This window comes from Bradyrhizobium diazoefficiens, assembly GCF_016612535.1.
GTDB classification, from domain to species: Bacteria; Pseudomonadota; Alphaproteobacteria; order Rhizobiales; family Xanthobacteraceae; genus Bradyrhizobium; species Bradyrhizobium diazoefficiens_C.
Genome location: NZ_JAENXS010000002.1, coordinates 2,258,640 through 2,373,982, shown reverse-complemented (window position 1 = coordinate 2,373,982; position 115,343 = coordinate 2,258,640). Strand labels below are relative to the sequence as shown.

Here is a 115,343-nt window from a genome sequence, read left to right as displayed (position 1 = left end):
TGCCACCGAAGGATTGCGTATAGCATTTTGACTCATCGGCGCTGCTGATGCGGTCATAGTACGAAGGTTCTGACCGTCCTCCGGTAGTCACGATGTCAAGACCCCATCCCTGGACGTCCACGCGGCTGCCGTAGTTCGACCACCAGATGCGTGATCGCGGATGAGCGTCATGGGCCGAATTGCCGCCACCGACCAGAATTGCGCCGGAGTCACGAACTGTCCGCGAGAATGCATTGTTGTAGATCGGCGCATCCAGGTTTTCACCGCCATTGCCGCCAGCTTCCACCACGTGAATTCCTTTGCCGGTCGCATATTTGATCGCGGCAAATTCGGGCAGCCAGTATTCGATCGAAATGAACCCCTGCTGCGACTTGGAATTGTTCCCATGAGTGTTGGGACCCGGCGCGTGCATCTCAAGGAGGATCACATCGCCCTGCGCCATACGATCCGCCGCGAACTTGATCGCCGCTGCGGCATTCCATTTGCGCAGCTTGAAATCATACATGACCGCCGCCGCGGAGAGCGATGACTGGCTCGCAATGCCGGTTACGCCGAAGATGTTGGCATCCCCATGGAAGATTCCGAGCACCGCCGTGCCGTGATCGTTATCCGAATGGGGGCCGTAGATCACGCCGTTGTCGTTGCCTTTCAGATCCTCGTGACCGAAATTCCAGCCGTTCTCGATGTCAACAATCCTGACGCCGGTCCCGCGCCCGCCCGGAATGGTCCACGCATAGAGTGCGTCGATCCCGGCCGGCGCGGGTCCTAGATATCCCTGCTCGCTCGACAAATCCGGTGTGCCAGGCACCGGGACCGACAGCAGGATCTCGGCCGTCGGAACCCGTCGCGATTGGCCGAACTTTACCGGATATTGCCACTCACCCTGCATGTCGGCGTAGACGATGTCGCGCTCGGCCCGCAACCGGTTGACCAGCGTCAGCGCCTGCTGCTGCGTCGGCACGAAGACGTGCGCGTAACCTGCGAGGTCCATGGCCGGGTCCGCCTGCAGATGAGGCAGCGCAAGCATGCTCGTTCTTAGCAAGGCCGGATGCTCGGAGAACACCGGCTCGGGATCTCCGTAGGCGTTTAGATCCTTCCACAGAAGAGCCTTGGCATCGAGAACGCCCTGAAGATCAGGCGCGACAGCCGCAGTCATTGGGCCCATACGCGAGGAGCCGTATTGCCACATCACCCGCCACATGGTTCAGCCCCCTTGAACTCGTCAGCGAATTGTTGGTCGCACCGGAAAGAGCGGCAACTGGTTCGTGATCGTTCCCCGCTTCTTCTGGACCGTCGGCGCTCCTGGTAGCGGCCCGGCTCCATGCGGCTCGGCAGGTGTTGTGGTGATCTCCGCCGTGCCTGACTGAGCCGCTGCCGCAAGCTTCGCGGGCTCGCCGTTAAGCCAGATCTGAATCTGACTTGTGTGCTGGGTTGAGCCGTTTGCGTTTGGTGCGAGCGCGCTCCAGACCGGCGAAACCAGTGTAAATTTGACCTCGAGCCCGACGCTCGCCTGGACGGCAAATGTGTAGATCATCTGAGCGGGTATGAACTGCTCGTTTGCCTCAAGCTTCCTGTCGAGAGCTGCAAAATTGGCCCAGGTCTCGGTGCTGTTATCCTGCAGCCATGCAGCTAAGGGCACTGTCCCGTTGACGGTGACGCGAACAAAGTTCGCCAGCTCCGGATAGTTGCCGCGCGCGAGACCATCGAAATCGCGGGCGACATACCCAGCTTTCCTCAGCCGATCGTCCAGGCCCGGAAACTGGACGACGGGCGGCAACGATGTGTAGCACTGGAAAGGATCGATCTTGTTCAGCGGCGGCGTGAGACGAGCATCCTGAGGCACCAGGAAGCTCCAGTTCAGCTCATACGTGTTCTGATTTCCAGCCGACGGTCCAAAATGCCATGTCCGGGTCGTTGCAGCGTCCACCGTGTTCAGAGGATCAATGGTGGCGCCCACGCCAACCGTGTCCTGAACCTTGAGATCCAGCACGATCAGACCGAACAGTTTTTCCGATAGCTCATAGTGCGGAAAGGTTGCGAACGCATAGGTCCGGTCGAAATTGCGGAGCAGATAGAAGAGATTGCGCCGCTGCCGGTTTGCTTCGATATACGTAATGAGCTCGCATCTCATCGATTTCAGCAAGTTGGGCACTTGCTGGCGGTCGAGGAAAGGATGCGGATCATGGATAACATTGAGGCTCGTACAGGAGCCCAAACACAACGCAGCACAGAGAAGCGCGCCGCGTGAAGCCGCGCCAAACATATCCCGCCCCCAAAAAACAGCGCCGCAAAAACAGTTGTGAATATGATTATTCTTATTGCCTCAGTTTCGGACCAGGCGAACGAGTTGTCAATCACAACTTTGAAACGAAGTATATGAATCCCGCGCTACGCTGTGACGCGCCAGTCAGAGTGAAGCGTGAGTGTGTCTTTCGGGTTCAACGGTTAGACCCACGATCGACCATACTTATTCTGCAAGCTGTCGGTTGGAACGCCCGAGAGTTGCCGAACTGTAAATCCGTACACCTATCGCCGTTCCGAAATCGCCGCGCGGCCGCCAAGGCTGCCGTAAATGACCGGCGCGCCGCGGTCGAAAACAATTCCCTGCGCGAATGCACTCAGTCCGAACGAGGAGTTGTAGGTGGGCACCGCTGCGCCGTCCTGGCCGATCCTGAGCACCGAAAATTCGAGCAGTTCGTCGCCTCCGTCACCCCATCTTTTTGAATTCGACTCCGGCGCCGCTACGCCGAGGCGCCTCACGCCAATCGGCCGCTGCCGCTTGACCACGAAAAGCGTCTCGCCGTTCGCGCTCGCCACAGACTGGACGTTGGAAGGAAACTGGTCGTCATCCTTCCAGAGCGGCGATGGCGTCAGCTCCGGGCTCGCCGCGATAAGAAGTCCTTTGCCGCCGCTATCGCAATATCCCCGCGTCTGGCCGCCGATCATCAGTCGGCTCTCGCCCCCCTCCGCGGCGAAGACCTGATAGTCCGGGATCGTAAGTGTCTTCTTCACCTCAAAGCTCGCGCCGTCCAGCAGATAGACGGCCGCCTGAAGCGGGCCCTGGCACAGTGTGGGCAGGCCGAACAGAGCCTCGTTTGAGCCGAAATTGCCAAACTGCCGGGAGTTGATGATGAGCGCGAGATCCGCGCCGACCCTTGAGAGCAGTGCCCATCTGCCGATGATAAACTCGGATAATCCGACCTTGATATCCTTGCGCGTGATCTCATGCCCATCGTGGTCAAACCGGATGAGGCGCGCCACGCGTTCCTCCGTATGCGATGAATAAGTCGATCCCGACAGCATGACGATGTCGCTCCCGACGGCCAGCGACCCGAACGGCATGTCGTCCACAAGATCCGGCCATGTCGTCTCCCACACCTCGGAGCCGCTCGGCGCAAACCGCCTCACGATCGGGTAAGGATGTACCGACGCCTTATAGCCAAACGCATAGATTTGCGATTGATCGATGAGAAGCTGGCCGGCGCCGATCTCATGCGACGGCGCCGCAAGGCGCGCGCCGTCGGTGGCGGCATCCCTGATGATGCTCGCCATGCTCTTGCCATCCCAGTCCCCCATTACCGAAAGTAACAGGCGGCCGGCATCCGCTTTAGCATCAAGAACTTCGCCGACATCATCGCGATCAATATGCTCATACGCAAAGGCCGTGGCCGTTGAAAGCGGAGCGTCGTCGGGAAGGCTGGCGCCATAGCCGAAGACGATGAAGGGAGCCCAGAAGCGCGGGTGATGGTGGGCCCTGTCGGCCTTGGCGAGGTAGCGTTCGATTCCTTCCGATAAAGCTGCTGATGCGCTCTTGTGACGTTGGTCCTTCCAGGATCTGAAAAATTCCAGAACGAGATCATGCGCGGCGTTGGTTTCCACGGTCCAAAGGGACGCCAGCAATGTCGGAGAGCCCGCGACCGAGAAGGCAGCGGAGAGATCGGTGATACCAATATTCGCGGCCGAGGTGTCGATTCGTGCCGTGTTGCAGGCCGACAAAACTACGAGGCGCGCATCCAGTGGCAGCCGCGTGATCTCGGACGCCGTCAATAATCCATCGTTGAAACTGTCGGAGAGATCGTTGGGCGTCAAAACGAGGGACGCCTCATTGACGCCGGGCACGTCGTTGCGCAGCAGCCCATGCGTCGCAAAATGAATAATGTCGTATTTGCCGAGATCCTTCGTGCGAAAATCTTCTTCCGAAGCGTCCGCGCCCAAAAGGACATCGCGTTTCGATGCCCTCATAAGCTGCGCAACGCTGGTGATTTCATCGGCTGTTTCGGGAAGCGATCCAAGTTCGCTCAGGGCGCCGCGCAGCGAGGCATTCGCATTGCCGCCACGCGTCAGGCTTGCCTGCTGCGTAGCGGTTGAAAGAGCCGGATTGCCGAGCCCGAGATAAGGAAGCGAAGCGTGCTGGTGTGACACGGATGCGCGCGTGCCAAGCAGGTGGCGCGCAGAAATCGAGGTTGCGAATCTGAACTTCTTTCCGAGCCAGCGCGCCGCCAGCAGGTCATAGCCGTCACCCCGACGGGGCGGCGCTTCCTCGAGCAGAGCCGCGAGGGGAATACCGGCGAGCTCCTCCGGAGGGGCAGCATTAACCAGCGAACCCGGCACCAGGCACGCCTCAAGGCCTTTGAAGAGCAGATCGCCAAGCCGGACCGCCGATGCCACCGGATACTGGCTATCCAGTGTATCATCGGGCGCGCGTTCCTGCGTCAGCGCCAGCCGCAACAGCTTGGCGTCCAGGATCGCCTGCTGCGGATTGACATCAGAAACCGAAAAGAGCGCCGTCGTTTTCGAAATGCAGAGGCGGCCCATGCCTTTCAGCGTTGGGAAGAAAGTAAGGAAGACTTCATTGGGTTCGAGGACAGACTGCATCTGCGCGGTCGTCGGATAGCCGATTGCTTTGGCGTAATCCGCATCTTTTGCGAGGGTCTCCCCCAATCGCCCGATCGTCTCCGTGAGGCCCGCATAGGTTGTAATGAGATAGCCGGCCTCTTTCTTGCCGCCCGCCATGAGGAGCTTGATCTGATCGAGCTCCCACTGCCGCTTTTGTTGCAGCAGGAGATAATGGGAGCGCACGGTGGCGCGAGCGCGTTCGGTCTTCTGCGCGCCGATGAGCACGGCAAAATCGCTGGTCTGATGCCGCAGTGTGCGGGACAGCATCTCGCTGCCCTTCAGTGCCAGATCGGCGGCATCCGCCGGGGGATAGTCCGCAAGGGATGTAAGCGCAGTCTCGATGACGAGCAGATCCATCAAAGAAGGAAGCTGAAACCCCTCAAAACGCTGCTTCAGAAACGTCTCAAAGACTTCAATGCGTTCCCTTGCCGCTGTTTGGACCAGTTGAGCGCCTTCTGGCTTGGATGTCCTGAACGTAATAAGCCCGAGCACAAAATGGCGATAGGACTCGATATTCTCGGCAATCAGCCCCTTCAGTTGCCACGTTGGAGGGATCGAGGCGAACAGCGGCTTCCAGGCCGCCGTTCGGGGCGACTCCCTGGAGCTTTCGATGAGCACATCGGAGAGCGCAAAGTAAAACTCCTGCAGCGTCTCAAAATGCCCCCGTGCAAGGATCGCTTCTCTCTGAGACTGTAGCGGATGGCGCTCGTGAACGGCAGCGGCCTCGTCGGTCGTGCCTTCAAAGAGCAGTGACAGTGAAGCGAGGCTATTGCTGGTCGAAGTGCGGTAGAGCTTGATGCCGTCGTTGATGTCGAGGCGATCGTTCAGCCGGATCGCCTCGTCGAGATAGCTCGCCGCCTTCCTCGACCGGCTCGTCATGGCGAAGAGTTGGTTCGTCAGATGTATGTAACCTGCGAATACCGGCCCTTCATGATTGAAGTTGGCGGAAATGTAGGGATCTATAAGTCGCGCAAGCGCCTGTGCGCTTACGATATCCTGTTGCACGATCAGAGATTCGAGCAGCTCGACCAGCCCCTTGCCGATGCTGTACTTGTCTTTGGGGTCGATCAATAGCAGGCTGATGACAGCGGTGGAGTAAGCTTTTTCAGCTAACCGTTGATTGTTCGACCGCAGGAAATATGTGACCGCCGCCAGGTTGGCCATCATGGCCGGATAAGGTGTCGCGGCGGGATTGAACGGGACCTTGTTGTCCCGGAAGACGCCCGTCTGCACCTCCGGATTATTCGCCCAGACCTGAGCGCGAACCAAATAAGCATAAAGTTCTGAGAAGAGCGCCTTGAGCTTTTCGTCACTCTTGACGATCTCATAGGCCGCAATCTCGGCTTGAACCGCGCAATCAAGCTCATACGCCGTCGTACAGATCTCGGTCAGATCGCGGAGCAGATAAGCCTTGGCAGATTTATCGTCGGTTTGTTTGGCAAGCTCGGCGATCTCCCGCGCCGCCTCCCGGACCTGGCCGTGATGAAATTTCTGGTAAGCGGCCTGTTTTCGGCTTTCCAAATCCGGCGCGGGCTGTGAAAATGCGCGCGAAACGGGAATGAACTGCAAGGTTGTGCAGAGCACCATCGCTGCCAGCAACTGCATCAGGGATGGGGAGCCCGATCGTATGAAGCGTGCCGTTCTGTCAGCCTTCATTGCCGTCGCCCTCACGGATACAGCCGTGGCCCAGGCAGACTTGGTCGGCAAGGCCCTCCCGGCGTCGCCCGAGAACGCTAGCATACTCTCGCTTGAGAGCACCCCCGAACTTTACGATATGGGCGGTCTCGGCATCTCGCTTGCCAGCAAGTATGCCGGCGCCAAGCTCGCGGACGCGCCTTTCGCCAGCCGCGGCCGGCACGATTCCGAGATCTACCGGTTGCTATCGCCCTCCGTCGTCATCGTCGTCACCGACACCAGCATTGGTTCAGGTTCCTATATCGGGCCCGGGGACACGGTCCTGACCAACTGGCATGTGGTCAAGGGCTTCCAGAAGGTCGGTCTCCTGTTCAAGCCGCCAACCGAGGGCAGCAAGCCATCCGAGGCGGACTTCGAGATCGCGCAGGTCGTGAAAATCGATCCGGGCCACGACCTGGCCCTCCTTCGCCTGGCGGCGACCCCGCGCGACGTCAAGCCGATCGCCCTGGGCTCCGAAGCCGACATTCAGGTCGGCGCCGACGTGCACGCGATCGGGCATCCGACCGGAGAGGCCTGGACCTACACCAAAGGATTTATCAGCCAATACCGTAAGGACTACGAATGGCGCGACGAAGAAGGTGCGCACAAGGCAAGCGTGATCCAGACCCAGACACCGATCAATCCCGGCAATTCGGGCGGCCCCCTCCTATCGGACGATGGCAAGCTCGTCGGCGTGAACGCCTTCAAGGCCAAGGGCGAAGCGTTGAACTTCGCGATCTCCATCGCCGATGTCCAGGCGTTTCTAGCCAAGGCCGGTCAGCCGATACCGGCCAAAGCGCCGGCGACCTGCAAGTCGGTGAAACTATATGAGGGAAGGGACCGGCAGAACATCGCTGGGCTCATCCAGTACGATACGAACTGCGATGGCAAGCCCGACTATTCCTTCGTCACGCCTGACGACCTCACCAAACCCATCTCGGCGCATCTCGATACGAACTTCGACGGCAAGACGGATATCTCGGTCGCAGACCGCAATCGCGACACGAAGTGGGATATCTCTTTTCATGACGTTGATTTCGACGGAAAGATCGATCTCGTCGGCTATCACGCCGACGGCAAGCTGACGCCCTCGCGCCTCGACAAATACATACCCGGCACCCGTTATTGAGGATCCGCCTTGCGCCTGAAACGAACGCTGTGGGTTGCGTCGCTTGCGCTCTTCGGCGCGTACCTGCTGCCGTCGCATGGCGAGACAGTCAACGTCAAATACCGAGGTCCCGTCGATCTCAAGACATTTTCCTGTAACGATATCAGCCGCAGCAGCTTTATCACGCGTGTCTGCTATGATGACACCAAGCAATATATGATCATTCGCCTCAATACGACCTACTATCATTATTGCGAATTTCCAAAGGCCATACTGAGTGCGTTTCTCGAAGCGCCATCGATGGGCACATTCTACAACGAGCGCATCAAGGGAACGGGCTCGGACGGCCCGTTCGATTGCCGCACCCACCGAGTCCCGCCCTACTGAATTCACAGCGGCGCGGCAGAGCGCCTATGCCGATCCGGATGTACTCGTTTAAGCGAAGGAGGGCTCATGTCCGCCTGGTATTACGTCGATCAGCATCGGCAAACCGTCGCCCCGCTACCGCAGGACCGGTTGATCAGTCTCTTGAGCGGGATGGCGAGACCCGGCGAGGTCTTTGTGTGGTGTGCAGGATTTGATGCCTGGAAGAGAGCGGCTGAAGTTGAACAGCTATTCCCGCCGCCGAAGGTTGCGCAACCTTTGCCCCCGGTACCTCAGGTCCAGTCCGAGCTGACGCGTGCCGCGGCCAGGCAACACGATGCAAAGAGCGCTCGTGCCGCGAATACCGCCTGGGCGAAAGAGACGCTGCAGGGAATCGGAGCCTTTCTCCTCATGCTAGCGATCGGGATTGGTTCCGTAACGCTGCTTATGATGCTTCTCTACGGCGCTACCTGGGCGTCGGAGAACTTGCTGCACTACGTCAGCCTCGCCGCGCAATGGGCGATCGTGGTCTGCATTGTCATTCTGGCTCCACTGTCGGCGTTTCGAAAGACGCGCGTTGTCAGCGCCATCGGTTTCTTCTCTTCCTCCTATATTTTCGGGACCTGCCTCTGGATGATCGGTCTCCTGACGGCCTATTTCTATTGGGGATTGAAATCGATCATCATCGGCATGTGCATGTTTGGGGTCGGCCTGGTGCCCGTTGCACTCCTCGCCTCGCTCTTCAATAGTGACTGGACGGCCCTCTCAATGATGCTGATCGGCGTCGTCCTGACTTATGGGGCCCGCATGCTGGCATTTTGGATGTTTGAGAACGTCTGATCAGGCTTCAGTTTGACGTGCGTACAGCGGCTTCGCAAGAGGACGTGGGCTGAGCAGCTCTTATTCGTTTTTGCGCACCACATGGCGCCAAAGAACGGGCGCGTTCGCTCGCGGACCAGGCTCTACGCGTTGCGCTTACCGAGCCCATCGGTCTCGGCCCTTCGGGTGACGGTCCTTCGCGCAAGAATTATGTGCTTCTCGCCGGGGGCACTCGCTGAAGGGGCCCGCCTGCGGCGTCGCTATCACTGTCCCGCGCCCGGGTGCCTTCTTAACCGGTCTCGCGACTGCACTCGGTCCCGGGTCCCGCCGCTGCGCGTCGGCGCTATGCTGACCCTCCTGCGGGTGCCTTTTTCCGAGCCTCCGCTTCGCTTCGGAACTTCTTTGAAGGGAACGACGAAGCCGCGTGATGCATCCTTATGCTGTGTCTCACCCCCGAGTTCGTGTCGTGCGGCAGAGAGTGAGAGGGACGTCGATTCCTCCGTGGCGGGTTGGAGGTCGAGAGAGAGTCTCCCGATCGCCCGTCGTGGAGACGACGACATGGCAAGCGTTCAGAAAATCAAACTCAGTTCTTCCCGCGATATTCCCTTCAACAAGCTGGTCTTGAGCCAGTCCAATGTTCGGCGTGTGAAGGCAGGCATCTCGATCGAGCAACTGGCGGAAAGCATTGCGCAACGCACGTTGCTGCAAAGCCTAAGCGTTCGTGCGGTCCTCGATGCGGATGGCCAGGAAACCGGAATGTTCGAGGTGCCAGCCGGTGGGCGGCGTTATCGTGCCCTCGAATTGTTGGTGAAGCAGAAGCGCTTGGCCAAGACCCAACCCGTGCCGTGCGTGGTCCGGGATAACGGTATCGCTGAGGACGATTCTCTTGCCGAGAATGACGAACGAATCGGCCTGCACCCCCTCGATCAGTTCCGCGCGTTCCGGAGCTTGCATGATGGCGGGATGAGCGAAGAAGAGATCGCCGCACGTCACTTTGTGACGCCTGCGATCGTCAAGCAGCGACTGCGCCTCGCATCGGTCTCCCCGAAACTCCACGACGTCTATGCCGACGACGGCATGACGTTGGAGCAGTTGATGGCCTTCGCGGTGACCGGTGATCATGCGCGTCAGGAGCAGATCTGGGAGAACGTGAGTCGCTCGAACTATGATGAGCCCTACCAGATCCGCCGTATGCTGACCGAGAATACGGTTCGTGCATCGGATCGCCGCGCGCGGTTCATCGGGTTGGACGCCTACGAGCAGGCCGGCGGCACGGTCATGCGGGATCTGTTTGAGCACGACGACGGCGGCTGGCTGCAGGACGTACCGTTGCTCGATCGTCTCGTGACCGAGAAACTCAAGGCTGACGCCGAGGCGATCGCGGCCGAGGGCTGGAAGTGGATCTCGATCGCCGTTGATTTCCCCTACGGCCATTCCGGCGGCCTCCGGAAGCTTGAGGGCGAGCCGGCTGATTTGACGGAGGAGGAGCGGGCGACGCTTGATGCGCTCAACGCCGAGTACGACAAGATCGAGGCGGACTATCAGGACGCCGTTGAACTGCCCGACGAAGTCGATCAGCGTCTTGGCGAGATCGAAGCGGCACGGTCCGCATTTGAAGCCCGATCCCTGATCTACGATCCGGCAGAGATCGCCCGCGCCGGTGTATTCATCAGCATCGATGCCGAGGGCTCGCTGTCGGTGGACCGAGGCTACGTTCGGTCAGAGGACGAGGCACTCGTCGTCGATGATCTGGAGATCGGCGCACAGGACGAAGAGGAGGGCGGTGAACGACCAGCAACCGTTGGTTCAGTCCAACGTGCGGTCATCACTGTCGGCGGCGCGCCGGCAGAACCCGTCGATGAAGACGAGGACGACAGCGTTAAACCGCTGCCGGATCGGCTCATCACCGAGCTGACCGCACATCGCACGCTGGCGCTACGCAACGCATTAGCGAACAATCCAACCGTTGCCTTCCAGGCGGTACTGCACAACTTTGTGCTGGCGACGTTCTATCGTTTCGCGTCGTCGAGCGGTTGCCTGGAGATCGCGATCCGGACGCCGGCGTTTCCCGCATCTGCGCCGGGCTTGAAGGAGAGCGCGTCGGCTGAGGCCGTCGACACCAGGCACGACGGGTGGAAGGTCCGCCTTCCCAAGGACGAAGGCGACCTCTGGGACGCCCTCACTGCGCTTGGCGGGAAGGAACAGGCTGCGCTGTTCGCTCATTGTGCATCATCCGCAGTCAATGCGCTCTATGAGCCGGCTAACCGCTACAATGAGAGCCGGGTCTCCGCCCATGGCGTCCGCCGAAGGCTCGATCAGGCCGACCTCCTTGCTCGCTCGGTCGGACTCGATATGGCGGCAGTGGGCTGGAAACCGACCGTCGACAACTATCTCGGCCGGGTCACCAAGCCTCGTATTCTCGAAGCCGTGCGTGAGGCGAAGGGCGAGCCATCGGTCCAGCTCATCGACCACCTCAAGAAGGGCGACATGGCCCGCGAAGCCGAGCGGCTGCTCGATGGCACGGGTTGGCTGCCCGAACCGCTTCGTCTCGTGGAGATAGATACCGTGGGGCAAGACGCCAACGCTGACGTTGAGGCCTTGCCTGAATTCCTCGCGACCCCCGAGGACGAAGCCACCGCGGATGCCGAAGAGGAGCGGCCGCACATCATCGCTGCTGAATGATCCACACTTGCGGGGCGGCTTCGACCACCCCGCAACCCGTGTGGCCGATGTCCTGCGGGACGTCGGGTCTTGAGAGGAAGAGGGCGGCCGGGAGGGATTTGAGCCGGCGTGGTCGAGAGTGCGCCGCGGCGGCTCGATCCTTCCCAGCTCCTCGAGGTTCTTCCCATGACATCGACTTCCGTCTCCGTGGCTGCCGTTGCGGCCGCGCCGTCTTCTGTTGCGTCCGGTTCGGCGATGAGTGCCGCCGCAATCGCCAGGACGGCCCACGATCTGCTTCTGCATCTTGAACGTGGCCAGCGCATCGACGCTCCGATGTTGCGCGCGGCGATGATCAACGCCTTTGGCGCGTCCGACGCTGAGGGCGGATGGAACTGGAAGATGGCTTACGACGCCTGTGAGGCGGCTACCGTTCTGTTCCTTCGCAAGTTTGGTCCGGCCATGCGCGCCCGTGCCGCTTCATCGGCCGCAATGTTGCCGATGCTCTCCAAAATCAGGAATCTACTTCCGACCCACACGCGCCGCTCGGAAGAGAGTGAAGCCCTCCAGCAATTCAGCACACCCATCATGCTTGCGCTTGCCGCGAGCGCTGCGGCATCGATCACGCCTGCCGACATTGTGCTGGAGCCGTCGGCCGGTACGGGTCTGCTCGCCATTTGGGCCGAACTGTCGGGCGCGTCGCTCGTTCTCAACGAACTCGCCGAAGCGCGAGCGGAGCTTCTTTCGCATCTCTTTTCCGGCAACGCCGCAACGAGGTTCGACGCCGCCAACATCGACGACCATCTCGACGCCGACGTCCGGCCGAGCGTCGTGCTGATGAACCCGCCATTCTCTGCGGTGGCGCATGTCGATCGCCGCATGTCCGACGCGGCGTTGCGGCACATTGCGTCCGCCTTGGCGCGACTCCCGGACGGCGGCCGGCTGGTCGCGATCACCGGGGCGAATTGCTCCCCCGACAATCCGGTCTGGACTGACGCCTTTGTCCGGTTGCAGGAGCGCGGCCGTGTTGTCTTCACTGCCGCGATCGCTGGCTCGGTCTTCGCCAAGCACGGCACCTCGGTCGAGACGCGCTTGACCGTGATCGATCGGTTGCCCGCGGACCATAAGCGGGCATTTCCGCCGTCTCTGGGCGTGGCATCGGACGTTGCCACGCTGCTTGGCTGGGTCACGAAGCACGTTCCAGCACGACAGCCGATCGCTGCGGCTGTTGTGGCTCCAGCGGTCAGTACTCCGGCCATTCCGCGGACCGTCCGCGCTTACGCGACGCGCCCATCCGCCGCGGCGGCTCCGACCTCGGCGCCCGAAGCGATCGAGCTCACCTATGAGACCGTGGCGTGGACACCGGCTGAGGCCGACCGGATCACGGACGCGCTCTATGAGGGATACGCGCTTCAGTCGATCCGGATTCCCGGATCGCATGCACATCCGACCAAGCTTGTGCAATCCGCCGCCATGGCGTCGGTGGCGCCTCCGGTCCCCTCCTATCGGCCGCACCTTCCGGCAAATGTCGTCACGGGCGGCCTGCTGTCCGACGCACAACTCGAATCCATCATCTATGCCGGCGAGGCGCATGCGGGCTTTCTTGCGGGATCATGGACGATTGACGAAACCTTTGATGTCGTGTCCGCGGCCCGCGAGGATGCGGACAATGCCGTTCAATTCCGGCGCGGCTGGTTCCTTGGTGATGGCACCGGCGCGGGCAAAGGACGTCAGGTCGCCGGTATCCTGCTCGATAACTGGCTGAAAGGCCGTCGTCGAGCGGTTTGGATCAGCAAGTCTGACAAGCTGATCGAGGATGCGCAGCGCGACTGTTCGGCGCTTGGCATGGAACGCCTGCTCGTGACGCCGCTGTCGCGCTTCCGCCAGGGCACGTCGATCCGGCTGGAGCAGGGCATCCTTTTTACCACCTACGCCACGCTGCGGTCCGACGCTCGCGACGACAAGGTTTCCCGCGTCAGGCAGATCGTCGAATGGTTGGGTGCCGACTTCGACGGCGTCATTGTCTTCGATGAAAGCCACGCCATGCAGAATGCCGCGGGCAGCAAGGGCGAACGCGGCGATCAGGCTGCCTCGCAGCAGGGAAGAGCGGGGCTCCGGCTGCAGCACGCCCTGCCGAATGCGCGCGTCGTTTACGTTTCGGCAACCGGCGCTACCACAGTGCATAATCTGGCCTACGCCCAGCGTCTTGGATTGTGGGGCGATAAGGACTTTCCATTTGCGACCCGCTCGGAGTTCGTCGAGGCCATCGAGGCTGGCGGCGTCGCCGCAATGGAGGTGCTGGCGCGCGACCTCAAGGCACTTGGGCTTTATGCGGCGCGCTCCCTTTCATACGAGGGTGTCGCGTACGAACTGGTCGAACATCGGCTGACCGACGAGCAGATCCGCATTTACGATGCGTATGCGGGTGCGTTTAGCGTCATCCATAACAATCTCAACGCCGCCATGCGGGCGGCGAACATCACCTTCGAGACCGGGACGCTCAACGCGCAGGCGAAGTCGGCGGCCCGATCGGCATTCGAGTCCGCAAAGCAGCGCTTCTTCAGTCATCTCCTCGCGTCGATGAAGACACCTTCCCTGATCCGCTCGATCGAACGCGATCTTGGGGAAGGCCACGCCGCCGTGATCCAGATCGTATCGACCGGTGAAGCGCTGATGGAGCGCCGGCTTGCGGAGATACCAACCGAGGAGTGGAGCGACGTCCAGGTCGATATCACCCCCCGGGAATACGTGCTCGACTACCTCGCCCATTCCTTCCCGGTCCAACTGTACGAGCCCTTCACCGATTCGGAAGGCAACCTTTCGTCTCGGCCTGTGTACCGTGATGGTCAGCCCGTCGAGAGCCGGGAAGCCGTTGCGCGCCGCGACCGGCTGATCGAGCATCTCGCCTCGCTCTCACCCGTGCCCGGCGCACTCGACCAGATCGTGCAGCGGTTTGGGACCGACATGGTGGCCGAAGTCACCGGACGGTCGCGCCGCATTATCCGCAAAAGCAACCGCCTAACGGTCGAGAACCGTGCCGGCTCGGCGAACCTCGCTGAAACCGCGGCCTTCATGGACGATGTCAAGCGCATCCTCGTCTTCTCGGACGCCGGCGGGACGGGTCGCAGCTACCATGCCGAGCTGTCTGCTCGAAACCAGCGCTTGCGCGTTCACTACCTGCTCGAGCCCGGCTGGAAGGCCGACGCCGCGATCCAGGGTCTCGGCCGCACGAACAGGACCAACCAGGCCCAGCCGCCGCTGTTTCGTCCCATTGCGACCAATGTGAAAGCCGAGAAGCGCTTTCTCAGCACCATTGCGCGCCGGCTCGACACGCTCGGCGCCATTACCCGCGGTCAGCGGCAGACCGGCGGGCAGGGGTTGTTTCGACCCGAGGACAATCTGGAGAGCAACTACGGTCGCGATGCCTTGCGTCAGCTCTATACGCTCCTGATCCGGGGCAAGGTGGAAGGCTGCTCGCTCGAGACGTTCGAGGATGCAACCGGGCTGAAGCTGACCGACTCCAATGGCATGAAGGATGAGCTGCCGCCGATCACGACCTTCCTCAACCGCCTGCTGGCGCTGACCATCGATCTGCAAAACGTGCTCTTCACGGCCTTCGAGCAGTTGCTCACCACTCGCATCGAAGGCGCCATCGCCTCAGGAATCTACGACGTCGGTCTTGAGACGCTGCGGGCCGAAAGCTTCGTCGTCACCGATCGGCGTACGATCTACACCCATGCCGCGACTTGTGCGGAGACCCGTCTGCTTACGATCACCCAGCGCGAGCGTAACCGGCCTCTGCCCCTGGATGAAGCGCTCGGCCGCCTCTCTGATCGTCGTACCGTCTTGCTGGTCAACGAACGTTCCGGCCGAGCCGCGGTGCAGGTCCCTGCGCCGAGCCTCATGCTCGACGATGGTGAGATCGAACAACGCGTCCGCTTGATCCGGCCTATGGAAAGCCTGAGCGTTCCGCTCGACGCAATGGCGGAAAGCCATTGGATCGAGACGGATCGCGAGCGATTTAGTAGCGTCTGGCAGGCTGAGCTTGCGACAGTGCCGGAGTTCACTGAGAGCACGATCCATGTCGTCGCGGGTCTCCTCCTGCCGATCTGGAAGCGGCTGCCTAACGAATCGACGCGCGTCTATCGTCTTCAGACCGATGCCGGCGAGCGGATCATCGGCCGGAAAGTTTCGTCCGCCTGGGTCACCAGCGCGCTTCACGGCGAACAGCCGACGCTGCCACCCGCGGACGCCTTTGCGGCGCTGTTGGAAGGCCGCACGGTTCTCGACCTTGCCGAAGGCCTGAGACTTCGGCGCGCCCGCGTCATGGGCGCGCATCGTATCGAGCTCGCTGACTTCACCGACACCATGCGCGACCGCTTGCGCGCTTATGGACTCTTCAGCGAGATCATCTCCTGGAAGCTGCGCATGTTCGTGCCTGTCGACGCAGATGGTGTCGGCGTCCTTGCCAAGCTGCTCGAATGCTATCCGATCGAGCGCATCGGCGAGTGGGAGGCTGCATAATGCCCCGCGATGCTTCCGAACTGGCGCTCCGCCTCGCTCGCGAGGCGGAGGCGGTGTGCCGGCACTATCTCTCCAACGGCCGTCGCCAAGGCCGCTATTGGCTGGTCGGCGATAGCAGAAATACGCCCGGGCGCTCCATGTTTGTGCGGTTGGTTGCGTCGACCAAGGGACCTGCGGGCAAGTGGACGGACGCTGCGACCGGCGAGCATGGCGACCTGCTCGACATTATCAGTGAGAGTTGCGGGTTGCTCGATTTCCGCGATGTTGCCGACGAGGCGCGACGATTCTTAGGCCTGCCTCGACCCGATTCCCCACCCGAATTGATGTCCGCGCACGCCAAGGCCCAGACCGGATCCCCAGCAGCAGCCCGGCGACTGTTCGGCATATCGCGGTCGATCAATCGGACTGTTGTCGAAACCTATTTGTGCCGACGAGGCATTCCATCCGTGCATCACGAAGGTGCGTTGCGTTTCCATCCGCGCTGCTACTACCGGGCGGACGACGAAGCGCCGACTGAAGTCTGGCCGGCGATGATTGCCCGAGTTACCGACCTCGACGGCCGGATCACGGGCGTGCACCGGACTTGGCTTGACCCGTCCGGACGCGGCAAGGCGTCGATTGACACTCCGCGACGTGCCATGGGCGACCTCCTGGGTAACGCCGTACGGTTCGGTCTTGCTAACGATGTGCTTGTGGCGGGCGAGGGCATCGAGACCATGCTTTCGATTCGCCATGTTCTGCCGAGCATGCCGATGGTCGCGGCACTCTCAGCCAACCATCTCGCCGCCCTGCTGCTCCCGTTGACGCTGCGCCGACTGTATATCGCCCGCGACGCCGATCCTGCCGGAGAGGGTGCTGCGATGAACTTGACGAACCGCGCGGAAGCGGCCGGCATCGAGGCGTTCACATTGTCGCCCAGCTTCGATGATTTTAACGGAGATCTGCGGACGCTGGGCGCTGAAGAGCTTGAGGCGGCCTTGCGCGTACAGCTTGTGCCACAGGACGTTGTCCGCTTCGTTCGCTCGGCGACGACCGTCGCGGGATAACAGCAGGCGCTTTGAACGCGTTCTCGTCATCGCCAGTCAGCTCGACGTCGGCGTTGCCGGACAGAGTCCGCGTCCCCGGCCTTCTAGAGGGCGATCGGACGGCAAGCGGTCCGGTCCGGCAATGGCAGAGGTGCGGCTATTTTCCGCCGGCGCTTGCGCGCCTTTGCATCGCGAAACAAAATAGCCGCACCTCTGCCATCCTCCGCTCTGCTCCGGCCCTGCGCTGCGCTTCGGGTTCTGGTCCGTCCCGCCCGCCGTCTGGTGATCGCCACGAAGGCCGCGATGGACGCGGTCGATCCGGCAAAGGACCTCTCACCATGACGACCGACCATGATGATACCGAGTTCGAACCGCAGCACAGTTCATCCCCGACCGATCATGTGCTCAACGAGCTTCAGCTCTACGGCCACCGTTCCTTCCACGACGAGCCCGATCCGAGGCCGTTACCCGAAGCCAAAATCATCGCCGGCGCGATCGCCGATATCTTCGACGCTTTCGTGGCGACCTTGAGCGACACCCGGCTCGAACCCGACCTTGAGAATCTGCTCTGGTCGACCGTCAACCTCTTTCACCGCGCGACGGGTCGCATCGAACGCGAACTCGACGACAACGAACAGGCCCAACAGAAGAGCCAGCGCGAGCAGAATGGCTCGGAGGTGCGATCGGTCGAACTGGAAAGGCTCACGGCCGAAGGTATCACGATGATCGAACGCCGCAACGTCATGGAACTGTTCCGCGACCTCGCCACAGACCATTTCGAGCTTCATACCGGCTCTCCCTGGCGTCCCCGCTCTGGATCACTGGTCAATCATCGCACACTCACATCAGCGATGATCGACAGCCGCGATTTCCTCGCTGCCAAGCGCCGCGCAGAGACCGAGGCGATGTTGCCATCGGGACCCAAGATCGCACTGACCGGCGGGCTCGATTTCAACGACGTCTCCCTGATCTGGGACAGCCTCGACAAGGCCCACGCCAAGCACCCGGATATGGTGCTCCTGCACGGTGGCTCGCCGAAGGGCGCCGAACTGATCGCGGCGAAATGGGCTGCTAACCGCAAGGTTCCGCAGGTCGCATTCAAGCCGGACTGGACCAAGCATGCCAAGGCAGCTCCGTTCAAGCGCAACGACGCCATGCTCGCGGTGCTGCCGATCGGCGTCATGCACTTCCCGGGCACCGGGATACAGGACAATCTTGCCGACAAGGCGAAGAAGCTCGGTGTTCCCGTCTGGAAATTCGGCGGCGCATAAGCGCCGCCCCACCGGCGCTTCGAAGAAAGTCAAACGACTACATTTCTCTTCGATCTGCACCGATGAGGCGGGCAGAATGGTTCTTCTTTTGTCGCACTCAGCCAATGAGGATAATTACTCCCACAGCCGCTGGTTCTCCGTTATAATCTCGACCGCGCCGTGGTGGTGGTGGAAGGCGCGACCGTCATATCTTTTGTCGTGGAGCCACCACCATGCTTATCCTCGGACTCATTCTCAATATGCTTGGCATCGGCCTGTTCTGCTGGCTGATTTTCACTCTCGCTATATATGCGCTTCCATTCTTCGTTGCGCTTTCTGTATGGCTGGCAGCGATTCACGGTGGCGCGGGCATCACCGTCGCGGTTTGTGTCGCCATTCTTGCCGGTGTGCTCACTCTCTTTGTGGGACAAACGGCGTTTTCTTTTACTGGATCCACGCTTCTTCGTGCCTTAATCGCCGCTGCTTTTGCTGTTCCGGCGGCCGTCGCGGGCTATCACGTCGTTCACGGTCTATCGCAAATTGGGGTGTCCTCATTGCCATCGCGCGATGCGTTTGCCTGGATCGGCGCTATCGCGGTCGGTTGCACTGCTTGGTCTCGGATAACCATCCTTGCCAAGCCTCCGCGACCGGTCGAGGCTTTCCCGAACGGTTCTCAGCCGGCTCTCACTGTCACGACGCAGGAGGGATGACCTCTATCTCGTCGGGCGAGGTTATCTGCGATCGAAGCGTTCGTTGGCCCCGTGATAGACCTTCGGTAGCGCGACCCTCCTCGGATCACTTCGATCACGCGGGCCCAACCTTCCCCGGCACAAGTCAGCGCAGGCAGGGGCATCTCATCGTGGATTGTTCGAGGCAATCGAATCCACCCATTCCTTCGCCTTTGTTTCCTTCTCTTCGCCTGAACGCAGCGACATCTTGTGCAGCACCACCGATATTCGCCACGACTTCTTCCGAGGTATTGTTTAGCGCACGGACCACGTGGCCTCTTGATGGCTTGATCTGGCCGAAGAGCGGCTGCGCCTCGATCGCCTGAACGCAACGCCGTGGGTCGACTTTCTTCCCCTGGGCTACGCCCATTCCTCGCGAGACAAGAAAGTCTCCCCGCTGGCGTCCTCCGCTGCGCTCCGGCCCGCGGGCGGGTGCGTCGTCGATCGTCTTCGGCCTGTAGATCGCCATCGAGGCCGCAGTGGTCGCGGCTCGAAACAGCAAGGAGAAGTAACATGGCTAACATCGGTTCTTTCAAGAAGGTCGGCAGCGACTTCCAGGGCGAGATCGTCACCCTCAGCCTCAAGACCAAGGGCGTTCGGATCGTGCCCGAGACCAATCGCTCCAACGAGAATGCCCCGAGCCACCGCGTCTTCGTCGGCCGGGCCGAGATCGGGGCCGCCTGGTCGAAGCGCTCCGAGGAGGGCCGCGACTACCTCTCGCTCAAGCTCGACGATCCCTCCTTCAACGCACCGATCTACGCGAACCTGTTCGACGACGAGGAAGGCGAGAGCTACACCCTGATCTGGTCGCGGCCGCGCAAGAACGCCGATTGAGGCTCCGCAAAAAAGCCGCATCCGGTCCGCCGGGCGGGGCTTCACAATCTCTGGCGCAGTGAAGACTCCGGCAGATCGAACCGCTCGGTCCCTTATCGGCTATTCGGTCTGCCCACGCCTCTACTTCCTCTAGCCTATCCGTCGCCGCCGGTCGGCAAGCCGGCCCGGCGGCGATGACGCGTGCCGTGTCCGGCGCTCGCGGAGCCTTCTGCTCGGCTCGCGAAAGCAAGCATCTACGACTATCGAGATGGGCTGCTCAGATTCCATTACTTCCGTTTGGAAGACTTTGTTCGTTCGGCGCGCGCCTCTTCATCGGGCAGAACGAGATCGACGTGGCTGACGCCCAACGTGCTGGCGAGTTCGAACAAGGTTACGACCGTTGGATTACGGCGGCCGCGCTCCAGGTCACTGATATACTGCTGCGTGAAGCCGGACACCTCGGCGAATTTCTCCTGCGTGAAGCGCTTCTGCTTCCGCAGTCTTGCGAAATTCCGCCCGACCAACTTGCGCATGTCCATACGCGCAACTTGCGGCTTTACATACTATGAGGTTTATCTCCTATAATATGTATTTGGGCTCCTGCGCTGGCCGCAGGAGCCGGAATGAGGCTAAAGTGAGACCTGCGGGATCTTACTCGGGCCTCGATAGATTAGAATCATTCGCCGCTTGCTGGGATACTCATGAAGAAGCCAGAGCTAGACCCTGACGTTGCGGATGTCGCGCCAACCGATGCGGCGCTGACGATCTATGACGAGCAACACGTCGTGACGTACACGCGCCTTTTGCAGGCCGAAAGCGAGGGGGCCGACTGGCGGGAGGTCGCTCGAATAGTGTTGCACATCGATCCGGAGCGAGAGCCCGATCGCGCGCGCAATGCATACCTGACTCACCTTAAGCGTGCTAAGTGGGTTACGGAACAGGGACGTCTCTTGCGCGCTGCCGGCTCGAAGTAGAAGAAATTTACCGGAACTCCTTCCGTCGAGAACACAATTTTCTTCGACCAATCGGTGGTCATCCCAGAGCACCACGTGGTGCCAAAGTAGGGACTTCCTACAACCCAATCGATCAGAATTATTGCGCCGCAATCCTTATTAGCTGTGTGCAACGGGGCGGAAGCAATGCCTGAATTCGACTGGCGGTCGCCGGAGTCTTACAAGAGCCTACAAGAAGCTGACATCACCGACATCGCCTGGGAATGCCTGCGCCGCAATGTCGACTATCAACGCGACTACGAGGCGATGACCGCAAACGGTCGCGACGCAGAAGTCACGCCGGAATTCAGGAGGAAGTGGGGCATCTGCTTTCGCGCATGACCCGCAGGGGTCTTTTGGCGAGCAGGCCATCTTCTGGGCGCCCGAGGTTCTGCCGACTGTCATTCCAGTCGCAGCGACCACGTCGCCCCTCAACGGTGACACGCCTCAGCCATTGCTAGATCTCGCAGCCGGCCAGGTGCGGCGCGCCTCCGATGGATGGCATGCCATCCTTCGTGTCGGCGCAGTGGAGCACCGTGTCTGGTTGAAAGAGCCGCCAGCGATCGGCGGCAACTATGCGGCGGAATTGCCGTTTGATGGCAATTTCGATGCACGTGCCTATGCTGCCCGGCGGCTGTGGTGCGCGATGAATGGGCGCACGCCCGGACCTGGCTTTCACGAACTGTCCAAACAGCGACGCGAGCGGTTGAGCGCCGCCATCCGCGCGCTCGACGCGCACGCAGCCGGAAGTACTTACCGCACAATTGCAGGACTCCTGTTCGGTAAAGGGCGCATCCCGGATCGTGCGTGGAAAACGCACGACCTGCGCAATCGCACAATTCGCCTCGTGCAAGGCGGCCTCGCATTGATGCGAGGCGGCTATCGCGAATTGCTGCGTCCCAAGCGCAAGGACAAATAGCACCTTCAGTTGGGGGTATCGGAAACATACCCCACAATCATCGGCATCCCCCTTCGCGGGCCTTCTCCGCGATCGTGACCGTCGACGCGCCGCCGTTCGCGCCGGCGCTCCAGACGGTCACGGAGCCTCTCAAATGTCCGATCCGAACGCCGGCTTGCCGCCGCGTTACTTGCGCACGCCCGAAGCCGCGCGATTTCTCGGCCTTTCCGGCCGAACGCTGGAAAAGCACCGAACCTACGGCACAGGACCGATGTACCGGAAGATCGGTGGCCGCGTCGTCTACGCGCTGGATGACCTGAAAGCATGGGCCGACCTCGGCGCCAAGACGTCGACGTCCGACCCCGGGAAGGGGACCGTGCTGCCGGCCAAGAAGCACCCGGCGCTGCGCCCGTATGCGGGCCAGGAACGCCGCTGATTGCCGCGTGAGAGCATTGACCATGCGGCGCAGACACCATTCCGAACGCGAGCAGCTTGAGCTCTTTCGGGCGCTACCCCGCGATCTTGCACCCCGCGACGCGCAGGATCTCATGGCCTATCCGTTCTTCTCGCTGGCAAAGACCAAGCGCGTTGTGCCGATCGATTTCCGTGCCGGTGCAATCGCCATTCGTGTCGAAGCCGTGCCGGAACACGGCATGGCGACGATCTGGGATGCAGACGTCCTGATCTGGGCTGCGTCGCAGATCGTTGAAGCGCGTGACGCGGGTTTGAAGACCTCGCGCTTGATGGCTGCGACGCCATACGAGATTCTGACGTTCGTTGGCCGCGGCACCAGCGCGCGCGACTATGATCGGCTGAAGGCGGGTCTCGACAGACTTCAGTCAACGACCGTGCTGACATCGATCCGCCAGCCGACAGAACGACGACGGCATCGCTTCTCCTGGATCAACGAGTGGAAGGAGACAGCGGATGCAAACGGACGTCCATTTGGCCTCGAACTGATCTTGCCTGATTGGTTCTATGCCGGCGTGATCAATGACGCACTCGTGCTCACGATCGATCCCGCCTATTTCGAGCTGACGGGCGGACTTGAGCGGTGGCTCTATCGGCTCGTGCGCAAGCACGGCGGCCGCCAGGATGGCGGCTGGAGCTTTGATCTTGTGCATCTCCATGCCAAGTCCGGCATCCTCTCGCCGCTCAAGCACTTCGCTTACGACGTACGCCGGATCGTCCAGCGCCAGACATTGCCTGGGTATCAGCTCGTGCTCACGCGCGATCCGAACGGCACCGAGCGACTGAACTTCGCGCCTACTCCTATTGATCCCTTAACGGCACGCCTACGCCGCCGCGGTTTCATTCCAAATTCGGAGGACAACCTGTGAATCAGCTCGTGCTATCGGGGACCGCAACCCTCGTGCTATCGGGGACCGGATCCTCGTGCTATCGAGGACCGAAATCGAGCTTAAGTGCTTGTTTATCGGCGCTTTCCAGCCGCTCTAACTTTACTAACCAGAAATCCTTCGGATTTCTTCTAACGGACCAAGCTGGAAACCGCATCGCAGGCGACAGGCAACCGCGGGCCGTCAACCCTCCTTCTCGGCAGAAGCTGCACAGGTGCTTCACCGCCGCCAATGCTTACGGCTCCCCAATCCCGTCTGCGGGAGCGGCGGCATGAGCGATCTCACCGAAGTGGAGGTGCTGTGGCTCGAGAAGCGTATCGAAAACCGCATTCGGTTCGGCCGCATCGTCCAGGAACGGAAGGTTGATCGTCACCGGCGCGTCCTGTCATTTGCACCGGGCAGCATCTTTGCCTTCGTCCGATGGACCTCCAACGACTTTGGCACGGTCATTTCGCGGATCGATATCCTGCGGGCGGTCGCGCCGGGACAGCGCTGCTCCACCGTCCCTTATGTGACGCCGGGCGGGGAGATCCTGTTGCGTCTGTCCGGCTGGCCGAAGGTGGAGCGCGTGCTGCAGATGATCGATGCCGTTGAGGCACTCGGAATCGATCCAGCTGATGTCGCGCCTGATCATTGGCATCACGTTCATAACCGCCTGTCCGTCAACGAAAACCCGCGTCCATATACGAAAGCGCGCCATCAGGCCTGGCTCCATCGGAGAAGGGTGATGCGATGAGAGGCCGCTTGAAAGCGCTAACTGCAACCTTTGGAGCCGCTGCCGCGCTTGTCGTGACACTCGTCCTGGAGCCGCTGCCGCTCTACATATGGAATGCATCGGCAAGCGTGCCGATCGGCCTCTATCGCCTGCGATCGGCTGAACGCTTCCACGTTACCGAACTGGTCGCCGTGCAGCCGCCGGAGCCGCTCGCGACCTTCCTCGACCTTAACGGCTATTTGCCGGCCGGCGTCCCGATGCTCAAACGGGTCTTGGCCCTGCCCGGGCAGACGGTTTGCAGAAGCGGGTTCGCGATCTCGGTCGACGAAGTGGCGGTGGGCGAGGCGAAGGACCACGACAGACGAGGCAGGCCGCTGCCGAAATGGCAGGGCTGCCGCGTTGTCGGCGACGGCGAGCTCTTTCTGATGAACTGGCAGTCGGACGACTCTCTTGATGGCCGGTATTTTGGATCGCTTCCGGCATCTAGCGTGATCGGCCGTGTGGTCCCGGTGTGGACGTCGGAGGAGTGATCGTGCGCATTCGGCGTGTTCTCCTCGCCATGCCCCTGTCCAATCGATTGCGGGATCCGTCCTCCGTCTCGATCGATGTCTGCAAGGCTGGCGCGAGCCCCACCGCGTGCTTGAGCCGGTCGGGCATGCGCGTTTGTGCTGTCGTTCCCCTGATGCTTCTTCTGACCGCGTTCGACAGCGCTGCTTTGGCCCAGAGCGGATCAGCCGCCCAGCCGGCGATCAGTCGGACCGCTCACGCATTTGCCGGCTTCATCAATGAAGCCTCACAACGCTTTGCGATTGCGCCGAACTGGATCCGATCAGTCCAAAGCATCGAGGGTGCCGGTGACGTGCACGCCAGATCGCCAAAAGGCGCAATGGGCCTGATGCAAATCATGCCGGCGACTTGGGCCGAACTTCGCGAGCGCTACAATCTCGGGAACGACCCCTATGACCCGCACGACAACATTCTGGCCGGCACGGCTTACTTGCGCGAACTGCTCGATCGGTATGGCTCGCCTGGCGTGTTTGCCGCATACAACGCGGGACCATCTCGCTACGAAGAGCATCTCGCGGGCGACCCTCTGCCAGACGAGACGCGAGCATACGTCGCAAAGCTTGCAAATCTGCTTGCCATCGAACTGCCGCCGGGATGGACGTCCAGGGGACAGTCATCAGCAGCTGCGACGCTATTCGTCACGCGATCCGATCTCATGAAAACGCGCGATGGGTTGCGGGTGCTCATGCCGTCGAGCGGTGCCACGACCGCAATCTCAGCTTCCGATGTTTCGCCTATGGTGCCCCGGCCTATTGGCGTGTTCGTCCCTCGATCGGATGCGGGAGGACCGCAATGACCAGGTATGTGGGTTCGCAAGCCAATGGCGTATGGGCGATGCCTTCGGCCCGCGCTCTACTCGTCGCTTCGCTCCTCACCGAGCCACCCTTCGGGTGTCTCGGCCCTTCGGGTAACGATCGCTATCGCAAGCGCTCGGAAGCAGTGGGGGCTTCGCGAGTTGGCTGCCAAGTCGCGGCGGCTCTTTCGGGAACCGGCGACCGAAAGACCACGACGGCAGGACGGCGAGATAAAAGGGGCTCGCCGGTCGAACCGCAAGCCATTGTCATGGCTTGGGTTCTGGCGTGCCGGTCGGTCGGGGTGCGTGCCGCGCAAAGCATTTTGAGCAGTGCAATCAAAGACATTTTCGGCACTGCAGCTGTTTTGGCGCTGTTTTAGGCCCGGCGATGACCGTCGGCGACAGCGATCTGCGCATTCGGCCTGGGCGCATCCGCAGCACCCGCGCGCCCAAGCCGAAGAGCTTCATCAACCAGGTGCTACGCGCCGCGAAGAAGGCCGGACACACCTCGGGTCAGACCGCGGCCGGCAGGCGTTCTGCGGCCTATGGGCGTTCGACGTTCGGCCGCGGACGGCTCGCCTTTAGCCGCGGCCGGTTATTCAGCCCGACGCGGCGCGTCGTGGTAAAGGCGCGTGTCGTTCGTCACAAGGGACGTTCGTTCCGCTCGGCGCCGCTGACCGCTCATCTTTCATACCTGAAGCGCGATGGCGTCACCCGAAGCGGCGAGAGGGCCGAGATGTTCGATGCCGGCAGCGACCGTGCTGACGGCGCGGCGTTCGCAGATCGATGCAAGGACGACCGTCATCATTTTCGGTTCATCGTCTCGCCCGAGGAGGCGGGCGATATGACCGACCTCAGGGCTTTTACGCGCGACCTTGCCAAGCAGATGGAAACCGATCTCGGCACGCGGCTCGATTGGATTGCCGTCGATCACTGGAACACGGACAACCCCCACGTCCATATTCTCGTCCGGGGCGTCGATGAGGAGGGCGCTGACCTCGTGATCTCCCGCGACTACATCAGTCGAGGCCTGCGCTCCCGTGCCGAAGAACTGGTCGGCATCGAGCTGGGACCAAAACCGGAGAACGAGATCCGCAATTCGCTGGAGAGGGAAGTCACGGCGGAACGATGGACCCGGCTCGACCGGGAGATCCGGCTGGCCGCCGACGAGACCGGCACAATCGATCTTCGCCCCAAAAGTCCCGGCAGCTCTGACTCGGAGATCCGGCGCCTGATGGTTGGCCGCCTTCAGCATTTGGAGAAGATGGGCCTCGCGGCATCCGCCGCGCCGGGGGAATGGATGGTGGGGCTCGAAGCCGAGCGTAGCTTGCGTGACCTCGGCATGCGCGGCGACATCATCAAGACCATGCACCGCGCCTTCACCGAGCGTGGGGAGGCGCGCGGCATTGCCGACTATGTCATCGAAGGTGGACAGCCGGCGTCCCAGATCATCGGACGACTGGTCGATCGTGGATTGCATGACGAATTGACGGGCGAGGCCTACGCCCTGATCGATGGAACAGACGGACGGGTGCACCACGTCCGCTTCCGAGGGATCGAGGCCTTCGAGCATGCTCCGCCGATCGGCGGCATCGTCGAAGTCCGGTGCTTCGGCCAAGCCGGCGATCCGCGGCCCACCTTGGTGCTCGCGACCCGTTCCGATCTTCATCTTGGTGAGCAGGTCACCGCGAAAGGTGCGACCTGGCTCGACCACCGGCTGGTCGAACGCGATCCGATGCCGCTCGCCATGGGCGGGTTCGGCCGCGAGACCCGTGACGCCATGGAAGCCCGCACCGAGCATCTGATCCAGGAAGGTCTCGCGCGGCGGCATGGTCAGCGCATCATCCTGCAGCGCGACCTCCTGAACACGCTCCGCCGACGCGAGCTGGACGAGGTAGGGGCAAAAGTCTCGGCCGAGACCGGCTTGCCTCACGTGCAAGCGGCTTCCGGGGAGTATGTGGCAGGCACCTATCGCCAGCGGCTGACGATGGCGTCGGGGCGTTTCGCCATGATCGACAACGGGCTCGGTTTCCAGCTCGTGCCATGGTCGCGCGAGCTCGAGAAGAAGTTCGGTCAGCACGTCACCGGTGTCGCGAAAGAGGGCGGTGGCATCGAATGGGGCTTTGGTCGGAAGCGTGACTTGGGCCTGTAGCTTTGGTTTACCAACTTCACTAGCGCGAGGGACGTTCGGATGTCAGGGACCAAAATCCTCTGGGGACAGGTAATCGTTGTCGGCCTGATCGTCTTGCTCGCCATCTGGGGAGCGACCGAGTGGACTGCCTGGCGTCTCGGTTACCAGCCGGAGCTTGGCCGCCCATGGTTCGAGCTGTTGGGTTGGAAGTTCTACTACCCGCCAATCTTCTTCTGGTGGTGGTTCGTCTACGACGCCTACGCGCCTCAGGTCTTTGTCGAGGGTGCCTTCATTGCGGCGTCAGGCACCGTCGTTTCGATTGCTGCGGCGATCGGCATGTCGGTCTGGCGGGCACGCGAGGCCAAGAACGTCGAGACCTATGGCTCGGCGCGCTGGGCCGGTCCGGAAGAGGTGCGAGCCGCCGGTCTTCTCGGCCCAGATGGCGTGGTGCTGGGAAAGTTCGACAATGACTACCTTCGCCATGACGGACCGGAGCACGTGTTGTGTTTTGCGCCCACCCGGTCCGGCAAGGGCGTCGGCCTCGTTGTTCCCTCGTTGCTGGCATGGCCAAGTTCGGCCATCGTTCACGACATTAAGGGCGAGAACTGGCAATTGACCGCCGGCTTCCGTTCGCGGCATGGCCGTGTCTTGTTGTTCGACCCGACCAACCCAAAATCCTCGGCCTACAATCCTCTGCTCGAGGTTCGGCGGGGGGAGTGGGAGGTGCGCGACGTTCAGAACGTCGCCGACGTCCTGGTCGACCCGGAAGGCTCGCTCGATAAGCGGAACCATTGGGAGAAGACCAGTCATTCGCTTCTGGTCGGTGCCATCCTCCACGTCCTCTATGCCGAGGCCGACAAGACTTTGGCCGGCGTCGCAGCTTTCCTGTCCGATCCGAAGCGGTCGATCGAGGCAACGTTGAAGGCGATGATGACCACGCCGCACCTTGGCGAGCAGGGTGCACATCCCGTGGTCGCCTCGACCGCGCGCGAGCTCCTGAACAAATCGGAGAATGAGCGCTCCGGTGTCTTGTCCACTGCCATGTCGTTCCTTGGGCTCTACCGAGATCCCGTGGTAGCCCAGGTGACGTGCCGGTGCGATTGGCGGATCGCGGACTTGATCGCCGACGCCCGTCCGACGACGCTTTACCTGGTGGTGCCGCCCTCCGATATCTCGCGGACCAAACCGTTGATCCGGCTGGTGCTGAACCAGATCGGCCGGCGGCTGACCGAGGACTTACACGCTCGCGACCGCCGGCATCGTGTCCTGATGCTGCTCGATGAGTTTCCGGCGCTGGGGCGGCTCGACTTCTTCGAGTCCGCGCTCGCTTTTATGGCGGGTTACGGCATCAAGAGCTTTTTGATCGCGCAGTCGCTCAACCAGATCGAGAAGGCCTATGGGCCGAACAATGCGATTCTCGACAACTGTCACGTCCGAGTCAGCTTCGCGACCAATGACGAGCGGACCGCCAAGCGAGTGTCCGACGCGCTCGGGACAGCAACGGAGATGCGGGCGATGAAGAACTATGCGGGGCACCGGTTGAACCCATGGCTCGGGCACCTCATGGTCTCGCGTCAGGAGACGGCCAGGCCGCTCTTGACCCCTGGCGAGGTCATGCAGCTTCCGCCGATGGATGAGATCGTCATGGTGGCGGGCACGCCGCCGATCCGGGCCAAGAAAGCCCGGTACTATGAGGATCGCCGGTTCACCGAGCGGGTGTTGCCGCCGCCTGATCCGGCGTCGTCGGGTCGATCATCGCGAACGGACGGATGGTCATCACTCGGAACGCCGACGCCGGCAACGGGCCTGGCCGGCAAAGTCGCGCAAGCAGGGGAAGACGCAGCGAACAGCGGTCTTCGTCGAGAGCCCGAGCTGCCCGATCACGTTGCGATCGTTAAGGAGACGACCGAGCCGTCACCGGCAGAGGAATTTGCCGTCGTTCTTGACGACGATGAGGACGCGGTCCGTCAATCCCGGCTCTTACGACAACAGATGCGAGGTGTTGCCCGTCAAGTCGCCCTCGACCCGAATGACGGCATGGAGCTCTGAGCATCATGCGCGATCGGATGAATGTGTATTTCCCGCCAGAGCTTCTGAAGCAGATCTCAGAGCTTGCCGATCGCAAGAAGCTCTCTCGATCCGCGATCGTGGAAGCGGCTGTTGCGTCCTTTCTATCGCCGGACGGCGCGGACAAGCGGGAGGCGGCGTTTACCCGGCGCCTGGACCGTTTATCGCGCCAGATGCAAAGGCTGGAGCGTGACGTCGGTCTGACGGCTGAGACTTTGGCCCTGTTCATCCGCTTTTGGCTCACGATCACGCCGCCATTGCCCAACGACGCGCAGGCTGCTGCCCAGGCAAAAGGCCGGGAACGCTTTGAGGGATTTGTCGAGGCGCTCGGGCGCCGCTTGCAAAAGGGGCAGAGCTTCCTGCGTGAAATCCCGGAAGATATTATTCATCACGAAACGACAGCGAAACTTGATTGATCTGCGGGACAGGCTATTCGCCGGTCCTTCTTTTTTCTACGCCATCCTACGACCGCAGCAATGTAGCTAAGTCGACAAGAAGCTGGACGCGCTATCGGCTCGAATGAGCTGAGTGAGCAAGAAGGGCCAGCATGCAGATCTCAATCGCATGGCGTCTCATCGCGTGCGTTTTTCTCCCATTCGCTGCTGGATACTATCTTTCATATTTGTTCCGAACGATCAACGCTCTGATCTCGGGTCATCTCATCGCCGATATCGGACTTGGTGCTGCCGACCTCGGGTTACTTACGTCCGTCTATTTCCTGGTCTTCGCGGCGGCTCAGATCCCGGTCGGCATACTGTTGGACCGCTTCGGTCCGCGTCGCGTCCAGAGCGCTCTGCTTCTGATCGCCGCCGCGGGCGCTGGATTATTCGGGATGTCGAACGGATTCCTGTCACTCCTGATCGCGCGTGCAATGATCGGGTTAGGTGTAGCGGCAGCTCTGACGGCTGGGCTGAAGTCGATCGTCCTGTGGTTTCCCAGAGAACGAGTGGCCTTGCTCAACGGCTACATGGTCATGTTGGGATCGCTCGGGGCTGTTACCGCGACGGCGCCCGCCGAGCACCTGCTCGCCTGGATGGGATGGCGACAGCTGTTCGAGATCCTGGCAGCCGCGACCGCCGTCACGGCCATGCTTATCTATCTCGCCGTTCCCGAGCAAGTCATCGTCCCGTCAACAGCATCAATCCCCGCCACCCTCAGCTCTGTTTTTGGCGACAGGCGCTTCTGGCGAATTGCTCCATTGTCGGCGACGTGCGTCGGCTCGGCCTGGTCACTGCTGGGATTGTGGGCGTCGACGTGGCTAACGGACGTGGAGGGCTTTGATCGAGCAAGTCTCGTCAGACAGCTGTTCATGATGTCAATCGTGTTGAGCGGCGGTGCCTGGTTGCTCGGTACGATGGTCCACTACTTCAGACGAAGAGGAGGCGGAGCGGAGTTAATATTGACGACCGTTGCGGTGCTGTTCATCGCCGCCCAATTTGCTTTGATACTTCGCGTGCCTTTGCCGTCCCTCTTGCCCTGGTCCGTTGTCGCAGTTGTCGGGGCGGCGTCCGTCGTCAGTTTCGCGGTGATAGCCGATTACTTTCCGCCCGAGCTTGCGGGTCGTGCCAATGGCGCAATGAATGTGCTGCACTTCGGATGGGCATTTCTGGCCCAATACGCGACGGGCCTGATCCTGGAGCAATGGTCCCGCGGGGCTAGCCCTAAACCGATCTTCGCCTATCAACTCGCGTTCGGTCTCAACCTAATGCTGCAGATCGCGGCGCTGGTGTGGTTCGCGCTGCCATGGCTCCGCTACTTCGGCCAGTGGATTGGCTCATTTGACGCTTCCGAGGTAATCGAACCGGTCTGCTTGTACGAACAAGCGGTACTACAGGTGTTCGCGGACGACGATGCGGAGTGGTGAGTGGCGACCCACGTTGAATTGCCCTTCTCGTCTTTCTTTTCCTACGCTGTTCTACGATTGCCGGAAGAGCTTGTTGCGCCAGATCGAGTGGTGGCTTTTCTAATCAGCCCATCTGAGGGCGCTCTTTAGACGTCCTCATTCGGTGGGGGCGGCGGTGGCAATCCAATCCAATCAGTCGGAGTCGACAACACGCGGCGCACGAATGCTGCGTAGCGCGCTTGGTTTGGCAATCGCGGGTTACCTCGAAGATGAGTCGATCATCGAAGTGATGCTCAATCCAGATGGGCGTTTGTGGATCGACCGGCTGTCGAGTGGCCTGATCGACACCGGCGAAATACTGTCCGCGGCGGACGGTGAGCGCATCGTCCGCCTGGTGGCGCATCACGTTGGCGCCGAAGTGCATGCCGGCTCGCCGCGTGTCTCTGCCGAATTGCCTGTGACTGGCGAGCGCTTCGAAGGTCTCCTGCCTCCAGTCGTTGCGGCGCCGGCGTTTGCGATCCGCAAGCCAGCGGTCGCTGTGTTCACGCTCGACGACTATGTCGTCAAGGGGATCATGACCTTGGGGCAGGCCAAGACCCTGAGGGGTGCTGTCTCCGCTCGTAAAAACATCCTTGTCGCCGGCGGCACATCGAGCGGCAAGACAACACTGACCAACGCGCTTTTGGCTGAAGTTGCAAAGACCTCCGATCGTGTCGTGCTGATCGAGGATACGCGCGAATTGCAATGCAAGGCACCCAACCTTGTGGCGCTTCGGACCAAGGACGGCGTCGCCACGTTGTCGGACCTCGTCCGCTCGTCACTCCGACTTCGCCCGGACCGCATCCCGATCGGCGAGGTCCGCGGCGCCGAAGCGCTCGACTTGCTCAAGGCCTGGGGCACTGGCCATCCCGGCGGCATCGGGACCATCCACGCGGGCACCGCACTCGGCGCGCTTCGGCGGCTCGAGCAACTCATCCAGGAAGCCGTCATTACGGTTCCGCGTGCCCTGATCGCCGAAACCATCAACCTCGTCGCCGTGCTTACAGGCCGTGGCGGCGATCGGCACCTCTCTGAGCTCGCCCTCGTCACCGGCCTTGGAGCGGCGGGCGACTACAGCCTTTCACAAGCAGGAGACTGACATGCGTTTGCAATCTAGCATTCTTCGAGGAGCCGCTTCGCTGGCTGCCGCCGGCACGGTTCTTCTGACGACCGCGCCGGCTTGGGCGGCTGGCTCGAACATGCCGTGGGAGCAACCACTCAACCAGATCCTGCAATCGGTCGAAGGTCCGGTCGCCAAGATCATCGCCGTCATCATCATCGTCGTCACAGGATTGACGCTCGCGTTTGGCGATTCGTCCGGCGGTTTCCGCAGGCTGATCCAGATCGTGTTCGGTCTGTCGATCGCGTTCGCCGCCTCGAGTTTCTTCCTGTCGTTCTTCTCGTTCGGCGGCGGCGTGGTGATCTGATGGATGATCCGGTCGCAGGTTTTGTCGTGCCCGTTCACCGTGCGCTCACCGAACCGATCCTGATGGGCGGCGCGCCGCGGTCGGTCGCAATCGTCAACGGTACGTTGGCGGCGGCCCTTGGCCTTGGACTGCGGCTGTGGATCGCGGGTCTCGTGCTCTGGTTCATCGGCCACATGGCCGCCGTCTGGGCCGCCAAACGTGATCCCGCCTTCGTCGATGTGATGCGCCGGCATCTGCGCATTCCCGGTCACCTCAACATCTGAGTTCGCGGTCATGATGAACCTCGCCGAATACCGACATTCCAACGTGCGCCTCGCCGACTTCCTGCCTTGGGCAGCCCTCGTCGACGAAGGAATCGTTCTGAACAAGGACGGTTCTTTCCAACGGACAGCGAAGTTCCGAGGACCCGATCTCGATAGCGCAGTGCCGGCTGAACTTGTCGCCGTCGCCGGGCGCTTGAACAACGCCCTGCGTCGCCTCGGATCTGGCTGGGCCGTCTTCGTCGAGGCGCAGCGTCATTTTGCGGGGTCTTACCCACCGAACACCTTTCCAGACGTCGCGTCAGCGTTAGTCGATTCCGAGCGCAAAGCTCAATTTGAAGAGACGGGCGCCCACTATGAATCCAGCTATTTCCTGACGTTTCTCTACCTGCCGCCGGAGGAGGGCGCCGCCAGGGCAGAGCGGCTGCTCTATGAGGGCCGCGATCGTACGGTTGGAGCCGACGCTCGCGAGGTGCTCCGCGGATTTATCGATCAAACCGACCGCGTGCTTCAGCTCGTGGAAGGGTTCATGCCCGAATGCGCCTGGCTCGACGATCCGGACACGCTGACCTATCTGCACTCGACGATCTCGACCAAGCGCCATCGCGTTCGCGTGCCCGAAATTCCCATGTACATCGATGCGCTGTTGGCCGACCAGCCACTGACGGGCGGGCTCGAGCCGATGCTGGGCTCAGCCAACCTGAGGGTTCTGACGATCGTTGGTTTTCCCGGCGCAACGACGCCGGGAATCCTGGACGAGCTGAACCGCCTGGCCTTTTCGTATCGCTGGTCGACCCGCGCCATCATGCTCGACAAGACCGATGCCACCAAGCTGCTGACCAAGATTCGCCGGCAGTGGTTTGCCAAGCGAAAGTCGATCGGCGCCATCCTCAAGGAGGTCATGACCAACGAGGCGTCGACGCTGCTCGACACCGACGCCCACAACAAAGCGCTTGATGCCGACGCGGCGCTGCAGGAGCTGGGTTCGGACCAGATCGGACAAGCCTTTGTCACGGCAACCATCACGGTCTGGGACCGCGATCCCGGTGTAGCCGACGAGAAGCTGCGTCTGGTCGAGAAGGTGATCCAGGGGCGGGACTTTACGTGCATGATCGAGACGGTGAATGCCGTCGAAGCTTGGCTCGGCAGTCTGCCTGGGCACGTCTATGCCAACGTGCGGCAGCCGTCGGTCTCGACCCTCAACCTCGCGCATATGATTCCGATGTCGGCGGTTTGGGCGGGCGAGGCGCGAGATCTGCACTTCAAGGGTCCGCCTCTGCTGTTTGGCAAAACCGAGGGATCAACCCCCTTCCGGTTCTCGCTCCATGTCGGCGACGTCGGCCATACTCTCGTGGTGGGACCAACCGGTGCCGGCAAGTCTGTGCTGCTGGCGCTAATGGCATTGCAGTTCCGCCGCTATCCGAGTTCTCAGGTCCTTGCGTTCGATTTCGGCGGTTCGATTCGGGCGGCCGCTCTCGCTATGGACGGCGACTGGCATGATCTCGGCGGCGCATTGTCTGACGGGGACGATAAACCCGTCGCATTGCAGCCGCTGGCCTGGATCGACGATTCCATGGAGCGGGGATGGGCCACGGAGTGGCTCGGCGCGATCCTGGCGCGGGAAAAGGTTGAGATCACCCCAGAGGTCAAGGATCATCTGTGGTCGGCGCTGACGTCTCTGGCCTCGGCGCCAAGGGAGGAACGCACACTGACGGGCTTGTCGGTCCTCCTGCAATCCAACTCTCTGAAGCGCGCCCTGCAGCCCTATTGTCTGGGCGGACCATCCGGGCGACTGCTTGACGCCGAATTCGAGCGCCTCGGTGATGCTTCGGTCCAGGCGTTCGAGACCGAAGGGTTGATCGGAACGAGCGCGGCTCCGGCCGTGCTGGCCTACCTCTTTCATCGGATTGGGGATCGCCTCGACGGCAGGCCAACACTTCTCATTGTCGATGAAGGTTGGCTTGCCTTGGACGATGACGATTTCGCGGGTCAGCTTCGCGAATGGCTCAAGACGCTTCGGAAGAAGAATGCATCCGTCATCTTCGCCACCCAGTCGCTCTCGGATATCGACGGCTCCGCAATTGCGCCGGCGATCATCGAAAGCTGCCCGACGCGGCTGTTGTTGCCGAACGAACGCGCGATCGAGCCGCAGATATCAGCGATCTATCGGCGCTTTGGCCTCAACGACCGCCAGATCGAGCTTCTGAGCAGGGCCACGCCGAAGCGGGACTATTACTGCCAGTCTCGTCGCGGCAACCGGATGTTCGAGCTCGGCCTAGGTGAGGTTGCGCTCGCCTTCACCGCAGCCTCTTCCAAGACCGACCAGGCCGCCATCGAGCAGCTCCTCGCCGAACACGGGCGCCAAGGCTTCGTGCCCGCCTGGCTCCAGCACCGCGGCGTCGCCTGGGCCACGGACCTGATCCCCAATCTCGGCAATCTGGAGAGATCGCCATGAGCCGTCTTAGCTCTTTGCTGACCGCTGGCGCCATTGCCCTCACGCTCGGCGTCACAGCGCCTGTACGGACGCAATGGATCGTCTTCGATCCCAACAATTACGTCCAGAACGTCCTGACCGCCGCGCGTGAGCTGCAGCAGATCAACAACCAGATCACCTCGTTGCAGAACGAGGCGCAAATGCTGATCAACCAGGCGAAGAATTTGGCAAACCTGCCTTATTCATCGCTGCAGCAATTGCAATCGTCGATCCAGCGGACCCAGCAATTGCTGGCGCAGGCCCAGCGGATCGCTTACGACGTCCAGCAGATCGATCGGGCGTTTTCAACCAGCTACGCGCCGGCCACCGGCAGCCAGTCGAGCCAGATGTTGGTCACCAATGCTCAATCGCGGTGGCAGAACTCGGTTGCCGCATTACAGGATGCGCTCCGGGTCCAGGCCGGCGTTGTCGGCAACCTCGACACCAACCGCATCCAGACGTCGGCGCTTCTAACGTCAAGTCAGGGTGCCAGTGGCGCCCTGCAGGCAACTCAGGCCGGCAACCAGATCCTCGCGCTCCAGGCGCAACAGCTCGCTGATCTCACCGCAACGGTTGCAGCACAGGGCAGGGCGCAGAGCCTTGAAGCCGCTCAGCGCACCGCAGCCCAGGACCAGGGCCGAGAACAGCTCAGGCGGTTTCTGACACCGGGACAGGGCTATCAATCCCAAGACGTGCAGATGTTCCACTAATGAGCGACATAAAGGCTTTCAAAGCGCTGTCGCTGGCAGTGTCGATCGGTGTGTTCGTTGTCGCGGCCTGCACGATTCAGCTTCGTGGTGGAGAGGATGCTTCCTTGCCGCCAAGGGCGGAGCAGACCACGGACGTCGATCATTCTGACCTCGCTCGCTGCCGCACCGTCACTCCCGAAGAAACGGCCAGTTATCAGCACTGCCAGCAAGTCTGGGCAGAAAACCGAAATCGCTTCTTTGGCAGGAAGGACGGTGCTGCCGCGTCTCGCCGCCTGGATGCCGTACCCGGCCCAACACCTGCGCCAAAGGACGAGAGCCGGATGCCGCAGGGCTACCCATCCTTGACGCCACCTGAAGTGAGCAAGCCATGACCGGTACCGGGATCATTGATCAATTCCTGGAGACGTTTACCAGTTACATCGATAACGGCTTCGGGCTTCTGGGAGGCGATGTCGGATATCTCGCAACGACGCTGGCAGCGATCGACATCACGCTCGCGGCGCTGTTCTGGAGTTGGGGACCGGATGAGGACATCATCGCTCGCCTTGTCAAGAAGACGCTGTTCGTTGGTGTCTTCGCTTACCTCATAAGCAACTGGAACAGTCTGGCGCGCATCGTCTTCGAGAGCTTTGCCGGGCTTGGACTGAAAGCGTCCGGCGCAAGCCTTTCCGCGTCAGACTTCCTGCGACCGGGAAAGATTGCTCAAGTCGGGCTTGACGCCGGCCGGCCGCTACTCGACTCGATCTCGAATCTGATGGGCTACATTAGTTTTTTCGAGAACTTCGTCCAGATCGTCGTTCTCCTGTTTGCCTGGCTCGTGGTGCTGCTCGCCTTCTTCATTCTTGCGATCCAGCTCTTCGTCACTCTGATCGAGTTCAAGCTGACGACCCTGGCCGGCTTCGTGCTCATTCCTTTCGGCTTGTTTGGCAAGACCGCCTTCGCTGCCGAACGGGTGTTGGGCAACGTCATATCCTCCGGAATCAAGGTCCTGGTCCTGGCCGTCATCGTCGGAATCGGCTCGACCCTGTTCTCGCAATTTACCTCTGGCTTTGCTGGCGGCCAGCCGACGATCGAAGATGCGATGACGCTGGTGCTCGCCGCGCTCTCGTTGTTGGGCCTCGGCATCTTCGGTCCGGGAATCGCAAATGGCCTGGTATCCGGTGGACCGCAACTCGGTGCCGGCGCTGCGATCGGGACTGGACTTGCCGCGGGCGGTGTCGTGGCAGCCGGCGCAGGCCTTGCCGCGGGCGGTGCTGGTCTGGCCGGCGGTGCGATGGCGGGCGCCGCGCGCGGGGGCGGCGCCGTCTTAAGCGGAGCCTCCGCAGCCTATCGAAGTGGCGGCCTTGCTGGCGTCGCGGAAGCTGGGGGATCGGCGGTCATGAGCCCGTTGCGTCGCGCAGCGGCAGCATTGGGCGGAGGCGGGCAGCCGGGCGAGCAGGCGGCCAGCACTTCGGCCGAAGGGCAGCCCGATTGGGCGCGGCGCATGAAGCGAGCCGAAACTATCCGGCATGGCGCGTCGGCTGCTGGTCATGCAGTGCGCTCCGCCGATCACGGTGGCAGCGGCTCCTCCGTCGACTTGTCCGAAGGAGAGCGCTGACATAGCCGAGCCTTTGCTCTCACCACCTCTGCCGGCGGCTATTTCTCAAACCTGGCCGTCTCACGACTTGAAACCGACCGTTCGATCCAAGGGGGCAATCATCGATGTTCAAACGACCTTCTGTTCACTACGGGCGCATGCCCCAACCGGTTACGCCTTATCAAAAGGCAGCGCAGGTTTGGGATGAACGCATTGGGTCGGCACGCGTGCAAGCCAAGAACTGGCGCTTAATGGCGTTCGGCTGCTTGATGCTGTCCGCCGGCCTCGCTGGAGGTCTTGTTTGGCAATCGAGCCAAGGATCAATCACGCCCTGGATCGTCGAAGTCGATCGTCTCGGCCAGGCCCAACGGGTTGCGCCGGCCAACATCGACTATCAACCCACCGATGCCCAGATCGCCTACCATCTGGCGCGCTTTATCGAGGATGTCAGGGGCCTGCCCGCCGACGGTATCGTTCTGCGCCAGAACTGGCTGCGGGCCTATGACTTTACCACCGATCGCGGGGCGGCCGCGCTCAACGATTTTGCGCGCAACAATGATCCGTTTGCCAAGCTGGGCAAGGCACAAATCTCCGTGGACGTCTCGAGTGTCATTCGCGCCTCGCCCGACAGCTTTCGGATCGCATGGGTCCAGCGCACCTACGATAACGGCTCATTGAGTTCGACCGAGCGTTGGACCGCGATTCTCACGATCGCGATCGAGACGCCGCGCGATGCCGAACGTCTTCGTAAGAATCCCCTCGGCGTCTACGTCCGCGCCATCAACTGGTCAAAGGAGTTGAGTCAATGACCAAGACGGCGCCTGACGCTCAGGCAACGCTTTCAATCTCGCACTGCACGCCGAAGTCGGCTTGGTCAGAGTTGGTGAATACGAAGCGTGCGTTCCTCTCGGTGCTTTTGCTTTGTTCGTCAGCCCTGGGAGGGTGCGCGACATACATTCCGCCAGCCATTAGCTACGACGCCGAGGTTCCGCCGTTGCCGGCGCCTCCAGTGCCTCTCGACGACAGAGCGCAGCCACTCCACGTTCCACCGCTCTGGAAACCGGCTCTCGGCGGCAAGTCGGGAGGGAAGGAAGAGCCCGAGCCGGTAAGCCGGGTTGAGACGGCAAACAGCGCGGCGCGCGTCGAGCCGCGCAAGCGGGGGTATTTCAACGCGGCGCAGATCTACGCTTACAGCCCCGGTGCGCTCTATCAGGTTTACGCCGCGCCCGGCCAGATCACGGATATAGCGCTCGAAGAGGGAGAGCAACTGACGGGATCGGGTCCGGTCGCGGCCGGAGATACCGTGCGCTGGGTTGTGGGCGACACGGAGAGCGGGAGCGGTGACACGCGGCGCGTCCACATCTTGGTGAAGCCGACCCGTGCTTCGATCGAGACGAACCTCGTCGTCAATACCGACCGGCGTACTTACCTGATCGAGCTCCGCTCCCGCGAGCGGCCATACATGCCATCTGTTGCCTGGTACTACCCGGAGACGGCGCGCCAGAAATTGCGTTCTGTTTCCCTGAGGCCGGTTATTCCAGACCCATCGCAGCGCGTCTTCCGCTATGCGATTGAGGGTGACAGCCCGCCCTGGCGGCCGCTTACCGCATATGACGACGGCCGAAAGGTCTACGTGGAATTCCCGCAAGGAATTGTTCAAGGCGAAATGCCACCGCTCTTCGTCATTGGTCCTGACGGCAAGACCGAACTCGTTAATTATCGCGCTTATGGCAATGTTTTGATCGTAGATCGGCTGTTTGCAGCCGCAGAACTCCGGCTTGGCGGTGAACACCAGCAGAAGGTCAGAATTGTCCGGACCGACGGGAGGCCGTCGTCATGAACGCTGAGAATGGAAGCGATCGAGAGCAGGCGATTCCGCCGCAAACATCGGACGAGCAGTCAAGGAGCTTTCGGCTAAGAGCCGAACCCCCGCGCGTGACACGGCTGTCGCGAAAGGTCCTGGCGGGAGGAAGCGCAGTTGCCTTGCTTGTCATAGGCGGAACGGTGTTGTGGTCGCTGCAAAGCAACCGCTCCCGAAGCCAGGCGGCCGATGAGCTCTACAGCACGGACCATCACAACATTGCCGACGGCATCACGGCACTGCCGAAGGACTATACAGGCGTTCCACGCCAAGCCGTCCCGCAGCTTGGCCCGCCACTTCCTGGAGACCTTGGTCGGCCGATCCTTGCTGCGCAGGGTCAGTCGCCCATGATTGGCGCTGCGGCTCCTGACCCCGAACAGCAGCGCCGGGATCAGGAAACCGAAGCGGCCCGTGTAAGTCACTTGTTCGCTTCTAGCAACGCGAGAGAAGTTGGCCCAACGGCCCTCGCGGCTCAGGGAAGCGATCGCAATCCTCCGTCGTCCCCGGCTAGCAGCAGCGACGAAGGATATGGACAGAACGGTCAGGACAGAAAGCTTGCCTTCGTCAACGCGTCCGTGGACCGCCGCACGGTAAGCCCTGACCGCGTCACAAAACCGGCTTCGCCCTATATCGTGCAGGCCGGAACCGTCATTCCCGGCGCCCTGATCACGGGCATCCGATCCGAGCTTCCAGGCCAGATCACCGCGCAGGTGACGGAGAACGTTTTTGATACCCCGACCGGTCGTCTGCTCCTGATCCCGCAAGGGGCTCGCTTGATTGGAGTCTACGACAGCCAAATCGCGTTCGGTCAGTCCCGCGTGCTTCTAGTCTGGACCCGCCTGCTGATGCCGAACGGCCGGTCGATCGTGCTGGAGCGGCAACAGGGTGCCGACGCAGCGGGCTATTCGGGACTTGAGGACGAGGTCGATAATCATTGGGGCGAACTGTTCAAGGCTGCTGCCCTGTCGACACTCCTGGCCGTCGGCACTGAACTTGGTGCGGGCTCAGATACGAATAGCAATGACAGTGCGATCATTCAGGCCCTGCGGCACGGGGCCAGCGACTCCCTGAATCAATCCGGCCAACAGGTTGTGCGTCGCAGTCTCAATATTCAGCCGACGCTGACCATCCGTCCGGGATTTCCGGTACGCGTGATCGTCAATCGAGATCTCGTTCTCGAGCCATACAGAGGATGATAGCACATGGCCAAACTCAAAATTGGAGCGATTCCGGACGACAAGCCTGTCAAGGTGACTATCGAGTTGCCGGCGCCTGTGCATCGAGATCTCACTGCATACGCGGAAGCCTTGGCAGGTGAAGCCGGTCATCCCGTCGATCCGGGTAGGCTGATTGCGCCCATGCTGGCGCGGTTCATGGCTACTGACCGGGGATTCGCGAAGCTACGGCGTACCGCTCATTCGCTAAAAGCTGGAGAGGGGTAGCGTTCGGCTAAGAGCTTCAGAAGATTCTCCAGAGCAGGGTTTGCGTTGTCCCTCCGCCAATATGCAAAAAAGTCAATTCGGCTTGGTCCGGCTCCATCTCTTAGTTCGCGGTAGACCAGACCGGCAAAAGTTGCGCCGATATCCGATTCCATTACGAGACTGATCCCAAGCCCCATGTTGATGAGGCTCTTTATGACACTCCGGCTCACGTCGTGCCGTTCAATTTTTGGTCGGTCCTCACTGGAAACGAGTTTTGAGACCAGGAGATCCTCAAGCTCCCGTCCCGGGTCATGCTGGCTTAGAAGAACTGTTTCATTCCGGAAATCCGTCCAGTAGATAATCTCACGGGAGGCCAAGGGATGGTCTTCTGGCAGCGAAATCAGGATACGTTCACTCCAGAGTGGCAGGCCCTTGCTATCGACCAACGGCATTTGGCCCGGGCAGACAACCACGTCAAGCGTTCCATTTCTTAGGGCATTCATCAGGCGAGCGCGCGGTCGTTCAACTGTTGCTAAGTCAATCTGCGGAAATCGTTTCTTAAAATCAAGTATGGTAGCTCGCAAATTGCCCGCGGAAATGGAAGTGCAAAAGCCGATTGAAAGACGACCCGCTTCGCCGCGACCATTCGCTTTTGCTGTTGCCACAAGCACGTCGACTTGCTCGAGAATTAACCTGGCCGTCCTTAGAACGCTGCGCCCTGCCAGCGTTGGATTTACCCCTGAGCCTGAGCGCTCGAACACCACGACGCCGATCAGATGCTCAAGCTGACGAATGGATCGGCTCAGGACCGAGTGCCGAATGGACAGCAGTTCGGCGGCTTGCCGAATACTTCCGTAATCTGCAGCTGCGACTACAAAACGGAGCTGCTGCAGGTCAACAGCAGGCATCCGGAACACCAGCGGCTGGTCCATCATCTCGCTCTCTGAAGCCGGGGATGCATCGTATTGGGCTGCGTTAGGCGGCGGTGAGAACGACCGGCTCCCAAAGGACGGGGCTGGCAAGGCCTCCCGCGTTACAAATCCCAGCCAATATCTCAGTGGAGATATCGAGGTAACCTGCAACGGCCAAGGTATTTCCGAGATTGCACGGATTGCCTAAGCGCCGTAAGGGCCAGCCGGCCCGGCGCAAGATCCGTTCCATTCTGGCGTCGGTGACCGTGACAATAAGCGCACGCTGCAGACCAGCTCGCCACCGGTGACCGCCGCGTAGAGCAGCGGCCGCCCGATGAAGACAAACTGTGCGCCGAGCGCCAGTATCGGTGCCGCGCTGGATGCCCCGGTCCAGCATTGCCGTCATGCCGTTTGCGTCGGCTGCGATCTCGGGCAACGTACGCAGGGCGGACACCGTGCGGTCGAGTTGACGGCCGCCGTGATTGGAGACGATCACGCCATCGACGCCACTGTCTCGTGCGATGCGCGCGTCTGCCGGGACCCGGTCGACCAGGGGCCCAACGCGGGAATTGTCGCCTGCGAGATAGGTCTGATACCATGCCACATGATTTTCGCGCCGAACATCTTCCAGCGAAACTACGGATAGCGCGCTGAGGATCATCGGTACGTTCATTGGGTTCGCCGCGCGCGCCAGCACGATGTCCCCGTGGTTGGCACATAGTGCCGCAGAGCCCATCGGCGTAACGCCAAACGGTGCCGCGTAGGCCTCGCCGAATATTTGTGTGGTCTGATCGCGGCCGGAGACGTCGTTCAGTACGCGCGGCATAAAGCCACGTTCTGTGAATGCACGGCAATCTTCCTGAAGCGATGCGTCGGGCTCAGCGCCACCTGAGACGTAGCGATAAAGAAATCTTGGCAGCCGACGCTGCGCCACTGGCTCGAAATCATCGAGGTTGCGCTTGAGGTTGTGCGGCAAAACTGAAACTCGAGAGTGATCGGCGCAAGCGACGGCAGAGGCATGTTTTGCGCTTGAAGAGGTATCGTGCATGTTGGCAAGCAATTCGCGCGTCGAGACTCTCGAAAGAGGTGGATGGACAGAGTGGAACCGAGGTCAATTGATGTCGCTCGTTGTGTCGATCTCGAACTATAGTTGCGTCGCACCAGGTCCGGAGGAGCAGACTGGCAAGGAAAAGCTCGGCAGAGAGCATCCGATTTTCGTTCGCACCAGCCTAAAAGTACATGCACGCCTCAGTTGAAATCACACTCGTGATTTTTATCGGGATCGCCGTCCCGACTCTTTCAATCGCCGAAAACTGTCGTCAGAAGGTGCCTAGCGGCAAAACAAGATGTTTGGGAGGGAATGACATGACGAGAGCTCGGGAAATGGATGCCCTCCCGACCAAGGCGAACTCCATTCACCGCAGCAGTTTCGAGCAGGATTGGAAATTGCGTCGAATGCACCTGTCAAGTATAGCGGATTTTCGGGAGCTTTCCCCAAATCGGGTCACCAATTAGGGCTCGCTAAGCTTAACTACGTTCAAATCTTGTTTGGGATTGAATCTGTTTCGCTCGTTCTTGGCGACCGATGCCGCTGATCTGAAGCGCTGGCGCGAGTGTGCGTCCGGCCGATGTCAGGGATCGACCCAGACCGTCATGCCCGGCTCAAGGCTAGTTGTTTCGCGTGCCGGATCGAGGCGCAAGCGCAGCGTGTTGCGGTCATGATCGCCGATGACGCGCTCGGCTTGCCAGGTGGCGAAGACGCCGAGCGGCCGCAGCTCGGTGATGACCGCCTTGGTCGGGACGGCGGCGCCGTTCCGCATTACGTCCGCTGTAGCTCCCATCGCGAGACGATCGAGACGATCCTCGCGCACATTGAACGACAGCCACTGCTTGCCGGCCGCCTCGACCATCAGGATCGGCTGACCCGAACGAACATTTTCCCCGAGCTCTGCCGCGATCACGCTGACCACGCCGTCTGCGGGCGCACGGAGGACCATCTTGTCGAGACGTCGCTCGATCACGGCGACCGCGGCGGCTGCGGCCCGCACCTGTGCATCGGCGATCGCGCGTTCCTCGACGGTCGGGCCGGCCACGGCCGCGTCGTAGTTCGCCTGGGCCTCCGCAACATCGGCGCGCGCACTCGCAACGTCGCCTTCGGCCTGGTCGAGCGCCTGCTGCGACTCGAAGTTCTGGCGGGCCAGCGTGCCGGTCCTGGTCAGCTGGGCCTGCACATAGTCGAGGCGCGCAGTGGCCTTGGAGATCGCAGCCTTGAGAGACTCGACCTGCTCGCGGCGAACACCGGCATAGACGTTGTTGCGACTGGCGACGGTTGCGGCGAGCGTGGCGCGTGCTTGGTCCGCCTGTGCAGTCAGCTCGACCGCGGACAGCCGCGCCAGGACATCGCCCGCATGGACGCGAGCGCCCTTCTCGACCGAGATCGAGACGAGCTGGCCGTTCACTTCCGGCTCGACCCTGACCTCGGTCGCGCGGACGACGCCGACAATCGCGGCGGGCGGTGCCGAGTGGCGCATGACATAGAGCAGCGCTCCCGCCGCGACGAGCGCGAGCGGAATTGCAACGAAGGCGGCAGGTCTAAGGTTGGGCATGTCGCTGTCTCCTGCTGACGGCAAATGCCGAGATCACCGCGAGCGCGAAATAGCCGAGCGCCAGGCACCACAATGCGATCCAGTCATGCGCAACCTCCCAGATGCCGGCCCCTAACTGGTTGATGCGCACAAGGCCGTCAATCGCGGAGTCGGCGGGGAACAACCGCCCGAACGCGAGGGCGACGTCCGGAATCGCTTCGCGCGGCCATGCGAAGCCGGCCATGAAGAACTGCGGCAGGCTGGTCGCCAACAGCAGGATGGTCGCGTTCTCAGGTCGCGTGAACCAGGTCCCGACCGCCTGACCCATGAAGCTCGTTGCCAGCAGAAAGACGCTCGCGAGCGCGAGGATCTGCGGAAGATGACCGAGCGTCGAAAAACCGTAGATGCGGGGCAGCACGATGACGTAAAGCGCGAGCGCGGGAAGGTAGATGGTCAGATGCGCGATGCCGCGGCCGAGCACGCCGGCGAAGGCTCCGCCTCTTGCCGCCAGTGCGGTTCCGGTCAACATGGCCGCGCCGATCAGCAGGGTCTGCTGCAGGATCAGAATGAACGCCGCCGGAACGACGTAGCTCGCATAGCCGCCCACCGGGTTGAAGATCGGCTGCAGCAGCACGTTGGCCGGGCTCGACGCCGCGAGCTTCGCCTTGATGAGGCTGCCATCCGAACGCGCGCCGCGCGAGACGAGCTCGGAGGCCAAGGTTCCGATGGCGGTGGCCACGCCGCTGGCGCTCGATCTGAAGATGAACAGATAGGTTGCGTCCGCATAGACCGGGATATGGGCGGTGATGCCCTTGAGCACGTCGCGCTCGGTGTTCGGCGGAATCTCGACGGCGGCAAAGGCCTGCCCGCGATCGATCGCGGTGCGCGCTTCGGCCAGCGTTCGGGCGCGAACCGTCACGCTCAAGGCACCGCTCGCATCCAGCGTCTCGACGATCTGCAGGCTGAGATCGCTGAGATCATTGTCGACGACCGCGATGGGAAGCTTGCGAAGGATCTGGTTCAGATAGGGCTGCGGATAATAGATGCCGTAGACGAGGGGCGCGAGAAACAGCAGGCTGAAGGCGCTCCGCGTTCCCAGAACCCGCCGCCACTCCGCCGTGAAGGCGCCGCCGATGCCGCGCGGTGTGTGGCTCGCCTCGGACGGCTCCGCAGCACGCGCGACCGAAAACCAGCCCTTACGGGTGACGTTCGCCATGCGGAGCAGCGCGAGGCCGGCAAAGAGCAAAGCGAGGCCCGCAAGCGCGGCGAAGGGAATGGCGGAATCGGCGACCGGCAGTCCCCGCGCCGCCTGTCCGAGCAGGACGGCCATGTACCAGCGCAGCGGCAGGATCGCGCCCCATGTCTGCGCAAAGGCATTCATGCCGATGGTAGGAAAGCCGACGCCGGCATAACCGAACGCCGGCGAGGCAATGAGACCCGCAAGCCCCAGCCCGGTGGCGAGATCGCCGACCAGCAGCTGGAGCAGGGCGCCGAGCGACAGATAGGCGATGATCAGCAGCGTCGCCGCGGCGATCATCAACGGCAGATCGCCCTTGAAGGGGATCGCCAGCATGCCCTCCAGGAACAGCGGCTCGGCCAGCATGATCAGGAAGAAGATGCAGAACAGCGGCGCGAGCTTGCCGGCCAGCGCGACGAGCGGATCGCCGCCGGCGCTTTCGAGCCAGGTCCGCGCGTCGCGGCGGCGGAATTCGGAGCCGACGGAGTAGCCGGCGGCGAGCGTGATCACCACATGGATGATGGTCGGCAGCAGCGCGCGCAGCAGGAACTGCGCATAGTTCTTCTGCGGATTGACCAGTGCCATCGTCTCCGCCTGGAGCGCTCCCAAGGACGCCGGTGCCGGCGCCGCGCGACTGGCGGGTGCGGCCACGACCGCCGCGGCGGACAGCGAATCGTTCAGACCCGAGGATGCGATGCCGGAGGGGGTCAAAAACTGCTGGTTATAGAACCCGACGACCTGCGGGCGCCGCGCTGCCTTCAGGTCGCGCTCGAAATCCGGCGGGATGTAGACAGCCGAGATCGACTTGCCGGAGCGTATGTCATTAACGGCCGTGGACAGCGTGCCGGAGCGGTCGACGACCTTCAAACTGGGGGACGCCGCAACATATTCCACCAGGGCGCGCGAGGCGTCCGACTTGTCCTCGTCGACGACCGTCACCCCGAGCCCGCGAATGACGGGATGACTGAATACTGTCGTGAGAACCACGAATGCGAACAGCGGCACGCCGAAGATCAGGAGCAGCGCCACACGATCACGGAACAGCCAGCGGCATTCGCGCTGCGCGACCAGCCAAAATCCGGGCCTGGAAGCCGCCCTCATTGCCGCGACCGCCAGTCGAGATAGGCGCTCATCCCCGGTCGCAGCTCGGGCACCCGCTGCACGGGATAGGCGCGGATCGAAAACGTCCGCAGATCGAAATCCCCAGAGGCACGCGTGGCGCGCCAGCTTGCATATTCGCCCTTGGTCGCGATGAGCTTAACCTTGACCGTCACGGAGCGGTTGGCGAGGGCTGGAATGCGGACATCGAAGCGATCGCCGACCTTCAGGTTCTTGACGAGGTCTTCGCGCAGGTCGAAGTGGATCCAGACGTCGTTGAGATCGATCAGGGTGACGAGCGGTACGCCCGGCGAGACGTATTCGCCCGGCTCAACGTTGCGCTGATAGACCTGCGAGGCGACCGGAGCATAGACCAAGAGCTGGTCGATCACGGATTGAACGCTCTGGATATCGGCGTCGGCCTTCTCGACATTGGCCTTCGCGATCGCCCGTTCCTCCTTGGTGTAGCCGTTGACCGCCTGCTCGTACGCAGATTTGGCCTGATCGACCGCGCGCTCGCTTTCGTGCAGCGCATCAGTCGCCTGGTCGAGTCGCGCTTGCGGCGCGTTGCCTTGCTCGGTCAGGGTGTGGGTGCGGTCGAATGTCTTCTGCGCCAGCACCAGTCCAGCCTGGGCACGCTCCATTTCTGCCTTGCGCGCGGCAATGGTCTCCACCCGCGTTCCGACCAGCACGTTGGCGAGCTGTGCGTCAGCAACTGCCTTCGCGGCTTTCATCTGCTCGTGCTTGGCCAAAGTCTCTGGATTGTCGATGCGGACGAGGACGGCCCCAGCCGGCACGTTCTGACCGCGCTCCACCGGGATCTCCTTGACCCGACCGTCGACACGGGCGGCGATGTCGAACCGCGTCGCGTCGGCCTCACCCTGCACGAGCAGCGGCTCCGGTCGCAAGAGATAGAAGGTCGAAAGCGATACGACGCCGATTGCGACGAGGCTGACGATGATCGACGGCACCCGCGTCGGACTGCGCGCGGCTTCCACCTTTGCCTCGCTTGGCGTGCTCTGCTCTTTGTCATCTACGGACGACATGTCCATGCCAAACGTCCTTCCGCTACAGCAGTGGCTGTTTCTCTGTCGTTGTCGTCAGGCAGCGGGTCCTGGGATCGCGCCGGCTCTCAGAACTTGATGAATCGTCACCGCGCCTGCTCGTGCCCGACTTCCGGCATGATCACCCCATTCTCCATCGCCTGACTGGGCGGGATCTCCTGGAGTGCGACCGAGAGGTCGCTGTCGGAGACGCTTGTGTTGTCCTGGAACATCGTCCAGATGGCCTTGATGAGCCGCGTCTTCTGCTCAGGCGCGCGGCCGCCGCGGATGGTCCCGATGATCGAGGCGATCGGCGAAGGGTTTGCCGCGACGTAAGCGTGACCTCTGGGGTAGGTCAGGAAGATCGAATGGACAAAGTTCGCCGGGACCTGGTTGATCGTCGTATAGATGCGGGTCAGCTCGGCAGCGATGACATCCCTCTGCTCAGCGGACAGGAAGCCATCCGGTGTCGTAACCGTGTAGAGCGGCATGCGCTAGTTCCTTTGCGACCCCGTCAATCACCGATCCTGCGACGAGAAAATCCTGATCCTTCGGCGATCAAACACCAGGGGCATTCCCTTCGCTTGGACGTCCTTGCCGCGGCTAGGCTAATGTTGCGATAGAGTCGTCGGCGGTTAGTTTCGCCTGGCCGTCCAATACCCGGAGCAGCGTGCAGATCCCGAATAGCCGCTCCAGCGTCCCTGACCGGCGTCGCCGGAGAGCCGGCCGACGCCGGAGGCGTATTTGTCATGAACCGTGACCGATGCGCGGACCGCGCCGGATCGCGTGACGTTGCCCCTGAACTTGACGAGATTCGGATGCGTGACGATCCCGTCGGAAATGTTGACGGAGAAGCTGTAGCTCTGATCGCAGGTCCCCTTCTGTGTCACAAAAACAAGATCCCAGGCCCCGTCGTAGCTCGAGCGTGCCTGGGCGCCAGAATTCACAACCAGGAGACAACCGACAATCGCCATCCACCGCACGAGCTTCATCACGAGGTCTCCAAATTGATGGCGCCCGGTCCGAATCCGCCAACTGGTGTGCAGACTATTGCGGAGGTGCAGCTGCGGGATTGTCGGAGTCTGCTCCAATGGTGGGAGTCTGATGTCGGAGGGAGGTCAAGATGCACGCCCTCGTAAGGATGGCATCGGCGAGCTGCGCTGATCCTGCGGGCGGAAAAGGCTAAACGCCGAGTATCCTTTCAAGGCAGTTCAGCAATGTTTCGGCGTCAAAGGGCTTGCGAAGGAAGCAGGTTGCGCCGCTCGACAGCGCTCTGCCTTCGAGATCCGCGTCCGCGCGAGACGTGATCATGATCACGGGAAGCGTTCCATGGCGAACGTCGAGTTCTTGTTTGAGTTCGAAGCCGCTCATCTCGGGCATCTGGATGTCGGTGATGGCGCAAGTAAACAGTCCAAGGTCATCAGATGCGAGAAAGTCCTTGGCCGATGCAAAGCCACGGCCATCGTAACCCAGCGAGCGAACGAGCCCGACGAGCGCCTCACGCATGGAGGTGTCGTCATCGACGATCGAAATCAGTTGTCCGGCAGCCATTTGGCTATTCCCTGGAGGCGATGGCTGAACTGTTCCTGCAAGCAGCGCATGCAGAAGCTCGTCGAGCCCTACTCACGACGTCCTGTTCTTGAGCGCATCCGCCATGCGGACCAATTCGGCGAGTGAGCGCGCACCCATCTTTCGCATCGCCGCACCGCGATGAATCTTGACCGTCACCTCGCTCAAGCCAAGCTCTCCAGCGATCTGCTTGTTCATGCGCCCCGCAGTGACCAGGGCCATCACCTCGCGTTCACGCGGTGACAGGGTCGTGTAGCGATCGACGATCGCGACGGCCTGCTCCTCACTGGCACGCCGCAGCTGGTCACGGGCGATCGCAGCGGTCACCGCATCGATCATGTCTTGGTCGCGGAACGGCTTCGCGAGGAAATCGATCGCCCCGGCCTTCATGGCGCGTACCGACATCGGAATGTCGCCGTGCCCTGTCATGAGGATCACAGGCAATCGGATTCCGAGCTCGGCGAGTTGCTCCTGGAAGTCCAGGCCGCTGGTCCCCGGCAGGCGGACATCGAGCACAATGCAGCCGGGGTCAGCCAGATTGTCCGCGGTCAGGAACTCCTGCGTCGAACTATAGATATTCGCGTTCAATCCCACCGAACGTACCAGGCTGCTCAGGCCGTCGCCCAACGACGTATCGTCGTCGATGATGCGTACGATAGGGCGTTCGCCCTGCGCCTGTTTCATTTCGCGCTCCAATCGTGGGCCGAGAGAGATCCATAGCACGACAGGCGCCGAAAAGATCATCACCCATAGGTATGACCGCTCTCGGCAGCGCAGCCGAAGGACAAACCCGACCTCCGAATCTGCGCGCACACCAAGGTATGAGGCGACCACACGCTGGCACGATTGGTGTCGTGCCGGACTGCGATCATCCTGAAGGCCATGACGAAGCAGCCAGCGCGCACCTCGCGATGTTGCCGAGTGGCGTCCAAGACTGATCAAGGAGGACCACAATGTTCAGGGATGTGAACGAATGCGACCACAACGGTTCGATGGAGGCGCTTCAGCCGATCCTTGCCCAGCTCAACACTGGTTCACCGCCGTCCGGTCTTCCCAGTCCCAGTCAGTCCGGCGGAGTTGCCCGCGGCGGGTTGCCCCCGAGAGCGCTGCGTCGGATTCGCGAACATATTGATGGTAATATCGATCGGCGGATCAGCGTTGAACTGCTTGCAAGCCTCGCGAATCTGTCCGTCTGCTACTTCGTTCGCGCCTTCAAGAAGTCCGTCGGCGTCACTCCACATGACTATTTGATTCGCCGCCGGGTCGAGCGAACCATGCAGTTGCTGTCGGGCACCGACATGCCGCTCTCGCAGATCGCGTTGGAGGCGGGCTTTGCCGATCAAAGCCACTTTTCGCGACGTTTTCGTCAACATGTCGGAATGTCGCCGCGCCACTATCGCTGGCTGCGCCCCTAGAGTGGCACGGGAAGTTTGATCGTGAACAAAGCGCCCGAACGCTCGCCCGATGTGGCTACGATCGATCCGCCGTGACTCTCGACAATGGTGCGGCAGATCGACAGTCCCATGCCCATTCCATCGGCCTTCGTCGTATAGAAGGCCGTGAACAGCTTCTTGGCGCTTTCCGGACCGAGCCCCGCACCCGTATCCGCGATCTCTAGAATTGCTGATCGCGGCTGCGAACCGTCAGACGAGACCTTCGAGCCGATAGACAGCAACTTCGGACGGTCCTCGACCTCGGACATCGCTTGAACTGCGTTGACGATCAAATTGATCACGACCTGCGCCAGCTGGATCCGATCGCCCATCACGGTCGGAGTTTGGGCCTGAAGATCGAGTTTGAGCGTGATGTTGTTGTTGAGCAGCTCGCGCTCGACCAGCGGAATCACGTCGGCGACGACGTCGTTGAGAGTGAGGGCAGTGTGAGACGGATTGGTCTTGCGTGCCATCGCGCGCAATCGGGCTATGACATCGTTGGCGCGACGGCTGTTGCCGATCATCCGCTCGACGGCGACGCGCACCTCTACAAGATCAGGTTCGTCCCGCAGCAGCCATCTTAGACAGGCTTCACCATTGGTCACGACCGCCGCGAGCGGCTGGTTGACCTCGTGGGCGATGGAGGCGGTGAGTTCGCCAAGGGCCGTGACGCGGGCGACATGCTCGAGCTGGCTCCGGGCCTGATGCAGCGCATCTTCGGCCTGCTTCTGCTCCGTGACGTCGCTGCTCGTTTCCATGATCGCGAGCAGACGGCCGCGTTCGTCGCGTTGCACCGACCATCGGCTGGCGACGACGACCTCGCTGCCGTCGCGCCTTGTGTGGACAAGCTCTCCCTGCCAACGGTCCGGATCGTCGCGCGGCTCTGCCGCGCCGGTCGAAGGCGGATGCCTGGTCTGCAGGAGGGCGTCAGCGTTTCTCCGAAGGGCCTCTTTGCGGGCCCAGCCGTAAAGCTCTTCAGCACCGAGGTTCCAGTAGGTAATGGCGTTGTTCCGGTCGCGCACAAAGATGGCGTCGTGGGTGAGATCCAGCAACGCCGCCTGGGCGCTCAGGTTTTCAGCGGCGCCCCGATTTCGCAACGCGGAGAGGGTGGCGATTCCGATTGCACAAAGACTGACCAGAATGCGCAGTGCAGGTCCGCTTTCGAGCGCATCCCCGTGAACGATCGCATAGCTCACCAATGTCTGTGCGATGCAGACGCTGCACACTATCAAGATTCCGCGTTGATCGACAAAGGTCGCCGACGCGATCACCACGACCGCATAAAGCACTGCGATCTCGACGTCGAGCGGCGCGAATGTATCGATCGCAAAGATGACAGCCGCCCCGAGCAGCGTCAGCATCATCTGCAGGTTTGTCGGTCCCGTCTTTGCACGAGGCAGGCGCTGCGACGTCATTGACCCTGGCGCACCCAGACGATTGCTTCTTTCGTGGGGTAGCATCCCCGGTCCTGATTCCTAGTCCTGATCCTTTAGCGGATCTTCCTGATAGCGGATCTTCCTGACGCGTTAGCATAGTGGACGTGCGGGGCCGCAGCTTGTCTGAACGCGCTTCGACTTGAATGTAAGTGCGGACGGCCGTGCGTCATTTGACAGCGGTCCCGGAAGAAGCGCAGGAACGGCCAAGTGATCGCATGATCCTTCAAGAGGTGAGTTGCACAGGCGCCTTAGGCTGGCACAGAACGCGTTTTTGGCTGGGAAGGATCTTGAGATGCTGAAGGGCTTTACGGTCCCCCGGACGCCGCGGGGAGCGGCGGCCCTGGCGCCTTCGCCGCCGTGGCATTTCGCAGGAGATGTCCTGGCGGTCGAGTTCTGGAACGATGCCGATGCTGCGGCAGACTTCCTGCCCAGCGGCATCGAGCTTCACGCCAGCCGTGCCGGCCGTTCGGTCGCGCTCTTCGTTGACTGCCAATTCACCGCGCAAGGTGACGAGCACCTTGATCCTGCCCGCTATCAGTGCCGCGAGTTCATCGTGCTGCTCGACGCGCTTTGGCAGGGATCGGAAATAGCCTGGTGCCCGTACGCGTTTGCTGATAACGACGCCGTGCTCGCGGTTGGCTGGATCCAGGGCTATCCAAGAAAGATCGGCGTTGTGCGCCAGACGCGAACGTTCGCCGCAGCGGGCGCCGCTTCGGCGGTGCTGGTCGATGGTGCAAGGCTCGCGGCTTCTCTGTCTGCTCACGGACAATTGCTGGCGCAGGGCCGAGTTACGTTACGTAGGAAAGCAGATCATCTAGTTGGATTGCTCGATCGTCCAATTGTCGCACGACGCTATTTTCCCCGGCTTTGTGCCGGCCTTCATCACAAGCCGGCTGTCGACGAGATCGTTCGTTGCAAAATGGACGATCTCCTAACTACGAACGTGTGGATTGGCGACGGCGATCTCGTTTTTCCGGAGGCCCACGGCGAAGAGCTTGAGATGCTGGGCCCGGTCAAAGTCGGTCGTGGATTCCGCTTTTCGTTTTCATGCGCAATTTCCGACACGGAAGTTCTGGCGGACTTGGCGGCTCAAGACTCGCGCTAACGCGCTGGTGCGGGAAACATCGAGAAATCGTCTAAGGCGCAAGAACAGACAATCTGGCGCAAGCCCGTAAAATCAATTGCCGCCTGCTTCGATAGACTTCCTGGCGAACGACAACACAGGAGGTCGACATGCTCAAAGGCTTTACCGTCCCGAAATCGCCATTCGGCCAAGCCGCGCTGAATCCTCCGCCGCCGTGGCATTATTCCAGCGACGTAGTGGGCGTTACGTTCTGGACAGATCCTGAAGCGACGGCAGCGACACTTCCCAGTGGCCTGTCCCCGGACCCGAAGTCGAACGGCCACGCCGTCATGATGTTCCTGGACTGGCAGTTCACTGCGCAGAACGACGAGTTTCTCGATCCCGCACGCTACCAGTACCGCGAGGCATTCGTGCTGCTCGATGCGATGTACGGCGACACGCCGGTGATGTGGTGCCCCTACATCTACGTCGACAATGATGCCGCGCTGGCACGCGGCTGGACACAGGGCTTTCCGAAGAAGCTCGGCAGCATCTTCCAGACCCGCACATTCGCGGCGGCAAGTCGCGCCGCGGCGCCGATCGAGCCGGGCGGACGATTTGGTGCGAGCCTTTCGGCCCACGGCGAGCGCCTGGCTGAAGCCTGCATCACGCTGCGCAAGCCCGTCGAAAACGGATTGTCGCTCCTGACCCGACCGACGGTGCTGTTGCGATATTTCCCGCGGCTCGCGGCGGGACATCAGGACAAGCCGGCTGTCAATGAGCTCGCGATGTCGATCACCGACAATCTGACCGTCGCGGAAGCCTGGGTCGGCGACGCCGAGCTGCGGCTTCCCGAGGTGCACGGCGAGGAACTTCACGCCCTGGCACCGAAACGGATCGAGTCGGGCTTTCGCTACTCGTTGTCCTACTCCGTCACCGACCTGAAGATCCTCGAGGATTACACACGCAAGTAATGCGATCAGACCTTCGGGATGGGCGAAGGGCAAAGTCTTGCGCGAAGCTCGGCTGGGCTGAACAAGGAGAACTGCCGTGAGCAGAACTGCATCCGAATATCTCGTCGAAGCGCTTGAAAGAACCGGCGTCAAACGCGTCTACGGCGTGGTCGGGGATTCCTTGAACGGTTTCTCAGACGCGTTGCGGAGGCGAAAGTCGATCGCCTGGATTCATATGCGCCATGAGGAGGCCGCCGCGTTTGCGGCCGGAGCCGAAGCGCATCTCACCGGAAATCTCGCCGTCTGTGCCGGCAGCTGCGGTCCCGGAAATTTGCATTTGATCAACGGCCTGTTTGACTGTCAGCGCAACGGCGTGCCGGTCCTGGCGATCGCTTCGCACATCCCCAGCAGCGAGATCGGAATCGACTACTTTCAGGCGACTCATCCGGAGAGCCTGTTCAAGGAGTGTAGCCACTATGTCGAGCTGGTCTCAAGCGCCAATCAGCTTCCCCAGATCCTCAAGCGCGCGATCCGGATCGCGGTCGCCAAGCGCGGTGTTGCGGTGGTCGTTCTGCCGGGCGACGTGGCGCTGACAAAAATCGACGCCGACGTTCCGGAGTGGCTGGTGCCCGCTGCGCCTGTTGTGCAGCCGAGTGCGTCCGATGTCAGGGAGCTGGCAAGCTTCCTCAACGGTTCGTCGCGGGTGACGCTGTTCTGCGGCGCGGGTTGCGCCGGCGCTCACGCGGAGGTCGTCGAGCTGGCGCGCCGGCTGAAGGCGCCGATCGTGCACGCGTTCCGGGGGAAGGAGCACATCGAGTACGATAACCCCTACGACGTCGGGATGACCGGTCTTGTCGGCTTTGCCTCAGGCTATGCGGCGATGAAGAACTGCGACGCGCTGCTCATGCTGGGGACGGACTTTCCCTATCGGGCGTTCTACCCGGAGCACGCCAAGATTGCGCAAGTGGACATCCGTCCGGAAGCGCTCGGCAATCGATGTTCGCTTCATCTGGGGTTGCTCGGAACCGTCAAGGATACCTTGGCTGCCGTGCTTCCGGCGATCAAGGAGAAGACGGACTCCAGCCATCTCAACGATGCGCTGATCGACTACAAGAAGGCGCGCAAGGATCTCGACGCCCTGGCGGAGAGCGGTCCTAGCAGCACCGTCATTCATCCCCAATATGTCACGCGGCTGGTCAGCGAGCTCGCGGCCGACGACGCCATATTCACCTGTGACGTCGGTACGCCGATCATCTGGACCGCGCGCTATCTCAAGGTCAACGGCCAGCGGCGGATCATCGGTTCGTTCAACCACGGATCGATGGCCAATGCGATGCTGCAGGCGATCGGTGCCCAGGTGACGTATCCCAACCGCCAGGTCATCTCGATGTCGGGCGACGGCGGTTTCAGCATGATGATGGGTGACTTCATCACCCTGACCCAGATGGGACTGCCGGTGAAGGTCATCGTTCTCAACAACGGCACGCTCGGCTTTGTCGAGATGGAGATGAAGGCCAGCGGCTTCCTGGATACAGGTTGCGACCTCAAGAACCCGAATTTTGCGCTGATGGCGGAAGCGGTAGGTGTTCGCGGCATCCGGGTCGAGAAGCCGCAGGAACTGAAGAGCGCCATCGAGATCGCGTTGGCGCATCCGGGCCCGGTGCTGGTCGATGTGGTGAGCGCGCGCCAGGAACTCGCCATGCCGCCCAAGACGACCGCCGATCAGGCCCTTCATTTCGGCATGTTCATGATGAAGGCGGTCCTGGACGGCCGCGCATCGCAGTTGATCGACCTGACGAAGGTCAATTTGGCACGTTGAGTGCGATTAGGAGAGCAATCATGATGTGGACCGCGCTTCTGTTATCTCGCGTGCAGTTCGCCTTCACGGTGTCGTTTCACATCATATTTCCATCGTTCACAATCGGGGTTGCCGCCTGGCTCACGATGCTTGAGGCGTTTCACCTGATCAGCGGCAAGCCCGTGTATCGGCGCCTGTTCGATTTTTGGCTCAAGATATTCGGCGTGACGTTCGGATTGGGGGTCGTCTCGGGGATCGTGCTGGCGTTCGAGTTCGGCATGAACTGGAGCCGGCTGTCGGAGGTGACCGGGCCGATCCAGGGACCTCTGCTGACCTATGAAAGCTTCACCGCGTTTGCGCTGGAAGCGTCATTCTTCGGCGTCCTGCTGTTCGGAAGGAGCAGGGTGACGCCGGCGGTCTATCTGCTTTCCACCATGATGGTCGCGCTTGGGACGACGTTCAGCGCGTTCTGGATCATGGTGAACAACAGCTGGATGCAGGCGCCAGTCGGTTATGCCGTCGAGAACGGCATCTTCGTCCCGACTAATTGGAAAGCCATCATCTTCAGCCCGGTGGTGTGGGTCCGATTTCCGCACATGTTGGTCGCCGCCTATCTGACCGGGGCGTTTTGCGTGGCTGCGACCGGAGCCTGGTACATGTTGCGCGGCATCTATGCGGCGGAAGCTCGCGTGATGCTACGGATGGGTTTGTTCCTGGCCGCGCTCCTGATCCCGGTTCAGCTGTTTGTCGGACATTTGAATGGCGACTACGTCCACGATCGACAGCCCGCCAAGTTTGCGGCGATCGAGGGCCGCTGGCATGATGAGCAGCCGGCGAGCGAGGTGCTGATCGCAATCCCCGACGAGTCCACTGAGACCAATCGTATCGAGCTCAAGATTCCCTATCTTGGCAGCCTGATCGCATCGATGCGTCTCGACTCGAAAGAGGTCGGCCTGACGAGCTTTGCCCCGCAGGACCGCCCGCCCGTCGCGATTCCGTTCTTCGCCTTCAGGATCATGGTCGGATGCGGCCTGTTGATGATGGCACTGGCCTGGCTCGGCTCGCTCTACCTCCTGTTCGAGCGCAAGCCCGGGCAGCGGCTGCTGCTGTGGGCGACCTTTCTGAGCTTCCCGCTTCCGTTCGTCGCGACATTGACGGGCTGGTTCACCGCTGAGGTCGGTCGCCAGCCGTGGAGCGTGTACGGCGCGCTGCGTACGGCCGACGCCGTCACCCCAACGCTGAGCGTTCAGGCGGTGACCGTATCCCTGATCATCTTCGCGGTGGTCTACGTCGTCATATTCAGTTTTGGAACGCTCTACGTGTATCGCCTCCTGAAGGCCGGCCCCGTCGAGTCCAAGCCGATCCTCCCGCTCAATCCAAAACGTCCGCTCGGGGTCATCGGTGGCGACAATCCAGTCGCGAAGACTACCCAGGAAGGAGCCTTGCTATGATCCTGTTCTGGGCCGGCCTGCTCGCGGTCACCACATCGCTCTATGTCCTGCTGGATGGCTTTGACCTCGGCGTCGGCATCCTGTTCGCCTTCGCCGATGAACCTAATCGGCGCAAGATGCTCAGCGCGATCTCGCCGGTATGGGACGGAAATGAAACCTGGCTGGTGCTGACCGGGACGATCCTGTTCGGAGCGTTCCCCGCCGCTTACGCGGCACTGCTGTCGACCTTCTATCTGGCCCTTGTGCTGATGTTATGCGCGCTGATCTTGCGCGGCGTCGCATTCGAGTTTCGCTACAAAGCGCGCGGATTCCGCTGGTTCTGGGATCTTGGCTTTGCCGGCGGTTCGCTGGTTGCGACGTTCGTACAGGGCATGACGATCGGTGCGCTCGTCGAAGGGCTTCCGATGGAGAACGGTCACTATGTTGGCGGCGCGCTGGGATGGCTCAGCCCATTCGCGGTCTTGTGCGGGGTAGGTCTCGTGCTCGGGTACAGTCTTCTCGGCGCAGGCTGGCTGGTGCGCAAATGCGAGGACCCGATCCGGGCGTTTGCGTACCGCATGCTGCCGATCCTGACCGTCGGCGTGCTCGTCTTCCTCGCATGCGCGTTCGTCGCATCGCTCGTGATGCATCTCGAACTAATGCAACGGTGGCTCGAGCGTCCCTATCTACTGGTCTTTCCCCTCGTCGGAGCAGTTGCAACCTGGGGACTGTTAAGGAGTGTCAAGCAACGGGATGATTTCGGGCCTTTCAGATTCTCTGCCCTTATCTTCATGGCGGCCTTCGGCACGCTGGCCGTTTCGTTCTGGCCGTTCATGATTCCGTTTGTACTCACGGTCGAGCAGGCCGCATCGCCACCTTCGAGCTTGGCATTCATGTTCTGGGGCGCCGGCCTCTTCGTCATGCCGCTCACACTGATCTACACCACGATGGTCTATCGACTTTTCCGCGGAAAGGTCGTCGAGGTACATTACGACTAGCAACCGCGCCGGCCGCCTTCCGTCCTGGACCGACGACGGACGTTGGCTCCCCATTGCCGGTGACAAAATGGCTTGAATGTCAGTGTTGCTTCCTCTTTCCAGCGACGTAAATTATTGATTATAAACGATTTTTTATTCTCTGGCATTTACCCAAGCATTGGGCAACTGCTCAAAATTAACAGTTCAGAACGCTACTTAACAAGCCAAGCGCCGCCGTTTGGACCATTCTCGACGAGGGCAGGGCGATTTGAAATGTCGAGGTTGGATATGGATGGGCCTGAAGCGATCACAAAGTCTTCGCCACCCGGCCTTCAGTTCGGCTATCTGGCGAGCAGCCTCGCCCAACTGGTCGAACTGGCGCGGCGAGATCTCGAACATGACCGGGAAGCGGCAAGGGCGTCGTTGGCGACCGCCTCGACGATCCTGCGCTCGGAGATCGAGCGTCTTTCGGGCACCACGAATTCCAGAGCGTTGGGACTCGCCGGTTGGCAAATCATGCGCGTCCGAAGCTTCATCGACAAGAATCTGCATCGCACGATTCACACCCAGGATCTCAGCGCCGTCGCGCGTCGAAGCCCGGCCCATTTCTCGCGGTCGTTCAAGTTGACGTTTGGAGAGCCGCCGCATGCCTACGTCGTAAGAAGGCGGCTCGAGAAAGCCTGTCACTTGATGCTGACTAGCTCGGCCTCCTTGAGTGAAATAGCCCTGAGCGTCGGGTTTTCCGATCAGGCCCATCTGTGCAGGCTGTTCAGGCAGGCGTTTGGACAAAGCCCCGCGAGCTGGCGACGCGAACGCGAGATCCAATAGCGCGGTCTAGCGAAGAATTGGAAGGGATGGCAGAGATCCGATGAACAGTCAGAGTGGCAATCTCCTGAGCTTTGGTCCCTATGAGCTGTCTGTTCGGAACCGGCTCCTGACCCAAGGAACGCGGCTCGTGCCGCTTGGTGCGCGTGCAATGGATCTGCTCATCGCCTTGGTCGAACAGAGCAACAAGGTCGTCAGCAGAAGGACCCTGATTGAGCGTGTCTGGGGAGATCGCGGCGCCGACCAGGTCAGCCTTCGCGTGCACATTTCGGCTCTTCGCAAGGCGTTGGCTCAAGGTGATCCCAACCGGCGGTACATCGCGAACGTGCCCGGTCGGGGCTACAGCTTCATCGTGCCGATCTCTTCGCCTGCCACTTCGACGTCGGAGGCCAATCTGGCGTCCAGATCCTGGCTGCCGGCGCGTCTGACGCGCATGGTTGGTCGCTACGACGTTGTTGCCGCGATCCGCGCCAAGCTCACATCGCAACGGTTCGTCACCATTGTCGGGCCAGGCGGCATGGGCAAGACGACCGTCGCCGTTGCCATCGCTCACGACATGCGCTCGGATTTCGACGGTCAGGTTCGCTTCATCGATCTGAGCTCGCTTGGTGACGCCACGCTCATCGTTCCCGCGGTGGCGACATTGTTCGGTCTGCCAGTGCAGACGGACGATGTCGTGCCTACGCTCGTCAAGCGCCTGCGGGAAGCTCCCGCGCTTCTTGTCCTCGATGGTTGCGAACATCTCATCGAAGGAGCGGCGGCCCTGGCGGAAGAGCTCTATTGCCAGGTGCCGACGCTCCGCTTGCTCGCCACCAGCCGGGAGGCGATGCGGGTCGAGGGTGAGAGTGTCCACGAACTCGCGGCCCTTGCATGCCCTCCGGACGACGAGAGGATGTCTGCCTCGCGTGCTCTGGAATATCCCGCTGTGCAGTTGCTCGTGGATCGCGTGCGGGCCGCCCAGGCCCATTTCGAGTTCGCTGATGCGGACGCGCCGATTGCCGCCGCGATCTGTCGACGACTGGATGGGATCGCCTTGGCGATCGAGCTCGCAGCCGGCAGGGTCGACATCTATGGCCTGAGCAAGACCGCAAGCCTCCTCGATGAGCGTCTCAATCTGTCATGGGCAGGACGCCGCACGGCCATGCCGCGACATCAAACCCTGAATGCCACCCTGGAATGGAGCTACGATCTCCTCGGTGAGATGGAAAAGTTGGTCCTGCGCCGACTCAGCGTGTTCGCCAGCGGATTCACCTTCGAGGCCGCCGTCGCTGTTGTCGCCGATGAAAAGGCTGTTGAGGCAAAGGTTTCGGATTGCATCTGGGAGCTGCGCTCGAAATCCATGATTGCCGCCGACGGGCAGGACTCGCGCCTTCGATTACTCGACACGACCCGCGTCTTTGCCGGCCGACGATTGGCAGAGAGTGAAGAACATCGCTCGTTGCGCCGTCGTCACGCTCTCTATTTCAGCGATTTGTTCAAGCAGGGCGCATCGAGCGACGCCTCGGGCTGGCCAAGGAGGCTGCGTGTCGAGGTCGGCAACCTGAGGGCAGCCTTGACCTGGGCCTTCTCCGACGAGGGAGAGGCTAACACCGGAGTGGAGCTCGCTTCGGCATCTGCAAGCACCTGGATGGGAATGGCCCTGCTGACGGAATGCCGGGAATGGATGGCGAAGGCGGCGGACCGTCTCGACGGCGCAAGCTCGGGCACCCGACAAGAAATGATCATCCAGTCCGCGCTGGCAAGTTGCACGATGTTCACCGGCGGCATGACCGAGGAGTCCTACGCGTCTTGGGACAAGACGCGCGGTCTTGCCGCGAGGCTTGGCGATTCCGAGCATCAACTGGTGTCCCTGCTCGTTCTATGGGCCCACCGAATCCGGCTTCCACGATATGCCGAGGCGGTTCAGCTCGCGGAGAGTTGCGGCCGGCTCGCCGAGAAGATCGGCGATCGCGGGGCGATCGCAATGGCCAACTACATGCGCGGCATCAGCTATCATCACACCGGCCGGATATTGCAGGCCGAAGGCTGTCTCGAACTTTCGCTACACCAGGATGACGAAGCATCACGGCAGGCGCTGATCAAGCGGTTCGGGTATGATCGCAAGGTCGACGCGCTGATGATCCTGTCGAATGCGGTTTGGTTGCTCGGCTCTCCGGATCATGCGCGGCGCTTGTTCCAGATGTCACTCGCCGAGGCGCGGCAACTGGATCAGGCCGTGCCGCTGTGTGTAGCGCTTGCGGGAGCAAGCTTCGACGCATATCTGGTCGGCCCCGACGACGAGGAGACTGTGCTGCGTGCCCACGAACTCGTCGATCACGCGGCAAAACATGGCGTGGAGAGCTATCATGGCTTCGGCCTTTGCGTTCAGGCGCTGGTGAGAGGCAGGCGAGGAGACGCGGACAAGGCCACGGCGCTGCTCTATTCCGGATTGGAAAAGCTGTCCGCCGCCCGCTACGGCGTTTTCCATGCGATCATGCAGGCAGAATTCGCGCTATCTCTCGCCGTTGTCGGTCGTGTGGGACAGGCGATCAAAGTCTTCGAACGCGCGAAGATCGACCTCGATGATGAACACCAGATACACGCTCCCGAATTGCTCCGTATCAGGGGGGAGCTGGCTCTGGTGAACAACGAAGGACTGTCCGCTGGCAGGCACTATTTTCTTCGGGCGATCGACCTGTCGGAAAGGCAAGGGAGCCTGTCCTGGACTCTGCGGGCAGCAACCAGTCTCGCTATGGCCGAGCGGTCGGATGTGAAACGAGAGGGCGCGTTGGAGACGTTGCGAAGCGCCTACGCGAAATTTCGTGGGGGAGCGGATACGTTCGACTTGCAGCTCGCCGCCCGGGTTCTGGACGGCACATATTGGCACGATCGCGTGATCAGAGCCGTGCCCTGACGGCCCTGCACCAGCCGACGTTCCACTTGACCCTTGATCCGGCTGGTAGAATTATGCCAGATCGAGGCCGGGCCGGTTAGCGGCGCCTTCGCGGAGCCAGTCATGCCGGTAGAGCGTAGTGGCTCACCGATCACACCCAAACTGCTCTTTGGTCCGTTCGAGCTGAATGTCGCCGAACGCTCTCTCAGGAAGGCTGAGGAGGTCGTTCCGCTCGGTGGACGCGCTTTCGACATCCTCCTGGCTCTCGTCGATCGCGCCGGCGAGGTCGTTACCAAGGGCGAACTGATTGCCAAGGCTTGGCCCGATGTCACGGTCGAGGAGGGCAGCCTTCGTGTCCACTTGTCGGCCCTGCGCAAGGCGCTCGCTGATGGACAATTTGGCAACAAATACATTTCAAATGTGCAGGGCCGAGGCTATTGCTTCGTGGCGCCCGTAGCGCGGCAAACCGAAAAGCGGGATAGTGCGCCCACGAGTGCCGGGCTGTCCAATCTGCCGGCCGCCCTCAGCCGGATGGTCGGTCGGGATGGTGTGGTCAGCGAGATTCGCGACGGACTGCGGACGGAGCGGCTGATCACGATTCTGGGGACCGGCGGCATCGGCAAGACCACGGTCGCTGTTGCCGTTGGGCACGCTGCGTTGGCGGATCATCCCGACACCGTTTTTTTTGTCGATCTTTCGGCATCGAGAGACGGCGCTCAGGTCTTCGCGGCCGTCATCGCCGCGCTTGGCCTCGATCCCCGGTTCGACGATCCGGAGGAGGCGCTGCCCAAGCTTTTGCGTTCCCGAGAGGCGATCCTCATTCTCGACGGTTGCGAGCATCTCGTCGACAAAGCTGCGCAGCTTGCCGATTGCGTTCTTCGCCACGCGCCGAATATTCATGTGCTTGCGACCAGCCGGGAAGCGCTGCAGGTGATCGGTGAACGTGTCGTGCGCCTTGATCCACTGGACTGTCCACCGGAGCAGCTAGACAAGACCGCGGCACGAGTTCTTTCCTATCCGGCCGCACAATTGTTTGCGGAGCGCATGAGTGCGCGGGGCAGCGCCCTTTCACTCAGTGACGCTGATGCGGCGATCGTCGCCGAGATCTGCCGCAAACTCGACGGGATTGCGCTGGCAATCGAGCTGGCTGCCGGACGAGCGACAACCTTCGGCGTACGGGACACGTTGGCGAGGCTTGGCTCGCGCCTTGACCTCCTCAAGTTCGGTCGGCGCACGGCAAATGCGCGGCATCAAACGCTGCGGGCCACCCTCGACTGGAGCCACGAGCTGCTTGCGGAGGTTGAGCGCATTGTCTTGCGCCGCGTCGGGATCCTTGTGGGATACTTCACGCTCGATGCCGCAATTGCCGTGGCAGAGGAGCCGAACATCGATCGGTCATCGGTCGCAGTCGCAGTGAAAACTCTCGCCGACAAATCGCTGATCGCCGTTCGAGCCGATGCTTCCCGAACGTCCTACCGACTGCTCGATACGACGCGGACATACGCGCTGGAGAAGTTGGCCGCCAGCGGCGAGCATGATGCCATTGCGACGCGCCACGCCGACCTGTTGATCCGGTTGTTGGAAGCCAACAGCGCCGATCGTTTTGACTTGAGAACCCCGGAGTCCACGGAAGGGATTGTCCGGGACTGCCTCTCAAACGTCCGGGCAGCTCTCGAATGGACCTTCGGTCCAAACGGAAATGATGGCGTGGCATCAGGTCTCGCGGCCGCCGCCGCGCAATTATTTCTTGCCATGTCGCTGCTGCCCGAATGCCGGCACTGGATGGAGCGGGCGATCGATCGGATGGCCGCGGATTGCGATCCACGTCAGCGGATGGAAATCCACGCCGCGCTTGCCTTGTCGCTGATGTTTACTGAAGGAAACAGCGAGCGGGTCCGCGATGCATTCGAGACCGCGCTGAGGCTCGCCGAACAGAGCGAGGACGTCTATCAGCAGATGCGTCTGCTGAGTGGGTTGTCGATGTATTTTCACCGCATCACCGATGCTGCCGGAAGCCTTGAACTTGCGCGTCGCAGCGAAGTCGTCGCGCGGAAGACAGGGAGTCCCGAAGACGCGGTCCTTTCCGACTCGATGCTTGGAGCCGCTTACTACATGCTCGGCGATCAATTTCGGGCGCAGCAGCATCTTGAAAGGGCACTGAGCGCTTCGCCGCGCTTCCGTCGCTTCAACGCGACACAGTATCTGTTCGATACGCGGACAACGTCGCTGTTCAATCTTACCAGATCGCACTGGTTCGCGGGCAACCTCGACAGGGCCGCCCGCCATGCGAAAACGACGGTCGAGGAGGCCGAACGATCGGATCATCCGGTCGCGCTATGCCGCGCGCTCATGCTGACCATGCCATTTTACTTTTGGGTCGATGATCTTGAGGAGGTCAAAGGCAGCCTTTCAAGACTCGTGCAGACGGCCGACAAGTACTCGCTAACGCCATTTAGAGCGGTCGCGCTGGGGCTTGAGGGGCGTTACCTGATCCGCACTGGCGAGACCACCGACGGTATTCAGCGTTTGCGAGACGGCTTGGAGAGCCTGGCGCTTCAGCGATACGAAATGCTCGTCACGGATTTCGTCGCTGAGCTGGCGGTGTGCCTGGCAAAACAGAACGAACGCAGAGACGCGTTAAGGCGATTGGACGACTCGATAGCCATTCAGGTTACCTCCAAGAGGCCCCTCCATCTCCCTGCGCTGCTGATAGCCAAAGGCTTGGTACATCTGACCGGAACAATGCCCGATATCCAAGCGGCTGAACAGTGCTTGCAAAAGGCCATGGTTCTAGCCGAGCAACAATCGGCACTCTCGTTCCAGCTGCGGGCGGGAATCGAGCTTGCTCCAATTTGGATTCGCCGTGGCGAAATGCAAAGAGCTGATGATCTGGTCAGACCCATCTACTGTAGTTTCTCCGAGGGGTTCGCAACGCCCGATCTGAGGTCGGCGAGGGACCTGCTCGAACGCACTGCCGCCCGATAACGCACAAGTGAACCGCGGGCCACAAGTACCCTCGCCCTGCGAAGTCCAAATCGGCCACCGGCGTGGCCGGATCGGCCGAATCGAGGCTCGACGGTCTGGCAATACCGCCCACGCGCTGGTACGTTGCGCGGCACAGACGTCGCGCGACCTATCGTGCAATCCGACGTATCGAGCTGAGAGCCATGTCTGGCGGTGCTGTTCATAGGCTGAGTTTCGGTCCGTTTGTACTGTTGCGCGACCGGAGAACGCTGCTGCGCGACGACGTCGCTCTTCCCCTGGGCGATCGGGCGCTTGATCTGCTGATCTACCTTGTTGACCGTCCGGGCGAGGTCATCGCCAAGAAAGAACTCATCGATCACGTTTGGCCGAATGTGACCGTCGAGGAAGGTAGCCTCCGCGTGCATGTCGCCGCAATTCGCAAGGCGCTCAGGGACGGTCAGTTTGGCGACCGCTACATCGCAAACGTCCAGGGCAGGGGATATTCCTTTGTTGGCTCGGTCGTGCGCCGCCATTACGGTGTTACGCTCGATGGAGAAACATCCGAACGCCAGGGTCACTTGCCCACGCGTCCGGCCATGGTGATAGGGCGCGATGCGCTCGTCGGTGAGATCAAGGAGGGGCTACGAGCGGACCGCTTCGCCACTTTGCTCGGTTCTGCCGGTATCGGCAAGACGACCATTGCCGTGGCCGTTGCTCACGCCCTCACCGAGGAGACGAGCGAGGAGGTTTGTTTTGTCGACTTCGCAAGCCTCAACGCCCCCGAGCATATCGTGCCTGCGCTCGGGGCGGCGCTGGGACTTGAGCTAGAATCGGATCGAGAACTGGCCGACCTCGTTCGTACGAGAAAGTTGCTAGTCATTCTCGACAATTGCGAACACCTGATCGACCCGATCGCTGCGATCGCTGAGCAGCTCTATCAGGACGCGGCGCAGGTTCATATCCTGGCGACGAGCCGGGAGTTGCTGAGGATCGAGGGAGAGCGCTGCTATCACGTTCCTCCGCTCGATTGCGGGTTCGAGGATTCCGAGCAAACGGCAGAGGCCGCGCGCCACTGTTCAGCGGTGCGGCTATTCGTGGATCGCCTGACGGTCAAAGGCGGATGTCCTGCTCCGAAAGATCCCGAGATTCTGCTGGCCGCGGAAATCTGTCGAAAGCTCGATGGTGTGCCGCTCGCGATCGAGCTGGCGGCAGAGCAGGCCGCCATGCTCGGTCTCAACAACGCGGCCGTCCGCTTGGCCTCGAGCACGGATCTGTTGCAATTGGATCACCGGACAAATGTCGGGCGACACCGTACGTTGAAGGCGGCACTGGATTGGAGCTTCGATCTGCTGGCGGACACCGAGAAGATTGTCCTTCGGCGCATCGCTCCATTCGTCGGCCATTTTTCATTGGAGGATGCACGGTATGTCGCCGGCGAGAATGATTGGAGCGAGGGACGGTTCCTCGACGCAATGGCAGGGCTCGCTGGAAAGTCACTGATTTCGACGCGGCTTGTGCAGGGGCAGCCGCAATATCGACTGCTGAATGCGACCCGGACCTACGCACTCGAGAAGTTGGAGGACCATGCCGAGGCCGATGCGATCTTCCTTCGGCATTCCCGCTACACGGTCGACAAGATCGAATCGCGACCGCCGCCGTCAGCTTTGACATTGGATCAAGGAACCGTTCTCTGGTTCGATCAACCCGAGCGAGCCAAGTCCAGCAGAAGAGCCGCCGGCTAGGCGAGGCGGATTACCGTCTGCGCAATCGGGTACAAATCCTCGCAATCCCCTACAATCTCGATCCAGACACGTCGCGCATGCTTGCGTCCAAGGTGGACACGGCAAGGTGGCGCATGAGCAAGTTGGTAGCGGATATCATTGTTGACACGTTGCAGAGCGCGGGCGTCAAGCACTGCTACGGCGTCGTGGGCGATACCCTCAATCTGATCGCCCGCTCGCTCGAACGCAGCGAGATCGAGTGGGTGTCGGTCAGGCACGAGGAAGCCGGCGCGTTCGCCGCTCAGGCGGAGGCGCAGGTAGCAGGTCGTCTGACCGCCGTGGCCGGAAGCTGCGGCCCTGGCAGTCTGCACTTCATCAACGGAATCTTCGAGGCCAATCGAAACCGCGCGCCAGTCGTTCTCATCGCGAGCCAGATCGTCCGGGGTGAATTGGGATTTGACTTCATCCAGGAGGTCGACTTCAAACAGATCTACAGTGCCTGCAGCGTCTTCTGCGACATGATCTATACGGCCGAGCAAGCGCGCCGCAAGACCGTCATCGCCTGCCAAACTGCTTTGGCGAAGCGCGGTGTTGCTGTTCTCATCGTGCCAGCCGACGTGTCCGCCTCGACCGTGCATGAGGACGTTCCGTACGCAGTGCACGTCTCGGAGCCCGTTGTCCGGCCGAACGATGCGGACCTCAACGAGATGGCCGACATCCTTAACAAGGGCAAGAAAATCGCCGTCTATGGCGGCTCGGGATGCCAGGGTGGGCGAAAGGAGATCCTGACGGTCGCCGAGAAGTTGAAGGCGCCGATTGTTCATACGTCGCGCGCGAAGGATTTCCTCGAGCACGACAATCCCTATAACATCGGAATGACCGGCATGCTCGGCAACGAGGCCGGCTATCATGCCTTGCTGAACTGCGACACGCTGTTGCTGCTCGGGGCGGATTTCGCGTGGCGGCAGTTTTATCCCGACGGTGCGAAGATCGTGCAGGTTGACATCGACCCCACGCATCTCGGGCGTCGTCATCCCGTCACCAAGGGCGTTGTTGGTGGCGTCAGGGAGACGCTGGAGTCGCTGCTGCCGAAACTTCACGAGCGCACCGACACCTCCTTCCGCAGCGAATACCTGAAGCGCTACGCGAAGTACAAGGAGACGGAAAAGGTCAAGATCGCCGCCGGACACGACGGCAGCATTCCCGGAAGCTATCTAACGAAAGTGATTAGCCGGTATGCGGCCAAGGACGCGCTGTTCACGGCCGACGACGGCACCCCAGCCGCCTGGGCTTATCGTCATATCGAGGCGAACGGCCAGCGTCGCATTTTCGCCAGCCTTCTGCACGGAACAATGGCCAACGGCATGCCGTCGGCGATTGGGCTACAAAAGGCACAACCTGACCGCCAGGTTGTCTGCATGGCAGGCGACGGCGGAATTTCGATGCTGTTCGGTGATTTGATGACGGTGGTTCAGCAGGAACTGCCGCTCAAGATCGCTGTCTTCGACAATGGCAAACTCGGCTTTGTCGAGATTGAACAAAAGGCCGAAGGCATGCTCGATACGTTCACTAAGCTGAAGAACCCCAACTTTGCCGAGGTAGCACGCGCCATCGGATTTTGGGGGCAGACGGTATCGAGAGCGGACGAACTTGAGGCCTCGGTCAAGACCTGGCTCGCGCAGCCAGGACCCGCGCTGCTTCACGTGCACGTCAATCCTATGCAACTCGTCATGCCGCCCTTTACCGCCGCCGATCCGGTGATCGGGATGGCGCTCTATACGACCCGCGCAGTCTTGCACGGCCGGGGAGGCGACGTGTGGGAAATGGTGAAGGAGAACTTCCTCTGAACTGGTCCGAGTTTACCCAATGCGAGGCCGGGCAGGGGATAGCGCCGGCGTTTCTCAAAGCGTCGTCGTTGCAGGTAGACATTTTCCCATGAGTCATCGAGTGGAGCCGCGCCAACCCTGGCTGAAGTCTCTCAAGCGGGGAGGCCTGCGCCTCGCCATATGGTGTGCAATAGCCGTGCCTCCCCTCTCATTCGCGCAGGGAACTCCGGAAGAGCGGCGTGCCTGCACGCCTGACGTGCTTCGACTTTGCAGCGCATTCATTCCTGATGCGGACGACATTACGGTCTGCCTCAGACAAAAGCAGCGAGAGCTCAGCGACGCATGCAGGCAGGTTATCGGGGCGGGCATGAAACCATCAGATGGCGGCGCGGGCGTTGAAACGCGAAGACGCAGTGCACGATAGAGCGAGCAGTGACACTCGCGTCGCAAACGAACGCCACGCGCGGCGAGCCGAGCCTGCCCGACTGCGCGCCGGCGAATTTGTGACGCGGCAAGAATGTTCTCCGCGTGGCAACGCCGTCCAAGATGAAATCATGAGGTCGCGATATCAGTGTTCGGCAAGGGGCGGCGCGCAAACTTCAAAGGCAGACCATTGAGCACAGTTCTGATCGAATCCTCGACCCTCGCGAAGCAGTCCACTGCGGAAGCGACATCCAAGAAGAAGCGTGTTGTGATCGTTGGTGCTGGATTTGCAGGCATCGCGGCTGCGCGCGCGCTGCGGAGATCCGACGTGGAGATCTTGCTGATCGACCGGCGCAATCACCACATTTTTCAACCACTTCTCTATCAGGTTGCTACTGCGGTTCTGGCACCGTCCGAGATCGCGGCGCCGATACGTCAACTCGAGGCAAAGCAGAAGAATCTTCGAGTATTGCTCGCCGAAGTCAAATCCGTCAACACGAGAGCTCGCCTTGTCGAGGCGGCTTGCCCGGGGATCGGGGTTCAAAAGCTCGAATACGATTTTATGATCGTCGCGACCGGCATGCGTCCGAGCTATTTCGGCCTTGACGAGTTTGCGCGATTTGCCCCGGGCCTGAAGAGCCTCAATGATGCTGAAACGATCCGAGCGAGGATCTTGAGCGCTTTCGAACTCGCGGAATCAATCAATGATGAGACGGTACGCACGCGCCAAATGACATTCGTGTTAGTCGGCGCAGGCCCGACGGGAGTCGAGCTTGCCGCGTCGATCGCTCACCTGGTTTCCGTGACCCTGCGCAGGAACTTTCGCAACGTTGATCCTGCCAAGAGCCGCATTGTCCTGTTGGACGGCGGCCCACGTGTTCTACCCACCTTTGCTGAATCCCTGTCGAGGAAAGTGACCAAGCGGCTGGAGAAACTCGGCGTTCAGGTCCGCACCGGAGTGAAGGTCGAAAAGGTTGACGCTGAAGGTGTGATCGCGGCCGGCGAACGGATCGCGAGCGCGACCGTGCTCTGGACGGCAGGCGTTGCTGCCTCGCCAGTCGTGAAGATGCTCGGAACGACGATGGACCGGGCAGGGCGCGCAATTGTCGATCCCTACCTGAATATCGCGGGAGCTTCCGATGTGTTTGTGGCAGGCGATGCGACTGCGATCATCCAGGATGGGCACCCAGTGCCAGGGGTGGCGCAGGCGGCGATCCAGCAAGGGCGTTTTGTCGGGCGCGTGATCGCGAGCCGAGTCAGCGGCCGCAAAGACGGTCGTCCTTTCCGTTACCGGAGCAAAGGTAACATGGCGGTGGTCGGGAAGAACTTCGCAATATTGGAGGCGGGCCACCTCCGCAGCAGCGGTTTCGTGACCTGGCTCGTCTGGGTGGCTTTGCACGTGCTCGCGCTGCCCCAGCTTCAGAATCGGTTCCGGGTGCAAATGCAGTGGCTGTGGTCGTATCTGACCGGACAACGCAGCTCGCGCCTGATCGGGGAAGGCCCGTAATCGGCGCCGGGCACAAACAAGGGCCGGGTATCTTCAGTGCTTTCCTCGGGTGACGGATCCATTGTTGCCGCCCTGGCGGCCCTGGCCGGCACGGCCGTCGGCGGGTTTACCAGCGTTGTTGCGAGGTGGCTCTCACAGCGTCTGCAGGTTCGCGCCCAATGGTTCGCGCGCGAGAATAATCGCCGGCAGGTGGTCTATCGGGAGTTCATCGAGGAGGCCTCGAAGTGCTACATCGACGCGCTTCAGCATGACGATGCCGACATTCCCGCCCTGGTCGGCCTGTATGCGAAGCTCGGACGCATGCGAGTCATTTCGTCCGACGCCGTGGTGAAGAGCGCGGACAAGATCGCCAAGGAAATCCTTGACACCTATTTGGAGCCCGACAAGAGCTTCATCGAGCTGCGCGACATGACGAAGAACGGAACGATCGATCTCCTCTTTGAATTCAGCATGGCCTGCCGCGAGGAACTCGAGCGAGCTGAGCAGTTTTAGCGGCCTCCCAGGAATTGCGCCGCGCGCAAAAGAAGGGGCGATAGCATAGGTCGCCATCGGCCCAATTCGACCTGGTCGACTGGTGTCAAAGCCTGAGCGTCTCGGGAGGGACAAGCGCTCAATCCTGCAGGTCAGTTGCCGAGGTCCGCGTCGATCCGGGGGTATCGCCGCGAGCAACCCGACGCGGCCAATCTATGAGAGCGAGAGTCCCGTCTCTTGTACAAACCTGCCGGGAACTGTTCCTCCGCAAGGTCTAATTACCGTAAGCGATTTACGGAATGCGCATGTCCGCGCCCCGCGCGGCTATTCCAACAAGTCGGTCCCAAAAGCAGCAAGGATATTCGCGAGACAAATTCAGATAGGTCTTAGATGTCACCGCAGCACTTGATGCCACTTGGAGCTGCACCATGATGATCAAACTTGCCGTTCTTCTCGTACCCTTCATGATCAATGGATCGATCATTCCGGCGGCGACCGCGCAATGTATGGCTTCGCACGAGATTGCGACCACGCGGATGCGATGGGCTGCGGTTCGCAGTCGCTTCGACAGCGCCGCCAATCACGAGGCCGCATGCCGTGCTTATGCCGCAGCATTCTATGAATCAGTCACGACACGCCAGGCGGCAGGCGGTTGCATCCGTGGCGAGGATCACGATCGGGATATCACGGAGCTCGATTCGGAGATCAACGCCTTCAACGATCTGCTGTCGAGCCAATGCGGCGGCTGAGCGCTGGCCGTACTGTCCCCTTTAATGAGGTGTTGTTCCATGCTTCTTCTCCTACTGCTCATCACGCCCTGGATCTGGCGCCGGATCGCTTCGGCATCGATCCTTCCTGCCGTCACTCAGACGAGAGTTTCGATCGGCAATCGGCTTGGACATCTTGGTGCCAATCGACGTCGCAAAGAACAGCAAACCGGTTCTGAGGGCGGCAATCCCGTTCAATAAGGCGAATGGCGAGCGCGTCACATTCGACTCATATGAAATAACCGCACAGGTGGACCATGCCCAAGCCGGCGTTGACAGTAATCGATAGCTCTCACTTGCAAAAAACCATCGCTCGCCTCTTCGTTCTCGAGCTGAACGCCGGGAAGATTCACACCATGAACGCGGATGGCTCCGACCGCAGAACCGTCGTGACCGATTGCTGGCTGCCCGACGGCATTGTCGTGGATGTCGAAGCAGGCCATATCTACTGGACCAACATGGGCGTTCCCAACCTGAACGATGGTTCGATCGAGCGCGCCGATCTCGACGGCGGAAATCGAATGATCATTGTCGCGAAGGGGAAGACCCACACGCCGAAGCAGATCATCCTCAAGAAGGACAGCGGCAAGCTGTACTGGTGCGATCGCGAAGGCATGTGTGTCATGCGCTGCAATCTCGACGGATCCAGCCTTGAGACCCTCATCGAGACGGGGCGCGGGGATAGCGATCGTAAGGATCAGACGAGGTGGTGCGTTGGGCTGACGATCGATCCGAAATACGACAAGATCTACTGGACGCAGAAGGGCCCCGACAATGCTGGCCGCGGCCGCATCTTCCGTGCCAATGTCGAAATTCCTGCCGGAGAGATGGCGGCCACCCGCTCTGATATTGAGGTGTTCTACGACGGGCTGCCGGAGCCGATCGACCTCGAGCTCGACCGGAAGAATCGGGTCCTGTACTGGACCGATCGCGGCGATCCGCCGCGCGGCAACACCGTGAACAGGGCATCCATCGATAACAAGCCGGCGGAGCCGGAAATCGTTGTGACCCATCTCATGGAAGGGATCGGGATCGCCTTGGATGTACCCGGCGATCGTATGTTCGTCACCGACTTCGCCGGCTCGGTCTATTCCGCGCGTCTGGATGGATCCGGAGAACGGAACTTCCTTTACGCCCAAGGCAACCTCACCGGCATCGCTTATGCCGAAATCCCGCAGGAGAACTGATATGTCGCACAACAAGCCAATTCGCCGCGTTGCCGTTATCGGCACCGGAGTCATCGGCGCGAGCTGGACCGCGCTTTTCCTCGCCAACGGACTTGAGGTGGTGGCAACCGACGTTGCGCCGGATGCGGAAGCGGCTTTGAAGCGCTTTGTTGCAGCGGCCTGGCCGGCGCTGCAGCGCCTTGGACTCGCATCCGGCGCATCGCAGAACAAGCTGACATTTACGGCGGCTCTCACGACGGCCGTGAAGGACGTTGATCTGGTTCAGGAAAACGGGCCAGAGAAGATCGACTTCAAGCGGACGCTGTATCGCCAGCTGGACGAACTGTTGCATCCAAGCGTTATCATCGCCTCGAGCTCGTCGGGGCTGACCATGAGTGAAATCCAGGCGGCGTGCGAAATGCATCCCGAACGCTGCGTGATCGGTCACCCCTTCAACCCGCCGCACCTGGTTCCGCTGGTCGAGATCGTCGGCGGCGCCAAAACGTCGGAGGACACCATCCGGCGGGCAACGGAATTCTACGCCGGTCTCGGCAAGCGGCCGGTCCGCCTCAACAAGGAAGTGCCGGGACATGTCGCCAACCGATTGCAGGCTGCCCTCGCGCGGGAGGTCTATCACCTCGTCGCCGAAGGCGTCATCAGCGTTGCGGATGTCGACACCGCATTGTGCTGGGGACCGGGCCTGCGCTGGGGAATCATGGGCCAGGTCATGCTCAATCATCTCGGTGGCGGCCAGGGCGGCATTGAACATTTCTTCCAGCAATTCACCGGGCCGATGACCGCCTGGTGGAAGGTGCTCGGTTCGCCGCAGCTGACTCCGGAAGTGCAAAAGAAGCTCATCGATGGCGTCCACGCGGAAGTCGGCTCGCGCTCGATCGACGAACTCGAGGCGGAACGCGACGAAATTCTGCTGGGCCTGATCGAGCTCCGCAGGCAGGTCGCCAAGGGGGGCAATCCGAAAGCAACGGAACGCGTTGCCTGAGACGCGATTCCTGACGCAGAACTGCCGAAGCCTCGAGAGGGACCCGCCTCTCGAGGCTTTTTCCATTGCGATGATGTTGAGAAGCATAACGCGACGAAAAGGCAAGAACGTCCCCGACACGGCAAGCTGCTTCAAGAACGCTGCTCGTCTTGCGGTCAGATTGGTGATCGAGACAAAGACAGCCGAGGCTTCATTCACGGAGATTCGAAAATGACAACAGCAACCGCCCCGCGCAAGACCGAGGCCCCGAAGCCGATGCCCGTACCGAACGGCGACTTCTATCAGCTCGTCGAGGCGTTGGCGCCCGACGAGCTCGCGCTGGTCAAGAAGGTGCGGGCCTACATGGAAACCAACGTCAAGCCGATCATCAACAAATACTGGGCCGATGACGCGTTTCCATTCGAGCTGTTGCCGTCGTTCAAGGAGCTCGGCATCGGCGGGCTCGGCTATGAGGGCTATGGGTGCGCCGGCGGAAGCCAGAAGTTGTTCGGCTTCGTCGCCATGGAGCTGGCGCGCACCGATCCCTCTTTCTGCACGCTCTTCGGCGTGCACAGCGGCCTTGCGATGGGCTCGATCTATCTCGACGGCTCGGAAGAGCAGAAGCAGAAATGGCTGCCGGCGATGGCGCGCTTCGAGAAGATCGGTTGCTTCGGCCTCACCGAGCCGCTGGTGGGGTCGGGGACCAGCGGAGGCCTGACCACGACCGCAAAGCGGGAGGGCGACACCTGGATCCTCAACGGTCAGAAACGGTGGATCGGAAATGCTACCTGGTGTGACCTTTCGATCATTTGGGCGCGCGACCTCGCCGACAATCAGGTCAAGGGCTTCATCGTCGAAAACAAGTCGACGCCGGGCTTCAGCGTCGAGAAGATCGAGCACAAGGTCGCGCTCAAGGTCGTCCAGAACGGCCAGATCACGCTGAAGGACGTCCGCGTTCCCGAGGCCAACCGGCTGCAGGCGGGCAATTCCTTCCGTGACACCGCTCGCGTGCTGCGCATGACGCGCTACATGGTGGGATGGGCATCGACGGGCGCGCAGATGGGTGCCTTCGAGCATACGCTCGCCTATACGCAAAGCCGGTTGCAATTCGGCAAGCCGATTGCCTCGTTCCAACTGGTCCAGGACCTTCTCGCCAAGATGCTCGGCAATTTGACGGCGTGTCAGTGCCTGATGCTTCGCTTGGCTCAACTCGACGATGAAGGCAAGCTCGGCGATCACCATGCGGCGCTCGCGAAGGCATTCTGCACGTCCAAGTCTCGCGAGACGGTCGCTTGGGGTCGCGAACTGCTCGGCGGAAACGGCATCGTCGCCGACTACAACGTGGCCCGCTTCTTCAACGACGTCGAGGCGCTCTACTCCTACGAGGGCACCTATCAAATGCAAAACCTGATCGTCGGGAGGGCGATTACCGGCATCAGCGCATTCATCTGACGGCCCGCACTGCGTGGGCGGACGCCGCAACCGCCGCCGCATCTATCCGGAACACAGGAGACGACTATGCCCGATATATCGGCGCTCACGAACGTCCTTTACGAAAAGAAGGACGGGATAGCCTACGTCACTCTCAATCGTCCAAAAGTTCTCAACGCGTTGAATACACCGACCTGGATCGACTTGAAGACCGCCTTCGAGGAGGCGAAGGCGGACACCTCCGTACACGGCGTCATCCTCACGGGTGCCGGCGACAAGGCGTTCATTGCCGGCGCCGATATCAGCGAGCTTGCACATGTTGACGCCTATGAAGCTGAGGAATCGAGCCGCTTCGGGCAAGATGTGCTGAGCCTGATCGAGAATCTCGGCAAGCCGGTGGTCGCAGCGATCAACGGCTTTGCACTTGGCGGCGGTTGCGAGACGGCGATGGCCTGCACGATCCGGATCGCCGCCGAGCACGCCAAGTTCGGGCAGCCCGAGGTGAAGCTCGGTCTCCTGCCCGGCGGCGGCGGCACGCAACGCCTGCCGCGCCTCGTCGGCAAGGGCCGCGCGCTGCAATTGATCCTGACGGGCGAGACGATCTCGGCGCAGGAGGCCTACCGCATCGGCCTCGTCAACGAGATCGTGCCACCAACCGATCTCATTGCGCGCGCCGAGACGATTTTGAAGCAGATCTCCGCCAACGCGCCGATCGCCGTGAAATTCTCGCTCGAGGCCGCCAATAAGGGACTGGACACCAGCCAGGCCGAGGGCTTTGCGCTGGAAGCATCCTACTTCGGCATCTGCGCCGCCACCGAAGACAAGAAGGAGGGGACATCAGCCTTCCTCGAGAAGCGACGGCCGCAGTTCCACGGGCGGTGACGAAAGCCAGCCGCGCACAGCAATTTGGAAAGGACAGCTATGACAAACGATAACATTTTCTCCGGACTGAAGGTGGTGGATCTCGCGAGCTTCATTGCCGGTCCCAGCGCCGCCGTGATCTTGTCCGACTTCGGCGCCGACGTCATCAAGGTGGAGCCGCCGAGCGGCGATCTCTGGCGGCACGCCAACAAGTTGCCGCCGCAACCGGTCTCCGACGATGCCTATCCCTGGCATCTGAGCAATCGGAATAAGCGCGGCATCACGCTCGATCTGAAGTCGCTGGCCGCGCAGCCGGTGCTCGAACGTCTGGTGAAGTGGGCCGATGTGCTGATCGTGAACACGCCGCATCCGGCGCGTAAGCGCCTAAAGCTCGACTATGACGATGTGGTGCAATGGAATCCGCGCTTGATCTACGCCGATATCACCGGCTTCGGCGACAAGGGACCGGACGCGGATCTTCCAGGTTTTGATATCACCTCATACTGGGCACGGAGCGGTCTCTTGTCGTTGACGCGTGATGCGGGCGCGCCTCCGACCTGGCCGGTGGCCGGAAGTGGTGACAACGCGACCGCCGTCGGGCTCTATTCTGCGATAGTCACGGCACTTTATCGTCGTGAGCGCACCGGCCAGGGCGGCCACGTCACGACGTCGCTGCTCGCCGAAGGCGTCTGGTCGGCGAGCGTGTCGATCCAGGCTGCCTTGTGCGAGGCGAAATTCTTCCCCTTGCACGATCGCACCCACCCGGCGAACGCTGCAATGAACGTCTATCGCGCCAAGGATGGCACCTGGTTCGTGCTCATCATCACCGCCGACAAGCTCGAAGCCGTGGCAAAAGCCATCGGCCGTCCGGACCTCCTGACCGATCCGCGGTTCTCCGACCCGGCCAAGCTAATGGCGAACATGCCGGCGCTCTCGACCATCTTCGACGAAGTTTTTTGCGCCCAGCCCATGGCGTACTGGTACGAAGTCTTCAGCGGCGTCCACGTCACCTTCGGCGCTGTGCGGGGGCCGCAGGAGGTGATCGACGATCCGCAACTGCGCGCGAACGAGATTGTCGTTCCGCTCGAGGGAGCCGGCGGCAAGCTGACCGCGACGATCAGCAGCCCGATCCAGCTCCACGGCGTCGCCAAGGTGCCGGCCAAGCGGGCGCCGGCGCTAGGCGAGCACAACGAGGAGGTTCTCCGGCAGCTCGGCTTCAGCGCCGGCGAGATCGACGGGTTGCGGACGAGCGGCACTCTTCCGAGGGCGAAGGGGCACGCGGCCTGATGTGACGATACCGTTCGGGGCGGCGGACGCCGCCTCGAATGTTCGCTTGCAGCGAGATCGGCAACCGTAGGAGGAATTAGAGATGGACGAGATTGTAACAGAGCTGGCCGGAAGCGTCTTGCGTGTCCAGTTGAACCGTCCGACGAAGCGGAATGCGATGACGTCGGCCATGTACCTCGCTCTCGCAGCCACTGTCGAAACGGCGGCGCAGGACCCGCAAACGCGTGTGGTCCTTTGGCACGGTGCCGGAGACTCGTTCTGCGCGGGCAACGATATCGAGGACTTTCTCAAGAATCCGCCGGGCCCCGGCGAATCGCCACAGGCTGGTCTGATGAAAGCCTTGCTCGACTTCGATAAGCCGCTGGTTGCGGCTGTCCATGGAGCTGCCATCGGCGGCGGCACCACCATGCTGACGCATTGTGACTTCGTCTACGCAGGCGAGAGCACGACGTTCCAAATGCCGTTCATCAATCTCGCAGTCGTGCCGGAATTCGGATCGAGCTGCTCGATACCGGCGAGGATCGGGCACGTCCGCTCGGCGGAACTGATCCTGCTGGGAACTCCCTTCGATGCCAAACGTGCCGCGGAATTGGGTCTGATTACCCGTGTCGTGCCCGACCAGGACGTGTTGGGACTGGCAACCGAAACGGCGCGGAAGCTGGCGGCGAAGCCGGCGGGGGCGATGCAGGCAAGCAAGAGGCTCATGAAACAACCGTTCCGCGACCAGATCGGGGCAGCGATGAAGGCCGAGAACGAGGAGTTCAGCGTGCAGGTGCGATCTGACGACGCGCGGGAGGCGCTGACGGCCTTCGTGGAGAAGCGCAAGCCCGACTTCACGAAGACCAGAGCCGCGCAAGCATAGGGATGCGTGTGCAAATCCCAAAGCCTCTCACGGCGGGTGCCGGCGCGCGCCGAGGAAAAATGTTCGGCGCGACGGTCCCATTTTCGATCGAGCCTCGGCGGCGCTGCGTCGAATTTGCTGGCCAGCTTATTCGGTCCTGATCTCGCTCGGCGATTTCTTCGTCCAGCGGCGAAAGGCGCGGCGGAAATTTGCCGCGTCGCTGAATCCCAGCGCCAGCGCGATATCCTCGTTGGCAAGCTTCGTCGTGCGCAGATATCTCAGAGCGATGTGGCTCCGGAGCTCATCCAGGAGGCCGCGGAAGGAAATGCCCTGCTGGCGAAGCCGGCGCCGCAGCGAGCGATCGCTGATGTCGAGCAGCTTTGCGACGGCGGCAAGCGTCGGAGGGTTGGCGATATCCCGCAGCAGAAGTGCGCGGATTTCGCCGGCGATCCCAACCCGCGATTTGAGTTCATCAAGAAGCTGATCGCAAAGCGCCACGATCGTCGGATACGTCGTTTTGTTGCCGAGGCGTGCGGCCAGATCCAGCCAGTCCGAACGAAAGACGATCCGATTGAATCTGTTGGAGTAGCGGATGGGACATCCGATCAGATCGGCGGGCAGGCGGAAATCGTCGGATTCCGAATAGGTGAGGCTGACATGATCCGGGACGAATGCCGCGCCCATAATGTCGCGCATCAGCGAAATATGGATGCCGATCTGCATCTCCGTGATGAAGCGGTAAACCCGCGGGTCGATCGAGGCGCGCGCGTTGGGCTCAATTGTCCAACTCGCGAATCCCTTCTCTTCCCTGAACTCGATCGTGGCAAGCGGCGCGGCAAGCGAGTGGTAGCGCCACGCAAAGGACATCGCATCGCGAAAATCGGGGCAGCAGAGAATGGCAAACCCATACATGCCGTAGGTCGAGATGTGGATGGATGCGCCGACGCGGTAGGGCAGGCGCCAATCGCTCGAGAGCCGAATGGCGTTCTCGCAAGCCGTCATCAATTCCGTGAGCGAGATCCTGGTCTTTGGAGAGTGTACCTCCGGCACCTGAAGCGCGATGTTTCGCAGAATTTCCGTGGCAGCAGTCCCCTGAGCCATCAATTCATCGAACAGAGCCGCGAGCTTGGTTGATTCATAGACGCGTTCGTCCATTTCGACGACGAGCACGTTCTTCGCATCGGTCGTCTTGCCGGGCTGCTTGGAATCGCTCAACTGAAACCGCCTATGGACACCGTCGTAACGCACGAGCCGGCATGCTCGCCATCAGCATATGCTGCATTGTTGTCGAGACAGAATAGCCGTTTTTCGATCGTCCAAGGGCTGGCCAGATCGCTCGTTGTGCGGCGCAGAAGGACGGCCCCTCCAGGTCAAATGGCAGCGGTTTTATTCAAGACGCATCAGGGTTTAGGGCGCAGCGTGTCCGGCCCGGACTGGGCGTCGTCCGTTCCGGACCTTCACAAGGACGAGGCCGCGCGCGAGGCTTGTGCTCACGTCGCGCGACGGGTTCGTCGTGAGGCAAGTCGGCCTGGCGAGATCCGCGCGCTCAGAATTGCGGACGCGATCAGTGCCGCGGGGATGAGACGTCGACGGAGGCCGCCATGGTGGGAAGGCTGATTCAGACCGCCAGATCCGCTTATCAGTTCCCTTTAATCTTCAAGCAATTGTGGCACACGCCGCGGGTGCAGGCGCCGGACCAGGAGATCGTATATCGCGATCTCAGGCGCTTCACCTATCGCCAAACCAGGGAGCGGATCGGTCGTCTGGCGTCGGCCTTGAGCAAGGCGAGCGTGGAGCCGGGCGACACCGTCGGTGTCCTCGACTGGGACAGCCACCGCTTCCTCGAAGCGTTCTTCGCGATCCCCATGATGGGGGCTGTGCTGCAGACGGTGAACGTTCGCCTGTCGCCCGAGCAGATCGCCTACACGATCGATCATGCCGGTGCGTCGACGCTACTCGTGAACGACGAGTTCGTCGGACTGCTGGAGGGGCTGAAGTCGCAATTGCCCAAGGTCAAGCGGTTGATCGTGATGTCGGACAGTCCGGCGCCGCAGACGGGGAGCCTGTCCTTCATCGGCGAATATGAGAACCTGCTGTCCGCGGCTTCGCCCGACTACGACTTTCCCGACTTCGACGAGAATACCCAGGCCACAACCTTCTACACGACCGGAACGACCGGGTTGCCCAAGGGGGTCTACTACAGCCATCGACAGCTCGTGCTCCACACGCTGGCCGGGCTCGCGATGTTCGGGATTGCGGGAACGCAGGGCCGCTTCTCGCGTGACGACGTCTATATGCCAATTACTCCGATGTTCCACGTCCACGCCTGGGGTTTTCCTTGGTCGGCGACGCTGGCCGGGGCCAAGCAGGTCTATCCCGGGCGCTACGAGCCGGCGATGCTGGTCAAGTTGATCAAGGATGAAGGCGTGACCTTCACCCACGGCGTGCCAACCATTCTGAGGATGTTGCTCGACGCCGCCGCCAAGGCGAACGTCGACCTGAAGGGCCTCAAGATGGTGATCGGAGGCTCGGCCTTGCCGAAGGCGCTGGCGAAACAGGCGTTGGCTGCGGGCGTCGACATCTTCGCGGGCTATGGCATGTCGGAGACCGGCCCCCTTGCTGCGGTGTCCCACGTCAGATCGAAGGACCTTTCCGGAGACGCGGAAGGAGAAGTCGAATTCCGCACCAGGGCCGGAATGGCAGGGCCACTGGTCGATTTGCACATCGTCGACGAGGACATGAAGGACGTGCCGCATGACGGCAAGTCGGCCGGCGAGATCGTCTTGCGTGCGCCCTGGCTCACGCAGGGTTACTTCAACAATCCTGAAAGTTCGGAGCAGCTCTGGGCCGGCGGCTACTTGCACACCAGCGATATCGCGGTGGTGAGTCCGGACGGCTACGTGCACATCACCGATCGCATGAAGGACGTCATCAAGACCGGCGGCGAATGGGTGTCGTCGTTGCAGATCGAGGATCTGATCTCGCAATGCGCCGGCGTCGCCGATGCGGCCGTCATCGGCGTCAAGGACGACAAATGGGGCGAACGCCCGCTGGCGCTCGTGGTCAAGCAGGAGTCCGAGCCGAACGGTGTCAGCGCTACGATCATCAAAAATCACCTCAAGACCCTCGCAGACAAGGGCGTCATATCGAAATACGGCATTCCGGAGCAGATTCTCTTCATCGCGACGATCCCCAAGACCAGCGTCGGCAAGATCAACAAGAAGGAGCTGCGCGAGCGCTACGGAAACATGTAGCCGTCCACCGCAGCCGCGAACGTGGAGGAAACCGTGAGCAATTTCACTTTGGCCGGGTTGAATGAAAGGGTCGGGGAGGAGCTCGGCCTCTCCGGCTGGGTCACAATCGACCAGGCGCGCATCGATACGTTTGCGTCCTGTACCGGCGATCATCAATGGATCCACGTCGATGTGGAGCGGGCGAAGCGCGAGAGCCCATTTCGCGGACCCGTCGCGCACGGGTATCTGGCGCTCGGGATGGTTGCACCGCTGTCCATGGAAGTCGGTGTCATTCCGCGCGATGCCGCTGCGGGCCTGAACTACGGCATCGACAAGGTCCGCTTTCTCGCTCCGGTGCCGGCCGGCACGCGGGTGCGGCTGCGTGTCGTGCTCGCCGGACTTGAGCCGAAGGATGGCGGACAGGTGATCATGAGAACCCAGAATACGCTCGAAATGGAAGGATCCGAGAAGCCCGCGCTGGTCGCCGAGACGCTCGCGCTTCTAATCCCTGCAGCGGGAGCCCGAGGACAATGAACGCCGAAAGCCGCCAGCAACACCCGCTCGTCGAAGGCATTTCGGAGGATGCCTCCAGGAATACGCTTGCGCTCAATCCCCTAGTCGGCCTTCGGGGTGAGGATCTCCTGGAAAGTACCGCCGTCCTGTTCAAGGCCGTCGTCAACGAGCCGAAGGTCGCGACCGAGCAATGGCTGTCCTTCCTTGGCGAGCTCGGTTCCATCGCTGCCGGCAAGTCGGAGCGCACGCCGCGCGCAGGCGACCGTCGCTTCTCCGATGCCACCTGGAAGGAGAGCACTCTGCACAGCGGGCTGCTGAAAGCCTATCTCGCCTGGGGCGACGCCGTCAGCGGCTTCGTCGACAAGACGAGCTTGAGCGAGATCGACAAGGCGCGAGCCCATCTCGTGACCGAAATCCTAATCGACGCGGTCGCGCCCACCAACGCGATGCTGACTAATCCGGCCGCGATACGTAAGTTCGTGGACAGCGGCGGCCGCAGCGTCTGGCAGGGGCTCAAGAACTATGTCGACGATCTCACCAGGAACGGCGGCATGCCGTCGATGGTCGACCGTAGCGCGTTCAAGGTAGGCGAGAATCTCGCGACCACGCCGGGCGCGGTGATTCTGCGCAACGAGCTGCTGGAGTTGATCCAGTATGCGCCGACGACGCCGAAAGTCTGGAGACGGCCGCTGCTCATCACGCCGCCGCAGATCAACAAGTACTACGCGCTCGATCTCTCGCCCGACAAGAGCATGGTCCGCTTTCTACTCGATAGCGGCATTCAGGTGTTCTGCGTGAGCTGGCGCAATCCGACTGCTGCCGATCGCGACGTCGGCCTTGAGAGCTACGTTGCCGCGCTCGACGAAGCTGTCGACGCCGCGCGTGAAGTCACCGGCAACGACGACATCTCGATGATGGGATCCTGCTCCGGCGGCATCACATCGACGGCGTATTTCGCAACCGTCGGCAGCGCGAAGATCGGGAACATGGTGCTGGCGGTCTGCCTGCTCGATCCGAACACGGCCGGCGAGAGCGCGTTCGGCTGCCTGATGACGCCGGAAACGATGCGGGCCGCCAAGGAAACATCGAGGCTCCGCGGTCTGGTCGATGGTCACGAACTGGCGCGGATGTTCGCCTGGATGAGGCCGAACGATTTGATCTGGAATTACTGGGTCAACAACTATCTGCTCGGCAATCAGCCGCCGGCCTTCGACATCCTGTACTGGAACGCCGATACGACCCGGCTGCCGGCGCGCCTGCACGGCGACTACCTCGATCTCTACTTCACCAATCCGTTCGTCAACGCCGGAAAGCTCGCGCTAAACGACAGAATGATCGACATGAGCAAAGTCAAGGCCGACTGCTACGTAGTTGCCGGCGTGACCGACCACATCACGCCCTGGAAGGGCGTGCACAGGACGGCGCAGATCATGGGTGCAGGTACCACCTTCGTGCTGTCGAACAGCGGTCACCTCCAAAGCCTCCTCAATCCGCCGACCAATCCGAAGGCGTCGTTCATGATCGGTCCCGTCAATTCGGCAGGCCCGGACGCGTTCATGGCCGCCTCCGAAAAGCGGAAGGGAAGCTGGTGGCTCGACTGGCGAGACTGGCTTCACAGGCGATCGGGTGAGGAAGTGGATGCACCGGCGTCGTTCGGTAGCCAACGTCATCCCGTCCTTGCTCCAGCTCCGGGGACATACGTCTTTGAGTGACATCGCCACGAATGCCCGCCCGTCTGCACAGATCGTGACCGGGAAGCCGGGCGAGATCACGGTGCGGCAAATCGCAATCGACGGGCAGTCGCTCCGGGTCGCCATCAGGCATGGCCGCGAGCGACAGCCGCCGCTGCTGCTGTTCAACGGGATCGGCGCGAACTGGGAGCTGGCCAAGCCGCTCCTTGAGGCGCTCACGCACACGACCGCGATCATCTTCGATGTGCCCGGCGTCGGCGCCTCGCCGAAGCCGGTTTTCCCGTATCGCCCGTCGACGCTGGCGCGGCTCGCCGCGGGTCTCGTCGCCGAATTGGGTTATGCGGAGGTCGACGTCGCCGGCGTGTCTTGGGGCGGCGGAATCGCGCAGCAGTTTGCGCATCAATATCCAAAGCGGTGCCGGCGGCTGGTGCTGGCTGCGACAGCACCCGGTTCCACCATGGTGCCGGCGAGCCCCGCGGTGCTGTGGAAGATGGCGACGCCGCGGCGCTACACCAACAAGAGCTACATGAATAGGATCGCGGCCGACATCTATGGCGGCGCATTTCGCCACGACCCGTCGCTGATCGGCCGGCACGCGACCGCAATGCATGGCGCTCGAAATCTGGGCTATCTGTATCAACTTCTCGCGATGGCCGGCTGGACCAGCCTGCCGTGGCTATGGTCGCTGCGACAGCCGACGCTCGTGTTGATGGGCAGCGACGACCCGCTGGTCCCTCCGATCAACGGTCATATCCTGGCTCGCCTGATCCCGAACGCCGAGCTGCGCATGATCGAGGATGGACATCTGTTCATGGTGACGCGACCGGCAGAGACCGCCGCGTTGATCGAGGATTTTCTGGTCGGCGAAGGCCGGCAGGCCGAGCAGGCACCGCGATCTCGGGTGGCGGATCATATCGCCGATGTTCTTCCCGCATCGGGAGATAACCGGCATCATTCAGAGGCAGAGCAACAAGGGAGGACGCCATGACGGATACGACCTCATACATCGATATGCTCAGGAAGTTCGGCAGCGATCTTGGCCTGCCGAAGCTGAATGTGGATGAGCTGCTCCAGGCTCAGAAGAAGAATATCGACGCCCTCGGCCAAAGCGCAAAAGTGGCCGCGGAGGGCGCCCAGTCGGTTGCGCAGAAGCAGCGTGAGGTGCTGGAGGCGGGTCTCCGAGAAGCGGAGACGCTCGCGCGCGAGTACAAACCGCTCGGCCAGATGCACGAGAACACCGCGTTGCAGACCGAATTTGCGCGAAAAGTTTTCGAGATCGCCGTCGAGGGAGCGCGTGAGAGCGCATCGACCGCGAGGCAATCGACCACGGAAGCGGTGAAGATCATCCAGGATCGGGTGAAGGAGAGTCTGGAGGAGATCCGCGCCAACGTTCGTCCGGGCAAATCGACCTGACGTTATCGTTCACGCACCAGGGAGGGGATCATGGTGAACCCACAGGCGACTGGAACTAGAAAGCCTGACTACGCGCCGCCGCCGATCGACGGCGACTTCTATGGGATTGCGAAGGTCATGAACGAAAGCGAGCGTGCGCTGCTCCGGCGCGTCCGCGAGTTCACCGAAGGCGTGGTCGCGCCCGTGATCGAGGAGTATTGGGGGCGGGACGAATTCCCGTTCGCCATCGTTCCGAAGATGGCCGAGATCGGCATCGGCGGCGTCGGCTATCAGGGCTACGGCGCGGCGGGCGGCCGCTGGTTGTTGAACGGCCTGGTCGCGATGGAGCTGGCCCGGGTCGATGCGTCGGTCGCGACGTTCTGGGGCGTGCACACCGGCCTGTCGGCGGGGTCGATCTATCTGTGCGGCGATGAGCAACAGAAGCAGCGTTGGCTGCCGTCCATGATGCGCTTCGAAAAGATCGGCTCGTTCGGCCTGACTGAGCCTTTGGTTGGCTCGGCGACGTCGGGCGGTATGCTGACGACCTGCCGCCGCGAGGGCGACAGCTGGATTCTCAATGGCCAGAAGAAATGGATCGGCAATGCGACCTTCGCCGACATCAACGTGATCTGGGCGCGCGAGGAGGGATCGAACCAGGTCAAGGGCTTTGTCGTCGGCAAAGACAATTCGGGCTTCTCGGTCGAGAAGATCAAGACCAAGATGGCACTGCGCGTTGTACAGAATGGGCTGGTCACTCTGAAAAACTGCCGCGTGCCCGAGGCGGACCGTCTTCAGAATGCCGATTCCTTCAAGGACACCGCCAAGGTCCTGCGAATGACCCGCACCGGGGTGGCGTGGTTTGCCGTGGGCTGCCAGATGGGCGCTTATGAGCACGCGCTGCGCTATGCCACCGAGCGGATCCAGTTCGGCCGGCCGATCGGCGGATTCCAGCTCGTGCAGGATCTTCTGGTGCGCATGCTCGGCAACGTCACGTCGACCCAGACGATGATGTTGCGTCTCGCTCAGCTCCAGGATGAAGGCGTGATGCGCGACGAGCATGCATCGTTGGCCAAGGCGTTCTGTACCGTCAAGTGCCGCGAGACCGTTGGTTACGCACGCGAGCTGCTGGGCGGCAACGGCATCCTGCTCGAGAACCACATCGGGCGGTTCGTGGCCGACGCCGAGGCGATCTATTCTTACGAGGGTACCAGGGAGATGAACACGCTGATCGTCGGCAAGGCGATCACCGGGCTGAGCGCCTTCGTCTGACGTGAGATATCACAGCGCGGTCGATCAACAGGACGGGGAAGCGGCATGAACGGCGCGGAAAGTCTTTTGCGAACCCTGGTCGGATCGGGCGTCGAGGTCTGTTTCGGCAATCCCGGTACGTCGGAAATGCACTTCGTCGCCGCGCTCGACAGGGTCGAGGGCATGCGGGTCGTGCTCGGACTTTTCGAGGGGGCGGTGACCGGCATGGCAGACGGCTATGGCCGCATGGCGGAGAAGCCCGCCGCGACCCTGCTGCACCTTGGCCCGGGGCTCGCGAATGGCCTCGCCAATTTGCACAACGCGCGTCGCGCGGCGACGCCGATCGTCAATATCGTGGGCGACCATGCGACCTATCATGCGCAGTACGACGCGCCGCTCGCATCCGACGTTCACGGATTTGCCCGACCGGTCTCCGGCTGGGTGCATTCGTCGGCCAGCGCCAAGACTGTTGCCGCGGACGGCGCGCGAGCTGTGCAGGCCGCGCTGCAATGTCCGGGGCAGATCGCGACATTGATCCTGCCCGCTGACACGGCCTGGATGGAAGCCGACCACCCGGCGCCCGCGCTGTCGAAGCCCGTGGCAGCGATGGTATCGACCGAAGCGATTGACCAGGTCGCGGCGGCGCTCAAATCTGGTCGCAAAACCATGTTGCTGATCCGCGGAGCCGCACTGAAGGAAGCCGGTCTCAATGCGGCGGGCCGCATCGCAGCGGCTACCGGCGCCCGGATCGCTTGCGACACCTTCGCGCCACGCTGCCAGCGCGGCGCCGGGCGCGTAGCGGTCGAGCGCATCCCGTATTTCGCCGAGCAGATCGTCGAGTTCATGAAGGGGACGGAGCAACTAATCCTGGTTGGCGCAAGCCCGCCCGTGAGCTTCTTCGCATATCCGAACAAGCCGTCCTGGTGCACGCCCGAGGACTGCAAGATCAGCTATCTTGCCCATGCGCACGAGGATGGTCCGGCTGCTCTCGAAGCTCTCGCCGACGCCGTGAAGGCAGCTAGGCAGCCGTTGCATGTCGGTGCATCGGACAGGCCCGACATTCCGACTGGACCGCTCACTCCGCAGACGGCCGGACAAGTCATCGCTCATTTCCTGCCCGACAACGCAATCATCTCCGACGAGGGCGCGACGGCAGGCGGAGGTGTGCATCGATTTGCAGCCACGATTGCAGCGCACGATCATCTTGCCTTGACCGGCGGCGCGATCGGGCAGGGCATTCCGGTCGCCACCGGCGCCGCAGTGGCCTGCTCGGACAGGAAGGTCGTCTGCCTCCATGGTGATGGCGGTGCGATGTACACGTTGCAGGCGTTGTGGACGCAGGCGCGTGAATCGCTCGATGTCACCACGGTGATCTTTGCCAACCGTTCCTATGCCATCCTCAACATCGAGCTCGCGCGGGTCGGCGCCGGAGACCCGGGGCCGAAGGCCTTCTCGATGCTGGATCTGCACAATCCTGAGCTCGATTGGGTCAAGCTCGGATCCGGCATGGGCGTAGAGGCGAGCCGTGCGGCATCGGTTGGAGAGCTCGCCAGCCAGTTCGGCAGTGCCATGAACAATCGCGGTCCTCGGCTGATCGAGGTCGTTCTATAGCGTGCGGGTTGGGCAATCCGCTAGTCGCGGCTTGTCGTCTTGCCGCCAAGCGCTTGCGTTGCGTTCGCGGCGCTGGCAAGCAGGGCTTTCACCTGCTCGCTCGAGGGCTCTATCGTCATCGAGGCCCGCGTCCCTGCCAGACTAAGGGTGAACCGGACATCGCCATTCCAGTCCAGCACCGGAGCTGCAATGGAGACATAGCCGGTCAGGTCGGAGCGAACGATCGTCGTGTAGCCCTTTCGCTTCAGCTCGCGGCTTGCGTCATCCCTAAATTTTCCTGCGTCGACTTTGCCGCCGAAAACAGCATCCCATTCCTGCGCGATCAGATGGGCCGTCAGGTTCGCTGCCAACCGTGCGGCGTAGATCTTGCCGGCCGCGGAACTCAGCATCGGGATCAGCCCAGTGCGAAATTCAAACGCGCCTCGCTGATCGCCATCCTGCTTGAACAGGCTGAGTGGGCCGTCGTCGGTCCATGTGGTGACGGCCGCGCTGCGCCGCGTCATGTCGCGCAGATTGGTGACCTCGCGGCGGACAATCTCAAACCCGTCGATTTGCTGGATCGCGCTGACGCCGAGCGAGAGCGCCGCAGGCCCGAGGCGATAGTGGCCAGGCTTCTCGTCCGCGGCGGCGAGCCCGATCCTGACGAGGCTCACGAGATAGTTATTCGCGGCGCTCGCCGTCAGATCCGCGAGCGGCGCGATGTCCTTGAGAGCCATCGCCTGCTGGCTCGTCTGCATAACGCTCAGAATCCGAAAGGCAATTTCCACCGACTGAATGCCGCGGCGCGGCTTCTTCTCCTGCATCTGCTTCCTTCGACCGGTCCAACGAATCGAGATTGACACAAACAAAAGCCGCGAGCACTATACAACTATAAAACATAAGTTCAATAATATTGAATATCGACGGAGGACACGAAAATGCCCCTTGGTGCCATCCGCAGCGTCTACACGGTCGCCAACGATATGGATCTCATGCAGGCCTTCTACGCCGAGGCGCTGGAGCTTCCGCTGGCTTTCCGGGATCGCGACAATTGGTGCCAGTTCAAGGCGGGGCAGCTCGCGTTTGCGCTGAGCTCACCTTCCGAAGCGGCCACGGGCGCGCGCGGGAGCGTGGTCGTTTTCGAAGCGGTCGACATGGCTGCGATCGCGCAGCGGATCGAGCGGCTCGGCGGGCTGCACTTGTCGAACCGCGACATGGGTTCGCACGGCAGCGTCGCGACGTTCGCCGACCCCGAGAACAATCTGTTCCAGATCCACGTCCGGCAAGGCGGCTAGGTACCGCCAAGCGTCAGCAGCTCATCCCAACAAGGATACTCACCATGAAATTCGGCGTCTTCGATCAGAACGACCGCTCCGGGCTTCCGCTGGCAGAGCAGTACGAGAACCGGCTTGTGCTTGCCGAACTCTACGATCGGCTCGGCTTCCACTGCTTCCATATGAGCGAGCACCACGGCACTCCGCTCAGCACCACGCCGTCGCCCAGCGTGTGGATGGCCGCGCTGTCGCAGCGGACCAGGAGATTGCGGCTGTGTCCGCTGGTCTATCTGCTGCCGACCTACAATCCGGCGCGCCTCTACGAAGAGATCTGCATGCTCGATCATCTGAGCGGCGGGCGGTTCGAGTTCGGGATTGGTCGCGGCGCCTCGCCGCATGAGCTCGACGCGCTCGGGATCGACTCCACGAAGGCAGCGAAGATGTATGCGGAGGCCTTCGATACGATCCAGCACTGCGTCACGCAGGATTCCGTCACGACGACGGGAGAGTTCTGGAGCCTCAACGACTATGCGGTGGAAATGAAGCCGCTTCAGCGGCCGCGTCCGCCGATGTGGTACGCGGTCGGCTCACCGGACTCCGTGGTCTGGCCGGCACGCAACGGTGTGAACGTGGTCTGCGGCGGCCAGGTGTCCCGCGTGCGCGCGATCTCCGATCGCTATCGCGAGGAGATGGCCGCAGGCAGTCTACACAGCGGGAGTTCGCCGCTCATCGGCGTCAATCGCTACATCATCGTCGGCGAGACCGACCGCGACGCCCACGAGATGGGCCGGAAGGCCTGGCCGTCGTTCTACGATAATTTCATCAAGCTCTGGCGCAAGCACGGGACGCAGCCGGTCAACGCGAAGCTGCCACCCTCATTCGATCAGCTCGTCGAATCCGGCCATGCGATCGCCGGCTCGGCCCGAACGGTTACGCAAATCCTGTCCGACCAGGTCGCGCTTGGCGGGCTGAACTACGTGATCGGCAGTTTCATGTTCGGAACCATGCCGCATGCGGAGGCTGCGGCCTCGATCCGCCGCTTCGCCGAGAGCGTCATGCCTGCGGTGAAGGCGGCCGAAACAGTCGCCGCATGAGTGCACAAAACAGGTGAACGCAAGGAGGTGAAAAATGTCTGGTGCTCCTCTGTTGGACAGCCGCGACCTGCGGAGCGTGCTCGGAACCTTCGTCACCGGGGTGACCGTGGTGACGACGACAGATGACGAGGGTAGATTCCACGGCGTGACCGCCAATTCATTCAGCTCGGTCTCGCTCGATCCGCCGTTAGTGCTCTGGAGCCAGGCGGTCAAGAGTCACAGCCACCCAGCGTTCTTCAAGGCCGACCGGTTTACCGTGAACATCCTTGCCGAGGACCAAATCGAGCTGTCGAAGCGGTTCGCGAAATCCTCGCATGACAAGTTCACCGGCATCGATATTGATCTCGGTTCAGGCGGTGTGCCGCTGCTTCGCGATTGCAGCGCCAGGCTGCAATGCCGGGTCGTGTCCCGAGTTCCCGGCGGCGACCACACGATCTATGTCGGCGAGGTGCTTGCGATCGATCAATCGGAAAGGAAGCCGCTCGTCTTCGGCAACGGTCGATATCTGCTGGCAGATCCGCACGATTTGGCCGACACCAAACTGTCGCCCGATCGCAAGCAGATCCAACTCACTGCGATGCGGCTCGGCACGCGTGCGATCGAGCGCCTGGTCAGACGGTTCGACGAGACCATGGCGCTTGCCGTCTGGGGCGCCCATGGTCCGACGATCACCCATTGGGAGCCGGCGTCCGCTCCGGTGAGCGAAGCACTTCCCGTCGGCTTGATTCTTCCCGTCACATCGACGGCGACGGGTCTGGCCTTTGCCGCACACCTTGCTCCCGAAGCCATCGCCCAAACGGCCTTGCCGGGTCAGGATGCGGCGTCCGGAGAGGGCGATTGGAACGAGCGCCTCGCGGAAGTGCGCCGGCATGGGCTCGCCAGACAGGGGTTGGAGACCTTCTACCGCAGCGAGACCCTAATCAACGCCCTCAGCGCGCCCGTGCTCGATGCGGATGGCCGCGCGGTGCTGGCCCTGACCGCGGTGGGCGAGGCAAGCCGGTTTCGCGCCGATCTCGACGGGGAATTCGCCCGCGCCTTACGCCAGACGGCGCAAAACATGTCGCAACGGCTCGGCTATGAGGCCACTAATTCTCGCGAGCCGGCCAGGCGCCTTGCGTTTGCGGTTGGAGCTTGAGCGATGGCCGAATTGTCCCCGCTCGATGCCGAGCTGCTCGCGCAGGATCTGCCCGCGCTTGCCCGGGCGGACGTTGTGTCTTCGGTCTTCTCCGGGCAGCGAGGCCAGCTGGAATATCGCGTTGCCGGAGACCAAAACAATCCCGCAGTGCTGATGCTCCACGGACTTGGCTCCAGTTCGGCAGGATACCGCGCCCAATTCGCTGGCCTGTCGCGTGATTTTTACGTCATTGCTTGGAACGCGCCCGGCTTCGGCGGCAGCTCGCCGATCCCGGGACAGAACGCGGATATCGACGACTACGCAAACGCGCTGGAAGGTTTGCTGCTTGCGCTCGGCATACGCCGGCTGGCGGCCTTGGTCGGTAGCTCCTGGGGGAGCGTCGTGGCACTGGCCTTCGCGAGGCGATATCCCACGCTGATGGGCAGCCTTGTTCTTTCGGCACCTAACGCCGCCAGAGGTCACATTGTTGGCGAGGCTCGCGATTCCGAGCTCAACGCATGGCTTGGTATGGCCGATGTCGACATCCTGGTGTCGCGTTCGGCGATCGCCAGCAGGCTGGTCACGCCGCACACGCCGGCCCTGATCAGGCAACTTGTCGAGCGCTTGCGCGACGGCATGACGACCGATGGCTGGCGTCAGGCGATCCGGTCGTTGTTCACGGTCTACACGCCCGAAATCGTCCCAGAGGTCAGGTGCCCCATTGCCGTCCTTTCCGGCACTCTCGACCAGGTCGCGCCATATCGCGATCACGCCGAGCGGCTCCTCGCTGCGGCACCCTGGGCGACATCGCAACTATTCGAGGGCTACGGGCACATTCTCAAGCTCGAAGCTCCCTCGAAATTCAACGCGATCGTTCGCGAAATCGCAGCTTAGGCAAGAAAAAAAAGGTGCAGTCGCGCCGGGGAAGGAAACATGGACGCAGAACAGGAAGTAGAACGGCCCAATTCGGGTCATTGGTGGTTGGCGGGCGTTCTCTGTCTCGTGAATGCCGTTGCGTTCATCGATCGCGCGGCGTTGCCGCTGCTGGTGCAGCCGATCAAGCGTGACCTCCAGATATCCGACACGCTGATGAGCTTCCTGATCGGAGCCGCATTCATCATCACCTACGCTGTCGGGGGCTGGTTCGTCGGCATGCTCGTCGATCGTTTCCCGCGCCGACGGATCCTGGCCTTGGGCATCGCGGCGTGGGGGGTATCGACGATGCTCTGCGGATCCGTCACGACCTATGCAGGTCTCTTTCTTGGTCGCTGCGGTGTTGGAGCGGGCGAGGCAACCTGCGGGCCTTCGAGCATGTCGTTGGTCAGGGATGCGTTCCATCCCCGCTTTCGCGGGCGGGCTGTCGCGATCTGGGCCATGGGGGCGAGCATCGGTGGTGGACTGGCGCTATTGGGCGGTGGTGCCATTCTTCACTTCGTCGGGGAGAGCGGGAGCTACGTTCTTCCGTTGCTCGGAATCCCGGTTCGCTCATGGCAGCTCGTTCTGATCGCATGCGGCGCGATTGCCCTGCCGGTCGCCGTGCTCGTTTATACGTTCAAGGAGCCGGCGAGACGATCGGCTGGCACGGATCAACCCATCGCGCTCAAGGATGCCTTCGAAGCTGTTCGTGATCGATGGCCTGTCTTCGCCCCGCTGTTTCTGGCGAATGCTGCAACGATCATGCTGTCGGTGGGATACTCGTCGTGGATACCGGCCTTTCTCGGGCGGGTATGGAAGATTCCGGCAGGCGAGATCGGCCTCACCTATGGTCTCATAGTCCTGCTTCTGAGCACGGCCAGCCAGTTCATCGCCGGATTTTTCGTCGATGCGGTTTATCGCAGATACGGATTGTCGGCGGTCCCGGCCCTCGGCGTTGCGATCTCCACGCTGATCTTCCTGCCGGCGGTCTTCGTTCCGGCCGCAGAATCCATCGTGTCGGTCTGGGTGCTGCTCGCCGTCTTCAATCTGCTGGCGGCGAGTCTCTTCACCATCGGAACATCGACGATCGTGCATCTGGCATCCGGGGCCGCGATTGGAAAGATCACAGCAGTTCATTTCGCCTGGGTCGGCATTACCGGAACAGCGATCGCGCCGACGCTGGTGGCCGTCGTCGCCGAGCAATTCTTTCAGGGCGCTCTGGGGTTGGCCCTCTCGACCGTCGGCGGTGCGCTGGCGGCGCTCGGCGGAGTGTGTCTCCTCGTCGTGTACTGGCAGCTTCGACCGGGCGACACCCTTTCATCGCTGGCGCGTGAGACGGCCTAGGGAAACGAACCTTTGCTCAACAAACACATTCCAGGGAGGTTGAAATGCAAGTGATCAAATTCGAACAGACGGATGCCGTCGGCCACATCGTGTTGGCCAACCCGCCGAAGAATCTCATCGCTTCGGCCTTCTCGAACGACCTCAAGCAGGCCGTTCACGAAGCCAGCGAGAACGACATCCGGGCGTTGCTGGTCAGGGCGGAAGGCCCCAATTTCAGCCAGGGCGGCGATGTGCTCGACTTCCTGGAGAAGAACACCAATCAATTTCGCACCTTCATCGCCGAATGCAATCAGTCGTTCCGTGCGCTCGAGGCCCTGCAGATCCCGACGGTCGCGGCCGTTCGTGGCGCTGCGTTTGGCGGGGCCTTCGAGCTTGCTCTCGCCTGCGACTTCATCATTGTGGCCGAAGACGCGGTGTTTCGTTGCATTGAAGCTTCGGTTGGCTCCGCACCGGTCGCTGGCGCAGTACAACGGTTGGCCGAACGCATCGGCCGCTCGCGCGCGGCACGATACGCCATGCTGTGCGAGCCGATGTCGGGCGTCACCGCCGGCAACTTGGGTATCGCGACATCGGTCGTGCCCGCGGAGGAAGTCGAGGCGGCGGCGCTGAAATTCGCGCAGGTCTTGTCGACGGGCCCTACGCGATCCTACGCGGCGATACGAACCTTGTTGAAGGCGTGGTCGGGTGGCGGCGTTCCGTCCGCCGACGCGGTGATCTTGGACGTCACCATGGCGCTTCACAGCTCGGAGGACGCGCGACGCGGCCGCACGGCTCGCGCCGAGGCCATCAAGCAGGGAATCGAGCCGCCGAAGGTCGCCTTCACCGGCCGATGAGGACGTCCGCGAGGCGCGGAAATCCTCTCCGTCTGCCCGAGCAGTTCGGATCGCGAGGAAGAATTGGCGAGCGAAGGTGCGCGATTTCAACGACTTCCAGTTCTTTGCCGCGGTGGTCCTCAATCGCGGTTTCACGGCGGCCGCTCGCGTGCTGGGCGTGCCCAAATCACGCATCAGCCGTCGCGTCGCGTTGTTGGAAGAGCGACTCGGCGTCCGGCTGCTCGATCGAACAACGCGAGGTTTGAGCCTGACTCAGGTCGGCCAGCAGGTTTATGAGCACGCTCGGGCGGCCGTCATCGAGGCTGAGGCAGCCGAGGAAGTTGCGCTGCGCATGCAGGCCGAACCGCGTGGACTGGTACGGCTGAGCTGCCCGCTCGGACTCCAAGGTGCGATCGCGGGCCCTTTGCCAGGTTTCCTTGCTGCGCATCCCCAACTGCGCGTTCAATGCATCGCGACCAATCGCCGTGTCGACCTGATTCATGAAGGTGTCGATGTTGCGATCCGCGTGCGGGAACGTCTCGATACTGATGCGGACATGCAAGTGAAGCGGATCGGCGTCAGCCGGCGTATCCTCGTTGCGAGCCCGAGCCTGTTCAAGGCGGGCGCTCCGTTGTTGCCGGCGGACCTCGCCAACTTCTCGCTCCTGCATCAGGAAGAGGAGAGCGCCGGCGTCTGGCCACTGACGACGCAGGGCGGTGAAACCAGCATTGTGCCGATCGAGCCTCGGCTTGCGAGCGGAAGCTTCGACATCCTGATGGCAGCCGCTCGCCAGGGCGCGGGGATCACGTTGCTGCCGGAGCGGTATTGCGAGGATGCGCTCACGAGTGGTGCGCTCGTCCGGGTGTTGCCGGATTGGAGCGGCACCGAGGGTATTCTGCATCTCGTCTTTGCCTCGCGCCGCGGCATGCTGCCGAGCGTCCGGGCGGTGATCGACTTTGCTGCAGCCGCTCTGAAATCGTCAGCCGTCTCGTAGCGGTGGCGGACGGCTCTTCGGCACGGTCCGTCGCCTCTCAGACAGAGGCGGGTGCAGCCTTCGGTGGATTCGCAGGCGTGGGCTTTGCCTTGTCCATCCGCTTGGACCAGGATCGATAATAGGCGAGACCGGTCATGGCCCCGATCCCGACCACGCTGACCAGAATCTGCATCGGCAGCGCGCCGGAGACCTCGACCAGGACAAAATGCGCTGCGAACGACAGGAAGATGCCTGCGCAGAACACCTCGAGCGACTGCTGGCCGCAAACGATCGCGGGCGCAAACAGAGGAGATTCCAGCCCCTTCCAGTCGCGCGGCAGGAATCGGACTACAAAGAAGGCGATGACCGCGAAATGGATGACGCGATACAGGGCCAAGTTGGTCTTGTCGTTGGGAGAGAACAACGAATAGATGCTGTTCGGGATCAATGATCTCAATTCGGGAAAGGGACCTGCCAGGGTCACGACCAGCGCGAATATCAGATAGGCGGCACCCGCGAACAGGAAGGCGCGGGACCCGATGAACGGCGTCGACTCCACGGATCCGCCCAGCGCAAACCACGCGCCAAACACGAACAGCAATTGCCACGCGAATGGATTGAAGTACCAATGGCCAACTGGATAGGCTGGCAGGTTCCAGCCGAAGGCGCGCGCCACGAGGTAAAGCACGATTGAGCCGCAGAGAACCATGTTCGGTCGTTTCAGCATCGCCACCAGGACCGGCGGGAAGAGACCCATCAGCACGATGTAAAGCGGCAGCACGTCCATGTTGACCGGCTTGAACCTGAGGATCAGCCCTTCATACAGCGTCAGCGCTGGATTTGTCAGGAAGCCGTGAATGTTGAATTCGTCGGCAAACTGGTCGCCGCCGTATTTTTGCGCGAGATAACCGATCTCGGCGAGATAGATGACGAAGAGGAGCACGTGAGCGACGTAGATCGTCCAGACGCGCTTGATTAGCCGCGTGCTGCCCACAATGACGCCGCGCTCCACCATGATGCGGGCATAGACGAACGAGGCCGTATAGCCGGATATAAAGATGAACAGATCGGCCGCGTCGCTGAAGCCGAAATTTCGACCGGTGACGAGGTTGAGCACATTATTTGGAATATGGTCCAGGAAGATCGCCCAGTTGGCGATGCCGCGGAACAGGTCCAGTCGCAGATCACGCCCTTTGGGCGGCAGATAATGTGCAACGACCAAGGGTCACCTTCGTCTTGTGTGCGAGAGTGGAGCACGGAGAACATCATGCGTCACCCGTTGCGGCGTCTTGAATGAAACTGCTGCTCGAAAGCCGCGCCGGCAGTCGTTCACCCGATAGAACGACGTGTCCAGAATTTGCTGACTAATCAAACCGCCCGTTCAGCCACATAACCATTCCCGAAACGGACACGCATCGGGTCCGATCTCGAGGAATGATCATGTTGCAGCTTCGCTCGAAGGGGACGCTCGATCACGGTGATCGTGGCTGGCTGAAAGCGCGCCATCATTTCATCGTTTCGGCCGACGGCAATCCTGCGAACGGTCCCATGGGCGCGCTTATGGTCTGGAATGACGACGAAATTGCCCCCGGCACCGGCTTTGGGCGGCACTCCCACGCGGACATGGAGATCGTCACCTATGTCCGCGAAGGGGCCGTCACGCATGAGGACAGCACCGGCAATGTCGGCCGAACACTGGCTGGCGACGTTCAGGTCATGAGCGCCGGAACAGGCATTAGTCATTCCGAGCACAACCGCGACGCAAATCCGCTCAGGCTATTTCAGATCTGGCTGCGTCCGCGCCAGCGCGGCGGAGCGCCGCATTGGGATACCCGCAAATTCCCGAAGGCAGATCGTGCCGGTCGCCTTATCGAGCTCGCGAGCGGAGATCCGAAGACGCCGGAGACACTGATGATCCGTGCTGACGCGCGGGTGTTAGGTGCCACGCTGCTTGCCAGGACCACGCTTACCCACGCGACGCCAGCAGGCTTTCGGCACACTTATCTCGCTCCCGCCCAGGGCGAGATCCTCGTCAATGGGCAACGGGTTGCGGTCGGCGACGGTATCGCCGCCATTGACGAACCCCAACTCACCATCACGGCGGTGAAGGACGCGGAATTCATCCTCGTCGACGCCGCCTGACCTTCCACCAGCAAAGGAACCTTACCATGAACCGTTACCTTCCCCTGATTGGCCGCGTGCTGATCGGTCTGCCTTTTGCGATGAGCGGCCTCGGCAAGCTCGCGGCGTATGGCAAGACCACGGCGATGATTGCCGCTGTCGGCCTGCCCGTGCCGCCGCTTGCCTACATCGTGGCAGTCGCACTCGAGCTCGGCGGTGGGCTTCTGCTAATCGCCGGCTACCAGGCTCGGCTGGTCTCCCTCGCGCTGGCGGTGTTCTGTGTCGCCGCAGGCGTGGCGTTCCACAATAACTTCGCCGACCAGAACCAAATGATCCACTTCCTCAAGAACGTGATGATGGCGGGTGGTCTGCTCCAGATAGCCGCGTTTGGCGCGGGTGCGTTGAGCCTCGACAATCGTCTGTCCAAGGGCGTGGCCGTCGGGAAGGCGGCAGCAGCCCTCTGAACCGTCTCCACTTTCCGTCTACGGCGGCCAGTAATGCCGATTTTGTCCAAGACGTTAGAACTCGTTCCGCCTTAAGGGCGTGTATGGCTGGCCGGACTCCCATTGGACGTGAGCCCGGCCAGCGCATTGCACTGGGTGAATGATGGCGTACCGGATCACGGTCAATGGCGAGTCCCATGAGGTTGCGGCGGCGCCGGAGACGCCGCTGCTGTATGTGCTGCGGAACGATCTCGGATTGAATGGTCCGAAGTTTGGCTGTGGTCTCGGACAGTGCGGAGCCTGTTCCGCATTGGTCGACGGCGAGCTGACGCGAACCTGTTCGATCGCCTTGCAAGATGTCGGAGGTGCCCCGATCGTCACGCTTGAGGGATTGGGTACGTTGCACAAGCCGCATCCCTTGCAAAAGGCGTTCGTCGACGAACAGGCGGCCCAATGCGGTTACTGTTCGAACGGCATGATCATGGCGGCCAAGGCCCTGCTCGACCGCAATCCAAAGCCCAGCGACGAGGAGATCAAGGACGCACTTGCCGACCAGCTTTGCCGCTGCGGCACCCATAACCGGGTCGTCAGCGCCGTCCGCCGGGCGGCTATGGAATCGGCACGATGAGCGTCACGAGGCTTTCGCGCCGCCGGTTCACGCAGACGCTAGGTGTCGTGCTTGCGACCTTCGCGCTGGCACCTCCAGCCGTCCTTGGCCAATCGCCGCCAAATATTCCGTTCAGCCTGCGCAACAATCGCAGGCTGGAAGGATGGATTCGGCTTGAGCCAGATGAAACCGTAACGGTCTTCACCGGTAAGGCCGAGCTCGGGCAGGGGATCCTGACGGCGCTTGCGCAGATTGCGGCGGAAGAGCTCGACGTCAGCTTTGACAAGATCCACATGGTTTCCGCTGATACATCGCGGGGGCCGGACGAGCAGTATACGTTCGGCAGCCAGTCAGTCGAGCAGAGCGGAGGCGCCATTCGCGCAGCCGCTGCCGAAGCGCGCGGCCTTCTGCACGCCGCGGCGGTGCGTCGGTTTGGCGTTCGCGCGGAAGAATTGCAGGTCAGGAAAGGCACGGTCATTGCGGTCGACGGACGGCGTGCGAGCTTTTGGGAGCTCGCGCAAGAGAGTGCCGGCCTGTTGAAGGGAGATATCGCGCTCGCTGTGGCGCCGAAGAAGCCGGGCGACTATGCGATCGTCGGCAAGTCGGTCAACCGGATCGACTTGCCCGGCAAGCTGACGGGAGCGCCGTCCTTTGTCCAGGATATGAGGCTTCCCGGAATGGTCTTTGCGCGGGTGGTTCGTCCGCCACGCTATGGCGCAAGGCTTCTCGGATTCGACGAGGCGGCCGTGCGTGCGCGTCCCGGAGTGGTTACGATCGTCAGCGACGGCAATTTCCTTGCTGTCGCTGCTCAGCGAGAGGAGCAGGCGATTGCCGCTCGTGACGCGCTCGTCGCGAACACGCATTGGAGCGACGACGCGGTCGAGCTTCCCGACATAACCCGTTTGCGTACCGAACTGAAGAAGCTGCGCGCAGAAACCATCGTCGTAGGCATGGCGGGGCAGTCGGAGCCCGTGTCGGGCCAGGTCAAAATGGTCAGCGCGGAATACTCCCGGGCCTATCTTTCCCATGCCGCGATCGGTCCATCCTGCGCGGTCGCATGGTTTAAGGACCGGCGCATGACAGTGTGGTCCCACACCCAGGGTGTATTCCCTTTAAGGGGCGATCTGGCCAAGGTGCTGGGCATGGAGACCAGCGAGGTCGACGTAGTCCATGTATCCGGTGCAGGATGCTACGGGCACAATGGCGCTGATGACGTCGCGCTCGACGCAGCGCTTGTCGCGCGGGCCGTTCCGGGCGTGCCGGTCAAGCTGCAGTGGATGCGGGACGATGAGTTCGCCTGGGCACCGTTCGGCCCGGCAATGGCGATGAAGGTCGAGGCGGCGCTCGGGTCCGACGGCAAGATCGTCGACTGGTCCTACGACGTCTGGAGCAACAGTCACGCGATGCGACCGGGGCAGGCCGGCGGGGTCAATCTTCTCGCGGCCTGGCACTTGAAATCACCCTTCGTTAAATCTCCTGCGCCACATATTCCTCAACCTTTCGGCGACGGGGACCGTAATGCGGTGCCTTCGTATGAGCTGTCGCGGAAGGAGATTCGCAACCATCTCCTGCTCGATGCGCCGGTGCGCAACGGCTCGTTCCGGACGCTCGGCGCGCACGGCAACATCTTCGCCATCGAATCCTTCATGGATGAGCTCGCCGAGGTGGCCGGCACCGATCCCCTCGCGTTCCGCCTTGCCCATCTCAGGGATCCCCGCGCACGCGCCGTGCTGCAGACCGCAGCCGACAAGGCAGGATGGACGCCTGGAAACAAAGGCGACGGGCAGCGCGGACGCGGTCTGGCGTTCTGCCGCTACAAGAGCATCGGGATGTATGCGGCCGCTGTGGTCGACGTCGGGGTCGACCGCAAGACCGGTGTCGTCAAGATCCCCCGCATTGTGATGGCAGCCGATATCGGCCTCGTCGTCAATCCTGACGGTGCCAAGAGCCAGCTCGAGGGCGGCATCGTCCAGGCGGTCAGTCTCACGCTCAAGGAGCAGGTCACCTTCGATCGACGCCAAATCACGAGCCGGGACTGGTCGGGGTATCCGGTCCTCGCCTTCTCCGAGGTTCCCAGCATCGATATCGTTCTGATGCAGCGGAGCGATCCGTCGCTCGGCGCGGGGGAAGGGTCACTGCCGCCAACCTCGGCCGCACTCGCAAACGCCTTCGCTCATGCGACCGGGCGGCGATTGCGTGAGCTGCCGATGACACCGGATCGCGTGAAGGCATCACTTTCCTGATCCTGACGACCTTCGAATGCGAGGCTCTGCCTGGTCTCGGAAGGATGCGCGAGCGTCCTGCATCGCGCGACACAGCGCCTCGCCCAGGTGCCGTCCAGCAGCCGGTGTCCTGCCAGTAGAACGCGTCGTCTCACGCCGGGCCTGGAAACGATGAGCGTAATGCTTTACGATCGTAAAGTTAAGTGACATAATCTTTTTGGTCGGCACCGAGGGATTGCTCCTCGCTCTGCCGACCGCGTCAAACGTCGACCAAAAGCGTCGCGAAGAACCGGGTGAAACGATGATCGAGGAACGGGACGTCAGCGTTGCCATGAGAGACGGCATTCGGCTCGCCGTCGACGTGTATCGTCCGGACGTATCAGGCAAGTACCCGGTGCTGTACGCCGCAGCACTGCACAACAAGGATCTCCAGGGGCCCGACATCGCGGACATCCTGCCACCGCAGCCGGCTCATGCGCCGCTGTGGTTCGGACCGATCGAGGCAGGCGACACACGGCGCTTCATCGCCAATGGCTATGTGCATGTGATCGCGCAGCCGAGAGGATCAGCCAAGTCGGAAGGCCATTACGGCCACGAAGACACCGACCATTACGACATGATCGATTGGATCACACAGCAGCCTTGGTCGAACGGCAAGGTGGGCATGGTCGGCATCTCCGGCTATGCCGGCGAGCAGTGGCGTGCCGCCGCGCAAGGACATCCCGCACTAAAAGCGATCTTCCCCTACGATGCGTGCAGCGCCTATGGCGGCATGTTCGGTTTCCGCGACTTCAATCCCGGCGGGGTGTTGCACACTTTCCCGTATCTGCTCGACGTGTTCAGCACCGTTCACGAATCGCGGGACCGGCCCGCGGAGCTTCCCCCCGCGGAGGAAGAGTTGTGGCGTCGCGCGATGCGGAATCCGGACTTCAAGCAGTACATCAATCTCTACAATATCCTCACGCAGAAGGGGCAGCGGACCTTCATCATGTATCTCATGATGACACATCCCTGGGAGTTCGACGGAACCGTCGAGCGTGCGGAGGAGATCTTCAAGAAGATCAAGATCCCATTTTACACCGGCTCGGGCGCCTACGCCTACACCTACAAGCTCCACTGGCTCGGCGCGCAGCACTATTTCCAGAACGTCGATGCGCCGAAGAAGCTGTTGTTTACCGGACCGGCGCATCTTGAGCGGCCATTCCATCAATATCACGACGAGATCATCCGTTGGTATGACCATTGGCTGAAGGGACAGGATACCGGCATCATGAGCGACCCGCCGGTGCGTTATTGGCTGATGGGCGCCAATGAGTGGCGAACCGGGACGAATTGGCCGCTGCCGGAGACCCAGTGGACGAAATACCATCTTTCCCACTGGGAAGGTCTTACGACCGAACCACCGCGACCCGCAGCGGAGCTCGGCGCCGCGGCGCGCGAGCCCGACGTTTTCACGCAGATGCCGGTGACGCGCACGACCAAGGTAGAGCGCCTGCGCTACATGACCAATCCGCTGCCGCATGACGTTACCGTCGCCGGCCCGATCTGCCTCACGTTTTACGCCGCGATCGATCAGGACGATACCAACTGGATCATCGTGCTCAAGGACGTCGGACCGGACGTTTCGATCCGGACCGCACGTGAGGGAGAACGGGATGTTCCGTCCTCATTGCCGGAACGCGAGCTGACCCGAGGGTGGCTGAAGGCCTCCTACCGCACGCTCGATGAACAGCGCTCGAAGCCATGGGCACCATTCCACAAGCTCACGCAGGACGCGATCAGTCCCGTCAATCCGGGGGAGGTGGTCGAATACAAGGTCGAGATCCTCGCTACCGCAAACCAGTTCAAGGCGGGACACCGGATCTGCCTCGACATCACGTCGATGGACGTTCCGACCGGCACCGGTGCTATGACCAACGTCGAATACATTCCGTACCACGTCTGTAGCAGCAAGACCGTGACGCATAGGATTTATCGCGATGCCGATCGGCCGTCGCATCTGCTGCTTCCGATCATTCCTGAATCCAGCAAATGAAGTCCGGCCCGATGTCGGCACAAGACGGAGCGTATCACCATGAGCATTCGATTTGAACGAGACGGCGCCGTCGGTCATATCGTCCTGGCCAATCCACCCTTCAATCGGCTCGACCTGCGCTTCTGCGAGGCCTTGCGCGTCGCCGTCCGTCAAGCCAGCGAGAGCGATATCCGAGTGCTTGTCGTGCGCTCCGAAGGACCACACTTCAGCTTCGGTGGCGAGGTGCGTGAATGGCCGGGCAAAGACGTGAACTGGTTCCGGACCTTCGTCGCCGATGTTAACTTCTCCTATCGCGCCATCGAGATGCTGAAAATCCCGACCGTCGCGGTGGTGCAGGGGATCGCGTTCGGCGGCGGCTTCGAACTGGCGCTGGCTTGCGACTTCCTGGTCGCGGCCGACAATGCGATCCTTCGCTGCGTTGAGGTCACGACCGCGATGCTGCCGATTGCCGGGGCCTTGCAACGGATCGCCGAACGCGCAGGGCGTGCGCGGGCTTCGCGATTTGCGATGCTGGGTGAACCGATCTCTGGACATGAAGCCGGCATGCTCGGAATTGCGACGCATGTCGTCCCCGAAAGCGAGCTTTCGGCAACTACTGATGCGCTGGTCAAGCAGCTCGCGACGGGGCCGACCAGGTCGTATGCCGCGACCCGGACCCTGCTCAAGGCATGGTCAAGCGGTGGCGTTGCTGCCGCTGATACCGTGATGCTCGACGTCGCGATGGAGCTCTACAACGGCACCGATGCCCAACGTGGCTTTGCGAACACGGCGGATGCCTTCAATAAGGATATCGAGCCGCCAACGCTAGTCTTCGAGGGAAAATAAGCTCGTCGCGTAGCCTTGCTGCGTGCGGCGATCATGCGGGATCTCATTGTTGACGGGAGGCTTCGTGCAACGCGAAAGCTATGTGCATGGCAACAGCGGTGCGCCCTTGATCGGGAAGACCATTGGCGCCCTTCTCGACGACATGAGTGCAACGGACGGATCTCGCGAAGCGCTTGTCGTAACACACCAGAAGATCCGCTGGACCTATGCCGAACTGAAATCGCGCTCCGATGCGTTAGCGTCCGGTCTGTTGGCGCTTGGCCTGCAGCCCGGCGATCGGGTTGGAATCTGGTCCCCCAACTGCGCGGAATGGACGATCGCGCAGTTTGCGACGGCGAAGGCCGGTTTGATCCTCGTCAACATCAACCCCGCCTATCGCCTGAGCGAACTGGAGCACGTCCTGCGCGCTGTGGGATGCCGTGCGTTAATCACAGCCTCCCGCTTCAAGTCCAGCGACTACATCGCGATGATCCGCGAGCTTGCTCCAGAGCTCGGTGGCACGAATGGCGATTTGCTCAGTGCGCGTCTGCCGGAGCTGCGGCACGTTATTGCGATTGCTGGAAAACATGATGGTTGCCTTTCGTTCGATTGGGTCATGGAGCGCGGCAAGCAAGTCGGCAACGGTCGACTCGAATCCGTGTCGGCCGCGGTCCAGATGGACGACGCAGTCAATATCCAGTTCACTAGCGGCACGACGGGACTGCCGAAAGGCGCAACCCTTTCGCATCATAACCTGATCAACAACGCCTTCTTCGTGGGTGAGGCGACCGGGATCGAGCCTGGTTCTCGCGTCTGCATCCCCGTGCCGCTGTATCACTGCTTCGGTATGGTGATGGGCAACCTCGGTTGCGTCACCCACGGAGCCACGATGGTCTATCCATCCGAATCCTTCGATCCGTTGAGAACGCTCGAGACCCTGGAGGCGGAGCGGTGCGGCGTGCTCTATGGCGTACCCACGATGTTCATCGCGCAGCTCAACCACCCCGAGTTCTTGCGCTTCGATCTGAGCTCGCTGCGGCGTGGAATCATGGCCGGAGCGCCATGCCCGATCGAGGTCATGAAGGAAGTGGCCTCGAAGATGCATATGAGCGAAATCACGATCGCCTACGGGATGACCGAAACCAGCCCGGTAAGCTTTCAGAGCAGTCGAGACGATCCGCTTGAGCTGCGCGTCTCGACGGTCGGAAGGATCCAGCCGCATCTCGAGGTCAAGATCGTCGATCGCCACGGTCAAGTCATGCCGCTAGGAGAAGCCGGCGAACTCTGTACCCGCGGCTACTCCGTCATGCTCGGCTATTGGAATGACGAAGCGCGGACCAAGGAAGCGATCGATTCGGCGGGCTGGATGCATACGGGCGACTTGGCGACGATCGACGAGGAGGGGTATTGCCGCATCGTCGGGCGGATCAAGGACATGGTGATCCGCGGCGGCGAGAACATCTATCCGCGTGAAGTGGAAGAGTATCTGTATCGGCACCCCGATATCCAGGACGTCCAGGTTTTCGGAGTGCCCGACGCCAAGTACGGCGAGGAGCTCTCCGCCTGGATCATTGCAAAAGCCGGCGCCGCTCTAGATGAGGAAGGTGTCCGCAGGTTCTGTCAGGACCGGATCTCGCACTACAAGATTCCGCGTTACATCCGCTTCGTGGAAGCCTTCCCGTCCACCGTGACGGGCAAGGTCCAGAAGTTCGCGATGCGGGATGCCATGATCGAGGAATTCGCCCGTGGCAAGGCGGCGGGCGGTTGACGATGCGGGCCGCAACAGCTCGTGCCGACGGGCCGCCCCTTGGCGTCTCCCGGACATTCGTGTTAGCCAACGAAAATGGCGAAGAGAATGAAAGTGGTGGCGTCAGCGACGAGGCGGTCGACCCAGCCACGTAAGCGGGCCGAGCAGCAGCGCTCGCTGGAGACGCGCGCTTCGATTTTGAACGCCGCGATTGCGGAATTTGCCGAGCGGGGATTCGAGGGAGCAAGCATCCGAGCGATTGCCGACCGGCTCGGTCTGCAGCATCCGCTCATTACTTACCACTATCGCAGCAAGGACATTCTTTGGCGGGCGGCGGCGGAGCATGCGTTTGCGCAAATCAAGGCAGGGTGGGACGTCCTGACTCCAGAGACATCCGACTTGCCGCCCCTTGTCCGATTGCGGGAGGAGTACGCCACTCTCTACCGTTACACGGTCGCGTTTCCTGAGTTTCATCGCTTCATGCGCCAGGAATCGTTGACCGATAATCCTCGGCTGAAATGGGTTGCGGAAACCGTATTGACGCCGCTGTTAGGGCGGCTGATCCCGCAAATCGCGGCAGCGCAGAAACAAGGTCTCCTCCCCGCGGTCGATCCCATTCTGTTCCACTATATGATGGTCAGCCTTACTGCGACGCTGGCGGGGTTCGGACCTGAAATGCAGGTGACGAGCGGGCGGTCCGCAGAAGACAAGGACCTTATCGAAGCGTATTGGCACCTGGTGGACGAGACGGTTTTTGGAGAGCGGGCCATCGCGAAGCCGGTCCGAGCTGGCGCGCGACCACGTTGAGTGCGGGCTGCCTGGCCTCGCTAGGGGAGGCCAAACAACCGGCGCGCATTGTCGCGGCCGATCTTCCTTCGATCGAGTTCGCTGATCTCGCAATTGTCGAACCAGCGCGAAGCCTCTTCAAAGCTCTCGAACGGATAATCGACGGCGTACAGGATGCGGTCGCTACCGACCTCCAGCATGGTCGAAATGAGCGACGGTGTGCGAAAATTGCCGCTCGTCGTCACGTAGACATTCTCGCGGAAGTAATCGCCCAGCGGCCGTTTGCAGGGAATACCACGGGGTGCCTTCGCGACGATGTTGTCGATGCGCCAGATATTGAATGGAATGCATTCGCCGAGATGACCCAGGATCATCTGCAAGTGCGGGTTTCGATCGAACAGTCCAGTGGACATCAAACGTAGTGCGTGAGTGCTGGTCTCCATCGTGAAGGCCCAGGTGGCCGCAGTCAGCCACGGAAAGCCATCGAAGATCGGTTCGCGGGATGGTAGAGGATCGCGCGGATGCATATAAAACGGCTTGCCGAGCGCACTTGCGCTGTTCCAGAAGTCGGCAAATTGCGGTGCATCATAATAGACGACCGTTTCCGAGTTTCCGACCTGCGAAAATCCGTTCACCATAAAGCCGTGAAATCCCAATGTTTTAACGGAGCGCTCGAGCTCGCGCGCCGCCGCCTCGGGGTCCTGCATCGGCAGCGCTGCGAACCCCCCCAGCTTTGTCGGATGGCGCGCGACATGCTCGGCAAGGACATCGTTGGCGCGGCGCGAGACGTCAACGGCCTCCTTCGCGCTTGGAATGCACTGGATGCCTGGCGAGTTGAGTGAGAGGATCGAAAATCCTGTGCCTCCCTGCTCCATGCGTTCAAGCCGTTGCTGTTCGATGTCGAGAAGGTTCGCCTTCAGCCTTTCCCAAACCGCGGGCAGCGAATAGGTCTTCGATTGATCGATCGTCAGGTCGATGGCGAAGTGCTCTTCCAACGCGATCTTGTTCTTCAACTTGGTACTCCATGGAGACGGTGGGGCGCTGGCGGGCGCCGAGGCGAAAAGCTCTCGCCGCGCCGGATTCCGCGCGTGCGAGCGGCTCTCCCGAGCAGCAGCCAAGAGGATAGTTGTGGCCTGGAGACCGCGCTTGATTGCAATCGGCGTGTTTGGACTCAAGGAACGACTATCCAAAAGCCCGCAATCTAGGCAGCATTGCTGCCTCGATATTGACCATGTTTCTCAATGTAGGTATTGTGAACGTCTCATAACAACATGTCCGGTCAACGGATCAAATCGCCTCGGGAGATAGGAACGCATCCGTGGATCACGGCAGCAGCCATCAACATAATTTGGGGGCCGCTCGCGTACGGAGCCATAATCTGTGCGGCATCGAGGTGCATTGCGTTCAGCAGGACGTCATGCCGGGGCGTGCTTGGCATCAGCTCAGCAACCGTCACCCAATGCTTGCTATCGTCGTGAACGAAACGGGTGGCATGTGTGAGGCACGGCCATCGTTGCACGGCGACACGAATCGAACGAATGGGCGGCGACACCGGCGAAATGGCCATACGAGTCTGATTCCTGCCGGCTTGCCCATATGGTGCTATTCCGACCAGATAGCCCGGGTCGAAGCGGTGCGGCTGATGCTGGACGTCGATCGAGTCGCCGATGTCATGGGTGACGAATTTCAAGTTGCGAGGCTCTCTGAGCCGCGCCTGACATTCTTCGATGAGAACCTTCAGGTATTGGCGCGGCTTCTCGCGTCGAGCCGAGAGGACATGCCCGGATTTCATCTGTTCGGCGACAGCATCGTTGCGGCCATTGTTGCGCGGTTCTCTCACCTTAGTGTCATGAGCGAGTCAGCGAGCTCGCGGCGCCTGGGTCTCACCAGACGTCAGCTGACGCAAGTAACCGATTTCATGAACGACAATCTTTCGCGATGCATTCGTTTGGCGGAATTGGCGTCTCTGGCGGGACTTTCCGCTTCTCAGTTCGGTCGAGCATTCAAGGTATCGACCGGCACGACGCCGCACAGCTGGCACCTTGTCACCCGTATCGAGTATGCAAAGCGTCTGCTCGCGAATCGTGAAAAAAGCTTGGTCGATATCGCGCTGGAAACCGGTTTCTCCGAGCAGAGTCATTTCACGCGCGCCTTTACGTCCGCAAACGGAGTTTCGCCGAATGCCTGGCGGCGGAGCAGAATGAGTTGATCGCCCAACTGATGCTTTAAACGTCAGATGCGCTGGCGGAGCCAGGCGCTCGGCGTCGTGCCCTCGATCTCGAGAAACGCTCGCGAGAAGTGGCTTGAGTCGGAAAAGCCGACGAGGGATGCGATCTCTGCCATGGATTCGGTAGGATCGTCCAGCATAAGTCGCTGCGCGCTCCTGATGCGTGCGTCCATTTGCCATCGCTGAAGGGAAAGGCCGGTTGTCTCTCGAAAACTCTGACTGAACTGTGCGGACGACAAGTTCGCAACGCGCGATAATTCCTCGACGCTTACATTTTCGTCCAGATGATCGCTGATATAGTCGAAGACATGCATCAAACGGTCACCGGTAAGCTTGGTGGGCCTCTTTGGCTCGGTTGGACGGTCGACTAGGTCAAGTAAGGCTGCCTGCAGGGCGCGCGTCAGGGAGAGGGCGTATGGATCGTGATCGTTCTTGGCGTCGTACTCGCCAAGAAGGCGGGCACACTGAAACAGGCGCTCATCTCTGAACATATATCGGCTCTTCATGCCGCCTATCAACACCATCTCGTGCGAGGTGAGGCAATCGGAGCTGCTCAGATCGATTTCATAGCATGCGATGCGGACGCGTCTCATCTCTGAAGCGTAGACAGTGAACGGTTGCGAAGGAGCGACGAAGTTCAGGTGCCCCGTTCCGAAATAATCGCCCTCTACGGGTTGATCGGGTCTTATGCGGACCTGACAGCGCCCTCCCATCTCGCTCACCGCGACGCAAAGCAATGCAGCGTTTGACGAAAATAGAATCCATCCGGGCTCAGTCTCCCATCTCAAATCGAAGATGTTGCACGCGATACCCGGCCATTCCTTACGGGTCTGGCTAGATACGCGAACACCGTGTTCGTTCTGAATCATGGTGTGTCCAAGAGGATGTCGGATCCACGCATGAAGCTTAGTCTGACCATCGCGGCTGGGCAAATGCGTCTCTGGATGTCCGGATTCAACCGCGTCCAAATCACGCGGTTTCTGATCAATCCTTGTCGAACCCTTTGGGCCATGCTCCGCGACAGTGGAATTCATGCGGCGCAAACCGGGGGGATGAATGAGGCGGCTAAAGAGGATGGCGCTAGGCGGATTGATCGGAGCTTTGACGTTCACAGTGGCTACCAGCATCGGTCGTGCAACCGAGCCGGGGAATCTTGGCAACCTGCTGTTTGGCGCAACGATGGGCGCTCCTATCGCCGCTGCGCCGCCCCCGGGACTCTATTTCAACAACACCTTCTTCTACGCACCGTTGCTGTCTGGAAGCGGCAACGCGAGTTGCGGCGCGGGGTGCAAGTCGCGGTACTCGGGCGCCGTTGATTCGGCGACCTTCACCTGGGGCAGCGGGTTGACGTTCCTGGGCGGTGTGTACTTTCCGACAGTGAACATTGTCGGCGATACGCTCTCGGCAACAAATACACCATATCCGCCTGGTGGCGGTGTCGGTTCTTCACCCATTTACGGCAATACCCTCGAGTTGGAAGTTCGCAATCTCTTTGTGAACCCTCTCAACTTCTCTTGGAAGGTCGGCAATATGCCGCTCTTCCTCAATGCCGGATTGGGCTTCGTTGCTCCTGTGGGGACGAGCTATGCCGGCTCAACTGTCCCTGACTATTGGACGGTTCGTCCACATTGGGCCGTGACCTACCTTGGCGAGGGGTGGAATCTTTCGGCAAGTTTCAACTACGACATCAACACCGCTTCGCGCGGTAACACAGGCCTCTATCAGATCATTGCACTGAATCCCGCGACAGCCGCACCCATATCGGCGCTTCTGACCGGACCGGCCAATCCTGGCAGGGGTTATACGACGGGCGACTATCTATTCTTCGATTGGACCGCGACGAAAAAGTTCGACAAATGGGAGATCGGACCTGTGGGCTTCTTCAAGTTTCAGACGACTAACGACACACCAGGTGGCATAAACCCTGCCACCGGCGCGGCGTGGACCTGCGCACAGTTGACCGCCGCGAAGTTGCCGACTTGTGGCAAAGACGTCGACATAGGAGCTGGCTTGTTGGTGGGCTACAATTTTGGTCCGGTCGACATGAAGTTCATCTACACGAATGCCTTCTACTCCAAAGATACTGTCGGTTCGAACACCGGCTCGCTGTTCTATCTGAAAACCTCGTTCAGGTTGTGGGCTCCGGACGAGGCTCCGACACCAAAAAAGCAGCTCTATACCAAGAACTGACCTTGCTGCCCCCTGTCCAGGCATTTGTGGATCCGAGTCTCGATCGGCCAAAGGCAATGCCCTACCCACTAGATCGCGACTAATAGCGTCGACGAACTTGCGGCCGTCATCCGAGGTGAGTTTCTCCCAGACTTGAACCGCCGGCGAACACGCCGGCGGCCTCTTCTTGAGTTCTCCAGGCGGTCCATTTCGGGCCAAACGTGCGCTTTGGCATCAAGACCCCCGATCCATACGGCGCCTATCCTCAACGCGGGGCCCAGTCGTTCGTGGACAGAAGCTACATGGAAACCCAAGTCATCATTGTCGGCGGTGGTCCTGTCGGACTCACTCTTGCCTTGGACCTCGGTCGTCGAAACGTGCGCTGCACTCTCATCGAGCAGAAAGCCGAGCCGCAATTCTTGCCGAAGATGGAGCGCTGCAATGCGCGAACCATGGAGATGTATCGTCGTGTCGGCTTGGCTGATGAAATTCGTGCCGCGGGACTGACCTCCGACTCCGCCATGGATGTTTATATCGTCCTGGATATGACCAGGGCGCCGCTGCTTCATCTGAAATACCCGTCGGTCGATCAGGCCCGTGAGCAGATCCGCAGCATCAACGATGGTTCGACCCCGCTCGAGCCGTACCAATTGATCTCGCAATACACACTTGAACCGGTTCTCAAACGTGCTGCCGAGCGCCTTCCGTCAGTCAGGGTCCGGTACTGCACCGAGCTCTTGGAATTCACCGAGGACGACGCCGGCGTCGTGGCCACAGTCCGCAATTCGGACGGTGGGACGGAGCAGATACGAGCAACTTATCTGGTCGGCTGCGATGGCGGCGCCAGTCGAGTGAGGAAGCAACTTGGCATACAGCTCAGGGGCGAAGCCAATCTGGCAAACTTTCGCCAGGGATTATATCGTTGCGACGAGCTATATGATCGTCTCCCATTGGGTGAAGGGCCTGGCCGTGGTCGGCACTACCTTGTTGCGGATGAACGGGCGACCTTTCTGATCATGCAGGACTCGAAGCGGTACTGGACGCTTCATGCTGCCGTCGAGTCGGACGAGGAGATGAAGCGGCAATTTGAACAGACGGTTGGCGTACCCGTTCGCTATGAGATGGTTTATTGCGGTGAATGGCGCCAAAATCTTCTGTTGGCAGATCGCTACCGAGCCGGCCGCATTTTCTTGGCTGGCGACGCGGTTCACCTGGTCATTCCCGCCGGTGGACTGGGCATGAATACGGGTGTGGGAGACGCGTTCGATCTTTCGTGGAAATTGGCGGCAACCCTTGAAGGGTGGGGCGGTCCAAAATTGCTCGAATCCTACGAGATCGAGCGGCGCCAGGTCGGCGAGCGGAACATCGGGGCTTCGCGTTACGCCACGCTCGGGTACCGCAAATGGCGCTCGCAATGGGCTCCGGAAATTGGGGATGCCACCGCGACGGGGCGAGCGGTTCGCGGCAACCTAGCCAGGGTTGCGGATATCGAGCAACGCAAGGTCAACGAGATGATTGGCGCGGAGCTCGGTTATCGCTACGTCGAGTCACCCGTTGTCGACAATACTCCAGGCGGACCTGAGCACTTCTATCGCGACTACCGGCCGACCAGTTGGCCAGGAGCAAGGCTGCCCCACGTCTGGCTGCCTGATGGCACGCCCATCCAGGATCGAATTCCAAACTCGGGTTACACATTGCTTTGCCTGAACGGCCGTCACAAAACGACAGCTCTCGAGAGTGTGTTTCGGAACAGGTCGGCTCCGTTCCGCGTCGTCAATATTGACAGCGAAGCTGCGCGTGCAGTGTATGAACGGGATCTGATCCTGCTTCGCCCCGATATGCATGTCGTCTGGCGTGGAAATAACCCGCCGGATAATCCCGCTGAACTTGCGGCAATTGCCACCGGTCACGAGCGCGCGTAATTGCAGCAGGGTACGTCCGTGCCAAACGCGCTTATTCAAATCAAGAATGGTTTTGTCTCCGGTTTTAGCAAGATAATGGCCCCATACGGGTGCAGTCCGTGGTTGACGGCGCCGATGCCCCTTCGGCCTTGGCGAATAGACATGCCACATACCGCAAACCGAGATCACTCAATGACTTTCCCTGGTCCGCGCTTTCACCGTGAAGAGTCTTTCGCAGAAGCAGCCGTCCTTCGCTCGCCGGATTTGGCCCATCCCGCGACTGTGGATGTCGCGACCCTGATTGACTTGAACCCGCTTGGTTCCTTCCAGAAAAGGATCATGGTTCTGATCGGTGGCGTCGTCGTCATGGATGGGTTCGACGTCCAGGCTATCGGATTTGTCGCTCCCGCCTTGACACAGGATTGGAGCATCGCGCCGGCTGCTCTCGGCCCAATCTTCGGTGCCGGACTCCTTGGCATGCTGGTTGGTTCGATGCTGTTGAGCATCATCGCCGATCGCGTCGGCCGGCGGCCTGTGCTGGTAGGGTCGACAGCCTTCTTCAGCCTGTGCATGCTGTGTACGGCTGCCACCACCTCCATCCCAGAGATGATCGCCCTGCGCTTTCTGACCGGGCTCGGCATTGGTGGAGTCATGGCGAATGCCGTTGCACTCGCCAGCGAATACAGCCCGCAACGCCAGCGCGCCTCCTTGCTGATGTGGATTTCCTGCGGGTTTACCGGTGGAGCGATCGCAGGTGGTCTGATTGCTGCGGCGCTGATCCCGCTCGGAGGCTGGCAATCGGTCTTTTTGGTCGGCGGCGTGCTGCCGTTGGGAATTGCCGCCGTCATGTATTGGTGGCTGCCTGAGTCGCTTCTCTTCCTGTCGTCCCAGGCAGGCACGCACGAGAAACTTGGACAATTGCTGCGCCGCATCGCTCCGAACGTTAATCTGGGTCGAGACGTGCACCTGGCCGAATCCGAGCAGGTTCGCGCTCGAGGCTCCTTTGCTGAGCTCTTCCGCGATGGCCGGGCGCCGATGACCTTGCTGCTCTGGTTGCTCAGCTTCGCCAATCTCCTCAACCTGTTCTTTCTCGCGAACTGGCTGCCGCTGCTTGCGACGCGTATGGGGTTCAGTTCATCGACCGCGGTGTTGATGGGCACGACGCTCCAACTCGGTGGCTTGATTGGCGCGATCATCATGGGGCCACTCATCGATCGTCTCGGCTACTATCGCGTCCTCGTTCCGGTGTTTCTCCTCGCGGGACTTGCGGTCGCCGCGATCGGTCAACCGGGATTGTCGCTGTCAGCCCTGTATCCGGTTATATTCACCGCGGGCCTCTGCATTGTTGCAGCTCAACCGGCGCTCAACGCACTCGCGTCGACACTCTATCCAACCGGAATCCGCGCAACCGGTGTGGGTTGGAGCCTGGGTGTCGGTCGGGCCGGGGCCATCGTTGGGCCCGTTGTCGCCGCCCGGCTTGTCGCGCTCGACTGGTCGAGCCAAAGCCTGTTTCTGGCGGCGTCGGTTCCGGCATCATTCTCCTGCGTCGTCGTCATCGGCCTCGCGATTGCGGCGCGACGCAAGTCGAGAAGCTTCTGAACGAGTTGCGCACCGCAATAAAGCGCAACGCAAGTATGCGGTTGTGGCTGGTGATCCTTGCCGGGACGAAGCTTCTTCAATTGGTGGCCGCAGGACCTGTATGCCGCTCGAGACATCCTTAGTGTCTTGCGCGATCGAAAGAGGCGTCGGCCTGTGGAACGTTTGCCTGGCGCTAGATTTCCCCGGGGGGCGTTGTTGAGGTCACGCCCCTTTGCGGAGGAGACATCATCGGCGACCATTCCGTCGAGACTAGCTTCACGGAGCAGGCCTTAGTGCACGGACGGTTGGAATGGCTCGAACTGCCGGGGACACCCGTTCGGTCCGCGCCATCTTGGTCTGATCCCATAACTTTTGGACCGTGACGGCGCACGTCACTGCTATTGACCGGGATGCCCGCCAACATCACCGGAGAGGACATCGCCGAAGACATGCCACGCCTCGCCGTCGAACTTCATAAGCTGCATTTGTTCGATCGGGAAAAAGTCGGTTTGGCTTGTATTGATCTTGATGCCAGGAAGTAACATCTCGCTAGAGAAATCCCGCAGGTTGGCTGCCTGCCTCATGACGTTTTCCCGCGTGAGGTCGTCGCCGCATTGTTTGAGAACCTGGACCATGGTCTGCGCCGCGGCGTAGCCATAGATGGTGTTCCAGTCGGTTTTGTCTCCCTCGGGATAGTATTGGTCCATGAAGGAACGCCACGCGTTGGCGCCTGGATCGTCTTTCCAGGCCGGGTCGGAGGAGTCCTTCAGGTAGGCCGATGAAATAATGTCCTTCGCATTTTGCAATCCAGCGGGTTTCAACACGCTGGCTACAGATGTGGAGACATTTGCCAGGAAGAACCTCGGCTTCCAGCCGAGTTCGCCGACCTTCTTGATTGCCTGCGCGGATCCCTTTGGGGCTGCCCATGAAAAGAACGTGTCAGCGCCTGAATCACGCAGGGTCACGATCTGCGAATCGATCGATGGATCGGTCACTTCATACGATTTGTCGGCCACGATCATGCTGGCCTTGTCGCCGAGGCCATCG

Annotated in this window: 99 protein-coding genes and 3 pseudogenes (2 of these 102 cut by a window edge); 80 read left to right on the top strand and 22 right to left on the bottom strand. The window is 61.4% G+C overall.

The annotated features are described in order from the left end of the window. From JJE66_RS27975 to JJE66_RS27965, 3 genes are all read right to left on the bottom strand, one after another. Positions 1-1,201, bottom strand: the 5' portion of a protein-coding gene (locus tag JJE66_RS27975) for a S8 family serine peptidase (protein WP_200517669.1). It extends 227 nt beyond the left edge of the window; 1,201 of the gene's 1,428 nt are visible here — the first part of the coding sequence; it begins with the start codon at positions 1,199-1,201; its stop codon lies beyond the left edge, outside the window. Positions 1,202-1,222: 21 nt separating this feature from the next. Beyond that, positions 1,223-2,263 carry a hypothetical protein gene (locus JJE66_RS27970; protein WP_200517668.1) on the bottom strand — a complete coding sequence of 347 codons (1,041 nt, stop codon included), beginning with the start codon at positions 2,261-2,263 and terminating at the stop codon, positions 1,223-1,225. A 263-nt stretch (positions 2,264-2,526) separates the two neighbouring features. Further along, positions 2,527-6,552 carry a CHAT domain-containing protein gene (locus tag JJE66_RS27965; protein WP_200517667.1) on the bottom strand — a complete coding sequence of 1,342 codons (4,026 nt, stop codon included), beginning with the start codon at positions 6,550-6,552 and terminating at the stop codon, positions 2,527-2,529. Between JJE66_RS27965 and JJE66_RS27960 the strand changes: the two genes are divergently transcribed. The 8 genes from JJE66_RS27960 (at position 6,524) to JJE66_RS27925 (ending at position 19,027) form a co-directional block, all read left to right on the top strand. Further along, entirely contained in the window at positions 6,524-7,699 is a 1,176-nt protein-coding gene (locus JJE66_RS27960) for a S1C family serine protease (RefSeq protein ID WP_200517666.1), read from the top strand. The genes JJE66_RS27965 and JJE66_RS27960 overlap by 29 nt on opposite strands. Before the next feature lie 9 nt (positions 7,700-7,708). Next, positions 7,709-8,065 (top strand): KTSC domain-containing protein, encoded by a 357-nt coding sequence (locus JJE66_RS27955; RefSeq protein ID WP_246756561.1) that lies wholly within the window; start codon positions 7,709-7,711, stop codon positions 8,063-8,065. A gap of 66 nt (positions 8,066-8,131) precedes the next feature. Beyond that, on the top strand, positions 8,132-8,881 hold the full coding sequence (locus tag JJE66_RS27950) for a DUF4339 domain-containing protein (protein WP_200517665.1): 750 nt from the start codon (positions 8,132-8,134) through the stop codon (positions 8,879-8,881). Positions 8,882-9,418: 537 nt separating this feature from the next. Beyond that, entirely contained in the window at positions 9,419-11,542 is a 2,124-nt protein-coding gene (locus JJE66_RS27945) for a ParB/RepB/Spo0J family partition protein (RefSeq protein ID WP_200517664.1), read from the top strand. Positions 11,543-11,707: 165 nt separating this feature from the next. Beyond that, entirely contained in the window at positions 11,708-16,042 is a 4,335-nt protein-coding gene (locus JJE66_RS27940; protein WP_200517663.1) for a strawberry notch-like NTP hydrolase domain-containing protein, read from the top strand. Then, positions 16,042-17,088, top strand: a complete 1,047-nt coding sequence (locus tag JJE66_RS27935) for a toprim domain-containing protein (protein WP_200517662.1) — start codon at positions 16,042-16,044, stop codon at positions 17,086-17,088. The genes JJE66_RS27940 and JJE66_RS27935 overlap by 1 nt, the downstream gene beginning before the upstream one ends. A 317-nt stretch (positions 17,089-17,405) precedes the next feature. Beyond that, entirely contained in the window at positions 17,406-18,338 is a 933-nt protein-coding gene (locus JJE66_RS27930) for a DUF2493 domain-containing protein (protein WP_200517661.1), read from the top strand. A gap of 212 nt (positions 18,339-18,550) precedes the next feature. Then, positions 18,551-19,027: a hypothetical protein gene (locus tag JJE66_RS27925; RefSeq protein ID WP_200517660.1), complete on the top strand. Its 477-nt coding sequence runs from the start codon at positions 18,551-18,553 to the stop codon at positions 19,025-19,027. Between the two features lie 124 nt (positions 19,028-19,151). On the opposite strand, the gene JJE66_RS27920 is transcribed toward JJE66_RS27925, so the two are convergent. Beyond that, a complete protein-coding gene (locus JJE66_RS27920; protein ID WP_200517659.1) occupies positions 19,152-19,514 on the bottom strand; it encodes a hypothetical protein in 363 nt (120 codons plus the stop codon). 44 nt (positions 19,515-19,558) lie between these two features. Here JJE66_RS27920 and JJE66_RS27915 point away from each other — a divergent pair, with 44 nt between their 5' ends. Beyond that, positions 19,559-19,879, top strand: a complete 321-nt coding sequence (locus JJE66_RS27915; RefSeq protein ID WP_200517658.1) for a DUF736 domain-containing protein — start codon at positions 19,559-19,561, stop codon at positions 19,877-19,879. Between the two features lie 266 nt (positions 19,880-20,145). Here JJE66_RS27915 and JJE66_RS27910 read toward each other — a convergent pair whose 3' ends face one another. Beyond that, positions 20,146-20,397, bottom strand: a complete 252-nt coding sequence (locus tag JJE66_RS27910) for a helix-turn-helix domain-containing protein (RefSeq protein WP_200517657.1) — start codon at positions 20,395-20,397, stop codon at positions 20,146-20,148. Positions 20,398-20,559: 162 nt separating this feature from the next. On the opposite strand from JJE66_RS27910, the gene JJE66_RS27905 reads away from it, so the two are divergent. From JJE66_RS27905 to JJE66_RS27790, 24 genes are all read left to right on the top strand, one after another. Further along, on the top strand, positions 20,560-20,832 hold the full coding sequence (locus JJE66_RS27905) for a DUF2285 domain-containing protein (RefSeq protein WP_200517656.1): 273 nt from the start codon (positions 20,560-20,562) through the stop codon (positions 20,830-20,832). 165 nt (positions 20,833-20,997) lie between these two features. After that, positions 20,998-21,192 (top strand): transcriptional regulator domain-containing protein, encoded by a 195-nt coding sequence (locus JJE66_RS27900; RefSeq protein WP_200517655.1) that lies wholly within the window; start codon positions 20,998-21,000, stop codon positions 21,190-21,192. A 112-nt stretch (positions 21,193-21,304) separates the two neighbouring features. After that, entirely contained in the window at positions 21,305-21,769 is a 465-nt protein-coding gene (locus JJE66_RS27895) for a DUF2285 domain-containing protein (protein WP_246756559.1), read from the top strand. Between the two features lie 133 nt (positions 21,770-21,902). After that, entirely contained in the window at positions 21,903-22,184 is a 282-nt protein-coding gene (locus JJE66_RS27890) for an AlpA family transcriptional regulator (RefSeq protein ID WP_200517654.1), read from the top strand. A 22-nt stretch (positions 22,185-22,206) separates the two neighbouring features. Then, the gene (locus JJE66_RS27885) at positions 22,207-23,088 is read left to right on the top strand and encodes a replication initiator protein A (RefSeq protein ID WP_200517653.1); all 882 of its coding nucleotides are present in this window, start codon (positions 22,207-22,209) and stop codon (positions 23,086-23,088) included. A 289-nt stretch (positions 23,089-23,377) separates the two neighbouring features. Next, positions 23,378-23,842 (top strand): DUF2840 domain-containing protein, encoded by a 465-nt coding sequence (locus tag JJE66_RS27880; protein WP_200517652.1) that lies wholly within the window; start codon positions 23,378-23,380, stop codon positions 23,840-23,842. Beyond that, entirely contained in the window at positions 23,839-24,351 is a 513-nt protein-coding gene (locus JJE66_RS27875; RefSeq protein ID WP_200517651.1) for a S26 family signal peptidase, read from the top strand. The genes JJE66_RS27880 and JJE66_RS27875 overlap by 4 nt, the downstream gene beginning before the upstream one ends. A 2-nt stretch (positions 24,352-24,353) precedes the next feature. Further along, positions 24,354-25,184, top strand: coding sequence for a lytic transglycosylase domain-containing protein (locus JJE66_RS27870; protein ID WP_200518858.1), 831 nt, complete (start codon positions 24,354-24,356; stop codon positions 25,182-25,184). Then, positions 25,181-25,561 (top strand): hypothetical protein, encoded by a 381-nt coding sequence (locus tag JJE66_RS27865; RefSeq protein ID WP_200517650.1) that lies wholly within the window; start codon positions 25,181-25,183, stop codon positions 25,559-25,561. The genes JJE66_RS27870 and JJE66_RS27865 overlap by 4 nt, the downstream gene beginning before the upstream one ends. A gap of 8 nt (positions 25,562-25,569) precedes the next feature. Next, entirely contained in the window at positions 25,570-27,333 is a 1,764-nt protein-coding gene (locus JJE66_RS27860; protein ID WP_200517649.1) for a DUF3363 domain-containing protein, read from the top strand. Positions 27,334-27,372: 39 nt separating this feature from the next. Then, positions 27,373-29,361, top strand: a complete 1,989-nt coding sequence (locus JJE66_RS27855) for a conjugal transfer protein TraG (RefSeq protein WP_200517648.1) — start codon at positions 27,373-27,375, stop codon at positions 29,359-29,361. 5 nt (positions 29,362-29,366) lie between these two features. After that, a complete protein-coding gene (locus tag JJE66_RS27850) occupies positions 29,367-29,795 on the top strand; it encodes a CopG family transcriptional regulator (protein ID WP_200517647.1) in 429 nt (142 codons plus the stop codon). A 131-nt stretch (positions 29,796-29,926) separates the two neighbouring features. Further along, entirely contained in the window at positions 29,927-31,243 is a 1,317-nt protein-coding gene (locus JJE66_RS27845) for an MFS transporter (RefSeq protein ID WP_200517646.1), read from the top strand. Positions 31,244-31,445: 202 nt separating this feature from the next. Continuing rightward, positions 31,446-32,360, top strand: a complete 915-nt coding sequence (trbB, locus tag JJE66_RS27840) for a P-type conjugative transfer ATPase TrbB (protein WP_200517645.1) — start codon at positions 31,446-31,448, stop codon at positions 32,358-32,360. A gap of 1 nt (position 32,361) precedes the next feature. Further along, positions 32,362-32,688: a TrbC/VirB2 family protein gene (locus JJE66_RS27835; protein WP_200517644.1), complete on the top strand. Its 327-nt coding sequence runs from the start codon at positions 32,362-32,364 to the stop codon at positions 32,686-32,688. Beyond that, positions 32,688-32,951, top strand: a complete 264-nt coding sequence (locus tag JJE66_RS27830) for a VirB3 family type IV secretion system protein (RefSeq protein ID WP_200517643.1) — start codon at positions 32,688-32,690, stop codon at positions 32,949-32,951. Before JJE66_RS27835 ends, JJE66_RS27830 begins: the two co-directional genes overlap by 1 nt. A 10-nt stretch (positions 32,952-32,961) precedes the next feature. Next, a complete protein-coding gene (trbE, locus tag JJE66_RS27825) occupies positions 32,962-35,403 on the top strand; it encodes a conjugal transfer protein TrbE (RefSeq protein ID WP_200517642.1) in 2,442 nt (813 codons plus the stop codon). Beyond that, on the top strand, positions 35,400-36,131 hold the full coding sequence (gene trbJ / locus JJE66_RS27820) for a P-type conjugative transfer protein TrbJ (protein WP_200517641.1): 732 nt from the start codon (positions 35,400-35,402) through the stop codon (positions 36,129-36,131). Before trbE ends, trbJ begins: the two co-directional genes overlap by 4 nt. Next, positions 36,131-36,502 carry a putative entry exclusion protein TrbK-alt gene (gene trbK-alt, locus JJE66_RS27815; RefSeq protein ID WP_200517640.1) on the top strand — a complete coding sequence of 124 codons (372 nt, stop codon included), beginning with the start codon at positions 36,131-36,133 and terminating at the stop codon, positions 36,500-36,502. The genes trbJ and trbK-alt overlap by 1 nt, the downstream gene beginning before the upstream one ends. Then, positions 36,499-37,728 carry a P-type conjugative transfer protein TrbL gene (gene trbL, locus JJE66_RS27810; RefSeq protein ID WP_200517639.1) on the top strand — a complete coding sequence of 410 codons (1,230 nt, stop codon included), beginning with the start codon at positions 36,499-36,501 and terminating at the stop codon, positions 37,726-37,728. The genes trbK-alt and trbL overlap by 4 nt, the downstream gene beginning before the upstream one ends. A 104-nt stretch (positions 37,729-37,832) precedes the next feature. Beyond that, on the top strand, positions 37,833-38,516 hold the full coding sequence (trbF, locus tag JJE66_RS27805; protein ID WP_200517638.1) for a conjugal transfer protein TrbF: 684 nt from the start codon (positions 37,833-37,835) through the stop codon (positions 38,514-38,516). Continuing rightward, a complete protein-coding gene (gene trbG, locus JJE66_RS27800) occupies positions 38,513-39,547 on the top strand; it encodes a P-type conjugative transfer protein TrbG (RefSeq protein ID WP_246756557.1) in 1,035 nt (344 codons plus the stop codon). Before trbF ends, trbG begins: the two co-directional genes overlap by 4 nt. After that, on the top strand, positions 39,544-40,764 hold the full coding sequence (locus JJE66_RS27795) for a TrbI/VirB10 family protein (RefSeq protein WP_200517637.1): 1,221 nt from the start codon (positions 39,544-39,546) through the stop codon (positions 40,762-40,764). Before trbG ends, JJE66_RS27795 begins: the two co-directional genes overlap by 4 nt. Before the next feature lie 6 nt (positions 40,765-40,770). Next, positions 40,771-41,010 (top strand): DUF2274 domain-containing protein, encoded by a 240-nt coding sequence (locus tag JJE66_RS27790; RefSeq protein WP_200517636.1) that lies wholly within the window; start codon positions 40,771-40,773, stop codon positions 41,008-41,010. Here the strand turns inward: JJE66_RS27790 and JJE66_RS27785 are convergent. The 10 genes and pseudogenes from JJE66_RS27785 to JJE66_RS27745 form a co-directional block, all read right to left on the bottom strand. Then, positions 40,983-41,921: a LysR family transcriptional regulator gene (locus JJE66_RS27785; protein ID WP_200518847.1), complete on the bottom strand. Its 939-nt coding sequence runs from the start codon at positions 41,919-41,921 to the stop codon at positions 40,983-40,985. The genes JJE66_RS27790 and JJE66_RS27785 overlap by 28 nt on opposite strands. A gap of 43 nt (positions 41,922-41,964) precedes the next feature. Beyond that, positions 41,965-42,192: pseudogene (locus JJE66_RS38235) on the bottom strand (acyl-homoserine-lactone synthase); the annotation flags it as partial. A 132-nt stretch (positions 42,193-42,324) separates the two neighbouring features. After that, a pseudogene (locus JJE66_RS38230) lies at positions 42,325-42,948 on the bottom strand (alpha-hydroxy-acid oxidizing protein); the annotation flags it as partial. A gap of 583 nt (positions 42,949-43,531) precedes the next feature. Then, the gene (locus JJE66_RS27775; protein ID WP_200517635.1) at positions 43,532-44,506 is read right to left on the bottom strand and encodes an HlyD family secretion protein; all 975 of its coding nucleotides are present in this window, start codon (positions 44,504-44,506) and stop codon (positions 43,532-43,534) included. Further along, on the bottom strand, positions 44,493-46,823 hold the full coding sequence (locus tag JJE66_RS27770) for an ABC transporter permease (protein WP_200517634.1): 2,331 nt from the start codon (positions 46,821-46,823) through the stop codon (positions 44,493-44,495). Before JJE66_RS27770 ends, JJE66_RS27775 begins: the two co-directional genes overlap by 14 nt. Further along, complete coding sequence (locus JJE66_RS27765; protein WP_200517633.1) at positions 46,820-47,872, bottom strand: HlyD family secretion protein; 1,053 nt, start codon at positions 47,870-47,872, stop codon at positions 46,820-46,822. Before JJE66_RS27765 ends, JJE66_RS27770 begins: the two co-directional genes overlap by 4 nt. A gap of 98 nt (positions 47,873-47,970) precedes the next feature. After that, positions 47,971-48,354 (bottom strand): tautomerase family protein, encoded by a 384-nt coding sequence (locus JJE66_RS27760; RefSeq protein WP_200517632.1) that lies wholly within the window; start codon positions 48,352-48,354, stop codon positions 47,971-47,973. A gap of 144 nt (positions 48,355-48,498) precedes the next feature. Next, complete coding sequence (locus JJE66_RS27755; protein ID WP_200517631.1) at positions 48,499-48,855, bottom strand: hypothetical protein; 357 nt, start codon at positions 48,853-48,855, stop codon at positions 48,499-48,501. A 190-nt stretch (positions 48,856-49,045) separates the two neighbouring features. Next, on the bottom strand, positions 49,046-49,414 hold the full coding sequence (locus JJE66_RS27750) for a response regulator transcription factor (RefSeq protein WP_200517630.1): 369 nt from the start codon (positions 49,412-49,414) through the stop codon (positions 49,046-49,048). 72 nt (positions 49,415-49,486) lie between these two features. Then, positions 49,487-50,116: a response regulator transcription factor gene (locus tag JJE66_RS27745; RefSeq protein WP_200518837.1), complete on the bottom strand. Its 630-nt coding sequence runs from the start codon at positions 50,114-50,116 to the stop codon at positions 49,487-49,489. A 269-nt stretch (positions 50,117-50,385) separates the two neighbouring features. Between JJE66_RS27745 and JJE66_RS27740 the strand changes: the two genes are divergently transcribed. Further along, positions 50,386-50,847 carry a helix-turn-helix domain-containing protein gene (locus JJE66_RS27740; protein ID WP_200517629.1) on the top strand — a complete coding sequence of 154 codons (462 nt, stop codon included), beginning with the start codon at positions 50,386-50,388 and terminating at the stop codon, positions 50,845-50,847. Here the strand turns inward: JJE66_RS27740 and JJE66_RS27735 are convergent. Continuing rightward, on the bottom strand, positions 50,844-52,229 hold the full coding sequence (locus JJE66_RS27735; protein ID WP_246756555.1) for a sensor histidine kinase: 1,386 nt from the start codon (positions 52,227-52,229) through the stop codon (positions 50,844-50,846). The two genes, JJE66_RS27740 and JJE66_RS27735, sit on opposite strands and share 4 nt — an antisense overlap. A 364-nt stretch (positions 52,230-52,593) precedes the next feature. On the opposite strand from JJE66_RS27735, the gene JJE66_RS27730 reads away from it, so the two are divergent. From JJE66_RS27730 to JJE66_RS27640, 19 genes are all read left to right on the top strand, one after another. Further along, complete coding sequence (locus JJE66_RS27730) at positions 52,594-53,406, top strand: acetoacetate decarboxylase family protein (RefSeq protein WP_200517627.1); 813 nt, start codon at positions 52,594-52,596, stop codon at positions 53,404-53,406. A 128-nt stretch (positions 53,407-53,534) separates the two neighbouring features. Beyond that, positions 53,535-54,338 carry an acetoacetate decarboxylase family protein gene (locus tag JJE66_RS27725; protein ID WP_200517626.1) on the top strand — a complete coding sequence of 268 codons (804 nt, stop codon included), beginning with the start codon at positions 53,535-53,537 and terminating at the stop codon, positions 54,336-54,338. A 76-nt stretch (positions 54,339-54,414) separates the two neighbouring features. After that, complete coding sequence (gene poxB / locus JJE66_RS27720; protein ID WP_200517625.1) at positions 54,415-56,136, top strand: ubiquinone-dependent pyruvate dehydrogenase; 1,722 nt, start codon at positions 54,415-54,417, stop codon at positions 56,134-56,136. A 20-nt stretch (positions 56,137-56,156) separates the two neighbouring features. After that, a complete protein-coding gene (locus tag JJE66_RS27715) occupies positions 56,157-57,566 on the top strand; it encodes a cytochrome ubiquinol oxidase subunit I (RefSeq protein WP_200517624.1) in 1,410 nt (469 codons plus the stop codon). After that, positions 57,563-58,543 (top strand): cytochrome d ubiquinol oxidase subunit II, encoded by a 981-nt coding sequence (gene cydB, locus JJE66_RS27710; protein WP_200517623.1) that lies wholly within the window; start codon positions 57,563-57,565, stop codon positions 58,541-58,543. Before JJE66_RS27715 ends, cydB begins: the two co-directional genes overlap by 4 nt. Positions 58,544-58,615: 72 nt before the next feature. Continuing rightward, on the top strand, positions 58,616-59,350 hold the full coding sequence (locus JJE66_RS27705) for an AraC family transcriptional regulator (RefSeq protein ID WP_200517622.1): 735 nt from the start codon (positions 58,616-58,618) through the stop codon (positions 59,348-59,350). Positions 59,351-59,390: 40 nt separating this feature from the next. Further along, positions 59,391-62,240 carry a winged helix-turn-helix domain-containing protein gene (locus tag JJE66_RS27700; RefSeq protein ID WP_283818521.1) on the top strand — a complete coding sequence of 950 codons (2,850 nt, stop codon included), beginning with the start codon at positions 59,391-59,393 and terminating at the stop codon, positions 62,238-62,240. Between the two features lie 102 nt (positions 62,241-62,342). After that, positions 62,343-65,204 (top strand): winged helix-turn-helix domain-containing protein, encoded by a 2,862-nt coding sequence (locus JJE66_RS27695; protein ID WP_200517620.1) that lies wholly within the window; start codon positions 62,343-62,345, stop codon positions 65,202-65,204. 182 nt (positions 65,205-65,386) lie between these two features. Continuing rightward, a complete protein-coding gene (locus JJE66_RS27690; protein WP_200517619.1) occupies positions 65,387-66,925 on the top strand; it encodes a winged helix-turn-helix domain-containing protein in 1,539 nt (512 codons plus the stop codon). Positions 66,926-67,038: 113 nt separating this feature from the next. After that, positions 67,039-68,751 (top strand): thiamine pyrophosphate-dependent enzyme, encoded by a 1,713-nt coding sequence (locus tag JJE66_RS27685; RefSeq protein WP_200517618.1) that lies wholly within the window; start codon positions 67,039-67,041, stop codon positions 68,749-68,751. Between the two features lie 592 nt (positions 68,752-69,343). Further along, positions 69,344-70,660, top strand: coding sequence for an NAD(P)/FAD-dependent oxidoreductase (locus JJE66_RS27680; protein WP_200517617.1), 1,317 nt, complete (start codon positions 69,344-69,346; stop codon positions 70,658-70,660). Between the two features lie 36 nt (positions 70,661-70,696). Continuing rightward, complete coding sequence (locus JJE66_RS27675; RefSeq protein WP_200517616.1) at positions 70,697-71,152, top strand: hypothetical protein; 456 nt, start codon at positions 70,697-70,699, stop codon at positions 71,150-71,152. Positions 71,153-71,559: 407 nt separating this feature from the next. Next, a complete protein-coding gene (locus tag JJE66_RS27670) occupies positions 71,560-71,880 on the top strand; it encodes a hypothetical protein (protein ID WP_200517615.1) in 321 nt (106 codons plus the stop codon). A 275-nt stretch (positions 71,881-72,155) separates the two neighbouring features. Next, positions 72,156-73,085, top strand: coding sequence for a 3-hydroxyacyl-CoA dehydrogenase (locus JJE66_RS27665; RefSeq protein WP_200517614.1), 930 nt, complete (start codon positions 72,156-72,158; stop codon positions 73,083-73,085). Position 73,086: 1 nt separating this feature from the next. After that, entirely contained in the window at positions 73,087-74,064 is a 978-nt protein-coding gene (locus JJE66_RS27660) for a 3-hydroxyacyl-CoA dehydrogenase NAD-binding domain-containing protein (RefSeq protein WP_200517613.1), read from the top strand. A gap of 210 nt (positions 74,065-74,274) precedes the next feature. Then, entirely contained in the window at positions 74,275-75,495 is a 1,221-nt protein-coding gene (locus JJE66_RS27655) for an acyl-CoA dehydrogenase family protein (protein WP_200517612.1), read from the top strand. Positions 75,496-75,561: 66 nt separating this feature from the next. Beyond that, positions 75,562-76,356 carry an enoyl-CoA hydratase-related protein gene (locus JJE66_RS27650; protein ID WP_200517611.1) on the top strand — a complete coding sequence of 265 codons (795 nt, stop codon included), beginning with the start codon at positions 75,562-75,564 and terminating at the stop codon, positions 76,354-76,356. A 39-nt stretch (positions 76,357-76,395) separates the two neighbouring features. Further along, positions 76,396-77,622: a CaiB/BaiF CoA-transferase family protein gene (locus JJE66_RS27645; protein ID WP_200517610.1), complete on the top strand. Its 1,227-nt coding sequence runs from the start codon at positions 76,396-76,398 to the stop codon at positions 77,620-77,622. Positions 77,623-77,704: 82 nt separating this feature from the next. Next, positions 77,705-78,484, top strand: a complete 780-nt coding sequence (locus JJE66_RS27640; protein ID WP_200517609.1) for an enoyl-CoA hydratase — start codon at positions 77,705-77,707, stop codon at positions 78,482-78,484. Positions 78,485-78,610: 126 nt separating this feature from the next. Here the strand turns inward: JJE66_RS27640 and JJE66_RS27635 are convergent, their stop codons facing one another. Next, entirely contained in the window at positions 78,611-79,678 is a 1,068-nt protein-coding gene (locus JJE66_RS27635; protein WP_200517608.1) for an AraC family transcriptional regulator, read from the bottom strand. Between the two features lie 386 nt (positions 79,679-80,064). On the opposite strand from JJE66_RS27635, the gene JJE66_RS27630 reads away from it, so the two are divergent. The 7 genes from JJE66_RS27630 to JJE66_RS27600 are packed head-to-tail and all read left to right on the top strand — an operon-like array spanning position 80,065 to position 88,151. Beyond that, entirely contained in the window at positions 80,065-81,717 is a 1,653-nt protein-coding gene (locus JJE66_RS27630; RefSeq protein WP_200517607.1) for a fatty acid--CoA ligase, read from the top strand. A gap of 33 nt (positions 81,718-81,750) precedes the next feature. Next, entirely contained in the window at positions 81,751-82,230 is a 480-nt protein-coding gene (locus JJE66_RS27625; RefSeq protein WP_200517606.1) for a MaoC family dehydratase, read from the top strand. Beyond that, a complete protein-coding gene (locus tag JJE66_RS27620; RefSeq protein ID WP_200517605.1) occupies positions 82,227-83,921 on the top strand; it encodes an alpha/beta fold hydrolase in 1,695 nt (564 codons plus the stop codon). The genes JJE66_RS27625 and JJE66_RS27620 overlap by 4 nt, the downstream gene beginning before the upstream one ends. Beyond that, on the top strand, positions 83,914-84,888 hold the full coding sequence (gene phaZ, locus JJE66_RS27615) for a poly(3-hydroxyalkanoate) depolymerase (RefSeq protein ID WP_246756553.1): 975 nt from the start codon (positions 83,914-83,916) through the stop codon (positions 84,886-84,888). The genes JJE66_RS27620 and phaZ overlap by 8 nt, the downstream gene beginning before the upstream one ends. Beyond that, positions 84,885-85,313 (top strand): phasin family protein, encoded by a 429-nt coding sequence (locus JJE66_RS27610; protein WP_200517604.1) that lies wholly within the window; start codon positions 84,885-84,887, stop codon positions 85,311-85,313. Before phaZ ends, JJE66_RS27610 begins: the two co-directional genes overlap by 4 nt. Positions 85,314-85,343: 30 nt before the next feature. Beyond that, on the top strand, positions 85,344-86,561 hold the full coding sequence (locus JJE66_RS27605; protein WP_200517603.1) for an acyl-CoA dehydrogenase family protein: 1,218 nt from the start codon (positions 85,344-85,346) through the stop codon (positions 86,559-86,561). Between the two features lie 45 nt (positions 86,562-86,606). Then, a complete protein-coding gene (locus JJE66_RS27600) occupies positions 86,607-88,151 on the top strand; it encodes an acetolactate synthase large subunit (RefSeq protein ID WP_200517602.1) in 1,545 nt (514 codons plus the stop codon). Between the two features lie 20 nt (positions 88,152-88,171). On the opposite strand, the gene JJE66_RS27595 is transcribed toward JJE66_RS27600, so the two are convergent. Continuing rightward, on the bottom strand, positions 88,172-88,954 hold the full coding sequence (locus JJE66_RS27595; protein WP_200517601.1) for an IclR family transcriptional regulator: 783 nt from the start codon (positions 88,952-88,954) through the stop codon (positions 88,172-88,174). 114 nt (positions 88,955-89,068) lie between these two features. Here JJE66_RS27595 and JJE66_RS27590 point away from each other — a divergent pair, with 114 nt between their 5' ends. The 7 genes from JJE66_RS27590 to JJE66_RS27560 all read left to right on the top strand — a co-directional run bounded on the left by JJE66_RS27590 (position 89,069) and on the right by JJE66_RS27560 (position 95,677). Beyond that, positions 89,069-89,425, top strand: a complete 357-nt coding sequence (locus JJE66_RS27590; protein ID WP_200517600.1) for a VOC family protein — start codon at positions 89,069-89,071, stop codon at positions 89,423-89,425. A 44-nt stretch (positions 89,426-89,469) separates the two neighbouring features. Then, on the top strand, positions 89,470-90,498 hold the full coding sequence (locus JJE66_RS27585) for an LLM class flavin-dependent oxidoreductase (RefSeq protein ID WP_200517599.1): 1,029 nt from the start codon (positions 89,470-89,472) through the stop codon (positions 90,496-90,498). A gap of 34 nt (positions 90,499-90,532) precedes the next feature. Continuing rightward, entirely contained in the window at positions 90,533-91,633 is a 1,101-nt protein-coding gene (locus JJE66_RS27580; RefSeq protein WP_200517598.1) for a flavin reductase, read from the top strand. Positions 91,634-91,636: 3 nt separating this feature from the next. Then, complete coding sequence (locus tag JJE66_RS27575) at positions 91,637-92,506, top strand: alpha/beta fold hydrolase (RefSeq protein WP_200517597.1); 870 nt, start codon at positions 91,637-91,639, stop codon at positions 92,504-92,506. A gap of 39 nt (positions 92,507-92,545) precedes the next feature. Continuing rightward, complete coding sequence (locus tag JJE66_RS27570; protein WP_200517596.1) at positions 92,546-93,871, top strand: MFS transporter; 1,326 nt, start codon at positions 92,546-92,548, stop codon at positions 93,869-93,871. Positions 93,872-93,915: 44 nt separating this feature from the next. Beyond that, a complete protein-coding gene (locus tag JJE66_RS27565) occupies positions 93,916-94,704 on the top strand; it encodes an enoyl-CoA hydratase/isomerase family protein (protein ID WP_200517595.1) in 789 nt (262 codons plus the stop codon). A 76-nt stretch (positions 94,705-94,780) separates the two neighbouring features. Further along, positions 94,781-95,677: a LysR family transcriptional regulator gene (locus JJE66_RS27560; RefSeq protein ID WP_200517594.1), complete on the top strand. Its 897-nt coding sequence runs from the start codon at positions 94,781-94,783 to the stop codon at positions 95,675-95,677. A 37-nt stretch (positions 95,678-95,714) separates the two neighbouring features. Here JJE66_RS27560 and JJE66_RS27555 read toward each other — a convergent pair whose 3' ends face one another. Further along, the gene (locus JJE66_RS27555) at positions 95,715-96,878 is read right to left on the bottom strand and encodes an OpgC domain-containing protein (protein WP_200517593.1); all 1,164 of its coding nucleotides are present in this window, start codon (positions 96,876-96,878) and stop codon (positions 95,715-95,717) included. 218 nt (positions 96,879-97,096) lie between these two features. Here JJE66_RS27555 and JJE66_RS27550 point away from each other — a divergent pair, with 218 nt between their 5' ends. The 9 genes and pseudogenes from JJE66_RS27550 to JJE66_RS27515 all read left to right on the top strand — a co-directional run bounded on the left by JJE66_RS27550 (position 97,097) and on the right by JJE66_RS27515 (position 106,442). Further along, positions 97,097-97,798: a pirin family protein gene (locus JJE66_RS27550; protein ID WP_200517592.1), complete on the top strand. Its 702-nt coding sequence runs from the start codon at positions 97,097-97,099 to the stop codon at positions 97,796-97,798. 26 nt (positions 97,799-97,824) lie between these two features. Beyond that, on the top strand, positions 97,825-98,241 hold the full coding sequence (locus tag JJE66_RS27545; RefSeq protein ID WP_200517591.1) for a DoxX family protein: 417 nt from the start codon (positions 97,825-97,827) through the stop codon (positions 98,239-98,241). 142 nt (positions 98,242-98,383) lie between these two features. Continuing rightward, positions 98,384-98,848, top strand: a complete 465-nt coding sequence (locus JJE66_RS27540) for a (2Fe-2S)-binding protein (RefSeq protein WP_200518826.1) — start codon at positions 98,384-98,386, stop codon at positions 98,846-98,848. Then, positions 98,845-99,294 (top strand): annotated as a pseudogene (locus JJE66_RS38990) (molybdopterin cofactor-binding domain-containing protein); the annotation flags it as partial. The gene JJE66_RS27540 and the pseudogene JJE66_RS38990, both read left to right, overlap by 4 nt. Positions 99,295-99,387: 93 nt before the next feature. Further along, entirely contained in the window at positions 99,388-101,070 is a 1,683-nt protein-coding gene (locus JJE66_RS38220; protein WP_311979961.1) for a molybdopterin cofactor-binding domain-containing protein, read from the top strand. A 280-nt stretch (positions 101,071-101,350) separates the two neighbouring features. Beyond that, positions 101,351-103,084, top strand: coding sequence for a CocE/NonD family hydrolase (locus JJE66_RS27530; RefSeq protein ID WP_200517589.1), 1,734 nt, complete (start codon positions 101,351-101,353; stop codon positions 103,082-103,084). 39 nt (positions 103,085-103,123) lie between these two features. Further along, on the top strand, positions 103,124-103,909 hold the full coding sequence (locus tag JJE66_RS27525; RefSeq protein ID WP_200517588.1) for an enoyl-CoA hydratase/isomerase family protein: 786 nt from the start codon (positions 103,124-103,126) through the stop codon (positions 103,907-103,909). A gap of 64 nt (positions 103,910-103,973) precedes the next feature. Then, positions 103,974-105,656 carry an AMP-binding protein gene (locus tag JJE66_RS27520; RefSeq protein ID WP_200517587.1) on the top strand — a complete coding sequence of 561 codons (1,683 nt, stop codon included), beginning with the start codon at positions 103,974-103,976 and terminating at the stop codon, positions 105,654-105,656. Positions 105,657-105,743: 87 nt separating this feature from the next. Then, the gene (locus JJE66_RS27515; protein WP_200517586.1) at positions 105,744-106,442 is read left to right on the top strand and encodes a TetR/AcrR family transcriptional regulator; all 699 of its coding nucleotides are present in this window, start codon (positions 105,744-105,746) and stop codon (positions 106,440-106,442) included. A gap of 20 nt (positions 106,443-106,462) precedes the next feature. Here the strand turns inward: JJE66_RS27515 and JJE66_RS27510 are convergent, their stop codons facing one another. Next, on the bottom strand, positions 106,463-107,434 hold the full coding sequence (locus JJE66_RS27510; RefSeq protein WP_200517585.1) for an amidohydrolase family protein: 972 nt from the start codon (positions 107,432-107,434) through the stop codon (positions 106,463-106,465). 305 nt (positions 107,435-107,739) lie between these two features. Between JJE66_RS27510 and JJE66_RS38710 the strand changes: the two genes are divergently transcribed. Then, a complete protein-coding gene (locus tag JJE66_RS38710; RefSeq protein WP_200517584.1) occupies positions 107,740-108,630 on the top strand; it encodes a helix-turn-helix domain-containing protein in 891 nt (296 codons plus the stop codon). Between the two features lie 23 nt (positions 108,631-108,653). Here the strand turns inward: JJE66_RS38710 and JJE66_RS27500 are convergent, their stop codons facing one another. Then, entirely contained in the window at positions 108,654-109,517 is an 864-nt protein-coding gene (locus JJE66_RS27500; protein ID WP_200517583.1) for a helix-turn-helix domain-containing protein, read from the bottom strand. Positions 109,518-109,761: 244 nt separating this feature from the next. Here JJE66_RS27500 and JJE66_RS27495 point away from each other — a divergent pair, with 244 nt between their 5' ends. From JJE66_RS27495 to JJE66_RS27485, 3 genes are all read left to right on the top strand, one after another. Further along, entirely contained in the window at positions 109,762-110,838 is a 1,077-nt protein-coding gene (locus JJE66_RS27495; RefSeq protein ID WP_200517582.1) for a transporter, read from the top strand. Between the two features lie 281 nt (positions 110,839-111,119). Next, on the top strand, positions 111,120-112,739 hold the full coding sequence (locus JJE66_RS27490) for an FAD-dependent monooxygenase (protein WP_200517581.1): 1,620 nt from the start codon (positions 111,120-111,122) through the stop codon (positions 112,737-112,739). A gap of 171 nt (positions 112,740-112,910) precedes the next feature. Then, the gene (locus tag JJE66_RS27485) at positions 112,911-114,317 is read left to right on the top strand and encodes an MFS transporter (RefSeq protein ID WP_200517580.1); all 1,407 of its coding nucleotides are present in this window, start codon (positions 112,911-112,913) and stop codon (positions 114,315-114,317) included. A 377-nt stretch (positions 114,318-114,694) separates the two neighbouring features. On the opposite strand, the gene JJE66_RS27480 is transcribed toward JJE66_RS27485, so the two are convergent. Then, positions 114,695-115,343, bottom strand: the 3' portion of a protein-coding gene (locus JJE66_RS27480; RefSeq protein ID WP_246756549.1) for an ABC transporter substrate-binding protein. Its footprint extends 527 nt past the window's final position; the window shows 649 of its 1,176 coding nt (coding positions 528-1,176); its start codon lies off the right edge, out of view — the gene reads right to left on this strand; the stop codon is at positions 114,695-114,697.

What these genes read in the sequence shown, in the direction of transcription:
- JJE66_RS27970 (WP_200517668.1), bottom strand. Translation starts at nt 2,263, where the DNA reads ATGTTTGGCGCGGCTTCACGCGGCGCGCTTCTCTGTGCTGCGTTGTGT.
- JJE66_RS27960 (WP_200517666.1), top strand. Translation starts at nt 6,524, where the DNA reads ATGAAGCGTGCCGTTCTGTCAGCCTTCATTGCCGTCGCCCTCACGGAT.
- JJE66_RS27965 (WP_200517667.1), bottom strand. Translation starts at nt 6,552, where the DNA reads ATGAAGGCTGACAGAACGGCACGCTTCATACGATCGGGCTCCCCATCC.
- JJE66_RS27950 (WP_200517665.1), top strand. Translation starts at nt 8,132, where the DNA reads ATGTCCGCCTGGTATTACGTCGATCAGCATCGGCAAACCGTCGCCCCG.
- JJE66_RS27945 (WP_200517664.1), top strand. Translation starts at nt 9,419, where the DNA reads ATGGCAAGCGTTCAGAAAATCAAACTCAGTTCTTCCCGCGATATTCCC.
- JJE66_RS27940 (WP_200517663.1), top strand. Translation starts at nt 11,708, where the DNA reads ATGACATCGACTTCCGTCTCCGTGGCTGCCGTTGCGGCCGCGCCGTCT.
- JJE66_RS27935 (WP_200517662.1), top strand. Translation starts at nt 16,042, where the DNA reads ATGCCCCGCGATGCTTCCGAACTGGCGCTCCGCCTCGCTCGCGAGGCG.
- JJE66_RS27930 (WP_200517661.1), top strand. Translation starts at nt 17,406, where the DNA reads ATGACGACCGACCATGATGATACCGAGTTCGAACCGCAGCACAGTTCA.
- JJE66_RS27925 (WP_200517660.1), top strand. Translation starts at nt 18,551, where the DNA reads ATGCTTATCCTCGGACTCATTCTCAATATGCTTGGCATCGGCCTGTTC.
- JJE66_RS27920 (WP_200517659.1), bottom strand. Translation starts at nt 19,514, where the DNA reads ATGGCGATCTACAGGCCGAAGACGATCGACGACGCACCCGCCCGCGGG.
- JJE66_RS27915 (WP_200517658.1), top strand. Translation starts at nt 19,559, where the DNA reads ATGGCTAACATCGGTTCTTTCAAGAAGGTCGGCAGCGACTTCCAGGGC.
- JJE66_RS27910 (WP_200517657.1), bottom strand. Translation starts at nt 20,397, where the DNA reads ATGGACATGCGCAAGTTGGTCGGGCGGAATTTCGCAAGACTGCGGAAG.
- JJE66_RS27905 (WP_200517656.1), top strand. Translation starts at nt 20,560, where the DNA reads ATGAAGAAGCCAGAGCTAGACCCTGACGTTGCGGATGTCGCGCCAACC.
- JJE66_RS27900 (WP_200517655.1), top strand. Translation starts at nt 20,998, where the DNA reads ATGCCTGAATTCGACTGGCGGTCGCCGGAGTCTTACAAGAGCCTACAA.
- JJE66_RS27890 (WP_200517654.1), top strand. Translation starts at nt 21,903, where the DNA reads ATGTCCGATCCGAACGCCGGCTTGCCGCCGCGTTACTTGCGCACGCCC.
- JJE66_RS27885 (WP_200517653.1), top strand. Translation starts at nt 22,207, where the DNA reads ATGCGGCGCAGACACCATTCCGAACGCGAGCAGCTTGAGCTCTTTCGG.
- JJE66_RS27880 (WP_200517652.1), top strand. Translation starts at nt 23,378, where the DNA reads ATGAGCGATCTCACCGAAGTGGAGGTGCTGTGGCTCGAGAAGCGTATC.
- JJE66_RS27875 (WP_200517651.1), top strand. Translation starts at nt 23,839, where the DNA reads ATGAGAGGCCGCTTGAAAGCGCTAACTGCAACCTTTGGAGCCGCTGCC.
- JJE66_RS27865 (WP_200517650.1), top strand. Translation starts at nt 25,181, where the DNA reads ATGACCAGGTATGTGGGTTCGCAAGCCAATGGCGTATGGGCGATGCCT.
- JJE66_RS27860 (WP_200517649.1), top strand. Translation starts at nt 25,570, where the DNA reads ATGACCGTCGGCGACAGCGATCTGCGCATTCGGCCTGGGCGCATCCGC.
- JJE66_RS27855 (WP_200517648.1), top strand. Translation starts at nt 27,373, where the DNA reads ATGTCAGGGACCAAAATCCTCTGGGGACAGGTAATCGTTGTCGGCCTG.
- JJE66_RS27850 (WP_200517647.1), top strand. Translation starts at nt 29,367, where the DNA reads ATGCGCGATCGGATGAATGTGTATTTCCCGCCAGAGCTTCTGAAGCAG.
- JJE66_RS27845 (WP_200517646.1), top strand. Translation starts at nt 29,927, where the DNA reads ATGCAGATCTCAATCGCATGGCGTCTCATCGCGTGCGTTTTTCTCCCA.
- trbB (WP_200517645.1), top strand. Translation starts at nt 31,446, where the DNA reads ATGCTGCGTAGCGCGCTTGGTTTGGCAATCGCGGGTTACCTCGAAGAT.
- JJE66_RS27835 (WP_200517644.1), top strand. Translation starts at nt 32,362, where the DNA reads ATGCGTTTGCAATCTAGCATTCTTCGAGGAGCCGCTTCGCTGGCTGCC.
- JJE66_RS27830 (WP_200517643.1), top strand. Translation starts at nt 32,688, where the DNA reads ATGGATGATCCGGTCGCAGGTTTTGTCGTGCCCGTTCACCGTGCGCTC.
- trbE (WP_200517642.1), top strand. Translation starts at nt 32,962, where the DNA reads ATGATGAACCTCGCCGAATACCGACATTCCAACGTGCGCCTCGCCGAC.
- trbJ (WP_200517641.1), top strand. Translation starts at nt 35,400, where the DNA reads ATGAGCCGTCTTAGCTCTTTGCTGACCGCTGGCGCCATTGCCCTCACG.
- trbK-alt (WP_200517640.1), top strand. Translation starts at nt 36,131, where the DNA reads ATGAGCGACATAAAGGCTTTCAAAGCGCTGTCGCTGGCAGTGTCGATC.
- trbL (WP_200517639.1), top strand. Translation starts at nt 36,499, where the DNA reads ATGACCGGTACCGGGATCATTGATCAATTCCTGGAGACGTTTACCAGT.
- trbF (WP_200517638.1), top strand. Translation starts at nt 37,833, where the DNA reads ATGTTCAAACGACCTTCTGTTCACTACGGGCGCATGCCCCAACCGGTT.
- trbG (WP_246756557.1), top strand. Translation starts at nt 38,513, where the DNA reads ATGACCAAGACGGCGCCTGACGCTCAGGCAACGCTTTCAATCTCGCAC.
- JJE66_RS27795 (WP_200517637.1), top strand. Translation starts at nt 39,544, where the DNA reads ATGAACGCTGAGAATGGAAGCGATCGAGAGCAGGCGATTCCGCCGCAA.
- JJE66_RS27790 (WP_200517636.1), top strand. Translation starts at nt 40,771, where the DNA reads ATGGCCAAACTCAAAATTGGAGCGATTCCGGACGACAAGCCTGTCAAG.
- JJE66_RS27785 (WP_200518847.1), bottom strand. Translation starts at nt 41,921, where the DNA reads ATGGACCAGCCGCTGGTGTTCCGGATGCCTGCTGTTGACCTGCAGCAG.
- JJE66_RS27775 (WP_200517635.1), bottom strand. Translation starts at nt 44,506, where the DNA reads ATGCCCAACCTTAGACCTGCCGCCTTCGTTGCAATTCCGCTCGCGCTC.
- JJE66_RS27770 (WP_200517634.1), bottom strand. Translation starts at nt 46,823, where the DNA reads ATGAGGGCGGCTTCCAGGCCCGGATTTTGGCTGGTCGCGCAGCGCGAA.
- JJE66_RS27765 (WP_200517633.1), bottom strand. Translation starts at nt 47,872, where the DNA reads ATGGACATGTCGTCCGTAGATGACAAAGAGCAGAGCACGCCAAGCGAG.
- JJE66_RS27760 (WP_200517632.1), bottom strand. Translation starts at nt 48,354, where the DNA reads ATGCCGCTCTACACGGTTACGACACCGGATGGCTTCCTGTCCGCTGAG.
- JJE66_RS27755 (WP_200517631.1), bottom strand. Translation starts at nt 48,855, where the DNA reads ATGAAGCTCGTGCGGTGGATGGCGATTGTCGGTTGTCTCCTGGTTGTG.
- JJE66_RS27750 (WP_200517630.1), bottom strand. Translation starts at nt 49,414, where the DNA reads ATGGCTGCCGGACAACTGATTTCGATCGTCGATGACGACACCTCCATG.
- JJE66_RS27745 (WP_200518837.1), bottom strand. Translation starts at nt 50,116, where the DNA reads ATGAAACAGGCGCAGGGCGAACGCCCTATCGTACGCATCATCGACGAC.
- JJE66_RS27740 (WP_200517629.1), top strand. Translation starts at nt 50,386, where the DNA reads ATGTTCAGGGATGTGAACGAATGCGACCACAACGGTTCGATGGAGGCG.
- JJE66_RS27735 (WP_246756555.1), bottom strand. Translation starts at nt 52,229, where the DNA reads ATGATGCTGACGCTGCTCGGGGCGGCTGTCATCTTTGCGATCGATACA.
- JJE66_RS27730 (WP_200517627.1), top strand. Translation starts at nt 52,594, where the DNA reads ATGCTGAAGGGCTTTACGGTCCCCCGGACGCCGCGGGGAGCGGCGGCC.
- JJE66_RS27725 (WP_200517626.1), top strand. Translation starts at nt 53,535, where the DNA reads ATGCTCAAAGGCTTTACCGTCCCGAAATCGCCATTCGGCCAAGCCGCG.
- JJE66_RS27715 (WP_200517624.1), top strand. Translation starts at nt 56,157, where the DNA reads ATGATGTGGACCGCGCTTCTGTTATCTCGCGTGCAGTTCGCCTTCACG.
- cydB (WP_200517623.1), top strand. Translation starts at nt 57,563, where the DNA reads ATGATCCTGTTCTGGGCCGGCCTGCTCGCGGTCACCACATCGCTCTAT.
- JJE66_RS27700 (WP_283818521.1), top strand. Translation starts at nt 59,391, where the DNA reads ATGAACAGTCAGAGTGGCAATCTCCTGAGCTTTGGTCCCTATGAGCTG.
- JJE66_RS27695 (WP_200517620.1), top strand. Translation starts at nt 62,343, where the DNA reads ATGCCGGTAGAGCGTAGTGGCTCACCGATCACACCCAAACTGCTCTTT.
- JJE66_RS27690 (WP_200517619.1), top strand. Translation starts at nt 65,387, where the DNA reads ATGTCTGGCGGTGCTGTTCATAGGCTGAGTTTCGGTCCGTTTGTACTG.
- JJE66_RS27685 (WP_200517618.1), top strand. Translation starts at nt 67,039, where the DNA reads ATGAGCAAGTTGGTAGCGGATATCATTGTTGACACGTTGCAGAGCGCG.
- JJE66_RS27670 (WP_200517615.1), top strand. Translation starts at nt 71,560, where the DNA reads ATGATGATCAAACTTGCCGTTCTTCTCGTACCCTTCATGATCAATGGA.
- JJE66_RS27665 (WP_200517614.1), top strand. Translation starts at nt 72,156, where the DNA reads ATGCCCAAGCCGGCGTTGACAGTAATCGATAGCTCTCACTTGCAAAAA.
- JJE66_RS27660 (WP_200517613.1), top strand. Translation starts at nt 73,087, where the DNA reads ATGTCGCACAACAAGCCAATTCGCCGCGTTGCCGTTATCGGCACCGGA.
- JJE66_RS27655 (WP_200517612.1), top strand. Translation starts at nt 74,275, where the DNA reads ATGACAACAGCAACCGCCCCGCGCAAGACCGAGGCCCCGAAGCCGATG.
- JJE66_RS27650 (WP_200517611.1), top strand. Translation starts at nt 75,562, where the DNA reads ATGCCCGATATATCGGCGCTCACGAACGTCCTTTACGAAAAGAAGGAC.
- JJE66_RS27645 (WP_200517610.1), top strand. Translation starts at nt 76,396, where the DNA reads ATGACAAACGATAACATTTTCTCCGGACTGAAGGTGGTGGATCTCGCG.
- JJE66_RS27640 (WP_200517609.1), top strand. Translation starts at nt 77,705, where the DNA reads ATGGACGAGATTGTAACAGAGCTGGCCGGAAGCGTCTTGCGTGTCCAG.
- JJE66_RS27630 (WP_200517607.1), top strand. Translation starts at nt 80,065, where the DNA reads ATGGTGGGAAGGCTGATTCAGACCGCCAGATCCGCTTATCAGTTCCCT.
- JJE66_RS27620 (WP_200517605.1), top strand. Translation starts at nt 82,227, where the DNA reads ATGAACGCCGAAAGCCGCCAGCAACACCCGCTCGTCGAAGGCATTTCG.
- JJE66_RS27610 (WP_200517604.1), top strand. Translation starts at nt 84,885, where the DNA reads ATGACGGATACGACCTCATACATCGATATGCTCAGGAAGTTCGGCAGC.
- JJE66_RS27605 (WP_200517603.1), top strand. Translation starts at nt 85,344, where the DNA reads ATGGTGAACCCACAGGCGACTGGAACTAGAAAGCCTGACTACGCGCCG.
- JJE66_RS27600 (WP_200517602.1), top strand. Translation starts at nt 86,607, where the DNA reads ATGAACGGCGCGGAAAGTCTTTTGCGAACCCTGGTCGGATCGGGCGTC.
- JJE66_RS27595 (WP_200517601.1), bottom strand. Translation starts at nt 88,954, where the DNA reads ATGCAGGAGAAGAAGCCGCGCCGCGGCATTCAGTCGGTGGAAATTGCC.
- JJE66_RS27590 (WP_200517600.1), top strand. Translation starts at nt 89,069, where the DNA reads ATGCCCCTTGGTGCCATCCGCAGCGTCTACACGGTCGCCAACGATATG.
- JJE66_RS27585 (WP_200517599.1), top strand. Translation starts at nt 89,470, where the DNA reads ATGAAATTCGGCGTCTTCGATCAGAACGACCGCTCCGGGCTTCCGCTG.
- JJE66_RS27580 (WP_200517598.1), top strand. Translation starts at nt 90,533, where the DNA reads ATGTCTGGTGCTCCTCTGTTGGACAGCCGCGACCTGCGGAGCGTGCTC.
- JJE66_RS27575 (WP_200517597.1), top strand. Translation starts at nt 91,637, where the DNA reads ATGGCCGAATTGTCCCCGCTCGATGCCGAGCTGCTCGCGCAGGATCTG.
- JJE66_RS27570 (WP_200517596.1), top strand. Translation starts at nt 92,546, where the DNA reads ATGGACGCAGAACAGGAAGTAGAACGGCCCAATTCGGGTCATTGGTGG.
- JJE66_RS27565 (WP_200517595.1), top strand. Translation starts at nt 93,916, where the DNA reads ATGCAAGTGATCAAATTCGAACAGACGGATGCCGTCGGCCACATCGTG.
- JJE66_RS27550 (WP_200517592.1), top strand. Translation starts at nt 97,097, where the DNA reads ATGTTGCAGCTTCGCTCGAAGGGGACGCTCGATCACGGTGATCGTGGC.
- JJE66_RS27545 (WP_200517591.1), top strand. Translation starts at nt 97,825, where the DNA reads ATGAACCGTTACCTTCCCCTGATTGGCCGCGTGCTGATCGGTCTGCCT.
- JJE66_RS27540 (WP_200518826.1), top strand. Translation starts at nt 98,384, where the DNA reads ATGGCGTACCGGATCACGGTCAATGGCGAGTCCCATGAGGTTGCGGCG.
- JJE66_RS27530 (WP_200517589.1), top strand. Translation starts at nt 101,351, where the DNA reads ATGATCGAGGAACGGGACGTCAGCGTTGCCATGAGAGACGGCATTCGG.
- JJE66_RS27525 (WP_200517588.1), top strand. Translation starts at nt 103,124, where the DNA reads ATGAGCATTCGATTTGAACGAGACGGCGCCGTCGGTCATATCGTCCTG.
- JJE66_RS27515 (WP_200517586.1), top strand. Translation starts at nt 105,744, where the DNA reads ATGAAAGTGGTGGCGTCAGCGACGAGGCGGTCGACCCAGCCACGTAAG.
- JJE66_RS27500 (WP_200517583.1), bottom strand. Translation starts at nt 109,517, where the DNA reads ATGATTCAGAACGAACACGGTGTTCGCGTATCTAGCCAGACCCGTAAG.
- JJE66_RS27490 (WP_200517581.1), top strand. Translation starts at nt 111,120, where the DNA reads ATGGAAACCCAAGTCATCATTGTCGGCGGTGGTCCTGTCGGACTCACT.
- JJE66_RS27485 (WP_200517580.1), top strand. Translation starts at nt 112,911, where the DNA reads ATGACTTTCCCTGGTCCGCGCTTTCACCGTGAAGAGTCTTTCGCAGAA.